General features: G+C 42.6%; 100 protein-coding genes (2 of these 100 only partly in view). 55 read left to right on the top strand and 45 right to left on the bottom strand.

Features of this window, described 5'->3' with window-relative positions:
- The 9 genes from tssH to VPNCDNU1_RS07660 all read left to right on the top strand — a co-directional run.
- Positions 1-1,632 carry the 3' portion of a type VI secretion system ATPase TssH gene (gene tssH, locus VPNCDNU1_RS07700; protein WP_104399830.1) on the top strand. It extends 936 nt beyond the left edge of the window, so only the last 1,632 of its 2,568 coding nucleotides appear in the window; its start codon lies off the left edge, out of view; its stop codon occupies positions 1,630-1,632.
- Between the two features lie 222 nt (positions 1,633-1,854).
- The gene (locus VPNCDNU1_RS07695; RefSeq protein ID WP_101115393.1) at positions 1,855-2,334 is read left to right on the top strand and encodes an Hcp family type VI secretion system effector; all 480 of its coding nucleotides are present in this window, start codon (positions 1,855-1,857) and stop codon (positions 2,332-2,334) included.
- A gap of 56 nt (positions 2,335-2,390) precedes the next feature.
- The gene (gene tssI, locus VPNCDNU1_RS07690) at positions 2,391-4,202 is read left to right on the top strand and encodes a type VI secretion system tip protein TssI/VgrG (RefSeq protein ID WP_104399829.1); all 1,812 of its coding nucleotides are present in this window, start codon (positions 2,391-2,393) and stop codon (positions 4,200-4,202) included.
- A 41-nt stretch (positions 4,203-4,243) separates the two neighbouring features.
- Positions 4,244-5,155 (top strand): hypothetical protein, encoded by a 912-nt coding sequence (locus VPNCDNU1_RS07685; RefSeq protein WP_104399828.1) that lies wholly within the window; start codon positions 4,244-4,246, stop codon positions 5,153-5,155.
- Between the two features lie 14 nt (positions 5,156-5,169).
- On the top strand, positions 5,170-9,624 hold the full coding sequence (locus VPNCDNU1_RS07680; protein ID WP_104399827.1) for an RHS repeat-associated core domain-containing protein: 4,455 nt from the start codon (positions 5,170-5,172) through the stop codon (positions 9,622-9,624).
- Positions 9,625-9,631: 7 nt separating this feature from the next.
- Complete coding sequence (locus tag VPNCDNU1_RS07675) at positions 9,632-10,054, top strand: hypothetical protein (RefSeq protein ID WP_104399826.1); 423 nt, start codon at positions 9,632-9,634, stop codon at positions 10,052-10,054.
- A 755-nt stretch (positions 10,055-10,809) separates the two neighbouring features.
- Complete coding sequence (locus tag VPNCDNU1_RS07670; RefSeq protein ID WP_104399825.1) at positions 10,810-11,073, top strand: hypothetical protein; 264 nt, start codon at positions 10,810-10,812, stop codon at positions 11,071-11,073.
- 261 nt (positions 11,074-11,334) lie between these two features.
- Positions 11,335-11,844 carry a SecY-interacting protein Syd gene (locus VPNCDNU1_RS07665; protein WP_104399824.1) on the top strand — a complete coding sequence of 170 codons (510 nt, stop codon included), beginning with the start codon at positions 11,335-11,337 and terminating at the stop codon, positions 11,842-11,844.
- A gap of 43 nt (positions 11,845-11,887) precedes the next feature.
- On the top strand, positions 11,888-12,304 hold the full coding sequence (locus VPNCDNU1_RS07660; protein ID WP_145959444.1) for a DUF6911 family protein: 417 nt from the start codon (positions 11,888-11,890) through the stop codon (positions 12,302-12,304).
- Between the two features lie 172 nt (positions 12,305-12,476).
- Here VPNCDNU1_RS07660 and VPNCDNU1_RS07655 read toward each other — a convergent pair whose 3' ends face one another.
- Both VPNCDNU1_RS07655 and VPNCDNU1_RS07650 read right to left on the bottom strand, forming a co-directional pair.
- Positions 12,477-13,673, bottom strand: coding sequence for a class I SAM-dependent methyltransferase (locus VPNCDNU1_RS07655; RefSeq protein ID WP_104399822.1), 1,197 nt, complete (start codon positions 13,671-13,673; stop codon positions 12,477-12,479).
- A gap of 210 nt (positions 13,674-13,883) precedes the next feature.
- Entirely contained in the window at positions 13,884-15,287 is a 1,404-nt protein-coding gene (locus tag VPNCDNU1_RS07650; protein ID WP_104399821.1) for a methyl-accepting chemotaxis protein, read from the bottom strand.
- A gap of 86 nt (positions 15,288-15,373) precedes the next feature.
- On the opposite strand from VPNCDNU1_RS07650, the gene yccX reads away from it, so the two are divergent.
- The gene (yccX, locus tag VPNCDNU1_RS07645; RefSeq protein ID WP_104399820.1) at positions 15,374-15,646 is read left to right on the top strand and encodes an acylphosphatase; all 273 of its coding nucleotides are present in this window, start codon (positions 15,374-15,376) and stop codon (positions 15,644-15,646) included.
- A 7-nt stretch (positions 15,647-15,653) separates the two neighbouring features.
- Here yccX and VPNCDNU1_RS07640 read toward each other — a convergent pair whose 3' ends face one another.
- The 6 genes from VPNCDNU1_RS07640 to VPNCDNU1_RS07615 all read right to left on the bottom strand — a co-directional run bounded on the left by VPNCDNU1_RS07640 (position 15,654) and on the right by VPNCDNU1_RS07615 (position 21,205).
- Positions 15,654-15,983 carry a TusE/DsrC/DsvC family sulfur relay protein gene (locus tag VPNCDNU1_RS07640; RefSeq protein ID WP_101113896.1) on the bottom strand — a complete coding sequence of 110 codons (330 nt, stop codon included), beginning with the start codon at positions 15,981-15,983 and terminating at the stop codon, positions 15,654-15,656.
- A gap of 115 nt (positions 15,984-16,098) precedes the next feature.
- The gene (locus VPNCDNU1_RS07635) at positions 16,099-16,761 is read right to left on the bottom strand and encodes a Bax inhibitor-1/YccA family protein (RefSeq protein ID WP_104399819.1); all 663 of its coding nucleotides are present in this window, start codon (positions 16,759-16,761) and stop codon (positions 16,099-16,101) included.
- A 250-nt stretch (positions 16,762-17,011) separates the two neighbouring features.
- Positions 17,012-17,761: an amino acid ABC transporter ATP-binding protein gene (locus VPNCDNU1_RS07630; protein WP_101113894.1), complete on the bottom strand. Its 750-nt coding sequence runs from the start codon at positions 17,759-17,761 to the stop codon at positions 17,012-17,014.
- Positions 17,762-17,783: 22 nt separating this feature from the next.
- Positions 17,784-18,881, bottom strand: a complete 1,098-nt coding sequence (locus VPNCDNU1_RS07625; protein ID WP_101113893.1) for an amino acid ABC transporter permease — start codon at positions 18,879-18,881, stop codon at positions 17,784-17,786.
- Position 18,882: 1 nt separating this feature from the next.
- Entirely contained in the window at positions 18,883-20,085 is a 1,203-nt protein-coding gene (locus VPNCDNU1_RS07620; RefSeq protein ID WP_104399818.1) for an amino acid ABC transporter permease, read from the bottom strand.
- Positions 20,086-20,176: 91 nt separating this feature from the next.
- A complete protein-coding gene (locus VPNCDNU1_RS07615; RefSeq protein WP_101113891.1) occupies positions 20,177-21,205 on the bottom strand; it encodes an amino acid ABC transporter substrate-binding protein in 1,029 nt (342 codons plus the stop codon).
- 446 nt (positions 21,206-21,651) lie between these two features.
- On the opposite strand from VPNCDNU1_RS07615, the gene VPNCDNU1_RS07610 reads away from it, so the two are divergent.
- Complete coding sequence (locus VPNCDNU1_RS07610) at positions 21,652-22,596, top strand: precorrin-2 dehydrogenase/sirohydrochlorin ferrochelatase family protein (RefSeq protein ID WP_104399817.1); 945 nt, start codon at positions 21,652-21,654, stop codon at positions 22,594-22,596.
- 156 nt (positions 22,597-22,752) lie between these two features.
- On the opposite strand, the gene VPNCDNU1_RS07605 is transcribed toward VPNCDNU1_RS07610, so the two are convergent.
- Both VPNCDNU1_RS07605 and VPNCDNU1_RS07600 read right to left on the bottom strand, forming a co-directional pair.
- Positions 22,753-23,235: a YajQ family cyclic di-GMP-binding protein gene (locus VPNCDNU1_RS07605; RefSeq protein ID WP_101113889.1), complete on the bottom strand. Its 483-nt coding sequence runs from the start codon at positions 23,233-23,235 to the stop codon at positions 22,753-22,755.
- 5 nt (positions 23,236-23,240) lie between these two features.
- Positions 23,241-24,302: a 3-deoxy-7-phosphoheptulonate synthase gene (locus VPNCDNU1_RS07600; RefSeq protein WP_104399816.1), complete on the bottom strand. Its 1,062-nt coding sequence runs from the start codon at positions 24,300-24,302 to the stop codon at positions 23,241-23,243.
- A 334-nt stretch (positions 24,303-24,636) separates the two neighbouring features.
- On the opposite strand from VPNCDNU1_RS07600, the gene VPNCDNU1_RS07595 reads away from it, so the two are divergent.
- Positions 24,637-25,113 carry a DUF4442 domain-containing protein gene (locus tag VPNCDNU1_RS07595; RefSeq protein ID WP_104399815.1) on the top strand — a complete coding sequence of 159 codons (477 nt, stop codon included), beginning with the start codon at positions 24,637-24,639 and terminating at the stop codon, positions 25,111-25,113.
- Positions 25,114-25,201: 88 nt separating this feature from the next.
- On the opposite strand, the gene VPNCDNU1_RS07590 is transcribed toward VPNCDNU1_RS07595, so the two are convergent.
- Positions 25,202-26,551: a hypothetical protein gene (locus tag VPNCDNU1_RS07590; RefSeq protein WP_104399814.1), complete on the bottom strand. Its 1,350-nt coding sequence runs from the start codon at positions 26,549-26,551 to the stop codon at positions 25,202-25,204.
- 194 nt (positions 26,552-26,745) lie between these two features.
- On the opposite strand from VPNCDNU1_RS07590, the gene VPNCDNU1_RS07585 reads away from it, so the two are divergent.
- Positions 26,746-27,579 (top strand): CvfB family protein, encoded by an 834-nt coding sequence (locus VPNCDNU1_RS07585; protein WP_104399813.1) that lies wholly within the window; start codon positions 26,746-26,748, stop codon positions 27,577-27,579.
- A 238-nt stretch (positions 27,580-27,817) separates the two neighbouring features.
- Here the strand turns inward: VPNCDNU1_RS07585 and rsmF are convergent, their stop codons facing one another.
- From rsmF to VPNCDNU1_RS07565, 4 genes are all read right to left on the bottom strand, one after another.
- Positions 27,818-29,248: a 16S rRNA (cytosine(1407)-C(5))-methyltransferase RsmF gene (gene rsmF, locus VPNCDNU1_RS07580; protein ID WP_104399812.1), complete on the bottom strand. Its 1,431-nt coding sequence runs from the start codon at positions 29,246-29,248 to the stop codon at positions 27,818-27,820.
- Positions 29,249-29,345: 97 nt separating this feature from the next.
- A complete protein-coding gene (locus tag VPNCDNU1_RS07575) occupies positions 29,346-31,985 on the bottom strand; it encodes a PqiB family protein (RefSeq protein ID WP_104399811.1) in 2,640 nt (879 codons plus the stop codon).
- Positions 31,978-33,219 (bottom strand): paraquat-inducible protein A, encoded by a 1,242-nt coding sequence (locus VPNCDNU1_RS07570; RefSeq protein ID WP_104399810.1) that lies wholly within the window; start codon positions 33,217-33,219, stop codon positions 31,978-31,980. The genes VPNCDNU1_RS07575 and VPNCDNU1_RS07570 overlap by 8 nt, the downstream gene beginning before the upstream one ends.
- 46 nt (positions 33,220-33,265) lie before the next feature.
- On the bottom strand, positions 33,266-35,056 hold the full coding sequence (locus VPNCDNU1_RS07565) for an ABC transporter ATP-binding protein (RefSeq protein WP_104399809.1): 1,791 nt from the start codon (positions 35,054-35,056) through the stop codon (positions 33,266-33,268).
- 74 nt (positions 35,057-35,130) lie between these two features.
- Here VPNCDNU1_RS07565 and VPNCDNU1_RS07560 point away from each other — a divergent pair, with 74 nt between their 5' ends.
- From VPNCDNU1_RS07560 to rmf, 14 genes are all read left to right on the top strand, one after another.
- Entirely contained in the window at positions 35,131-35,604 is a 474-nt protein-coding gene (locus VPNCDNU1_RS07560) for a GAF domain-containing protein (protein WP_104399808.1), read from the top strand.
- 101 nt (positions 35,605-35,705) lie between these two features.
- Positions 35,706-36,335 (top strand): RNA chaperone ProQ, encoded by a 630-nt coding sequence (proQ, locus tag VPNCDNU1_RS07555; protein ID WP_101113879.1) that lies wholly within the window; start codon positions 35,706-35,708, stop codon positions 36,333-36,335.
- 17 nt (positions 36,336-36,352) lie between these two features.
- Complete coding sequence (gene prc / locus VPNCDNU1_RS07550; protein ID WP_104399807.1) at positions 36,353-38,356, top strand: carboxy terminal-processing peptidase; 2,004 nt, start codon at positions 36,353-36,355, stop codon at positions 38,354-38,356.
- A 118-nt stretch (positions 38,357-38,474) separates the two neighbouring features.
- Positions 38,475-39,137 carry a hypothetical protein gene (locus tag VPNCDNU1_RS07545; protein WP_104399865.1) on the top strand — a complete coding sequence of 221 codons (663 nt, stop codon included), beginning with the start codon at positions 38,475-38,477 and terminating at the stop codon, positions 39,135-39,137.
- A 289-nt stretch (positions 39,138-39,426) separates the two neighbouring features.
- Positions 39,427-42,033, top strand: coding sequence for an aminopeptidase N (pepN, locus tag VPNCDNU1_RS07540; RefSeq protein ID WP_104399806.1), 2,607 nt, complete (start codon positions 39,427-39,429; stop codon positions 42,031-42,033).
- Between the two features lie 58 nt (positions 42,034-42,091).
- Positions 42,092-42,310, top strand: coding sequence for a DUF2835 domain-containing protein (locus VPNCDNU1_RS07535; RefSeq protein ID WP_101113876.1), 219 nt, complete (start codon positions 42,092-42,094; stop codon positions 42,308-42,310).
- 198 nt (positions 42,311-42,508) lie between these two features.
- Entirely contained in the window at positions 42,509-47,350 is a 4,842-nt protein-coding gene (locus VPNCDNU1_RS07530) for an NAD-glutamate dehydrogenase (RefSeq protein WP_104399805.1), read from the top strand.
- Positions 47,351-47,395: 45 nt separating this feature from the next.
- A complete protein-coding gene (gene pyrD / locus VPNCDNU1_RS07525; protein WP_104399804.1) occupies positions 47,396-48,406 on the top strand; it encodes a quinone-dependent dihydroorotate dehydrogenase in 1,011 nt (336 codons plus the stop codon).
- Between the two features lie 158 nt (positions 48,407-48,564).
- Positions 48,565-49,107: a cell division protein ZapC gene (locus VPNCDNU1_RS07520; RefSeq protein WP_104399803.1), complete on the top strand. Its 543-nt coding sequence runs from the start codon at positions 48,565-48,567 to the stop codon at positions 49,105-49,107.
- Positions 49,108-49,627: 520 nt separating this feature from the next.
- Positions 49,628-51,760 carry a bifunctional 23S rRNA (guanine(2069)-N(7))-methyltransferase RlmK/23S rRNA (guanine(2445)-N(2))-methyltransferase RlmL gene (gene rlmKL / locus VPNCDNU1_RS07515; RefSeq protein ID WP_104399802.1) on the top strand — a complete coding sequence of 711 codons (2,133 nt, stop codon included), beginning with the start codon at positions 49,628-49,630 and terminating at the stop codon, positions 51,758-51,760.
- Positions 51,761-51,763: 3 nt separating this feature from the next.
- Positions 51,764-52,015 carry a glutaredoxin family protein gene (locus tag VPNCDNU1_RS07510; RefSeq protein ID WP_104399801.1) on the top strand — a complete coding sequence of 84 codons (252 nt, stop codon included), beginning with the start codon at positions 51,764-51,766 and terminating at the stop codon, positions 52,013-52,015.
- A complete protein-coding gene (locus VPNCDNU1_RS07505; protein WP_104399800.1) occupies positions 51,993-53,924 on the top strand; it encodes an ABC transporter ATP-binding protein in 1,932 nt (643 codons plus the stop codon). Before VPNCDNU1_RS07510 ends, VPNCDNU1_RS07505 begins: the two co-directional genes overlap by 23 nt.
- Positions 53,925-53,933: 9 nt before the next feature.
- Entirely contained in the window at positions 53,934-55,757 is a 1,824-nt protein-coding gene (locus VPNCDNU1_RS07500) for a DUF3466 family protein (RefSeq protein ID WP_104399799.1), read from the top strand.
- Positions 55,758-55,921: 164 nt separating this feature from the next.
- The gene (rmf, locus tag VPNCDNU1_RS07495; RefSeq protein ID WP_004409177.1) at positions 55,922-56,095 is read left to right on the top strand and encodes a ribosome modulation factor; all 174 of its coding nucleotides are present in this window, start codon (positions 55,922-55,924) and stop codon (positions 56,093-56,095) included.
- A gap of 142 nt (positions 56,096-56,237) precedes the next feature.
- Here the strand turns inward: rmf and fabA are convergent, their stop codons facing one another.
- Both fabA and VPNCDNU1_RS07485 read right to left on the bottom strand, forming a co-directional pair.
- The gene (gene fabA, locus VPNCDNU1_RS07490; RefSeq protein WP_104399798.1) at positions 56,238-56,756 is read right to left on the bottom strand and encodes a bifunctional 3-hydroxydecanoyl-ACP dehydratase/trans-2-decenoyl-ACP isomerase; all 519 of its coding nucleotides are present in this window, start codon (positions 56,754-56,756) and stop codon (positions 56,238-56,240) included.
- 64 nt (positions 56,757-56,820) lie between these two features.
- The gene (locus VPNCDNU1_RS07485; protein WP_104399797.1) at positions 56,821-58,482 is read right to left on the bottom strand and encodes an AAA family ATPase; all 1,662 of its coding nucleotides are present in this window, start codon (positions 58,480-58,482) and stop codon (positions 56,821-56,823) included.
- Between the two features lie 165 nt (positions 58,483-58,647).
- On the opposite strand from VPNCDNU1_RS07485, the gene matP reads away from it, so the two are divergent.
- The 5 genes from matP (at position 58,648) to VPNCDNU1_RS07460 (ending at position 62,682) form a co-directional block, all read left to right on the top strand.
- The gene (gene matP / locus VPNCDNU1_RS07480) at positions 58,648-59,097 is read left to right on the top strand and encodes a macrodomain Ter protein MatP (protein WP_104399796.1); all 450 of its coding nucleotides are present in this window, start codon (positions 58,648-58,650) and stop codon (positions 59,095-59,097) included.
- A 16-nt stretch (positions 59,098-59,113) separates the two neighbouring features.
- Positions 59,114-59,425, top strand: a complete 312-nt coding sequence (locus tag VPNCDNU1_RS07475; RefSeq protein WP_104399795.1) for a DUF3634 family protein — start codon at positions 59,114-59,116, stop codon at positions 59,423-59,425.
- Positions 59,426-59,601: 176 nt separating this feature from the next.
- Positions 59,602-59,916: a hypothetical protein gene (locus tag VPNCDNU1_RS07470; RefSeq protein WP_104399794.1), complete on the top strand. Its 315-nt coding sequence runs from the start codon at positions 59,602-59,604 to the stop codon at positions 59,914-59,916.
- Positions 59,917-60,400: 484 nt separating this feature from the next.
- Positions 60,401-61,729 (top strand): sphingomyelin phosphodiesterase, encoded by a 1,329-nt coding sequence (locus VPNCDNU1_RS07465; protein ID WP_104399793.1) that lies wholly within the window; start codon positions 60,401-60,403, stop codon positions 61,727-61,729.
- Positions 61,729-62,682, top strand: coding sequence for a hypothetical protein (locus tag VPNCDNU1_RS07460; RefSeq protein ID WP_104399792.1), 954 nt, complete (start codon positions 61,729-61,731; stop codon positions 62,680-62,682). The genes VPNCDNU1_RS07465 and VPNCDNU1_RS07460 overlap by 1 nt, the downstream gene beginning before the upstream one ends.
- Before the next feature lie 73 nt (positions 62,683-62,755).
- On the opposite strand, the gene VPNCDNU1_RS07455 is transcribed toward VPNCDNU1_RS07460, so the two are convergent.
- From VPNCDNU1_RS07455 to VPNCDNU1_RS07420, 8 genes are all read right to left on the bottom strand, one after another.
- The gene (locus VPNCDNU1_RS07455; RefSeq protein WP_104399791.1) at positions 62,756-65,704 is read right to left on the bottom strand and encodes an AMP-binding protein; all 2,949 of its coding nucleotides are present in this window, start codon (positions 65,702-65,704) and stop codon (positions 62,756-62,758) included.
- 253 nt (positions 65,705-65,957) lie between these two features.
- The gene (locus tag VPNCDNU1_RS07450; protein ID WP_104399790.1) at positions 65,958-66,494 is read right to left on the bottom strand and encodes a hypothetical protein; all 537 of its coding nucleotides are present in this window, start codon (positions 66,492-66,494) and stop codon (positions 65,958-65,960) included.
- Between the two features lie 163 nt (positions 66,495-66,657).
- On the bottom strand, positions 66,658-67,200 hold the full coding sequence (locus VPNCDNU1_RS07445) for a DUF2726 domain-containing protein (RefSeq protein ID WP_104399789.1): 543 nt from the start codon (positions 67,198-67,200) through the stop codon (positions 66,658-66,660).
- A 413-nt stretch (positions 67,201-67,613) separates the two neighbouring features.
- Positions 67,614-67,976, bottom strand: coding sequence for a helix-turn-helix domain-containing protein (locus VPNCDNU1_RS07440; protein WP_167404748.1), 363 nt, complete (start codon positions 67,974-67,976; stop codon positions 67,614-67,616).
- Between the two features lie 282 nt (positions 67,977-68,258).
- Positions 68,259-68,894: a GIN domain-containing protein gene (locus tag VPNCDNU1_RS07435; protein WP_104399787.1), complete on the bottom strand. Its 636-nt coding sequence runs from the start codon at positions 68,892-68,894 to the stop codon at positions 68,259-68,261.
- A 73-nt stretch (positions 68,895-68,967) separates the two neighbouring features.
- Positions 68,968-71,034: a PAS domain-containing hybrid sensor histidine kinase/response regulator gene (locus tag VPNCDNU1_RS07430; RefSeq protein ID WP_104399786.1), complete on the bottom strand. Its 2,067-nt coding sequence runs from the start codon at positions 71,032-71,034 to the stop codon at positions 68,968-68,970.
- Positions 71,034-72,233: an FIST signal transduction protein gene (locus tag VPNCDNU1_RS07425; protein ID WP_104399785.1), complete on the bottom strand. Its 1,200-nt coding sequence runs from the start codon at positions 72,231-72,233 to the stop codon at positions 71,034-71,036. Before VPNCDNU1_RS07425 ends, VPNCDNU1_RS07430 begins: the two co-directional genes overlap by 1 nt.
- A 102-nt stretch (positions 72,234-72,335) precedes the next feature.
- The gene (locus tag VPNCDNU1_RS07420; protein ID WP_104399784.1) at positions 72,336-72,695 is read right to left on the bottom strand and encodes a hypothetical protein; all 360 of its coding nucleotides are present in this window, start codon (positions 72,693-72,695) and stop codon (positions 72,336-72,338) included.
- A gap of 260 nt (positions 72,696-72,955) precedes the next feature.
- Here VPNCDNU1_RS07420 and ccoN point away from each other — a divergent pair, with 260 nt between their 5' ends.
- The 11 genes from ccoN (at position 72,956) to ttcA (ending at position 83,038) form a co-directional block, all read left to right on the top strand.
- Positions 72,956-74,383 (top strand): cytochrome-c oxidase, cbb3-type subunit I, encoded by a 1,428-nt coding sequence (ccoN, locus tag VPNCDNU1_RS07415; RefSeq protein WP_167404747.1) that lies wholly within the window; start codon positions 72,956-72,958, stop codon positions 74,381-74,383.
- A gap of 12 nt (positions 74,384-74,395) precedes the next feature.
- The gene (ccoO, locus tag VPNCDNU1_RS07410; protein ID WP_104399783.1) at positions 74,396-75,016 is read left to right on the top strand and encodes a cytochrome-c oxidase, cbb3-type subunit II; all 621 of its coding nucleotides are present in this window, start codon (positions 74,396-74,398) and stop codon (positions 75,014-75,016) included.
- A 9-nt stretch (positions 75,017-75,025) separates the two neighbouring features.
- Entirely contained in the window at positions 75,026-75,202 is a 177-nt protein-coding gene (locus VPNCDNU1_RS07405; protein ID WP_104399782.1) for a cbb3-type cytochrome oxidase subunit 3, read from the top strand.
- Complete coding sequence (gene ccoP / locus VPNCDNU1_RS07400; protein WP_104399781.1) at positions 75,199-76,173, top strand: cytochrome-c oxidase, cbb3-type subunit III; 975 nt, start codon at positions 75,199-75,201, stop codon at positions 76,171-76,173. The genes VPNCDNU1_RS07405 and ccoP overlap by 4 nt, the downstream gene beginning before the upstream one ends.
- Positions 76,174-76,252: 79 nt before the next feature.
- Positions 76,253-76,732 (top strand): FixH family protein, encoded by a 480-nt coding sequence (locus tag VPNCDNU1_RS07395; protein ID WP_104399780.1) that lies wholly within the window; start codon positions 76,253-76,255, stop codon positions 76,730-76,732.
- Between the two features lie 4 nt (positions 76,733-76,736).
- Positions 76,737-79,109 (top strand): heavy metal translocating P-type ATPase, encoded by a 2,373-nt coding sequence (locus tag VPNCDNU1_RS07390; protein ID WP_104399779.1) that lies wholly within the window; start codon positions 76,737-76,739, stop codon positions 79,107-79,109.
- Positions 79,102-79,290 (top strand): cbb3-type cytochrome oxidase assembly protein CcoS, encoded by a 189-nt coding sequence (gene ccoS, locus VPNCDNU1_RS07385; protein WP_104399778.1) that lies wholly within the window; start codon positions 79,102-79,104, stop codon positions 79,288-79,290. Before VPNCDNU1_RS07390 ends, ccoS begins: the two co-directional genes overlap by 8 nt.
- Before the next feature lie 7 nt (positions 79,291-79,297).
- Positions 79,298-79,966 (top strand): sulfite exporter TauE/SafE family protein, encoded by a 669-nt coding sequence (locus tag VPNCDNU1_RS07380; RefSeq protein ID WP_104399777.1) that lies wholly within the window; start codon positions 79,298-79,300, stop codon positions 79,964-79,966.
- 99 nt (positions 79,967-80,065) lie between these two features.
- Positions 80,066-80,812 (top strand): FNR family transcription factor, encoded by a 747-nt coding sequence (locus VPNCDNU1_RS07375; RefSeq protein ID WP_101113907.1) that lies wholly within the window; start codon positions 80,066-80,068, stop codon positions 80,810-80,812.
- Positions 80,813-80,968: 156 nt separating this feature from the next.
- Complete coding sequence (gene uspE, locus VPNCDNU1_RS07370; protein WP_101113846.1) at positions 80,969-81,910, top strand: universal stress protein UspE; 942 nt, start codon at positions 80,969-80,971, stop codon at positions 81,908-81,910.
- Positions 81,911-82,108: 198 nt separating this feature from the next.
- Positions 82,109-83,038, top strand: coding sequence for a tRNA 2-thiocytidine(32) synthetase TtcA (gene ttcA / locus VPNCDNU1_RS07365; RefSeq protein ID WP_104399776.1), 930 nt, complete (start codon positions 82,109-82,111; stop codon positions 83,036-83,038).
- 52 nt (positions 83,039-83,090) lie between these two features.
- Here ttcA and VPNCDNU1_RS07360 read toward each other — a convergent pair whose 3' ends face one another.
- Positions 83,091-84,461 carry an alpha-glucosidase/alpha-galactosidase gene (locus VPNCDNU1_RS07360; protein WP_104399775.1) on the bottom strand — a complete coding sequence of 457 codons (1,371 nt, stop codon included), beginning with the start codon at positions 84,459-84,461 and terminating at the stop codon, positions 83,091-83,093.
- Positions 84,462-84,628: 167 nt separating this feature from the next.
- On the opposite strand from VPNCDNU1_RS07360, the gene VPNCDNU1_RS07355 reads away from it, so the two are divergent.
- Entirely contained in the window at positions 84,629-85,537 is a 909-nt protein-coding gene (locus tag VPNCDNU1_RS07355; protein ID WP_201797115.1) for a helix-turn-helix domain-containing protein, read from the top strand.
- A 27-nt stretch (positions 85,538-85,564) separates the two neighbouring features.
- On the opposite strand, the gene VPNCDNU1_RS07350 is transcribed toward VPNCDNU1_RS07355, so the two are convergent.
- From VPNCDNU1_RS07350 to VPNCDNU1_RS07340, 3 genes are read right to left on the bottom strand one after another with little or no spacing between them, the layout of a single operon-like run.
- Complete coding sequence (locus tag VPNCDNU1_RS07350) at positions 85,565-86,218, bottom strand: DUF2987 domain-containing protein (protein WP_167404749.1); 654 nt, start codon at positions 86,216-86,218, stop codon at positions 85,565-85,567.
- Positions 86,215-87,030 carry a glucosaminidase domain-containing protein gene (locus tag VPNCDNU1_RS07345; RefSeq protein ID WP_104399773.1) on the bottom strand — a complete coding sequence of 272 codons (816 nt, stop codon included), beginning with the start codon at positions 87,028-87,030 and terminating at the stop codon, positions 86,215-86,217. Before VPNCDNU1_RS07345 ends, VPNCDNU1_RS07350 begins: the two co-directional genes overlap by 4 nt.
- A complete protein-coding gene (locus VPNCDNU1_RS07340; protein WP_104399772.1) occupies positions 87,023-87,826 on the bottom strand; it encodes a hypothetical protein in 804 nt (267 codons plus the stop codon). Before VPNCDNU1_RS07340 ends, VPNCDNU1_RS07345 begins: the two co-directional genes overlap by 8 nt.
- A gap of 518 nt (positions 87,827-88,344) precedes the next feature.
- On the opposite strand from VPNCDNU1_RS07340, the gene potA reads away from it, so the two are divergent.
- The 5 genes from potA to VPNCDNU1_RS07315 all read left to right on the top strand — a co-directional run bounded on the left by potA (position 88,345) and on the right by VPNCDNU1_RS07315 (position 93,423).
- Entirely contained in the window at positions 88,345-89,448 is a 1,104-nt protein-coding gene (potA, locus tag VPNCDNU1_RS07335; RefSeq protein ID WP_174715131.1) for a spermidine/putrescine ABC transporter ATP-binding protein PotA, read from the top strand.
- Positions 89,432-90,325, top strand: a complete 894-nt coding sequence (gene potB, locus VPNCDNU1_RS07330; RefSeq protein ID WP_104399770.1) for a spermidine/putrescine ABC transporter permease PotB — start codon at positions 89,432-89,434, stop codon at positions 90,323-90,325. The genes potA and potB overlap by 17 nt, the downstream gene beginning before the upstream one ends.
- Complete coding sequence (potC, locus tag VPNCDNU1_RS07325) at positions 90,325-91,095, top strand: spermidine/putrescine ABC transporter permease PotC (RefSeq protein WP_101113838.1); 771 nt, start codon at positions 90,325-90,327, stop codon at positions 91,093-91,095. Before potB ends, potC begins: the two co-directional genes overlap by 1 nt.
- A 91-nt stretch (positions 91,096-91,186) precedes the next feature.
- Positions 91,187-92,221, top strand: coding sequence for an extracellular solute-binding protein (locus VPNCDNU1_RS07320; RefSeq protein ID WP_104399769.1), 1,035 nt, complete (start codon positions 91,187-91,189; stop codon positions 92,219-92,221).
- A 158-nt stretch (positions 92,222-92,379) separates the two neighbouring features.
- Positions 92,380-93,423 carry an extracellular solute-binding protein gene (locus tag VPNCDNU1_RS07315; protein ID WP_104399768.1) on the top strand — a complete coding sequence of 348 codons (1,044 nt, stop codon included), beginning with the start codon at positions 92,380-92,382 and terminating at the stop codon, positions 93,421-93,423.
- A 108-nt stretch (positions 93,424-93,531) separates the two neighbouring features.
- On the opposite strand, the gene cobB is transcribed toward VPNCDNU1_RS07315, so the two are convergent.
- The 3 genes from cobB to VPNCDNU1_RS07300 all read right to left on the bottom strand — a co-directional run bounded on the left by cobB (position 93,532) and on the right by VPNCDNU1_RS07300 (position 96,356).
- The gene (gene cobB / locus VPNCDNU1_RS07310; protein ID WP_104399767.1) at positions 93,532-94,269 is read right to left on the bottom strand and encodes a Sir2 family NAD+-dependent deacetylase; all 738 of its coding nucleotides are present in this window, start codon (positions 94,267-94,269) and stop codon (positions 93,532-93,534) included.
- A gap of 153 nt (positions 94,270-94,422) precedes the next feature.
- Complete coding sequence (locus tag VPNCDNU1_RS07305; RefSeq protein ID WP_104399766.1) at positions 94,423-95,643, bottom strand: ammonium transporter; 1,221 nt, start codon at positions 95,641-95,643, stop codon at positions 94,423-94,425.
- Positions 95,644-95,939: 296 nt separating this feature from the next.
- Positions 95,940-96,356, bottom strand: coding sequence for a BLUF domain-containing protein (locus tag VPNCDNU1_RS07300; RefSeq protein WP_104399765.1), 417 nt, complete (start codon positions 96,354-96,356; stop codon positions 95,940-95,942).
- 78 nt (positions 96,357-96,434) lie between these two features.
- Here VPNCDNU1_RS07300 and VPNCDNU1_RS07295 point away from each other — a divergent pair, with 78 nt between their 5' ends.
- Together VPNCDNU1_RS07295 and VPNCDNU1_RS07290 are read left to right on the top strand one after the other, a co-directional pair.
- Entirely contained in the window at positions 96,435-98,135 is a 1,701-nt protein-coding gene (locus VPNCDNU1_RS07295; protein WP_104399764.1) for a sensor histidine kinase, read from the top strand.
- Positions 98,136-98,242: 107 nt separating this feature from the next.
- Positions 98,243-99,127, top strand: coding sequence for an IS982 family transposase (locus tag VPNCDNU1_RS07290; protein WP_104399763.1), 885 nt, complete (start codon positions 98,243-98,245; stop codon positions 99,125-99,127).
- 69 nt (positions 99,128-99,196) lie between these two features.
- On the opposite strand, the gene VPNCDNU1_RS07285 is transcribed toward VPNCDNU1_RS07290, so the two are convergent.
- The 9 genes from VPNCDNU1_RS07285 to VPNCDNU1_RS07245 form a co-directional block, all read right to left on the bottom strand.
- A complete protein-coding gene (locus tag VPNCDNU1_RS07285; RefSeq protein WP_104399762.1) occupies positions 99,197-99,844 on the bottom strand; it encodes an RraA family protein in 648 nt (215 codons plus the stop codon).
- Between the two features lie 241 nt (positions 99,845-100,085).
- A complete protein-coding gene (locus VPNCDNU1_RS07280) occupies positions 100,086-101,051 on the bottom strand; it encodes a formate dehydrogenase subunit gamma (protein WP_104399761.1) in 966 nt (321 codons plus the stop codon).
- Between the two features lie 9 nt (positions 101,052-101,060).
- Positions 101,061-101,669, bottom strand: a complete 609-nt coding sequence (gene fdh3B, locus VPNCDNU1_RS07275; RefSeq protein WP_101113830.1) for a formate dehydrogenase FDH3 subunit beta — start codon at positions 101,667-101,669, stop codon at positions 101,061-101,063.
- An 11-nt stretch (positions 101,670-101,680) separates the two neighbouring features.
- A complete protein-coding gene (locus VPNCDNU1_RS07270) occupies positions 101,681-104,536 on the bottom strand; it encodes a formate dehydrogenase subunit alpha (RefSeq protein WP_104399760.1) in 2,856 nt (951 codons plus the stop codon).
- Between the two features lie 11 nt (positions 104,537-104,547).
- On the bottom strand, positions 104,548-104,742 hold the full coding sequence (locus VPNCDNU1_RS07265; RefSeq protein ID WP_104399759.1) for a twin-arginine translocation signal domain-containing protein: 195 nt from the start codon (positions 104,740-104,742) through the stop codon (positions 104,548-104,550).
- Positions 104,743-104,799: 57 nt separating this feature from the next.
- On the bottom strand, positions 104,800-105,432 hold the full coding sequence (locus tag VPNCDNU1_RS07260; RefSeq protein WP_104399758.1) for a TorD/DmsD family molecular chaperone: 633 nt from the start codon (positions 105,430-105,432) through the stop codon (positions 104,800-104,802).
- A 9-nt stretch (positions 105,433-105,441) separates the two neighbouring features.
- Positions 105,442-107,133, bottom strand: a complete 1,692-nt coding sequence (locus VPNCDNU1_RS07255) for a 4Fe-4S dicluster domain-containing protein (protein ID WP_104399863.1) — start codon at positions 107,131-107,133, stop codon at positions 105,442-105,444.
- A gap of 187 nt (positions 107,134-107,320) precedes the next feature.
- Positions 107,321-107,947, bottom strand: a complete 627-nt coding sequence (locus VPNCDNU1_RS07250; protein ID WP_104399757.1) for a DUF3306 domain-containing protein — start codon at positions 107,945-107,947, stop codon at positions 107,321-107,323.
- Positions 107,937-108,368 (bottom strand): DUF3305 domain-containing protein, encoded by a 432-nt coding sequence (locus VPNCDNU1_RS07245; protein ID WP_104399862.1) that lies wholly within the window; start codon positions 108,366-108,368, stop codon positions 107,937-107,939. The genes VPNCDNU1_RS07250 and VPNCDNU1_RS07245 overlap by 11 nt, the downstream gene beginning before the upstream one ends.
- 149 nt (positions 108,369-108,517) lie before the next feature.
- Between VPNCDNU1_RS07245 and VPNCDNU1_RS07240 the strand changes: the two genes are divergently transcribed.
- A complete protein-coding gene (locus VPNCDNU1_RS07240; RefSeq protein WP_174715130.1) occupies positions 108,518-109,345 on the top strand; it encodes a formate dehydrogenase accessory sulfurtransferase FdhD in 828 nt (275 codons plus the stop codon).
- Positions 109,346-109,625: 280 nt separating this feature from the next.
- Positions 109,626-111,533 carry a methyl-accepting chemotaxis protein gene (locus tag VPNCDNU1_RS28795; RefSeq protein ID WP_167404745.1) on the top strand — a complete coding sequence of 636 codons (1,908 nt, stop codon included), beginning with the start codon at positions 109,626-109,628 and terminating at the stop codon, positions 111,531-111,533.
- Positions 111,534-111,756: 223 nt separating this feature from the next.
- On the opposite strand, the gene VPNCDNU1_RS07230 is transcribed toward VPNCDNU1_RS28795, so the two are convergent.
- The 4 genes from VPNCDNU1_RS07230 to VPNCDNU1_RS07215 all read right to left on the bottom strand — a co-directional run bounded on the left by VPNCDNU1_RS07230 (position 111,757) and on the right by VPNCDNU1_RS07215 (position 113,558).
- A complete protein-coding gene (locus VPNCDNU1_RS07230) occupies positions 111,757-112,062 on the bottom strand; it encodes a DUF6506 family protein (RefSeq protein ID WP_104399755.1) in 306 nt (101 codons plus the stop codon).
- A 27-nt stretch (positions 112,063-112,089) separates the two neighbouring features.
- Positions 112,090-112,491: a hypothetical protein gene (locus VPNCDNU1_RS07225; RefSeq protein WP_104399754.1), complete on the bottom strand. Its 402-nt coding sequence runs from the start codon at positions 112,489-112,491 to the stop codon at positions 112,090-112,092.
- 66 nt (positions 112,492-112,557) lie between these two features.
- Complete coding sequence (locus VPNCDNU1_RS07220) at positions 112,558-113,046, bottom strand: GNAT family N-acetyltransferase (protein ID WP_104399753.1); 489 nt, start codon at positions 113,044-113,046, stop codon at positions 112,558-112,560.
- Positions 113,047-113,108: 62 nt separating this feature from the next.
- Positions 113,109-113,558: a GNAT family N-acetyltransferase gene (locus VPNCDNU1_RS07215; protein WP_104399752.1), complete on the bottom strand. Its 450-nt coding sequence runs from the start codon at positions 113,556-113,558 to the stop codon at positions 113,109-113,111.
- A gap of 343 nt (positions 113,559-113,901) precedes the next feature.
- Here VPNCDNU1_RS07215 and VPNCDNU1_RS07205 point away from each other — a divergent pair, with 343 nt between their 5' ends.
- Together VPNCDNU1_RS07205 and VPNCDNU1_RS07200 are read left to right on the top strand one after the other, a co-directional pair.
- Positions 113,902-115,023 carry an NAD(P)/FAD-dependent oxidoreductase gene (locus tag VPNCDNU1_RS07205; RefSeq protein ID WP_237324101.1) on the top strand — a complete coding sequence of 374 codons (1,122 nt, stop codon included), beginning with the start codon at positions 113,902-113,904 and terminating at the stop codon, positions 115,021-115,023.
- Between the two features lie 19 nt (positions 115,024-115,042).
- Positions 115,043-115,343: the start of an arsenic resistance protein gene (locus VPNCDNU1_RS07200; protein ID WP_201797114.1), read on the top strand. Its footprint extends 683 nt past the window's final position; 301 of the gene's 984 nt are visible here — the first part of the coding sequence; it begins with the start codon at positions 115,043-115,045; its stop codon lies beyond the right edge, outside the window.

The following is a 115,343-nucleotide window of genomic DNA, read 5'->3' as shown; positions in this document are numbered from 1 at the left end:
TTGGCTAGAGGAGAATTGAGGACCATTGCCGCGACCACGTGGGCTGAATACAAAAAATATGTTGAGAAAGATGCTGCGTTAACCCGACGATTCCAAGTGGTTCAAGTGGATGAGCCTGCTCCTGAGCTCGCAGTAGAAATGCTACGTGGACTTGTACCTGTGATGGAAGAACACCACGGTGTACATATTACAAATGAAGCCTTAAAAGCGGCGGTTTATCTTTCCAATCGCTATATTAATGGACGCCAGCTGCCGGACAAAGCCGTTTCAGTTCTCGATACGGCGTGTTCAAGAGTAGCACTAAGCCAGTCTGCGACACCGGGACAGCTTGAGTCTCTTGAGAAAACATTAGAGCAAAAAACAGCACAAATCGCCCAACTCGAAAAGGAGCAGGCACTTGGTCATGCTCACTCCGAGGTTTTAGCTACATTAAACGAAGAAAGCGACACGCTAACAGACGAAATCGCAAAACTGAAAACGATTTGGGAAACAGAATCAAACTTGGTAGACGAATCCAAGCAATTGAAGCTCGAAGTGCTTCAAGAGAAAAAAGAAGGTGCACTGGAAAGATTGGTGGAAGTTGAAGCAACGCTCGCAGAAAACAAGATGCCAATGGTCTTTTCACACGTTAATGAAGCACTGGTTTCTGAGATAGTGTCTGACTGGACGGGAATCCCGCTAGGAAAACTTCAAAACGATGAGATCAATAGCCTTTTATCATTAAAAGACAAGTTGTGTGAACGTGTAGTGGGTCAAGATCATGCATTACATACGATGTCGGAAGTCATCAAAACCGCACGTGCCCAACTTAATGAAGAAACTAAACCAAATGGTATATTTTTTCTTACGGGACCAAGTGGCGTAGGTAAAACCGAATCCGCGCTAGCGATTGCTGAACAGGTTTATGGTAGTGAGGAAAATGTCACTGTCATCAACATGTCTGAGTTTAAAGAAGAACACAAAGTCTCATTACTATTGGGGTCACCTCCAGGGTATGTTGGTTATGGTGAAGGTGGCGTGCTCACGGAAGCTGTCAGGAGAAAGCCATATAGCGTTATTCTTTTAGATGAAATGGAAAAAGCTCATCCAGGTGTCCAAGATGTGTTTTATCAAGTCTTCGATAAAGGAACCATCAAAGACGGAGAGGGGCGTGACATTGATTTTAGAAACACCATTATCATCATGACGTCCAATGCTGGTACAGATACAACAATGGAGCTATTTCAGGACCCTGAATTAGCCCCCGACATTGACGGTCTAAAAACGGCACTACGAGACGATTTGTTGGAAAGCTTTAAACCTGCCTTCTTAGGTCGAGTTAATGTGATTCCATACATCCCACTTAACCGAGAAGTACTGCAAGGTATTGCTAGAATTCAATTGAATAAAATTGGAAAGCGGATTTCATCAAACTACAACGCAGAATTTGAGTATTCTGATGAGTTAATTTCCAGCTTAATTGACAACTGTAATGAAGAAGGTAGTGGCGCTAGAGCCATCCAAACCATTATTCAAAATAGCCTATTACCCAAAATATCTGATGAAGTTTTGAACGCAATTTCTAACGATAAAGCTATTAATAAAGTGGTGATATTAGGTGAAGTAAATACTATTTCTATAAATGTCGAATAAGCGAATTATCAATAGCAAATTTAATTGCGGTGCAATTCAAATTAAGTGTTTTTTTATTAATTTAAGCTATTAAATTGATTGAATATAAGTTATAAAAACGCGTATTCAATCAGTCGCAAATGACTAATTTATAATTAACAACCCTACACTGGTTTATTTAGTTTAGGGAAATTACTTGCTCATAAATATGAGTTGAATTTATCAATGCTATAGGAGATTAGCATGCAGGCAAATACATACCTTAAATACGCGGATATTAAAGGTGAAGCTACTGCAGAGCAGTACAAAGATCTGATCACTCTACTTTCTGTTGATTGGAGCGTAGGTCGTGAAATTACTTCTTACACAGGTACTGCTCAAGACCGTGAAGCAAGCTCTACTCGTTTGTATGACTTGACTATCACTAAACTGCAAGACCGCGCTTCTCCAGATCTATTCAAAGAAGCGACAATCGGTAAAGGTAAACCAGCTGTATTCCATATCACTAAGCAAGGTGAAAAAGTGGAAGAAATCATGAAGATCGAACTTACCGATGCAATGATTTCAAACTACGCTGTTTCTATTCAAGATGACCGTCCAGTTGAGACTATCACTATTTCTTACACAGAAATGATGATGACAGTTACTCCAACTGATGACAAGAACAACGTTGTTGCTCCTCTTGTTTACGGTTACAGCGGCGTTAAAGGTCAGCAAATGTAATTCATGTTGCGGGGCAGTTTTGTCCCGCACTTGTTTAACTCAGTAAGAAGTTTGTAATGAAAAAAGCGACACAAAGTAATAATTTCATAAAAATATCCACCGCATTTGGATATGACACAATAATTCTGAATAGCTTTCAATATTATGAAGGTCTTTCAGAACTTTTCTCACTACAAGCTTTAGCCTATTTCAACGGCACTCAAGGTGAACTAAGTCAAATAATTGGTAAGCCAGCTGTCATTCTTATGGATAATTCTATTGCGGTAACAGATACGCCTAGATATTTCCACGGTGTTGTTACAAGTGCTCGTATTTTAGGTAGCCGAGTATCAACAAGCAATGACGGTGAAAATTACAAAGACATAGAGTTGACCATTCAACCTAGATTGGCTCTCTGTTCTTATCGAAAAAACAATCGAATCTTCCAAAATAAAGATATTAAAGAGATTGTGTCTTTATTATTGGGAGAGCATGCTGTTGAGTTTAATTTAAAGCTCAGTAAGTCTTATTCAAAGTACACGTTTAAAGTTCAATATAATGAAACAGATCTCGATTTCATATTAAGACTTCTGGCGGAAGAGGGGATTGGTTTTAGCTTCCTTCATGAGGAATCTGGGCACAAGTTAGAGTTATTTGATGACTTGAGCTTTTACCAACCGAGTGTTGAAGCTGAAGTTATTCATACCACAGGAAGTTCAGAACAAGCTCATATATCTTCTTGGCAAGAAACACAAACTATTACGACTAAAGCAAGTTGTTTATCTGGCTTTGATATGCTCAAACCAAATAGCTTACCAAGCCACAATGTATTAATGAAGCCTGTGTCTTACACTCCACCCATGAGTGAATATTATGAGTACATGGGTGAAGAAGAAACTACTGATAAGTATGCGTTTCGAAATCAACATGTTCTTGAATCTTTACAAAGAGAAAGCCAGGTATTTTCTGGTAACTCAAGTTGCCGCACGTTTACTACAGGGCAAACATTTAAATTTGAAGATCACGAAGACAAAGCCTTTGTTGGCAAAGAGTTTGTTCTTTCTCATGTGTCCATAAACGCTTCTGTTTTTAATCAGACTGGCAGCCATGGCAACTCTGCACAAGGTGTTGAAATCCAATTCTATTGTATGGATGTCAAAAAGCTCTTTAGACCATCCCTTCCTCTTGGAAAGCCGAGAATTCAAGGTATTCAGACTGCGATCGTTACGGGACCTACCGAAGGCGATATTCATGTGGATAAACATGGTCGTATCAAGGTTCAGTTTCATTGGGATCGAGAAGGAAAGCGAGATGCACAAAGCTCTTGTTGGATCCGTGTTGCCCAGCAAAGTGCCGGAAACGGTTGGGGAAGTACATTTATTCCTCGTGTAGGGCAAGAGGTAATCGTTGAATTTATTAACGGAGATCCTGACCAACCTATTGTTATGGGAGCGCTTTATAACGGTGCTAATGCAACCCCATATGCGCTTCCAGATAAAAAAACGCAAAGTGGCATTAAGAGTCGAAGTGTGAAAGGTGGTGCGAGCGATTTCAATGAATTGAGGTTTGATGATAAGCCAGGAAAAGAGTTGGTTTACCTGCATTCACAAAAAGATTTCCAGTCTGTTGTTGAAGATAGTGCCGATATCTTGGTGGAAAAAGACAAAGTTGAAACGGTTAATAATAATGAAGCGCATAATGTAGGGAAAAACCTCAGTATCGATGTAGGAGAGGTATTGTCCCTGAGTGCAGGCAAGAATATTGAGATTAAAGTTGGAGGTGCATCGATAACGATGTCTAGCTCTGGCGAAATTAATATTAAAGGCAATCAAATCGCAATAAATGGCTCGGCTATTGATTTAAAAGCAGGGAAGATCGCTCTCAACTAGTTTAACGAGAGAGTGAGGGCTTCATTTTAATTGGAATACGAATGCCTTTTACGCTTAGACCAGCATCACTAAAAGCTGGTCACCAAAATTTAAACAGTGTTTTGATGAAAACATCGAAGTACGAAATGAATATGGAGAGTTCGCAGCATGTTTCGGGTCCTGCGAACCGAATGATCTTAAGTCAATCAGAAAGTTTAGTTTCTCGGCTTTGCGGTATTGTTAACAGGTGTCGCGCAGACTTGGAGAAGGTATCTGAACCTGCTCCTTGTCTTATTTTTTTGCCAGAAAAACAAACATCAGATGATTTCACTCCTTTGTATCAGGAACTGAAAAAGTACTTTTACCCATTAAGAAGTTCTATGCCTAAGCTGATTTATACGTATGGACGAGCTTCGTTTCTGATGTCATTGGCCAAACTCGATAAGTTGATTCAGCAGTACTCTGATTCAGGGGTTTGGTTATTGGGTATTGATTCGTCTTCGGCGTTTTGTACCCAAGATGAAGTAGCAGAGCCTGAAATCTCGATTAATGACAGTTTTTTCCTCATCAAAGCCGTTAGTTCAAAAGATGGTCTTGTTTTTGAGTGGGGACAAATTGATGCATCGACGTTGGACAAACAATCCGGCGATAGTATTCGTTTTCTCATGAGGGCTGGAGCAAAATCAGCTCGTTCTTCGTTTACAAAGATCTGCCTCCCGTTTGGTGCACCAGAGAGTGTCGTCGAAGAATGGAGTAACGAAATTCATCATATTCATAAATATGTGAACGAACAGAGCGATTATTCTTTCACTGAAACAGAAGTTGGTGATTTAGGGGCTAACAACGGTCTTTGGAAAATTCTCCAGCTAGAGCGTGAGCAAAGAACAAATCCGGTGGATGGCTTTCACTGTTTTCAACTTGACGTGTCTAACAACAAGTTTAGGGCGGCAGCAGCACTTACATGGCGTGTATAAAGAGCTAGCAATTAATGATTAAGGATAACTTCAGTAAATCGATTCGACGCGGATCGGAGCTTTATACCTTTTCCAACTCCAAGCAAGGAAAAGGGAAATTAAAGTCGTTCCAAGACGAGCGTGAAGCGATAAATTTTGCACATTTCTTGTTTGCAAAATCAGATTCACAGTCTTTGGCTTTGCTTAGTCAATTATCTACCTTTAGTGCGACTAATGCTTCAGCATCACTTAAGGTGTTTGAGCGTCAAAATGCCCAAATTCAAGCGCTAGCCAACTCATTGGCTAACGGAAAGCTGTTTTGCTTTGTCGAAGTGTCTACTCCTTCTATTTCTAGCCCAGTGCTTGAAGAAGTAGTATATGAAGAGGCTGAAGAAGAAAAAGCGCCTTCAGATGGAAAATCTGAAGAGGCACAAGAAAATGAAAGTGTTTCGTCCGACAGCGATACACCTGTGAGTGCTAAAGAGCACGAAACGGGCGGTGACCCAGTTTCAATGGTGACAGGTGAAGAGCTCTTATCTCTTGAGGACTTTACAAACCTAGAAGGTTTGAAATGGGTTCGCCATTACCGCTCCTCACTTTGTCAGCAAGACCAGGGAATGGGGCTTGGTTGGAGGCATAGTTATTGTTTTGACTTCTTAGAAATTAAGGATGAAGAAGAGAATGTAGAAAGCTGGCGCTTTGTCGATGATCTTGGCGATACCGTTGAGTTCGTACCTGTGGGCAAAGGGGCTATCAGTTACCAGATAAGAGCGGGTGCTTCTTGCTTACATCATGCGAATGGTTACAGAATTGTCACGCTGTCAGATGGAACGCAATACAAGTTCTTTCTATTGAGTGACGTATGGAAACTGATTCAAATACGGGATATTGCGCTTAAGCAAATAGACCTAAAATATTCTTCTAATGGAAGGCTGATTGAATTGCATTCAAACAGTGTTCTCGCTTTGTATTGTCAATACGATAAAGAAGGGCAGCTTATAGGTCTAAGATGTCCGAATACCGAAGATCTCATTGTAGAATATACTGTCGAAGAAGGGGAACTAACGTCCGCTAGCAATCAGTTTGGGCTAGTTGAAACATATACTTACCGTAATGATGCATTGCTTCTCACAAGAAAGCGCCCAAGTGGGTTCACTCATTACTTTGAATGGCAAGGTGATGGGGAAAATGCCAAGTGCATTCGAAACTACGGGGACAATAATACCTATGACTATCGTTTTTTCTTTGGCGATGGCGAATCCAGTTACACCGATACTTTAGGTAATCGCTGGCTTTTCAATCACGATAATAATGGCAAGTTGTTAAAGAAAACCAGCCCAGAAGGGCGTATTCAAGAATGGCAATATGATGAGTTAGGACGGCTCGCCAAAGAAATCCAACCTGATGGCACCTTCACTGAGCATTTTTACAACAAGTTTGGTCAGCTAGCAGTGAAGCGACGTAGCAGTGGTGCTGTTACCCAGTATCGTTACGATGAATCAGGCAGACCAGAAGCGATAGTTACGCCAGATGGGCAAACAAGTCGTCGCAAGTTCAATAGCCTTGGCCAGCTTGTTTCTAGTGTTAATGAAGTCCAAATTTCCAGCCAATATCACTATGACAAAAAAGGTCGCTTGATAGAGCGAACACAATCGAATGGCAACCGTGAGCGCTGGTGGTGGAACGAACAGAATCAACTTCAGGGCTTACAAACGAACGGCACATTAATTCGATACAGTCACAACCAATCTAATCAAATCAACGGGATGGCATACCCTGACGGGATGTTTGTCACTTTAGAACAGAATGACAAAGGTCAGTTAATTCGTCAACGTACCTTTCACGACTTTGATAAAAGCGTATGTCGTGAACATTCGTATTCTTACGATGATGCAGGACGTATTACATCTATTCAAACGCCAAGTGGTTTAACAGGGTTTGAATGGGGAGAGCTTTCTCAACCAGAAGGGTTAAACCGCAGTGATGGCAGTGGGCTGTACTTTCAATACGATGGAGAGCGCAACCTCAAATCCATTCATCGAAGTGATAACCTAGACTATCGCTTAGAGTTGTCACCGGATGGACTGTTAACTCAAACGCAAGGGTTTGATGGGATAAAGCAACACTACCAGTATGATGTTTCTGGTCGCATCAGTGAGTTACAATCCGGCAATCGAGCTGTAAAAATCACTTACAATGCCCACGGTGATATTGCTTCGCTCAAAGGGAAAACAGGGCATGTTTTCAATGAATGTCATTTTCAGCATAGCCATGGAGGTAAACTTCTTCATGCATCAAATGAATCGACGCGCCTAGCCTTTGAATACAATGAGCGAGGTCTCCCTACCGCTGACTGGCAATCGACTGCCTGTGTTAGGTATCAATACAACGATAAAGGGCTTTGTGAAGCGCTTGAGTTGCCGAGCGGCGAGTTTCTGCACTTTGGCTACGATGAATTTGGTCGCTTAACCACAATTGCCCGCAGCGCTCAAAGCCGAGATAAAGCGTTATCGCCAAACATCGAAATTCAATATGACCAGATGGGGCGGTTGGCTTCTCTCAATTATGGCGATAATCTCAACGAGACCAGAGCGTACGATGGCATCGGGCGGCTGAAATCTCAGGAGTGGGGCACTCGTAGCCGACAATACCGATACGATGTCGCTCATAATCTTGCTAGCTATGTTGACAATGAACTAGGGCATACCCATTTTCATTACGACAAGCTGACTCAACTGACCCGTGTTAAAACACCCGACGATGTCTATAAGTATCGATTCGATAGTTTTGGCAACCCTGTGGGCGATGACATCGTAGTGGAGCAAGACCGCATATTGGAATTCGAAGGTCTGCGTTATCACTACGACGACCAAGGAAATCAAGTAAAAGTCGCAGGTGGCGACCACTTGCAAAGACGTGAGTTTAACGCGCTGAATCAACTAGTGACCGTCAACCACAATGGGAAGCTTGCCCACTACGAATACGATGCGCTAGGTCGCCGAAGCAAAAAGACGACAGAAACGGGTGTCACTCAGTTTATCTGGCAAGGCAGCAAACTGATTGGCGAAGTCACCCAGAGCAGCTACCGTTGGTATCTTTATCAACCCAATAGCCACGCGCCGCTAATGCTGGTGATGGATGGACTATGCTACTTCTACCAAAACGACCACCTAGGCACCCCAATCCGAATGGTCGATTTAAATGGCAAAGTGGTATGGCAAGCCAACTACAATCCACAAGGGCAGGCATCCGTTGAGGTAGAAGAGGTCGCGAACCCAATCCGCTTCCAAGGACAATACTTCGATCAAGAATCTGGGCTGCATTACAACCTAGCTAGATACTACGACCCAGTCACAGGTCGCTTTATCCAACCCGACCCAATCGGATTACTTGGTGGAATTAACCATTACCAATATGCTCCCAACCCAGTGATGTGGATAGATCCATCAGGTTTGTGTTGCGAAGAGCCAGATGCTGCAGTAAAAGCCGGGGAAACGGATGCACAGCCAGAAAAACGAGTCGTGTATGCTATGGGGTCGGGTAACTTTACATCTGCGGCTAAAGTGAATGCACCGACATACCCATTACATCCTCAACCTATAGGTTCTAATGTTGGTGGGAAGTACGTTGAAGGTACTGCAGAATTATTGATATCAGGTGTTTATAACACTGGTGTGGATATAGTTGCTGGTCTAGCAGGTTTAGCGCCATTAGCAATCGGTGATTTAAACACTTCTGTAAACTGGATTGAAGGCATACAAGATACGTTAAGCTACACACCTAAGACTGATGGAGCTCAAATGATAGGTGAACACCTATCAGGTTATGTGCAGGCGTACGAGAGCACGATGGAAAGTGCAGGAGACGCAGTTTTAGACGCAACTGGCTCACCACTTGCAGCAACACTCACGCATAAATCAGTCGAGATTGTCGGGACGTTGGCAGGTGGTCGTACTGTAATGAAGGCTATCAAGAGTAAACCTAATAGTGAGCAAGTTGCTCAAAAATTAGAACAAGAAATCAATATAAAAACTAAGCATGTTGATTTACCAGATGATTTAATAAAGGACTCGCAGGGCATATATGGTTATATGCCTACCGAAAAATCTCAGTTTCATTCCAGCAACTGGTCAGTTGATTGGACAGATGCTAAACAGGTCTCCTCGGCAAGGCAAGTGCGTTTGGAATATCATGTTGGGCTTGATCAGAAGCAAAATTTTGTTCGATCTCTTCGTTCTGATGGAGTAAACGAAGGCGAGATAGCGAGACAACTAGTAGAAATGAGAAACCAAGATAGACTTTCTCATTATAAAACTGAAGAGGCTCTGGAGATGGTGTACGGACGTAATTTGACCAAATATGGTAACAAAACTGGTCCTACGTATGAATCTCAGCTTTCCAAATATGGTAGTCCAACAAAAGTAATTGATGCAGCATTGCGAACTAATGATACGATGGATATATTAACTGGAATTTCAAAAGTTAAGTAGGTGGATTATGATTCTATTAAAGCCGTTTGATGGCGGTAAAAAAGTATTTTTTGATGTAGGGGTTGGTGAAGTAATCCATGGCGTTGATGTGTCAGGGGACGTGAATGGAAACTTTCATTCTACAGGTTGTGATAACGCAGCAATATACCGTCTTAATGATACTCTTGTTTTACAGATCAATGATAAAAGGTGGGATTTTCCTTCTATCGGTATTAGATATTTCCATAAAGTAAAAGATAAAACTACTGTCTTTGAAATTAGCGAAGGTGATGTCTGCACGAAGATAGAATACGATTCATGGTGGTCAGCTATACCCGGATTTGAACCTATTGAACCTGAAATGGATGAAGATGAAGATTTTTACGGTTATTTATTCGCAGTTTGGAAGGATATATCTCTTCAAAAGGTTCTTGTTAACCGTTGGAGATAAGATGGATTTACGTGATTCATTTTAATTGCAGATAAAGCAGCTACTTGTCAATAACCAAGAATAAATAAAAGGGACAGGCAATTTAATAAAGATGACCCAAACAATCGCTAACGATCCACCTTCATATCCATATCTGTTTCAAAATCGGTGATTGATTAGGTAAAATCGAGGCGTTGCGCGCAAATTCGAGCATTTTTCGTACTTTTAAGGCACGCAACGTCATCAAATCGAGCTTTGAACGTGGATGAGTATATAGAAAGGTATTAGAGCATCTTGGTCTGATTACATCAATGAGCGGCAAATGGGCATGTTTAGACAATGTTGTAGTTGAGCGCTTTTTCGGTAGCTTGAAGTGGGTAATTTTGTTGAGATGATTAAGCGTCTTTAAGTTGTGCTATGTAAAGTTAGTTGGCCAGGTAATTCAAAAAGATAACCATAACAACCCACTTTCAAATTTGGTGGTCTATCTAGTGAGATCTTGACGTTTACATGCAAGATCGATCTTTTTGTGTCTTTAAGGCGAGATCCATCACCATAGCGAGCTTTGAGCAAGGTAAAGTGTTTTTATCGATTGTGGTTCGCCGTCAATTTGCTGATGGAACTACATGTTTAATCTCCTGTTTATTGCCAATTACATTCCCCTTTTCATGGAGCTTGCTAAATCAAACCTATCTTTTTGATTAACATTATTATCCGGAGCTCTTTTCGGATTTATTTTTAAGACAAATATAAGGGCTTGGTGAAGTCTAGAACGCATGAATAATTTCAAAGAACCTCTTAAAACAGTGTTAAAGAAATATTGCCACATTGATTGCTATGATCCGGAATTGATTAAAAGAGCTGAAGTCTCAGGGAAAGGTTTTCCTTATGATTTTGAGCTATTCAAGGAGCAGCTAAGAGAGGCTATTGATCAAAATCTGATTAGCCCCTCCGAGTATGAGCAACTTACTGAGGAAGATTTCGATTCCAGAGAAGACCTGAACGAATGGCTAGAAGAGCTATTGGATGATTTGAGTTAGTACAAGCAAAATTTGTTTAGAAAGCATAATATTTTGACTTACCAATTGGATACAATGGCTAGGGAAATAATGACGTGCACTTTTTTGAAGAAAAAACAACTTCATCATTAACCCGTATACTTAAGATCTGATAGGTGTTGGTAAAACCACAATTTATTGTAAAGGTGAATAAAATGAAAATTTTACGAGCCTTCAATAGTTATCATAGGCTTAACTAGCTTTCACAACTTTAGTAAAACAATTTGGCTCAAATAGTGAGTTATGAAAGAAGCTTTATTTGAATATTTTGAATGGTACATGGGCGCTGATTATAGTGAATTGCCAGAGTGCCCACTACTAGATGGTGCAGATGTTAATTTCTTTGAAGGCGAAAGCTCTGATGGATGGTACAAATGGCGACCCAAAGATAAAGTGGAAAAATACGAATTCTCTGAACTTGAGGATACTTATGATTTTACATTACACGAATCGATTAAAATATATTCAAACTCCTACTGGTTCTGCCAATTACTAGTTGATTTCAATGAACATTCATATGAGTTATTCCCAATTGTACCGGGTAATTATAAACCAATGCTGTCTGCTAGGTTTTCTGGATATTTTTCGGCTCATGGAAATGAAACAAGTTTTGTTCCAATTGGTTTCAGTACAAGTAGTTCATACCTCTTAATCGTCGAGAATAAAACAGGGAAACTATATATTGAATCTCTAAATGGCGAGCGAGAGCTGATCTGTAAAAACTTGGAGACGTTTCTAATCGAAGGAGAATAGTCCAGATTCAATGTTAGGAGCGTTCCAAAGATTTGTAGTGAGAATGATGGCCGAATTAGTTTCTTATGTGGACGCAATATCAGTCAGGATGATTGGAGATTCCAAAAAACAGTATTTTGATGCACCTAGTTGGGATGAGGTCTTCACACATCTTAAAAATATAGAAGAGGGAAAAGTTGAGTTTCTTTCTTTAATAGGGCCCGAAAATGAATCTACCCATATGGCTATTTTAGCGAAGCCGGGAAACTACCATGTCGGGATCTTTATCGATGAAGATGAAGAATATATATTTAAAGCCTCCGAAGTAAATGGTTCAAAGGTTGATATAGCTGGTGAGTATTGGCCCGATTTTCAAATTTGTAGGAATTGGAATGATTTAGTTTCCATTACAAAGGTATTTTTTGAAGAAGGTAAACCATCAGGCTTATACGATTGGATATATTACTGTGACGAAGACTAATATTTGAATTAGCACGTTTCTGCATTATCTTTTAACTATAAACTTATAGAGCTAAACAATAGAGTTAGTATCATAAATGCATAAGCCGAGCTTAAACATGTAATGGTCGAGTTACCTGAATAGGTCTAACACTTCATTGGAAATGTTAGACCTAACAAATACACAAAGTCGGTTACAGCACTTTACAAGCGAAGCCCTTTAGATAAAAACCTTCAGGGTAAGCAGTGTCGACAGGGTGATCGGCGGCTTGCTCGAACCGCTCAACAAACTTTACGCTTCGACCTGCGTCCACTGCGGCATCAGCGATGATTTTTTGGAACAAATCACTTTCCATCAAACCGGAACAAGAGTAGGTAAGTAAGGTACCGCCTGGGTTTAGGATTTGCATTGCAAGCATGTTGATGTCTTTATAGCCTCTGCATGCACCATTTAGTTGAGACTTAGATTCTGCAAACTTTGGTGGGTCCATAATGACGACATCAAATTTTGTACCTTGATCACGGTATTCGCGAAGCAGCTTGAATACATCGGCATTAAGGAAGACAGCACGCTTTTTCGATACATCAAAGCCATTGGCTTCTGCATTGAACTTGGCAGTATCTAACGCTGGTTGAGAAACATCAGCATTGATGACTCGCTTAGCGCCGCCTTTTAAGGCGTATAAACCAAATCCGCCCGTATAGGAGAAGCAGTTGAGAACTTCTTTGTCCTTTACGTATTTCATCGCTTGTAAACGACTGTCTCGCTGATCAAGATAAAAACCAGTCTTATGACCATTTACGATATCGACATTGATTTTTACACCATTCTCTTCGATGGTGACGAATTTCGGTGGTAAATCACCGTGCAAAACGCCAACCGTTTCCTCTAACCCTTCTTTCTTTCTTACAGATACATCTGAACGCTCGTAAACATTGTGATTCGGGAAGCAAGCAATAAGCGCGTTAACGATCGTGGCTTTGTTATGTTCCGCTCCAGCGCTTAAAAGCTGACACACGAGAAAGTTATCATACTTGTCTATAGTGATGCCCGGCAGCCCATCTGATTCAGCGGCGATTAAGCGATATCCGGTCAACCCATCTCTCGCAATGATGTCTTCTCTAAGAAGCTGGGCGTCGCGAATGCGTTTCTCAAAAAAAGATTGGTCTATCTTATCGGATTTATCGAAAGACCAAACACGCGCTCTGATTTGCGACTTCGGAGAAAATGCGGCTTTTGCTAGCCATTGACCTGAATGCGCAAATACGTCAACCGTTTCGCCCATTGCGGGCTCACCGGTTACCTTTTCAATGCCTCGTGAAAATATCCAAGGGTGTTTGCGACGAAGTGATTTCTCACGACCTTTAGTCAAATGTATAGCAGGAGTCATATACTAGCCTGATGTTCGAAGTTGGGTAGGGGCGGTATTTTCTGTCAGCATGGGGACAATTGCAAATGGATATCACGATGTTATTTCAGTTAATTGACTTTTTACTTTTCGATAAGGTGAAGGAAATGTGTAATAACGTTTGATGAGCATAAGAATCGGTAGAAAGGGCCACAGTCGCGACCCTTTGTTTGAACTTGATACTAAGAGAGTTTAAGCTTTTAGCCCGGTTAGCAAAGCTTCCATTTGATTGCTCTGATTTTTAAGACTTTCGATGTTGCCGTTAGCGGACTGAATCAAATGATTCACCTCGACAGATTGGCTACGGATGTCTTCAACACTTAATGCTATGTTATCTGCAACCACGCCTTGCTCTTCCGCTGCCGTGGCTATTTGAATACTGCATTCTGAAAGCTGTTCATTTTTAGCAGATAAGTTGCCAATTTCAACGTCTACTTCACTCATGAGACCTTGACCTTGTGAGGCGTTATCGACAGTTATTTCCATTAGCTTAGTGAGTGATGAGCTATTGCTTTGCAGTGATTCAATCATAGATTGGATTTCAATGGTGGCTTGTTGCGCTCGCCCTGCAAGGGTACGAACTTCGTCTGCAACAACGGCAAAACCTCGACCTTGTTCGCCAGCTCGAGCAGCTTCTATCGCTGCGTTGAGTGCCAACAGGTTAGTTTGCTCAGATATAGAGCCAATGGTCGCAACCACTTCATCAATTTGAGCAGCATTCGCATCTAACTCTGCGACAGCTTGGGCTGCAGACTGGATTTCGGTGCTCAAACTGGAAATAGACGTTAATGTATCTGCCACTTTACGTTGCCCGCCTTGGGCCACTGCTTTAGCTTCTTCTGTTTGGCTGCTAGATCCTTGCGCGAGTACCGCGACTTCTCTAATGGTTGTTGCCATTTCTTCAGAAGCGCTGGCAAGAGAGCTTAAATTTGCCTGTTGCTTAGATGAGATATTGTAGCTTGACGTTGATGATTGATTTAACTCGGAGCTGATCTGCTGCATTAATGCGACGGATTCCTGCATGGATAGCACCAGTTTTTGCTCTCGCTCCGACACCTTGTCGATATTTATTGCGATTACACTGAATTCATCTCTAACAGGGAAATAATTTAATCGATTAGTTAAATCTCCGTTGGATAGTGTGGTCAGCGCTTTGTTTGCCGAGAACATTGCTCCACCAATAAAGGTCATAATATAGTAGACGCTTAAGCCAACAAGAATAAGACAAGCCGCAATGGATGAAACTTGAGCAACTGACAATGAGGAAAGCAAGTTAGCTGAAGGTGATGCCGTGAGCGAGTATTGCCCATCTGAAGTCGTGACAGAGTTAATGCCTGATCCGAACTGTATGTTAGGGGACTGGGAAATAAGGGCGTGAATTTCTTTACTTTCTAGCTCAGACTTTTCAATAAGTGTTACGACCGTTCTGAGTTCTTGCGCAATCGTTTGCGTTGTGAGTTCATTGGCAGCGTAGTTTAAGATGGAGGAAATAATGATGATGGCTAGAGTAGGAAGAAGAAATAGAAGGTAAAACTTTTCCTGCAATTTCAGATGGATAAGGTATTTATCAATCCATCTAAATGGTATTTCTTTCATGATTTAAATAGTCCCTATTAACAACAAATAACAGATATTATTGACGGAATACACTATAACATCGAGCAATTTAAAGGAATATACGCATGTCTCAAAAGTCAGTTAAGTTTTGTGTGAAAGGATTAGTTCAAGGTGTGGGATTTCGATATCACACCGCCCACCAAGGGTTAAAGTTAGGTTTGTCAGGCTACGCAAAAAACCTAACTAATGGTGATGTTGAAGTCGTAGCGAGTGGAGAGATGAGTAGAATCAATGAATTAGCGTTGTGGTTAGAAAGTGGTCCTAAAACCTCCAACGTAAAATCAGTAGCAGCCAAAGATATAGACTTTGAGAATCACACGGGATTTGAAATATTGTAAGAAATAATTATAAGCACTTTGCAGGTTTAGGTAGACCCGCAAGCTTTGTCGCCTGCTTGGCTGGACCTTGGCGGAAAAGCTTAAAAAGGTACTTACTATTCCCTTTTTCTGGTCCATGTTCTTTTTCTATCGCTTTTACCAACATACGAACAGCAGGGGACGTATTGAATTCTTCATAGAATTTACGAACGAAACGAATGACTTCCCAGTGAGCTTCTGTTAGCTCAATTCCTTCAGCTTCAGCCAGCATAGGTACTAGATCTTCATCCCAATCTGTGTGATTACATAAATACCCTTGAGCGTCGGTCTCAATTGTTTTGCCTTGGTGTTCAATCATCGTCATCATTCTCTGAAGAAATTACGGTGGCGTAGATTATCTTAGTTAACACAAACTTTAAAGCACAAAAAAACCCGGTAGAAACCGGGTTTTCGATTAGTGCAATATGAAGAACTTAATCGTCGTTCATAATGCCTAGGATACTTAGCAAGCTGATGAAGATATTGTAGATAGACACATACAATGTCACGGTTGCTGAAATGTAGTTTGTCTCACCACCACGAATGATGCCTTGAGTTGTCATTAGTATCGCCATTGTGGAAAAAACAATAAACAAGCTGCTAAGTGCGAGGCTTAAGATTGGCGATTGGAAGAAGAAACTTGCAATCATGCCACCAATAAGGACGACGAATAGTGACAGCATCAAGCCGCCTAGCATCGAAAGGTCGCGTTTAGTTGTCATTGCATAAGCAGATGCACCAATAAAGGCCAACGCTGTACCACCAAGGGCAGTAACGATCGCCTCACCCATGCCTGCACCGATGTAGGCATTTAAGATTGGTCCAAGTGTGTAGCCCATAAAGCCTGTGAATAGGAAAGTAAACACCAAACCCATCGAGTTATTTTTGTTCTTTTCAGTTAAGAACAGAAGACCGTAAAAACCTACTAGGGTAATGATGATTCCTGGATGTGGAAGATTCATTGCCATTGACACGCCAGCAACGCCAGCAGACCAAAGTAGAGTAAGCGAAAGTAGGAAGTAGGTATTTCTCAATACCTTGTTGGTTTGGATCAGACTCTCGGTGTGGCGAGAATTTGATACTATTGGACCGTTCATAATGTTCCTCGTCGTATGACTAGTTATTTATAAGACATTTATGGCGCTTAAAGTTCCAAAAATCAAGGGCTGTAAGCAATCTATGTCTAAAAAATGGTACGAAAAATAAAGAGATATGTATTAAACCGTTTGTAACATATTGTTACTGTGCGGTTAGATACTTAGTATTTCATTGTTTGGAATTCTCTAAAAAGAGAAAGGTGGCAAAGCCACCTTTCAAAATCACATCAGATTTCAAGGCTAATCCAACTCAGTGGTGCAGTATTTGACTCAAGAAATTCTGTGTTCTGTCTGATTGTGGGTTTTCAAAGAAATCGACTGGGTTGTTTTCTTCGATGATTTCACCAGCATCCATAAAGATAACGCGATCAGCAACTTCTTTAGCAAAGCCCATCTCGTGTGTCACACACAGCATAGTCATCCCTTCACCCGCCAGTTCGACCATTACATCTAGTACTTCACGCACCATTTCAGGGTCGAGAGCGGATGTTGGTTCATCAAACAACATAACTTGAGGGCTCATACAAAGTGAGCGGGCTATGGCTACACGTTGCTGCTGACCACCAGAAAGTTGGCCCGGAAACTTATCAGCTTGATCAGGGATCTTAACGCGCTCCAAGTATTTCATTGCGATGGCTTCTGCTTCCTCTTTAGGCATTTTCTTTACCCAGATAGGAGCAAGCGTACAATTTTCCAAAACCGTTAGGTGAGGGAATAGGTTGAAATGCTGGAAGCACATACCAACTTCGCGACGAACCGCTTCGATGTTTTTCAAATCTTCTGTGAGTTCAGTGCCTGAAACAACGATTTGACCTTTTTGGTGCTCTTCTAAACGGTTAATACAACGGATCATCGTTGATTTACCCGAACCTGAAGGGCCACATATGACGATTTTTTCGCCTTTCTTCACGTTCAAATTGATGTTCTTTAGTACGTGAAATTCACCGTACCACTTGTTCATGTCCGTTAACTGGATCATGTAATCTTCTTGTTGCGTCATAATACGTCCTTGAACCTGTTAATTATCGTTTGTGACCGGTATGAAGTTTGTTCTCAAGCCATATCGAATACCTCGACATACCAAAGCAGAACACCCAGAACACTAACGCGACAAATACATAACTTTCAGTTGCAAAGCCCAACCACTCGGGGTCTGTGTTTGCAGCTTGACCAATACCGAGTACGTCAAACATACCAATAATTAGTACCAAACTGGTATCTTTAAATAGCCCTATGAAAGTATTAACAATCGATGGAATCGTAATTTTTAAGGCTTGCGGTAAAATGATTAAGCCCATTTTTTTCCAGTATGACAAGCCTAAAGCGTCTGCTGCTTCATACTGTCCTTTTGGAATAGCTTGTAAACCACCACGAATCACCTCTGCCATGTAAGCCGCACTAAACATGACTACACCGATAAGAGCGCGAAGCAGCTTATCTGTCTCTGAGCCTTCAGAAAGGAACAAAGGCAACATAACCGATGCCATGAACAGGACGGTAATCAATGGCACGCCACGCCAAACTTCGATATAGACAGTACACAGGCTGCGTATGATTGGCATCTCGGAGCGTCGACCCAGCGCGAGCGCAACCCCAATAGGGAGAGAGACAATAATACCGACGAGTGCGATGATTAGAGTTACAAGTAGACCACCCCATTTATGCGTGTCGACAACTTCTAAGCCAAAAACACCACCGTACAAAAGCCCTGCGGCTAAAAATGGGTAAATATTGACGAAGAATAGCCAAATCCACGTTCTTTTCGGTGTGCCTTCATAGGCTAGTAAACCAACAAAAATGGCAAGCGTTGCGAAGAACAGTTGCGGTCGCCATAACTCTTCAGCAGGGTAGAATCCGAACATGAACTGATCCCATCGTACACTGATGAATACCCAGCATGCTCCTTCTCTTGAACAATCTTCTCGTGTTGTACCTACCCAATCTGCAGATAGAAAACCCCAGTCAATAATGTTCCAAGTTGCCATCAATGTAATGTAACCAAGAATCAAAGTAACAACAGAGTTTACAGGACCATTGAATAGATTTTTTCTCATCCAGCCAACAATACCTACAGTATTAGCCGGTGGTGGGAGATCTGGTTGAAATTGATGTTGCGTCATACTATCTCTCCACCAATGCCACTTTGCGATTATAAATGTTCATCAGAGCAGATGTCACCAAACTTAAAGTGAGGTAAACACCCATTGTCATTGCGATAATTTCGATTGCTTGACCCGTTTGGTTCAATGTCGTTCCGGCAAACACAGATACAAGATCTGGATAACCTATTGCCATCGCAAGTGATGAGTTCTTAGTTAAGTTAAGGTATTGGCTAGTGAGTGGTGGGATGATGATTCGCAACGCTTGTGGAATCACAACCAATTTCAATGTCTTCGCACGAGGTAAGCCTAAGGCCATTGCTGCTTCTGTTTGCCCGTGGTTAACGGCATTAATACCAGATCGGACAATCTCTGCAATAAAGGATGCTGTGTAAACACTTAATGCAATCAATAATGCGGCTAACTCAGGAAGAATGGAGATACCTCCACGAAAATTGAATCCCTTAAGCTCAGGATAATTTGTGCTAATAGGCATGCCGGCAAGAAGGTAAGCGATAAATGGCAAACCAACAATCAAGCCAATGCTAATTAGCGCAACAGGTGTTTGCTGGCCAGTAAGTTTTTGTTTGTTGCCTGCCCAAATACTGATCACGACCGAAGCAATGACGGCGGCAATAAGTGCAACAAATATGATTCCACTCCCTTCCTCAAAAACGGGGCTTGGCAAATATAGCCCACGCACGTTAAGGAAAATAGATTCGCCTAAGCTAAGGCTTTGTCTTGGTGAAGGCAAAGCTTGTAACACCGCAAAGTACCAAAAGAAAATTTGCAGGAGTAGGGGAACGTTACGGAAAACTTCAATGTATACAGCCGCCATACGGCTGACTAACCAGTTGCTGGATAGCCTAGCTATACCAACAAAGAACCCAAGAAAAGTTGCTACAATTATCCCCAATACAGAAACCAATGCAGTATTGAGTAGACCGATAACAAAGGTTCTACCATAGGAAAAGGTTTCATCATACTCAATCAGAGTTAGGCCAATCCCAAAGCCTGCTTCTTGAGAAAGAAAGTCAAATCCAGTGGCAATGCCACGAGCGTCAAGATTGCTCAAAGCGTTGTTGACAATGGTGTATAAAAAACTCGCCAATGCTGCAACAGCAATAATCTGAAACACAATTGAACGAAACGTAGGATTATATAGAAGATTTGTGCTCTGTGCCGGTTTACCCGAGCCAGACACTTTTTTATCAGTAGGTTGCATACAGCTATAACCTCAAATCCATGTAGCTAAATCTAGGTAAGCGAAGGGCGGCATACACCGCCCTTTTTATTTGATTATACTAATCAATAGCTTATCGGATTGGTGGCGCGTACATGAAACCGCCAGCATTCCATAGTGCATTCACGCCACGAGAAATTTGTAGCGGAGAACCTGCACCTACAGTTCTTTCAAAGCTTTCACCGTAGTTACCGACTTGTTTGACAACTTGGTAGCCCCAATCGTCAGCCAAACCTAGACCTTTACCTTTAGGACCATCAACGCCAAGAATACGCTTGATGTTCGGATCCTTAGATTTCAGCATTTGGTCTGCATTTTTAGAGGAAATACCGTATTCTTCGGCATTGATCATGGTGTTAAGCGTCCACTTCGCGATGTTAAACCACACATCGTCCCCTTGACGCACTACAGGACCTAGTGGCTCTTTAGAAATGATTTCAGGAAGTACGACTGCAGACGCCGGATCTTTCAAGTTTAGGCGAAGTGCATATAAACCAGATTGGTCTGTAGTCAGTACGTCACAGCGACCTGAATCGAAACCCTTGGATGTTTGAGCTGCTGTATCAAATACAACTGGCTTATAGGACATGCCTTGGTTGCGGAAGTAGTCTGCAAGGTTTAACTCGGTAGTCGTACCTGATTGAACACAAACGGAAGCTCCGTCTAGCTCTTTCGCACTACTTAAACCTAGGTCTTTTTTAACCATGAAACCTTGACCATCGTAGTAGTTTACGCCGACAAAGTTCAGACCAAGTGCAGTATCACGATGCAGAGTCCAAGTTGTGTTACGAGATAGAACGTCGATTTCACCAGATTGAAGTGCGGTGAAACGCTCTTTTGCAGTCAGAGGAACATATTTAACTTTTGATTTATCACCTAAAACAGCAGCGGCAAGTGCTTGACAGTACTCTACGTCAATACCTTCCCATTCACCTTTTGAGTTAGGGTTAGAGAAACCTGGTAGACCAGTACTTACCCCGCACTGAAGGAAGCCTTTCGACTTCACTTTATCCAACGTACCATCTGCTGCAAAAGCAGAAGTTGCCATCATAGCGGTTGAAGCAGCGACTACTGAAGCAAGAATAGTGAGTTTCTTCGCCATTTGAATCCTTCCTGTATCATCCATGCAATACCAATCGAAATTGGTTTACGTTTAGTTGTGTTAGTATTTTGTGCTGTTATGAAAGAAGTACGGCACTCTATTCATACAGCTATTTATAAGCGTAGGAAAGGATCTGGGATTTCTCAAATTGTTAATTTAAAAGAATTTTTGAGTGCAATCACAGAACCGAACGTAATTAGAATGACGAAATGTAATACGAATGTAAATAGTGCAACGGCGCTACAAAATAGTGCTGCAGAGTTTTAAGTTCTGCAAAAGGTCACTATTTAGCCATTGATATTGCTATCAAAATAAATACCAGATGATATGTCTCACAATAGGAGGAAATTTGAATGATGATCTCTGGAGGTTTCTTAACCTGATGTCCCTAGTGCCCCCTTTTTGTTAGTATTACGGAAACAAGATAATTGCAACAAAGGAATAGGATGCGATATTTCCCGTTATTTTTTGACTTAAATCACAAGCCTGTATTGGTAATCGGAGGGGGAGAGGTTGCATCTAGAAAGGTTGACTCGCTGCTTCGGGCAGGAGCCGACGTTACAATTGTTTCCCCTAAAATAGAACCGTTTCTAGGAAAACTGGTAGAAGAAGAAAAATGCCATTGGGTTAAAGCTTTTTATAGCCCAGATATGATGCAGGATTACGTCCAAGTTTGGGCAACAACAGATAACCCCGAGTTGAACCACAAAGTCCATGCTGATGCCAAGAGTAAAGGTATTATGGTTAATGTTGTCGACGACCAACCATATTGTGATTTCATCACGCCTTCAATGATAAACCGTGGTCGTATTCAAATTGCGATTTCGAGCGGCGGCGCATCTCCCGTGTTGGTTCGAAATATTCGAGAAAAGCTTGAATCGATTCTTTCGCAGAATATTGGTCTTCTTGCCGAGTTTGCTTCATCAAAAAGAAACAGCATTAAAGAGATTCTCCCTTCAGTGGATGAAAGAAGAAAGTTTTGGGAAGCGTTCTTTTCTGACCCAAATATCGAATCTGTGCAGGACAGGGCTTATCTTGAAAATCTATATGAAGCGCGTTTGAAAGATACTGACTTTGAAAGTGGTTCACTCACTTGGCTCGAATTTAGCGATGACGTTGAGCTTATGTCAATCAAAGGCTTAAGGTTTATGCAAGAAGCTGAACTCGTGCTTGCCCACAAAGATTGTCCATTTGAATTTATTGATCTTTGCCGAAGAGACGCTGAGAGAGAGAGCTATAAAAGCTATGCAGAGTTGTCGGCAAGATTGTCCGACCCTAAAGTATCTCCTCAGAGAGTTGTTGTATTTTTCCCCAAGGGTGAGCAGCATAATCCAGAGCTTAAATTACTTGCTCAAAACCACCGAATTATTGAAGTTGCAGGTATTAACTAACCTGAACTTGGGACAACAAATTGTCCAATTCGGTAAAAGTGAGTAAATAAGAAAGGCTTCGCAATTGAAGCCTTTTATAATGTGCCTCGTTTAAAGCAATCAAACCCTAGCTAACCTATCGAAATTACGAAATATATCTCAATAGATTTATGAACATTAATCGCGGAAGTTCTCATACTGAAAAGGTTGACCCAATTCAGATTGCTTTAGTAAAGCTATAACAGATTGTAAGTCGTCTCGTTTTTTACCAGTAACGCGTACTTTTTCGCCTTGCACTGCGGCTTGAACTTTGAGCTTGGCATCCTTAATTGTTTTCACAACTTTCTTAGCCATTTCCTTATCAATACCTTGCTTGAACAGTACGACCTGGTTCCAGCTTTTTCCTGAGGCATCAGCTTTTTGGGAGTCCATGGAATTGACATCCACACCACGCTTAGTCAGGTTTCCGCGCAGGATATCCCTCATTTGCTTCAATTGAAACTCGGCTTCAGCATGGAGCTTTACAGTTTCGTCTTTAAATTCAAAGTTGGCTTCAACACCTCGAAAATCGAAGCGAGTTGAAAGCTCGCGATTGGCATTATCGACAGCGTTACGAAGTTCAACTGTGTCGACTTCAGAAATAATGTCAAAAGAAGGCATAAGAATTATCCTTTGTCTGATCGTGTTTTTATGGCTTCAGCCAGCATATCTAACATCTCGACTGTGTGCTCCCAGCTTAAACATGGGTCGGTGATCGACTGACCATAGGTAAGTGAAGTAATGTCGTTCATTGGCTGATTACCTTCAAGAATGAAACTTTCAGCCATAATTCCAGCAACGGAATCAGAACCAGAACGTATTTGCTGACAAATGTCTTCAGCTACCTCCAGCTGTTTGCGATGCTGTTTTTGGCAGTTAGCGTGGCTAAAATCAACAACAAGCTTTTGCGGTAAATCGAAACTGCTAAGTTGCACGCATGCTTCAGCAACGGAATCCGAATCGAAATTCGGTCCTTTGTCTCCACCTCTAAGAATAACGTGCCCGTAAGGGTTACCGGAAGTGCGATAAACCGTCATACGACCATTTTTGTCTGGAGAGTAAAAATAATGAGAAGCTTTGGATGCTCGAATGGCATCAATCGCTATCTTAACGTTACCGTTTGTGCCGTTTTTGAATCCGACAGGACAAGATAGTGCAGAAGCCATTTCGCGGTGAATTTGTGATTCAGTAGTTCGAGCGCCAATTGCGCCCCATGTAATAAGGTCTGCTATGTATTGACCTGTAATCATGTCAAGAAATTCTGTTGCTGTAGCCAAGCCTAGCTTGTTAATGTCTAGCAGCAATTTTCTTGCTTTATTTAAACCCGTTTCTAAAGCATAAGAACCATCAAGGTTGGGATCGGTTATCAAACCTTTCCAACCCACAACCGTACGAGGTTTCTCAAAGTAGGTGCGCATTACAATGAAAAGTTCATCTTTATACTTATCTTGAATGGCGCTTAGGCGTCTCGCGTAATCTAGCGCTGCCTCGGTATCATGAACTGAGCAAGGGCCAACAATTGCCAGTAGCCGGTTATCCTCACCCGCTAAAATGGCTTCAATTTGTCGACGAGACTGTTCGATTCGCTCGGCAACGTCATCCGTGAGAGGGTGAGCTTGAACCAGCTCTGCAGGAGTGGGCATTGGGCCCAGAGGCTGAGTTCTTAATTCGTCTGTCTTTAAGGGCATGTGCACGCCTGTAGTTATACTGCAAAACGGTTAAGATAACGGAAAATACATAGGGAATAAACACGCATTTATTCATATGAACAAAAACTTACCTTTCAATCCTAAATACCTTTGAAAATCGTCCTCAACTGTACATCGTTCTTGACATTGTGTTTGATTATTTTGACGTGATGGTATGGCAAGAGTTGATCTCATAGTAAGCGTAACAGTGTCACGTTTTTAGGTATAAAGCAGTTTTTGCGCGATCGCACTATTAACATTCATTACAACCCATTGACAATTCTCCTATTGTATTTTTAACTGGTCAGACTAGTTTTTTCTACGGGTTTCTCCAATGTTTTCTGCGATACAAAAAGCAAATTTTTACTTGAGCACGTTCGGATTTTTTAAGGTTCCGCTTATTTGGCTATGTAGACCCAAAATTCTTGTATTAAATGAGAAAACCGTTGAAGTTAGAATTCCGCTCAAGAAAAGAACAAAAAATCACCTCAATAGCATGTATTTTGGAGCGTTGGCGATAGGGGCTGACGTTGCTGGTGGATTTATGGCGATGGGTAAAGCACAAGAGCGAGGAGGAAAAGTGTCGCTAGCATTTAAAGGTGTGAAAGGAGAATTTCTGAAGCGACCAGAAGGCGACGTGCATTTCTTATGTCATGACGGAAATTTGATTGATGAAATGTTGGATGAAACTTTTCAAACGGGTAAGCGGGTGAACAAGTCGGTGACGATTACAGCCATTTGCCCAACCTTACATGCTGAGGAGCCAATGGCTGTATTTGAATTGGTACTATCTGTAAAAGCGGTTTGCTAGAGGTGATGCTTAGGGTTAAACATTTGTACCTATTATTACCTGTTCCAATAGGAACTTGCTCTCATGATATAACGTTCTCAGATAACAATTAGAGAGTGATCTGTTCTATATCTACAATTTTTGAACGGTTTAAAACAATTTTCCAGCGATAGTAATTCGACTCGCCATCATGGTTGTTTTCTTGAACGATTAGGTTCAATAAGTGGCGTTTCTCTACGGACTCTTTACTTACTTGACCTTCGTTGAGTTGATAGATCTTACTGGAACCTTTATCCATTAGCCTTGCGATTTGGCTTAAGCTGATGTTTAACGTTTCACGTGTTTGTTCATAACCACTCATAAATAACGTTGTCGTCATTTCTGTTTGGCTTCTGTAATGCAGAACTTTTTCTTCTCGCTGAGCAACGCGACGTTTTCGAATTTTTTGTACTCGATCTGGCAGTTTTGAATAGCTTGTGTAATCCATCCATTCAATTTTGTGACCCACCATTTTGTTGGTGCTAGGGTCATAGTAGCGGCCTCGCCATTTAGGTTTACCTTTGCGTATCCAACGCCAAAGGATATCCCTGAGATCGTCTTTGAAGATTTCCCGTAACGCGTAGATGAACGACATAATGATGATAAATGATGCAGTGATTTCACCTAATTGGTCACGCATCAAAATCGCTATAGTGGTTACAAAAATCATTACAATGCCCGTAGCGATACCTTTTACCGCTCTCATAACATTTTTACCCATCGAGCGGTTTTTCTTTTTAAGTACAATTGGGTATTCAATTAAGCGTCTGAGCAAGCGCATTTTGTTCGACATGCGGGTAATGTCGGTGCGGGCTTTTTTAGAGTTGTATCGGTTGAGCTCTCGGTGCGCGACTTCCTTTTCACACAGCGTGATCAGCCGTTCTTTAATGGCGGCATATTCTTTGCCTCGTGGCATATGGGCAACTAAAGAGAGAAAGTGCTGCTCGGTGTACCACGAAAGGTAGTTGTCGATATTGGCGTAATAACGTTTTTGAGTTTCGTCATAAGGTATAGAACGGCGTAAGCGCTTAAGGATATCGAGAGCAAGGCTAATAACTTCATCCACCTCATCCTCAGTGACACTGTCACGACTCTGATGATTTAATTCGTCAACAGCTTTATCTAGCGCGATAACATATTGGTAGGCATACAAGCTCAAACTGACACGATATTGGTTGTTCGATAGTTGCCCTCGTTTTGCTAATCGGCTGTGGACCAAAGGCAGGTGGGTTTGATCACTGTAATAAGCGCGTTTTTCACTAAGGGCCCCGTAGTAAAAGTCATTTTCTGACACCACATCCGAGCTCAGCCCTAATTCTCCTGGGGCGAAAAGGTACACGTCCAAATCCAACTTTTTAGAAGTGGGCATTACGTGTGTCACTTTAAGAGTTAGCGCATCTTGTTTCTCAACAGTAATCACTAAAAGATCCTTTCATTTTTATTGTTATAGCGTGAAAGCGTTTTCAAAGAGGTTGGTATAAAATATAAAGTCAGATATCAATAAGCAACCCGTGCGGCTTGCATCGTATTGAAAATGAAGAGTGATTTACAACAGCAATCATAGCAGAGTTAACGTATAATCTCTGCCAAATTTAAGATGAGTAACACCCTAACATGATTAAAATTGGTCAAACCAACACATTAGAAGTTGTTCGCAAAGCAGAGTTTGGACTATTTCTTGATGCGTCCGAATACGGAAGCGTACTTTTACCTAACAAGTATGTACCACAGGGTACAGACCTAGGCAGTAAAGTAGATGTCTTTCTGTATTTTGATTCTGATAATCAATTATGTGCGACAACTGAAACACCTATTGCACAAGTTGGTGAGTGGGGGTTGATGAAAATTGAAGGCGTAAACAGTACTGGTGCATTTGCAAGCTGGGGAATTGATAAGAAAGATTTGCTTATTCCTTTTAGTGAGCAACGTGCAAGGTTTCGTGTTGGTCAAGATGTGCTGGTTTTTGTTTATACCGATAAAGCATCGGGTCGTATTGTAGGAACAACCAAGTTTAATAAATGGCTTGATAACACGCCTGCAAATTACACAAAGAATCAGCAAGTTGACCTGATTATTGCTGAACGAAGCGAGTTAGGTTACAAAGCCATCGTTAACGGTGAGCATTGGGGCATGATTTTTAGCTCTGATGTATTTGGTAAGCTGTTTATCGGTAAGCGTTTGAAAGGTTATATCAAATCCGTTCGAGAAGATGGAAAAATCGATTTGTCACTTCAGAAGGTCGGTACGGCCAAGATGGATGATTTGAGTAGTAAGGTCCTTGATGTTTTAGAGAAAAAAGGCGGCTTTTTGCCTCTAAATGACAAGTCTACACCTGAAGCTATTTTTGCCGTTTTCCGTACCAGCAAGGGTACATTTAAGAAAACGATTGGTGGCTTGTATAAATTGGGCAAAATTACGATCGATAAAGAAGGCATTCGACTTAACTAAACCGCTCACGCTTTTAGCGTTTTAGTTAGGGGAATAGTGGGTTATTTGATTGTTAACTTTATGATTTGTTAGACATTAAACTTTTGGGTTAAATTTAGCTTATTAGTTTACTGCCGAAAAAGAGCCCAGAACGATTCCTGTTCTGGGCTAGGGGAATGGCTCTTGTAGAAAGAGCCTGCGCTAATTGCTTTTACTTAATCATAGTACACACAGGCTCAATTACCACCATATATAGTGGTTAGAACAGGTTTACGTCTCTAACTAGTTCTCTTGGAAGACCATTTTTTATTCTATTGCCTACCCATTTCCCAATTCCAATGACATCGTTATCAAGTTTGACGATAACTTCACCTTTACCAGATAAGTTTTCAGGTCTTACGTCTCTCCCCATATACCACTGACGTGCGTCTTCAGTACTTAAAGAAACACTTTGAGTTTCTTCTCCCGTAGAAAGTGCCATAACTGCTTCATGTTGCCAGCGATATCCTTTCTTGTGCGTCTCTGCCAGTTTTACTCCCATTCGACTAAAACGAATTTCACCAATCAAAGACTCTAATGCCGCAGGGAATAGCCACACTTCTTTGTTTCTTACCCAAAGCTGCGTTTGATCTGGTAGTGATATGCCTAAGGTTTCAACTAAGTGTTTCTCGATGTCCTTGGTTACTTTGGTCGAGACTTTTTCGAACGGAAATTTCCCTAAGCGTTTCTTAACTTGAGGTGCTTCCACCGAATGATGCTTACGCAGCCTTGCAACAAAGAAACCTTCGCTATCAAAAATTTGCGGGTAAACATGTAAGAAGCCTTCTTCAGTAATGGCTGCATCTGCATTTTCAAACAAGTGTCCTAATGGTTCGAAATCGACAGCATCACCAAATGTATCTTTAAGGTGATGACAGACTTGTTGGTTTTCTTCCAAGTTAAGGGTACAAGTGGAGTAAACCAGCACACCACCGGGTTTTAATGCATGAAAAGCGCTCTCTATTAGGTCTTTTTGAGTAAGGGCAATATCCAACACTGATTCTTTGCTCCAGTTACTCATTGCGTCTGGATCTTTGCGCACAGCTCCTTCACCAGAGCAAGGTGCATCGAGCAGAATCGCATCAAATTTTTCTGGTAACCATCCACCAAAAACACGGCCGTCAAAATTCGTTAACGCAACATTTCGTACGCCACAACGTTGAATATTGGAATGAAGTACTTTGACTCGACTGGCCGAAAACTCGTTGGCGACAAGCGTGCCTCTGTTTTTAAGTGCGGCTGCGATTTGAGTCGTTTTAGATCCAGGTGCAGAGGCTACATCAAGAACCGTATTCAATTCGTCCACATCATTGTCTGTGAGTAATGCGGTGACTGGCATCATAGAGCTTGCTTCTTGTATGTAAAATAGCCCTGCCATATGCTCCGATGTATTCCCAAGTGGTACTGGGTCGGATTCGTCACGCTCTATCCAAAACCCCGTATCACACCAAGGGATAGGCGTGAGAGTCCATCCTTTAGACTTAGCTCTGCTTAAAAACGCTTCAACAGTAATTTTCAGAGTATTTACACGAATACTTCGACGCAACGGGCGTTTACATGCTGCTATGAATTCATCCATGTCCAAGTGAGAAGGCATAATTTCTTGGATCTGATCGATGAATGCGTCAGGGAGTTTGATATTAGAGTGCAAATTAGTATCTCTGAAGAAAATTTTGTTGCCAATTCTATCGCAAATCAAAAAAAATGCAGCTTAAACTGAAGCTGCATTTTGGAGATTAATAGTATTTCTATTTCGGAATTGGAGTGCGCCATTCTAGCCATTCTGGCTGAGCAATCTCATATAAGAAAAACGCTGATTTTTCCTTTGCTAACCCCTCTAAAGGGCTACTTTCTGGCGTTGCGAAAGCGATGCCGCCTCTAACGATACTGTCTACGGTTCCGGCTTTTATTTTCGCTCCTGTAATCCCGATAGAAACATCCACGCCAGACACATTCCAGAATACGGTGTTTTTTCTCACTAGGTGTTCAAACTGATTGTCTATTTGAATGGTTGTAATGATTCTGTCTGCAAATGCACCCAATGCAACATCAGTTACTCTGCCGACCTCCATATCACGATACAATAGTGGAGTTCCTACTGAAATAGAATTTCTTCGCTCACTTTGTAATTGAAATGCTTTACCTTGCAACTGACTGCTTTGCATGTGTAGTTTAAATGCAAACGCTCTTTTGTTTCCGGATGGCTCTACATCAATGTACTTACTGAGTAATGTTTCGATGTTCTTGACACCTTTCAAACCCAACTCGGGTTGAACCAACCAAAAATGTGTCCCATTCAGAGCGATATCTTTAACATACTCTGGCAAGATTCGAGCTTTAATCTCAACTTTTTCGTTTTTGAAATCCGGCGTAACAAGCGTGACTTCACCGACAGGTACACCTTGGTATTTAAGCTTCATTCCCTTAGCTACGCCATTTGCGCTCGCGCTGGTTAATGTAATTAGGCGTCCAAATTTTCTCGCATCTTCATAGTTACTGTACAACTTCCAATGTTGATTCAGTTTGTTTTCCACTCCAGGTAGCGAATCAAACGCTATGCCTCCCTGAATTAAGGTCTTAACAGGCGCTGCCGTAATATTGATACCACTCAGGTTCGCATTGACCTCAATACCAGAGCGATTCCAAAAAACAGTACTCTTATTCATCAGGTGTCTGTATTGGTTTTCAACCTTTAAGTGAAGCAAAACCCCACCATTTGTGAGCTTGAAATCGGAAACTTTACCAACTTGAAGGTTGCGATAGAGCAGTGGTGCTCCTTTTGAAACGGAAGGCAATGTTTGGCTGAATAGCGTTATGCTCTGAGACCCGCTTTGGTTGAACTCAGCCAGTTGCGCAAGTGATTGGCTCGCAAATAATGTGTATTGTGACCTGGCTTTCTTACTTCCTTGGCTAGTAAAGCTAATCGAGCCCGTTAATAAGCGCTTTGCAGGTGGAACAGAAACACTTAAACCGGAATCGGTTAATTCCGCTTTAGCGCTGCCATCAACGAAGAAACGGTTCCTGCTTTTAATCAGGTGCGCGTATTGACCGTCGATAAGAGCCGTCATCTGAACTTGGTCGTCTAAAAGGCTAATTTTGGTAATACTACCAACTTGAATACCTCGATAGAGTAGGTGAGTACCAAACTCCAACCCAAATGAATCATCTGAAATAAAGGTGATCTCTATAGACCCAGGGCTTTCAAGTGCCAATTCTGACTTTCTTATCGCGACAAATTCACGGGATTTTTCACCACCACCTGGAACCAACGTTAAGAAATTGCCAGTTACAAGATTGCCAATGTTTTCTACGCCAGTGAGTGACACTTCTGCCTCTTCAAGTAAAAAACGTGTTTCAGTTTTTAATGTATCGGCAAAGCTAGGCTGAATCGAGGCGTATGCGATAATTTTGGTGCGATCTAAAGAAAGCTGTACATCGGTAATCTGACCAATTTCAATGCCTCGATACACTATCGGTGCGCCATTGGTACTGACTTTATTGTCGTATGGCAGCTCAATCTGAATAGGAATCCCGCGGCCAGCGGTTTTGAGATCGGGATAGAGTTTGAACTCCGCACCCTCAATCAATGGCTGACCTTCGTCGGGGGAGTCTACTGCTATAGCGCCGCCAAGCATTGCACTTAAGCTTTCCACCTTGACATCAACACCGCCAAATCCAACATTAGCGCCAATTCCACTGACATTCCAAAAACGACTTTCGCTGGTTACTAGGTGAGTGTATTCGTCTTCAATGAAAGCGCGAATACTTACTGAGTTACCATCTTCATCTAACTGATAGCCGTATACTTCCCCAATTGGGATTTTTTTATAGACAATCTGAGAGCCGACGGAAATAGCGCCTAAATCCGATGAGTGCAAAACAATGTTCAATCCTTGATTTGCGAGAAGGTCGGTTGGGCTATTTTCAAGAGCCGTGAAAACTGGTTCGAAATCGTCGTCTTCAATATCACCAGTTCCGGGGTGTATCGCAATATAGTTACCAGAAACAAGAGCATCTAACCCTGAGATACCAGAAAGGCTTGCAGTGGGCTTGATGAGCCAAAATCGAGTTTGTCCGCTTAATAGCTTTGTGGCTTCTGGGTATATATCGGCTTCTACAAAGATGTTGTCTAGTTCCGGAGATAGTTTGATATCACGTACCATACCCACTTCCAAACCTTGATAACGAATGGTTGTTCTACCCGCAATTAAGCCTTGCGCATCAGAAAAGTAAATTTGAATCCTTTGCCCAGCCTCATTAACTGCCTTTACGACAAGCCACCCAGCCAAGCAGATTGTAATAATGGGTAAGAGCCAAAGAGGAGAGATACCGATGTCTCGCTTAACTCTCGGCGAATGGGCATTTTGATTATTGTCTAAATTACTCATTTACAGTCGCTTTCCGTTCAGGGACATCTTCATTGTCCCAAATTAGCCTAGGATCCAAGCTCTCCGTTGCTAGCATCGTGAGTATCACGACAATAGCAAACGCAACGGCTCCGTATCCTGGTGTAAAATCGAGAATTTGGCCTCTATCGACCAAAGTCATCATGATCGAAATAACGAATAAATCCATCATCGACCATTTTCCAATCCACTTGACAGCGAAGTAGATATTCATTCGCTGTCTTTTATGTATTTTTTGTTTGAACTGGATACTCAGAAGTATGTAACTGAGCCCCAGAATTTTAATAGCAGGCACAATAATCGACGCCACAAATATAATGAGTGCGATTCCAGGCATCCCAGTTTTAACTAACGATGCCACACCGGAGAAAATCGTATCTTCCAATCGCTTACCGTTTGTGAGCAGTATGGATATTGGGATCACATTCGCTGGTACAATAGCGATGGAAGCCGCGATCAGATACGCCCACGTTTTTTGAACAGAGAATGGTCGCCTATGGTGTAACGGGTTGTCGCAGCGATCGCAGCGTATTGAATCGGGTTGTGACAAATGGCAGCTGTGGCAATGAATCTCTTTTATAGGGTAGTTGAAGCTTGTTTCAGGTTCCCATGTTTCCCAGTAACGCCTTACGCTAACTCGTGAAATGAGCATGAGTGAAAAAAGCTGGAGGAGAATTAACCCTAATAGCCCCCAACCTACAAAAATGTCTGCGTAGTCCTGTAACTTAAAACAGGATATGCCGATGCTAATCAAGAAAACATCTAGCATCATCCAATGCTTAAGGTGTTGAATGTTCAGCAACGAATACTGTAGTGGTTTTAGCCAACGCTTTTTGAGTGAAAGGTGTGCCACCACCACCGACATACAGACAATAAACGGAGCAATGGATGCGCAGAATAAAACCAGCAACCCTAAGCCAATAAACCCTTCTTGCATTAACGTAAAGGTTCCATCCGTTAATGTGGCTGGAATCATTACTCCGAAGAGACGAATACTGATAAATGGGAAAAAATGCGAAGGGATAAAAAGTAGGAGGCAGGCGACAGCCAGAGCTAAGTCGCCATTGATTGAACGTTCGCCACCCCGATAAAGCTGTGTATTGCAGCGAGGGCAGTGCGCACTTTGACCTTTGGGGATAGCAAGCTTATCAACAGGCAATTCGCAATGTTGACAAAGACGGACTTGGCTCACGTTTTGGCTATGTTCAATCGTCATTCAACCACCAACGAACAGCGTTTTATTGGTTGTGTTTGTGACAATGTCACGCTCCAGTTTGAACACTACCATAAAGTGTTTGATAAAGCCCATCTTGTTGAACCAATTCAACATGTGTCCCCGCTTGTGTGACTTGCCCATCTTCTAAAACATAGATCAGATCGGCTTGTTTTACGGCAGAAAGTCTGTGCGCAACAATTAAGGTTGTTCGACCTGCAAGAAATCGATTCAGCGCTGTATGAAGAGCCGATTCTGTTGCGGTATCGAGTGCCGATGTTGCTTCGTCCAAGATAACAAATTTCGGATCGCTTAGTACCATTCGTGCTATGGCCAAGCGCTGCCTTTGTCCACCAGACAACCGAACACCTTGTCTGCCTATTTGCGTATCTAGCCCCTCGGTAAGCTGCTCGGTAACATCTTGTAGTTGAGCTACTTCGAGCGCTTTCCAAAGCTGGGTATCGCTATATTCTGTGCCTAACGTGAGATTATGCCTTAAGCTGTCATTAAAAAGTATAGGTTGTTGTAATACAACAGCAATATGTTTACGGATTAGCTCGAAGCCAATATCGTCAGTAGTATGCCCATTAAAGGTGATTTGCCCCGATTTTGCCCCATAAACGCCAATGAGAAGTTGTATAAGGGTAGATTTTCCGCCACCACTTGCACCAACAAGCGCCACTTTTTTACCATTAGGGATATGCAATGAAAGGTTATTGAGCACTGTTTTTTCGTCGTTATATGAAAAAGTGACGTTTTGAATGCCAACATCAACGCTTTCATTTAACGCAAACGGATCAACCTTTCCACCTGTTCTTGCTTCTTCTTCCAAGTTAAGCAAAGAGTTAATGCGCTTGAGCGCTGCTTTGGCGCTGTACCAGGAAAATTGGATGCCCAACAATTCTTGTACGGGGGTGAGCATGAACCACAAGTAACCAAATACTGCGAAGATTTGCCCAATGGTGAGATCACTGAATAGTACCATTAGCATTGCAACGGCTCTAAAGAGTTCAAACCCAAGTAGGAAAAGTAAAAAGGAAACACGCCCAGCGGCTTCTGATTGCCATGCGTATTTGTCTGCATCTACTCGGATGTCATTCGCTTGTTCTTTAAGTTGTTTAAGAAACACACTTTCTTTATTCGCTGCTCGTAACTGATAGATGCCATCTAATGTTTCGATAAGTCTGTTTTGGAATTTTTCAAAGGATTGGTTTTCACGCTTCTTTAGGTGTTTAACTTTACTGCCAAGCTTTCTCGAAAAATAAATGACAATTGGATTGACCAATAAAATAAACAACCCTAAACGCCAATCTAGCCAAAGCAATATTCCTGCTGTACCAACAACAGTAAGTAAGCTCACAACGAATTTACTTAGAGTGGAACCAATAAATTGGTCAATCGTCTCTATGTCGGTAATAAGGTGTGCATTGATACCACCACTGCCTCGTGTTTCATACTGAGCAATACTGATCCGACCTAGCTTATCGATCATGATTTCACGCATTTTGCACGTAATGGTTTTAGAAACTAAAGTGAACTGTCGACTCTGAAGGATATTAAGCGCCTGTGACATACAGCGCATGAGAATAATGAGTACAAGCGTTAGCCCAATATAACCAATAGGGGTCTGCCATGCTGAAGGTAAGAGCTGATTCATGGCATCCAGACCACTCGCGGGTTGGTTCATCAGTACTTCGTCAACCATTAGCGGCATAAGCAATGGAATTGGTACACTGATTAAAGTTGCGCCTATCGCGATTAAGTTAGCGACCATTAAGCGCTTTTTGTGTTTTTTTGCTTGTGTTAATAACCACGAACGGCTAATAGTGTGTTCACTCATAACGAATTTTTTACAAATGCCAAGTTTTCTTGTTGATGTGGCATTGTACGTACATCCTTAGGAAAAAGAAGAAAATGATTGAAAAGCAATACCAGACATTAACGAAGCAAGCACAAGCAATCATTGAAGGGGAGCCAGATTTGATTGCTAATTTATCTAACCTAAGTGCGCTTTTGAATATGGAGCTGAATAAGCTGAATTGGGTAGGCTTTTACTTAATGAAAGATAATGAGTTAGTTCTCGGTCCATTTCAAGGTAAGCCTGCTTGTGTAAGGATTCCGGTGGGGCGCGGAGTATGTGGAACAGCAGTAGCAACCGATACAGTTCAACGAATCGAAAACGTACAAGATTTCGAAGGGCATATTGCTTGTGATGCCGAGAGTAACTCAGAAATTGTCATCCCGTTTCGTATAAATGGAGAGATTGCGGGGGTACTCGATATTGATAGCCCTGAAATCGGTCGATTTAACCAAAATGATGAGAATGGTTTGACCTTCCTGATGAAGGAAGTTGAAAAGCTGCTCAATTCCCACGCGAACAACGATTAATTTACAACTTGGTTGTGGTTTTTCCTAAGCATGTCACTATAATAGCGAAAATATTTATATGAACGCTTTGCGGGTAAAGGCCGCAACAACCAGGAATCCTCATGGAAAACACTGAAAAGTTAAAAAACAGCAAAGAAGTCATTGCATATATTGCTGAATGTTTCCCTAAGTGCTTTACTTTAGAAGGTGAAGCTAAGCCATTAAAAATTGGTATCTTTCAAGATTTGGCAGATCGTCTGAGTGATGATCCAAAAGTAAGTAAAACTCAGTTACGTGCTGCATTGAGACAATATACGTCTTCTTGGCGTTACCTACATGGTGCAAAACCTGGCGCAATTCGTGTGGACTTAGATGGTAATGAAGCGGGTGCACTTGAAGAAGAGCACATCGAACATGCCAAAACTGCACTAGCGGAAAGCAAGGCGCGAGTTCAGGCTCGTCGTAAAGAAAAAGCTGAAAAAGCACGTGAAGAAGGTAAAGCAAAAGCTAAGGCGAATAAGCCTCAAGCTCGTAAATCGAAACCTAAAGCACAAAAACCTCAGAACAATAAAGCAGCTGCGCCTACGCGTCCGCTAAATGACGATGATATGATCATTGGCAATGCAGTGAACGTAAATATGGGTAAAGGGAATATGGCTGCTACAATTGTAGAAATTAACAAGGATGATGTGCGGGTGCAGCTTAATAACGGTCTGCAAATGGTCGTAAAAGCGGAGCACTTACGCGCTTAAAGGAGAAACTCCTACGCATGAAATGTCGTTCTAAATTGACTGTGATCGCTGCCAGCTTGTTGCTGGCAGCATCAGCTCAGGCTCTCGAAGCCAAACTTTCCAAAGCCGATTTGCCACTTCTAGCTCCTGAAGTTCAACATACCACAGCGAGCAAACGAGTGACTTCCCGATTAACTCGTTCGCATTATAAGCACTTCAATCTCAATGATGAATTCTCCCAAGCGATGTTTAATCGTTATGTGGAAATGCTGGACTACAACAAGAATATCTTCACCCAGAGTGATATTAATTCGTTTGTTGAATGGTCAGTTCAGCTTGATGATCAGCTGAAGTCTGGCAGCAACAAAATTGCCTTCAAACTCTATAACCTCGCAAATGAAAAACGCTTTGAGCGCTTTTCTTATGCCTTGACCCTGTTAGACGAAGAAATAAAATTCGACGTAGACGAGTCAATGATGGTTGATCGTTCTGATGCCGAATGGCCGAAAAGCCAAAGCGAAGTTAACGAACTATGGCGTAAGCGAGTTAAGTATGATGCTCTAAACTTAAAACTCACTGGCAAAGATTGGCCTGAAATTAAAGAAATGCTTGAAAAGCGTTATAACAACGCAATGAAACGTATTTCTCAGACTAAAAGTGAAGATGTTTTCCAGCTTTACATGAATGCTTTTGCTCGAGAAGTGGATCCTCACACCAGTTATCTTTCCCCGAGAAATGCGGAACAGTTTCAGTCTGAAATGAACTTGTCTCTAGAAGGGATAGGTGCGGTTCTTCAGATGACAGAAGACTATACCGTGATCCGCTCTTTGGTTGCTGGTGGTCCAGCGTCGAATAGTAAGCAATTGTCTGAAGGCGACCGAATTATTGGTGTTGCTCAAGATAAAGATGACATGGTTGATGTGATCGGATGGCGATTAGACGACGTTGTTCAGCTTATCAAGGGTCCTAAGGGTACTAAAGTTAGGTTGCACATTCTTCCTGAAGCGAAAGGCGCAAAAAGTTACGATGTAACAATTGTGCGAGACAAGATTCGCCTAGAAGACCGAGCGGTTAAGTCTGAGATACATGAGAAAGATGGAAAGAAAATTGGTGTACTTGAAGTCCCAAGTTTCTATGTTGGTCTTTCGAAAGATACAGATAAGCTGATCGCTGAATTGAAAGAGAAAGAGGTCGATGGAATTGTTGTCGATCTTCGAAACAACGGTGGCGGTGCTTTAACTGAAGCGACAGCGCTTTCAGGGTTGTTCATTAAGAGCGGTCCAATTGTTCAGGTTCGTGATAGCTATGGTCGAATCGAACAAAATAGCGATACAGGCAACCAGATCAGTTATGAAGGTCCAGTGACTGTTTTAGTGAACCGCTACAGCGCGTCAGCCTCAGAAATTTTTGCCGCAGCACTCCAAGATTATGGTCGTGCAGTTATTTTAGGTGAGAACTCATTTGGTAAGGGTACGGTTCAGCAACACAGAAGTTTGAACCACATATACGATTTGTTCGAAAAAGAGCTTGGATACGTACAATATACGATTCAAAAGTTCTATCGAATCAATGGTGGAAGTACTCAAAATAAAGGCGTAGTTCCGGATATTCCGTTTCCAACTGCAATTGATCCTGAAGAGACAGGTGAGAGCGTTGAAGATAACGCGTTACCTTGGGATCAAATCAAAAAAGCTGAATACAGCGAACTGGATGACCAATCTAAGCTTATTGCAAACTTAACAGCCCTTCACGATAAACGGATCACTAAAGATTTAGAGTTTTCATTTATCATTGAGGATATTGCTGAATATAAAGCAGAGAAAGAAGACAATTCAATTTCTTTGAATGAATCAGTGCGTAATAGCGATCAGGATAAGTCTGAAGACAAGCGATTGAGCCGTATCAATCAACGCCAAAAAGCTCAGGGAGAACCGGCTTTCAAAACTTTGGAAGATGTTCCAAAGGATTATGAAGCACCTGATGCTTATTTAGATGAAGCCATTGCAATAACGGTTGATATAGTAAGTAAATCAACCTCTTAAAATGAAAGCGAGCCGAGTGCTCGCTTTTTTAATGTTAAAAATTAATGTGATATAGATCTAAATTTTTGGGTGTATAGTCAATTCACTTCTAAGCTTAAAGAAAAGTGAGGTGGAAGTGATGAGATTATTACTATTAGTTTTTACCTGTTTTTTGTTTAGTTCGACCCATGCCGAGGTTAAGCAAAAAGCTGAGTTAACGCAATTTAACCACCCGTTCCTTTTAGGGGACTGGTACTTGTTTAATCCGGATCCGGACAGCACATCTGAAGACTTCCTAGCGATAAGGCTCACTTTAGAGTCAGATTACGTATTCACCATCGAAATTCAAAAGAAAGATCATTCCGTGGACTATTGGCAAGGAAGCTATGAAGCTGATGAGTCAACTTTGGTGCTTGGTATGAATACAGAAACGCCTCAGGTTTACCACTATAACAACAACCACAACCAGCTTAATTTGAATGGGGTGATCTTTCAAAAAGCTCTACCCACAGCTTTAGTCGGCAGCTGGACTAGTGAGACACTCGCTGGCGACGACATATTGGCAAGCGACGTTAGCCAGATGGATTTGGTACTTCAAGCCGACTTCGTGTTCTCTTTCCGAGTCGTTTCCGGCAACGGCAATGAAGCGACGCATGAAGGTATCTATATCATAGAAGGGGATCATCTCGTACTCATGTACAGTGATGGAGAGCAAGATTCTCGATACACTTTGATCGATAATCAGCTCACTCTAGATAGCCAAACATCTGATATGTACGCGGTGCTCAACCGTGTGGAGTAATGACTAGATCAAGGACCCCTTTATCTATCAGAACCGGAATAGCATCGTATACTGTTCCGGTCTCATTTTCTGAGACTCATTATTTTTTGTTATACCGTCAATTCACATTGCCGTATGATATTTTTGACGAAGTACAAGCTATTGTTCGCTATAATTTCAGTCAAATAATCTGAAACCTTTCCAAGTTAGCTCATTTCTCATGTTCAGAAGAAAATCTCATTTTCTGCTCGTGATCAATTGGCTATATTAGGTAAACGCAACTGGCAGATATATAAAAGGAAATTTCAATATGGCTCAAAGCCCTCAAGCAAAATATCGCAAAGATTATCAGTCTCCTGACTTTACTATCACTCACGTAGACCTGACTTTCGATTTGCACGACACAGCGAGTGTTATAACGGCTGTATCAACAGTGAAAAAACTAGAAGAGAGTACAAAGCTGTTTCTTGATGGTGATGAGTTAACTTTGCTTGCTTTAAAAGTTGATGGAGAAGATTGGGTTGACTACCAAGAAGTGGAAGGTGGTCTTGAAATTAATGGTCTGACTAAAGATTTTGAGCTGACCATTCAAACAGAAGTTAACCCTTCAACCAACACGGCTTTGGAAGGTCTGTACAAATCGGGAGATGGCTTCTGCACTCAGTGTGAAGCAGAAGGCTTCCGTCGAATTACCTATTACATGGATCGTCCCGATGTGTTGGCCATTTTCACAACGACTGTTATCGCAGAAGAATCTAAGAATACCTTTCTTCTAAGTAACGGTAACCGTGTTGATGAGGGTAAGCTTGAAAACGGTCGACATTGGGCAAAATGGAATGACCCGCACCCGAAACCAGCTTACCTATTTGCCGTTGTTGCAGGTGATTTTGATGTTCTTCGAGATAAATACGTAACGGTTTCAGGTCGTGAAGTCGATCTAGAAATTTATGTCGACAGAGGAAACCTAGACCGCGCGCCGTTCGCAATGACCTCATTGATTAATTCAATGAAATGGGACGAAGAGCGATTTGGACTTGAATACGATCTCGATATTTACATGATCGTTGCTGTTGATTTTTTCAATATGGGCGCGATGGAAAACAAAGGGCTCAACGTATTCAACTCAAAATACGTGCTAGCAAACAATGAAACTGCAACTGATGATGATTACTTAGGTATTGAAGCGGTTATCGGACACGAATACTTCCACAACTGGACGGGTAACCGCGTTACTTGCCGTGATTGGTTCCAACTTAGTTTGAAAGAAGGTCTAACGGTTTTCCGCGATCAAGAATTCTCGTCGGATTTAGGCTCTCGTGCCGTAAATCGAATTAACAACGTTAGAGTTATCCGTGGTCCGCAATTTGCTGAAGACGCGAGCCCAATGTCTCATCCAATTCGTCCGGAAAAAGTGATAGAAATGAATAATTTCTACACGCTAACGGTATACGAAAAGGGGAGTGAAGTTATTCGAATGATGCACACACTCCTTGGTGAAGAAAAATTTCAACAAGGTGTGAAGCTCTATTTTGAACGCCATGATGGTACCGCGGCGACTTGTGAAGACTTTGTGTCTGCAATGGAAGACGCTTCTGGTGTCGATTTGAAACATTTCCGTTTGTGGTACAGCCAGTCTGGTACACCAACGGTTGAAGCAACCACTGAATTTAATCAAGCCGCAAACACATTTTCGCTAACATTGAAGCAGCAAACGCCTGCAACATTGGAGCAATCAGAAAAGCAAGCATTGCACATTCCGTTTGATATTGAGCTGTATGCGCAGGACGGAAGTGTTATTGAGTTACGCTGTAACTCTAAAGAGATCAGCAATGTTCTTGATTTCACTCAAGATGAGCAAACCTTTGTTTTCGAAAATGTAACTGAACGTCCAGTCATTTCAATGCTGCGTGAGTTTTCAGCACCCGTTAAGTTGAACTATGAATATTCAGATGAAGATTTGAAGTTTTTAATGGTTAACGCCAAAAATGATTTTGCGCGATGGGATGCAGGGCAATTGCTTCTTGCCAAGTACATTAAGTTAAACATTACACGTAAACAAAACGGAGAAAGTTTCGAGCTTCCTGAAGATGTGATTGATGCATTCAGAGGAGTGTTGCTTGATGCTAGCTTAGAACCAGCATTTATTGCCGAAGCTTTAAAAGTTCCAGGTGAAGCGGAAATAGCAGGATGGTTTAAGCCAGCAGATGTCGATGCAATTCGTTTTGTTAGAGAGTCGATCCGTAAAGCATTTGCTTTTGGGTTAGTGGATGAATTAAGTGCTACGTTCCACAGTAACAAGCAAGCTGAGTACGTTGTAGAGCACGATGCCATTGGTAAGCGATCTCTAAGGAATGTATGCTTGTCCTACTTGGCATTGACTGACCAAGGCGATGATATTGTAAAAGTTGTGTATCGAGAAGCGAACAACATGACTGACACTATGGCGGCATTAACTGCGGCAAACGCAGCACAATTACCGTGTCGTTCGGAGTTGATGGCAAGCTTCAGCGACAAATGGAGCCATGATGGTTTGGTTATGGATAAGTGGTTTGCGCTTCAAGGCACTAATCCAGCAAACAATGTACTCGATACCATTCGTGAAACGATGTCTCACGCTGCCTTTGATCTTAAGAATCCAAACCGTACTCGTAACTTAATTGGTACTTTCTTTGGTGGAAACCCAGTAAATTTCCACAACAAAGATGGCAGTGGCTATGCATTTGCTGGCGAGATTTTGACCCAAATGAATGAAAGCAACCCGCAAGTTGCCTCGCGACTGATAGATCCTCTTCTTAAATACAGAAATTATGATGAAGAACGCCAGGCGATGATGCGTAAAGAGTTGGAAAAATTGTCCAATCTCGACAATCTGGCCAAAGATCTCTATGAAAAAGTAACAAAAGCGTTAGAATCTTAAATAAGACTGACTAGCGAATGAATATAAGTGGCAGTTTTTACTGCTACTTTTGTTATCCATGAATCAATATTACTTCTCTCTTAATATTACCTATCAAGAATTTCTCAGCCACTACTCAGGAGCGGCAAGCTCCGTAATTGTCTTCACTGACCAAGGTTTAAAAATTCAATTACCTGCATCTCGTTTCAGACCCTTTCTTAGTCAAATTGGTGTAAAAGGGCGCTTTAGGCTAACAACTGACCAGAATAATAAACTTCTAAAGTTGGAAGTTCTGTGAACTTGTGAGTTTTCAGATGTTTAAATAGGTACCTTAATCACAGATTCAAACTTTTTTCATGATCCTACCCGCAATTCATTTAACCTTTTATCAATATTGCTTTTACAATATAGATAGCCTGTTTTTCTAGTCAGGCTAAGGCATTACCAAGTTGCATTAAGCAACACCCTACAAAAATTCTAAGATTGGAGCGTTAATATGGCCGCGCGAGAAAACGTTGTGCCGGTTCTTCTTGAAAAAGTGTACAAACTGATTCAAGACAAACTCGAGCTTGCCCACCAACCTTTAGTAACAAAACTTGCTCAGCACTTGTTTAGCACGATTGGTCAGGAAGACCTAGTACAGAGAAACGAGTCAGATCTCTATGGTGCAGTTGTCAGCTTGTGGCATCACATCAGCGAGAAGCAACCTAAAGAAATTTCGGTAAGAGTATTTAACCCTACGGTAAGCCGACATGGATGGAAGTCTACCCACACGATCGTTGAAATCGTGGTACCTGATAGCCCATTCCTTGTGGACTCGGTAAAAATGGCGCTTGCGCGTCTAGATCTATCTAGCCACTTAATGCTCCATGGTCCTACGCGAATCGCCCGCGACAAAAATAATAAAATCACAGGCGTAAACGAAAAATCTGGCGACGACCTATCGCTTTTCCATATAGAAGTCGACATGCTGGCAGACAAAACCAAAATGTCTGATTTGAAAAGCGAGCTTGTATCGATTTTGACGGATACAGGTCTGGTTGTTTCTGATTGGAAGCCGATGGCAGCCAAGCTAAAACAAGTGATCAAAGAAATTGAAGATCAACGTGTATCTCTTCCTGTTGAAAAAGAGCGTGTTGATGAAACCATTGCGTTTCTCAAGTGGTTAGGTAATCACAACTTCACCTTTATGGGCTACAAAGAATACGACTTAGTTGCTGTTGAAGGGGATCACGAGCTTCGTCCGACAGAAGAAACCGGTTTAGGTATTCTTTCAGTTGGTAGCCGTGTTCGTAGTGTGAAACTTTCTGACCTTGCAGATTCTGCGCGCTTGGAAGCCAAAAAACCTTACTTGTTGATTGTGACCAAAGGCAATACCGCTTCACATATTCACCGCCCGGCTTATACCGACTACATCGGTATTAAGAAAATAGGTAAGAACGGCAAAGTGATTGGTGAACATAGATTCACAGGTCTTTACACTTCAGCCGTGTATAACCAGAGCGTTTCTAGCATTCCGCTGATTCGCGATAAAGCTAACCGAATTCTTGAGTCTAGTGGTTATATGAAAGGGGCGTACTCTTTCAAAGCCCTGCACAATATTTTAGAAAACTTCCCACGTGATGAGTTGCTTCAAGCGACAGAGCAAGAGCTACTTCAAGTTGGTTCTGGTGTTGTTCAAATGCAAGACCGAGACATGCTTCGTTTGTTCATTCGTAAAGACCCGTTTGGTCGTTTCTTCAGTTGCATGGTTTACGTAACCAAAGAGCGTTACAACACCCAGCTGCGTCGTCAAACTCAGCGCATACTCGGAGATTACCTCAATTCCGATCAAGAGGTAGAATTCACAACGTTCTTTTCGGAAAGCCCATTGGCGCGAACTCACTACATTGTCCATGTGAAAAACAACAACATTGATGTCGATGTTAAAGAAATAGAGCAAAACCTTATGGAAGTATCTTCGTCTTGGGATGACCGACTACAAGAAGCGATCATTGCTAACAACGGTGAAAGTACGGGTTTGCCTTTATCAAAAGAATATCTTCGCGCTTTCCCTCGTTCATATAAAGAAGCGATGTTACCAGGTTCTGCGGTTGCCGACATAGAACGATTAGAAGCACTTAAAGATGCTGAAGATCTGGGTATGCTTTTCTATCGCCCTCAAGAAGAGAGCCATGATTCCAAAGCCGTACATTTAAAACTGTACCATCGTGAGCAACCGATTCATCTTTCAGATGTACTCCCTATGTTGGAAAACTTGGGACTGCGTGTTATCGGTGAAGCGCCATACGAAGTTCGAAAATCCAACGGAGTAACGTATTGGATTCTTGATTTCTCAATGTTACTGGGTGCGAGCGTATCGGTTGATTTACGTGAAGCTCGAGATCGTTTCCAACAAGCTTTTGCCGATATTTGGTCGGGTAAGCTAGAGAGTGACGGGTTCAATAGGTTGGTTCTTGGCGCAGGTCTATCGGGGCGTGAAATCACGATACTTCGAAGCTATGCGAGATACATGCGTCAAGTCGGGTTCCCATTCAGTCAAAGTTATATTGAAGAAACGCTGTCGCATCACCCTGATATTGCAAAAGGGCTAGTCGATTTATTTGGTAAACGTTTTGATCCTAAATTTAAAGGTGCCAAAAAGAACCAAACAGAGCTGATCAACAAGATCAATGAGCAACTGGATGAAGTTGAAAGCCTTGATGATGATCGTATCATTCGTCGCTACACGGATATGATTCTTGCTACGCTTCGTACGAACTATTACCAGCTTGCACAAGATGGTCAGCCAAAACCGTGGTTGGCGTTGAAGCTAAAACCCACCGATATTCCGGAAATTCCTCAGCCTGTACCAGCGTTTGAGATTTTCGTTTATGCCCCTGACATTGAGGGTGTCCATTTACGTGGTGGTAAAGTAGCTCGTGGTGGTCTTCGTTGGTCAGACCGACAAGAAGATTTCCGTACAGAAATTTTGGGCTTGGTTAAAGCACAGCAGGTCAAGAACACGGTTATTGTTCCAGTCGGTGCGAAAGGCGGCTTTGTTTGTAAACGTCAACCAAACTTGACCACGCGTGACGAAATCTTTGCGGAAGGTCAGCGTTGTTACAAACAATTCATTCGCGCGTTGCTCGATGTATCCGACAATATTGTAGAAGGCAATGTTTCTCATCCTGAAAACGTAGTACGACATGATGAAGACGATGCGTATTTAGTCGTTGCTGCGGATAAGGGCACAGCTACATTCTCGGATCTTGCAAACTCAGTTGCTGATGAGTACAACTTCTGGCTTGGGGACGCATTCGCTTCTGGTGGTTCTAATGGTTACGACCACAAAGCAATGGGGATTACCGCAAAAGGCGGTTGGGAATCGGTAAAACGTCACTTCCGTGAAATGGGGGTGAACTGTCAAACCACAGACTTTACCTGTATTGCTGTTGGAGATATGGCGGGCGACGTATTTGGTAATGGTATGCTTCTTTCAAAGCATATTCGATTGCAAGCAGCGTTTAACCATTTACACATCTTTATCGATCCAACACCGGATTCGGCTAAGAGCTGGAAAGAGCGCGATCGCTTGTTTAAATTACCACGCTCAAGCTGGGAAGATTATGACAAGAAGCTGATCTCAAAAGGTGGGGGTATTTTCTCCCGTCGTGCTAAGTCTATTGACTTGACGCCAGAGATCCAAAAAATGCTAGGTACTCGAAAAAGTTCAATGGCACCTAATGACTTGATCAAAGCGATCTTGCATATGGAAGTCGACTTGTTCTGGAATGGCGGTATCGGTACTTACGTTAAAGCTTCGACTGAAACACATACTGATGTTGGTGACCGAGCAAATGATGCGTTACGTATCGACGGTAAAGACATGAGAGCCAAAGTTGTAGGTGAAGGCGGTAACTTGGGTATGACCCAGTTGGGTCGTATCGAATACGCTTTGCGTGGCGGCCGAGTGAATACCGATTTTGTTGATAACGTTGGCGGTGTTGATTGTTCAGATAATGAAGTCAACATTAAGATCTTCCTAAACAGCTTAGTCGCTAATGGCGACCTTACTGTTAAACAAAGAAACCTTATCCTAGATAAGATGGAAGACGAAGTCAGCGAAATCGTATTGAAAGATGCTTATTGGCAGTCCGAATCCATTTCAGTAAGTGAACAACAAGGCTCTTCTTTGGTGAAAGAGCAAATCCGCTTTATTCACACGATGGAACGATCGGGGCATTTGGATCGTGCATTAGAATACATTCCTGATGACGAAACATTACTGGAGCGTGAAAAAATGGGGCAGGCATTGACCCGTCCTGAGCTTTCAGTGCTAGTCGCTTACGGTAAAATGGTTCTGAAAGAACAGCTGGTTAGTGATGACATTTCGAATGATGAGTTTCATGCACAACAACTGGTCAACTACTTCCCATCAGAGTTACGCCGTAACTATCTATCACAAATGGATACTCATCCTCTAAGAGCCGAAATTATTGCCACATGCCTTGCAAACCAAATGGTTAACGAGATGGGGTGTAATTTCGTAACTCGTATGCAAGAAGAGACGGGTGCGACTGTTGTTGATATCGCAAATGCTTATTCTGCTGCCCGCGAAATCTTCGAGCTGGGTGGAATTATGAAGCAAGTGAGAAGCTTGGATAATACAGCTACGACGATCGCTCAGTATGATCTTATGTACTCAATTCGTCGTATTTTACGTCGACTTAGCCGCTGGTTGTTGAGAAATCGTTCGAATAAGTCAACAGTAAATGAGCTTGTTGCTCTTTATCACGATGATGTTCAAGCGGTAATGAAAGATCTTGATAACTTATTGGTTAAAGACGAAGTTCAAGAGCATAACGATCTCGCCGATCTGTGGATCGAACAGGGTATCGAGCGTCCGGTTGCAAACTATGTCTCTCGATTGTCGAGCCTGTACTCGGCACTGGATATATCCTCAGTAGCCCGAGATGAAGGCAAATCTGTGAAAGAAGCGGCTAAGATGTACTTCACATTAGGTGATCGCCTGTCTTTGCATTGGTTCCTCAAACAAATCAATAATCAAGCGGTAGAAAACAACTGGCAAGCCCTTGCGAGAGCATCTTTCAGAGAGGATCTTGATTGGCAGCAGAGGCTACTTACCGCACAGGTTCTTCATTGCAACTGCAGTGAAGGGAAGGTGAACGTAAATAAAGCACTGGACGAGTGGATTGAGAATAATGGATCGTCTTTGGTTCGTTGGGAAAACATCCTTAACGAGTTTAAAGTGGGTTCAGTACATGAATTTGCTAAATTTTCGGTCGCTCTGAGAGAATTAACGTTATTAAATTTGAATTGTGCTTCAAATGAGTAAATAATACAGCCCCGTTTAACGGGGCTTTTTTCTTTCGGAGGCACAATGCTTTACCGTCTAGCCAGAACTGGCTTTTTTCAACTCGATGCCGAAAAGGCACACGAGCTCGCAATAGATAACTTCAAACGCTTCAACGGCACTCCTCTTGATCTCTTCTATCGTCAGCAACTTCCTCACCGACCAGTAGAATGCATGGGTCTTACGTTTAAAAATCCAGTTGGCTTAGCGGCTGGCTTGGATAAAAACGGGGAATGTATCGATGCATTTGGTGCAATGGGTTTTGGGTTTGTTGAAGTAGGGACTGTGACACCTAAACCTCAACCGGGTAATGACAAACCTCGCTTGTTCCGTCTGGTTGAAGCCGAGGGCATTATCAACCGTATGGGCTTTAACAATCTTGGTGTGGATCATCTTGTCGAAAACGTAAAAAAATCAACTTATGATGGCGTCCTTGGGATTAACATCGGTAAAAACAAAGACACCCCAATCGAAAAGGGAAGTGAAGACTACCTGATCTGCATGGAAAAAGTGTATCAGTACGCAGGTTATATTGCGGTAAACATTTCTTCTCCAAACACGCCGGGACTTCGCTCACTTCAGTATGGCGAAGCGCTTGATGAATTATTGTCTGACTTGAAAGCCAAACAAGCAGAACTTGAAATCGAACACGGCAAATACGTTCCACTTGCATTGAAAATTGCACCGGACCTCAGTGACGATGAAATCGTTCAAATTTGCGAATCACTCATCAAGAATAAAATTGATGGCGTAATCGCAACTAACACTACGCTAGACCGTTCGATTGTTGAAGGAATGAAAAACGCAAACGAAGCGGGTGGGTTAAGTGGCCGACCAGTACAAGCGAGAAGTACTGAAGTGGTTCGCAAACTTCACGAAGAGCTAGGTGACAAACTGCCTATCATTGGAGTGGGTGGTGTTGATTCATATGTTGCAGCAAAAGAAAAAATGATTGCAGGTGCTAAGTTGGTTCAAGTCTATTCAGGTTTTATCTACAAAGGTCCTGGTTTAGTCAGAGATATTGTGAAAAACCTATAAATTTTCTTCTGAAAATCACATCATATTCACAAAAACAAAAGGGGATTTTTCCCCTTTTTTTTTGTCGATCGCTTTGTAGAATAAATGAGTAAATGGATTTTGGTTCAGTGACTTGAATTCTAAATTACTGATCACTATGAAGATTGAAGAGACGGAACATGTTGAAACCAAGCGACAACTGGAAGTGGTACTTTGATAGAAAAGTAAGCGCCCTAGTATTAGGGCTTGATGACGGCATGGCTTTTAAAGTAGAGATTCCCCAAAAGTTTTTAGTGGACTGTGCATTTAAAGACAGTGAATTTTCTGTTGATGATGCTTCTGTGTTCCAACAATTTAAAGAATCTGTGCAAACTCTTCCTCTTACTGAGCCCAGACAGGCTCAATTGGTTTTGAATTGTGTCGCAACGCATCGCTACCATAAACCTGTGCAACCTAAAAGTTGGTTTTTCAGCTATCAAGGAGAAGGGCATAACCCTTCTCAGGGCGAATTAGTTTATTTAAAAAATGAATTAAATAGCGGTCTGTTTGTTGTTGTAGAAGTCTGTGACAACGCCAGTGTATGTGCTTCAGTAGAATTAGATGGGTTCCAACTTACTGCATCGAAATCTCTCAGTTTTTGTCAGTCTGTCAAAGTTATGCATGATCGCATAGCAAGGGCAGAAGCATTTGACAACTATGCGCCGATAGCTCTGGTAGGCTAGTAAGCGTTTTTACATCCCTAATGAAATCGTTCCTTCGAGCTGTTGGCATTGCCAATGGCTCTTTTTTTGTCTTCAATTCGTGCAATTTCTCTTGTTTCTGCCAGCTTCTAATACACCGAATCCGGTCCTAGCTGATATCAGTTGTGAGAAATTTGAACACCATCAAATAAAAGTTTTCCCAATTTTAGCTTCCGTTTATACCTAAATTCCCGTTTATAAGATGCAAAAATTCCTGTTTTAGCCCCAAATGTACCTAAATTACATCATTAGATACGGTCTGGTATATACCAAAATTGCATCGAATAAGTATGCACTATCATTATTTGTCCTTTAAAAGCGTCAGTTTTACTGTCACTAAGTGCTTACTGACTAAAACAGGAGTAATTTCTTGAAAGGCGCGAGTATATTGTTTGAAAAATGTGCACTTAGATTGCTAAGACTAATTTTTGGAAAGATTGAGTTCGGTTTGTGCTTCTTGCTCAGGTATAATCGAGCTCATTTTTGTTACCAAAAGACCAGTATGAATCAGTATTTAGCCGTCACTTCCAACGGGCTTGAAAACCTACTCGCAGAAGAATTGAAAAATTTGGGGATTGAAGACCCAAAGCCAGTTCAAGCAGGGGTAAAATTTAAGGCGACCAACGCGCAAATCTACAGAGTATGTTTGTGGAGTAGGTTGGCATCACGTTTTGTTCGTATTCTTTCTGAATTCAATTGTCAGGATGATATGGACTTGTACTTGTCGGTTACAGCGATTAACTGGTCATCGCACTTTGATAGCAACAAAACATTTGTGGTGGACTTTAACGGTACAAACCGAGAGATTCGCAACAGCCAATACGGTGCTCTAAAAGTAAAAGATGGCATCGTTGACTCGTTTAACAAAAAGAATCTCCCTAGACCGTCGATCCACAAAGATCATCCAGATCTACGTGTGCATGTCCGTCTATTTAAAGACAACGCCTTGGTCGGCTTTGATATGGTTGGTTCTGGGCTGCATCATCGTGGTTATCGAACTGAGGCAGGCAGAGCGCCACTTCGCGAGACACTTGCTGCGGCCATTATTTCGCGCAGCGGCTGGCAGCAAGGGAACAACTTGTTAGACCCTATGTGTGGCTCCGGTACGTTGTTGATTGAAGCTGCAATGATGGCTGCCAACATGGCTCCTGGTGTTAATCGCAAATATTGGTGTTTTGAATCACTTTCTGATTTCGAGCCTGAGAAATGGGCAGAGATTAAGTCTGAAGCCAATGTACAAGCGCGTAGGGGTGTTAAAAAGGTTGAATCGAAGTTCTTTGGGTTTGATAACGACGCACGCGTTCTAAAGACTGCTCGTGAAAATGCCAAGCGAGCGGGTGTTGAGTCACTGATTCACTTTGCGAAAGAGGATGCCGCGCAAGTTAAACGCCCTAAAGAGTTTGATGGCGGAGTTATTGTATCAAACCCACCTTATGGTGAGCGTTTGGGAACACAGCCAGGTCTCATTGCCTTATACACTGCTTTTGGAGCACAATTAAAAACAGAGTTTGGCGGTTGCCAAGCTTCTATTTTCTCTTCATCTGATGAATTGCTTGCCTGTTTGCGTATGCGTGCCGAGAAACAGTTCAAATTGGCAAATGGTGCGTTACAATGTCACCAAAAAAATTACAGCATCAGCGAAAGAGGCGCTACTTCATCTGAATCCAACCAAGAAACGAAGCAAGAAACCTTGGTTGCCCCTGATTTTGCGAATCGCCTAAAGAAAAACTTAACAAAACTGAGTAAGTGGGCGAGAAAAGAGAAATTAGATTGTTATCGTGTATACGATGCGGACTTACCTGAATACAACGCGGCGATTGATATTTACCAAGACCATATCGTAATTCAAGAATATGCGGCGCCTAAAAATATACCTGAAGAAAAAACCAAACGCAGATTAACCGACATTATCCGAGCGACTATTCAAGTAACGGGTGTAGAAGCAAACAATGTCGTGCTTAAAGTAAGAGAGAAGAAGAAGGGAAGCAGCCAGTATCAAAAACTCAGCCAAAACTCTGAGTTTATGCAGGTAACGGAATACGGTGTGGATCTTTTAGTTAATCTCCACGATTACCTCGACACTGGTTTATTCCTTGATCACAAGTTGACACGTCGTAAGCTTGGTCAACTAGCTGGTGGTAAAGACTTCCTAAATCTGTTTGCTTACACAGGTTCTGCGACGGTACATGCAGCTTGCGGCGGTGCCAAATCTACAACAACTGTAGATATGTCCAAAACTTACCTAGAGTGGGCTCAAGAAAACTTGGCCATCAATGGCATCTCTGGGAGCGAGCATCAGTTTGTCCAAGCCGATTGCCTTCAATGGCTAGAGCAAGCAGATGGTGAATTCGATCTGATTTTTATCGATCCCCCGACGTTTTCAAACTCTAAGCGTATGGAACAGTCTTTCGATATACAACGCGATCACATTCAGTTAATGAAAAACTTAAAAAGGCTGTTACGCGGTAACGGCACAATTGTCTTTTCGAACAATAAACGTCATTTCAAAATGGATTTAGATGCTTTGGCAGAGCTTGGGTTGAAAGCTGAGAACATTTCATCACAAACGTTACCTCAAGATTTCGCGCGTAATAAGCAAATCCACAATTGCTGGATCGTCACTCATCAAGGATAAGGTGTGTTAACACTCTACAGTACTGAAGGATGCCATCTATGTGAGATGGCATATGGCTTATTAGGGCAGGCTGGCGTGATTGATCATGTCAAAGTCGTTGATATTGCTTTTGACGACAACCTATTTCAACGTTACGGGGTCACTATTCCGGTTGTTTCAATAGTAGGTTCAGAGCCTTCAGAACTGGGGTGGCCTTTCGATTTACAAGAATTACAACAATGGTTAGAAGAACATGGCATTAATTACCATTCATAATGGGCAACTTGCGTTTGGCGATCACCCATTACTTGATCACGCAGATTTCGCGCTTCAGGAAAATGAACGCGTTTGTTTAGTCGGGCGCAACGGTGCCGGCAAGTCAACACTTATGAAAGTGTTGGCTAGCGAAATAATCATGGACGACGGCAAGATGCAAGTTACGCAAGACGTTGTTGTTTCGCGTTTAGAGCAAGATCCGCCGCGTAATGAGTCAGGCACCGTTTTTGATTATGTTTCTGAAGGTCTGGCTGGGGCAGGTGAGCAACTTAAGATCTATCAAGATCTGCTCGATCTCGTTGCTGTCGACCCAAGTGAAAAGAATATAAATAAGCTCGCTACGGTACAAGAGCAACTCGAGCATACAGGTGCTTGGCGTTTTGAAGATAGAATTAAGAATGTTTTAGGTGCGCTGAGCCTTGATGGACATACACTACTTTCAGATTTATCTGGTGGCTGGCAAAGAAAAGCCGCGCTAGCTAGAGCGCTTGTGTGTGAGCCTGACGTTTTGTTATTGGATGAGCCGACTAACCACCTAGACGTTACAACTATTGAATGGTTAGAAGGTTTCCTGAAGGATTTTCGTGGCTCTATTATTTTCATCTCACACGACCGTACGTTCATAAAATCCATGGCAACGCGAATTGTGGATTTGGATCGTGGTCAGTTATCCAGTTTCCCAGGTGATTACGAAAATTACTTGGTTGAAAAAGAAGAAATGCTTCGCGTTGAAGAGATGCAAAATGCGGAATTCGATAAAAAGCTTGCTCAGGAAGAAGTTTGGATCCGTCAAGGCATTAAAGCTAGGCGTACTCGTAACGAAGGACGAGTTCGAGCGTTAAAAGCGTTGCGTCAAGAGAGAAGCGACCGCCGTGAAGTGCAGGGCAAAGCGAATATTCAGATTGATGAGGCGTCGCGCTCAGGGAAGATCGTGTTTGAAGCTAAAGGTGTTAACTTTGGCTTCGAAGGAAATACAATCGTTGATGACTTCACCTTTAACATTATGCGTGGTGACCGAATCGCGCTGATTGGTCCAAACGGATGCGGTAAAAGTACCGTGTTAAAGTTGCTTTTAGGAACGCTTGAACCGGATTCTGGCAAACTTCATTGTGGTACCAAGCTCGAAGTGGCGTACTTCGATCAGTATCGTGAGATTCTAGATCCAGAGAAATCCGTTATTGATAACCTTGCAGATGGTAAGCAAGAGGTGATGGTAGGTGGTCGTCAGCGTCACGCGTTAAGCTATCTTCAAGATTTCCTTTTTGCTCCTAAGCGAGCTCGTACTCCTGTTAAAGCGTTATCTGGTGGTGAGAAGAATCGCCTTTTATTGGCGCGTATTTTTCTTCGTCCCAACAATTTATTAGTTCTCGATGAACCAACGAACGATTTGGATATCGAAACTCTGGAACTTTTGGAAGAATTACTTGCCAACTATCAGGGTACTTTGCTGTTAGTTAGCCACGATAGAGAATTTGTTGACAATACCGTTATGACCAGCTGGATTTTTGAAGGTAATGGTCAGATAGAAGAATTTGTTGGCGGCTATCATGACGCTCAGCAACAGAGAGCGCAATCTCGGTCTTTAAGAGCCACTACGAAACCAACGGATGTTGGCGCTCAGCTTAAAGATGAAAAACAGGTTGAGGAAAGTCCCAAAAATTCAGCAGCCCGCGCTAAGCCTAAGAAGTTATCGTATAAGCTACAGCGAGAGCTAGAGACCTTGCCGCAACGCTTAGAGGACTTAGAGCAAACGATTGAAGATTTTCAAGCGCAGGTGAATGATCCGGAATTTTTCTCAAGACCGGTAGATGCTACACAATCTGTATTGGATAAGTTGTCCGCTGCGGAACAGGAATTAGAAATTGCCTTTGAGCGCTGGGAAGAGCTTGAAGCGATGCAACAGGAATAAGAAATAACTATGAGTCGTAATAGAGTATTTAAACTTTCGGCATTAACGTCACTAATCATAGGTGCAACGTCTGCTCATGCAGCGTTATACAATATTGAAGTTGTTAGTAGTTCAGAGAATGAGAACTTTGGTTCCGCTATCAGCGAATCCACAGGTGTGACTAACTGCTTTGCAGAAGCATGTGTGAGCAACAGTAGTAACCCTATTGTTGCCTCTCGTGGGCGTATTGGCGAAGCAGGTCAATGGATCAACGATGAAATGGATTTTCTTTTTGATAACCGCTTCCGCTTTGTTGATCAAACAGGTAATCGAGACGAATATCGTAGATATTGTGATTACAACTTACGCTACAACACTTGTGATGCATGGGCCGACCGATTTTTCTATGGCACGAATGGTTCTGGTGGCGCCCAGCGCGTCTTGAACTCGTTTACGTGGTCTACGCCGTTCTCTGCGGATAACAACAACACGAAAGCATTTTTATCGAGCGGTTCGCTGATTTCTGAAGTATCGGGCAATATTTCGGGTACGAACGAAGTGGTGGTGAACAGCTTTGATGGTGCTACGGCTATTGGTAACTCAAGCAGTGGGTACCTTCATACAGGGTCTAGCAATTACGCTCGTCAGTATAAAAGCCGAGGTTTTTATGGTTCTACTGTACTAGAACCTATCGTGACTTCTCAGCCACTCGATACAATGGGTGTGACTCGCGCGTTTGACTCGTTTGAATATAATGGTAAGACCTACGTAGTAGGTTCGTCTGCGTTCTCAATTTATGGTGATGAATCAGATTGCAAGACTGTGTCTGACCCTCATACGCGATCTCAATGTCAGAATCTTCGTTTCAATAATCAAGCGGTGATGTGGGATGTTACCAATACTGCTTCGGTGAGCGTAACGAAAGTAACAGATACGTCTAGTGGGACTCAGTCAAGTCAAGCCAGTGTTAGAGCTGCCACCCTTAACCCCAATAACTCGAATGAACCCGTGTTAGTCGGTTACTACAACCGCAAAAATTCTTCAGACATGCTTCCTGAAGCTGCGATATTTTTGCCAACATTCGATTCTGGTGAAATTGATGGTTGGACAACGAAAGCAATCAGTGGAACGACATTGAATCCGGATGGATACATCTACCATAGTTCGGTAGCGACAGACATTAACCAAAACATGTTGGTTATAGGCTCCACTAAACGTGGTAACTACGATTACAAGCGCAGCCGTACTGATGTTCCAGTAGAAGAAGGTTCGTTAAATAATCGTTTATGGCTTGCGAATGCTTCTGCTTCTAACCCAACTGCCACTTATTTGACCGGAGGCATCTTCTTTGCGGGCTCTGGTGGTGATATGCGCGCAGTGAACGACTTTAATGAAATTGTTGGTCGTATTGACGCTGAAAACGTTCGTGAAGTGGATGGTAAACTTAGAAGAAAGCGTGCTTTCATTTACCCATACAATGTTGGAAGCATAGCGGGTAACCGCGGCAGCATTTTCCAAAACAAAGCTTGGTGGCTTGATGATCTTACTAACGATGGATCGGTTTCAGGTCATAACAACCAGTTTAGGATCATCGATGCAAATGACATCAACAATGCTGGCATCATTTCTGCTTCTGCAATGATGTGTGCTGGTGGCTATAAAACAACGAGCCACAATGCTTCGTGTAGCGGTACGGAAAAGCTTGTTTCTGTTAAACTTACTCCAGTAAACGGCGCAACAGCATCGAATATTCAGCAACGTTCTGCCGACAAAGATCCTGTAGAACGTAAAGGTGCAGGGCTAGGGATCCTCTTGTTAGGAGTCCTATCACTAATTAGTTTCCGCCGTAAATAGAAATATTGTTAATACTGGGCATGGGTTCACAAAAATGGATCCGTGCCTTTTTTGTGCCTTGAGGATCACGGTCGATTGTACAATTCTTAATAGCGGAGTCATAAAAACTCCACGCAACAGTAATAGTAGTAAGATAACGATTTACATTGTATGAGGACTGTACTATGAAGAGACAGAAGCGTGATCGCCTTGAAAGAGCTCAATCTCAGGGATATAAAGCGGGTCTGAACGGTCGATCTCAGGAGGCTTGCCCCTATCAGCAGATGGACGCGAAATCGTATTGGCTAGGCGGTTGGCGTGATGCCAGAGATGACAAGCAAGCTGGTCTCTATAAATAAATTTATCCACCCATACACATTACTCTTTACAGACCCCACATATTGGGGTCTTTTTAATAGCTTTTAATGCACTATAACTAAATCTTTTGAACAAAAAAATACAGTGGGGTAACCACTGTATTCGTCATTCTAAACTTCGATCTTAGAAAGAAGAAGTGTCTTGGAAAAGACCTACTTTCAAATCTTTCGCTACGTAGATTTCTTTTCCGTCTACTAGAACTCGACCGTCTGCCAAGCCCATTACCAGTCTGCGGTTTACAACACGCTTCATGTCGATTTGGTAAGTTACTTTTTTTGCTGTTGGAAGAATTTGACCTGTGAACTTCACTTCGCCAACCCCAAGAGCGCGACCTTTACCTTCACCGCCAACCCAGCCTAGGTAGAAGCCAACTAGCTGCCACATAGCATCGAGACCAAGACAACCTGGCATAACAGGGTCGCCAGGGAAGTGGCAGTCAAAGAACCAGAGATCCGGAGTAATATCTAGCTCTGCTTCAATACGTCCTTTCCCATACTCGCCTTCGGTTTCAGACATCTTGGTGATGCGATCCATCATTAGCATGTTCGGTGCAGGGAGTTGAGGACCATTAGGACCAAAAAGCTCGCCGCGACTGGAAGCTAGAAGTTCTTCGCGATTATACGATTCACGTTTATTTTGCATTATTTATTACTCCAAAAATACGTAGGGGCATCTTAGTGAACAGGTGTACGCCAAACAAGTCGGATCAGTTATGGTCGAACCACTGTTTTATTCGATCAATCAAACGATTACCTTGCTCTGGCTTATCAAAATTATCTAATCTTTCAATGATCTTCGCCAATATTGTGTTTTCACCATCACCTCTGAATTCCTTACCAGTCAGTAATGGTAGGGCTTGATCAACAGATTCAACGGTCCAAATATGGAATTTCTTCTCTTTAATCGCTTCGACAACCTCGTCTTTTAACACAAGGTGCTTAAGGTTTGTAAGGGGTAATATAACGCCTTGACCGCCACTCAGACCTTGATGAGCACATACGTTAAAGAAGCCCTCAATTTTTTCATTCAACCCGCCTACAGCCTGCACACGACCAAATTGGTCAACCGCACCAGTAACCGCGATTTGCTGATTTATTGGTACCTCTGAAAGAGCACTCAAGAAGGAGCATAATTGCGCTAACGAAGCGCTGTCTCCGTCTGTTTCACAGTAGGATTGCTCAAAAACAATCGATGCTGAATACGGCAACGGTTCTTCTCGATCCAGCACTCTACTTACAAACGCCTGCATAATCATCATACCTTTGGCATGAATGTTACCAGCTAAGTCGGCTTTACGTTCAACATCTGAAATGTCACCGTCGCCAAAATGCATGACACATGAAATACGCGCTGGCTCACCGTAAGATATAGGATGACCTGTAACATCAACAACAGTTAGCCCGTTGACCTGTCCAATTTGCTCGCCTTCGGTTTCAATAACGACCTGACCATCAAGAATGTCTTCAAGTGCGCGTTTCGGCAAATAAGATTCGGAAAAATATCTTGATGCCAAGGCCGCTTTAATATGATCACCTTCAATGATATTGGATCCCGATTCGATAGCAGCTTCGCTAATAAGGCCATTGTGCCAAATTGGACTTAGCGGGAAAAATTGTTGGTCTTCACAGTCGCGTGCACCAGCTCGGAGTAACTCTTGGATACCAGAGGTGCTTAGAGGCGGTAAAGAATAGTAGGACATCAAGTATTTTACGTAGCCCAGGTACTTTTCAACGGACCCGTTATCAATACGGCAATCGGATTCTAATTCTGAAAACATGCAGAAATCGCTCCCCATATCAACGTCCATATAATCCAAGTCGCCCATTTGTGTTCTGTCGCCTAGGACAATGAGTTTGACGTCAACAATTCGATGTGGGGTTTCATTCGATAGTTGCTTGGGAGAAGTAGGAAGTAAACTAAAAGCTTCTCCCAATAGAGCCGATTTCAATTTGAGCCAACTAGACGGGTTAGCTAGAAGAAGATTCGCAGAAACTAACAGGTAGCCACCATTTGCTTGATGTAGTAAACCTTCTCTTAAGCGAGAAATTTCTCCGTTTGAAGACTCAAAAGAACCAAAAATGTCTCGTGGATCAACCGTTTCTGTTTTGACGACTGGCTTGTTATCGAAATCTTCTGACTGCTGCAATTCTTGAAACGAGTGGAGCATTATTTGGCGATAAATCGCGTTGTCTGGGCCATTAACTAGAAGGACGCGAGTTAAGTTGCTAAGTTTATCGAAGCGGGCTAAAGCAGAAGAGAAGCGAGGTTGCATTGTTAAGAAAGAGTGTGAGTCTAATGTCTCGAACTGTTTGAACAGCGATTTGTAATCGTCGTATTGAGGGGTGACTTTCTGCCAAGTTTGCTGCATTTTCTGCTTTTCATAAATTTTAAAAGAGCCAAAGTATATAAAAATTCCCCAGTTCGAGATACAGAAGATTACCAATTCGAATCAATAAAGTGTGATCGCCTGATGATTGTAATTTATAAGGAACTGGGTTACGCTGTAACACTGGTTTAAATTAAGGACAGGTTCATGAAATATCAACAGCTTGATAACCTTGAATGTGGTTGGAAGTGGCAGTATCTCATCAAAAAATGGAAAGATGGTGAAGCGATCACGAAACACCTTGATTCCAGTGAGGCAGATCAAGCCGTTGAGCAGCTAAAACGGATAGAACATGAACCGACATTTGTGCTGGAATGGATCGATAGGCACATGTCTCCTGAGCTTGACAATAAGATGAAGCAGGCAATACGAGCCAAGCGAAAGCGCCATTTTAATGCAGAACAAGTTCATACCAAAAAGAAGTCCATTGATCTGGATTACCGTGTTTGGGAAAAGCTGTCTGGGCGTGCAAATGAATTAGGCTGTACGCTGTCTGATGCGATTGAATATTTGCTCAGTGAAGCTTCTCGTAGTGAGAAAGCAAGCAAAACAGTAAATAGCCTTAAAGAAGACTTAAGTAAACTATTGTCAGATTAAAACCAAGGAGATAAACATGTTGTGGCTTTTATTGGTCGCTGCCATTGCTATATTTTGGTTAATTGGAGTTGATCGCCCGAAGCTCAAAGCTGAGTTTAGAGATGGTGAGTTGGCTACATTTAAAGGGCATTTCCCCGCTGGTTTTAAACACAACTGCCTTGAAATTGGTCACAAGACCCCATTTTCTGGTGTTGTTAAAGTATACTCAACACGTAATGGTGCAAGGCTCACTTTTAGCAAAAGCATACCGAGTAAAGTTCAGCAACGAATCAGAAACGTATTTCCTCATCAGGGCTTTAAAAACGACTCGTCAAAAAAATCTGCGTAAGCTTGGCAAACCTCATCACCCATGAACCAAGTCATTTTGGCTTGGTTCAAAACCTTCACCGCAATTCTGCAACTTCATAAAATACAGTTAGATATAGGCCGTAAAAGCCGTTCTTATTATTAGGTCAATAACGATATTCAGCGTTAATTTCCTTCCGATGTGTAAAGGGGAGAGTTATGAACCTGAGAATATTGTTGCTAATAAGTTGCCTTGTTACACCTGCTTATGCAGATGATTCACAAACCAATAAAGTAGCCGCGAAAATCAAAGCAAAAATAGAAAGGGCAATACGGAAACATAAAAAGCCATTGCAAGGTTATTGCAACTATATGATTGAAATGGAACACAAAGGCAAATACGCCTACATCAAAAGAGTCCGACATGCAGGAGATAAAAAGATTTGCAAAGTTGGGAGCCGTGGCATTAAGAAAGGGATACGTTTTAAATACCGTGTTCCGGAAAAACTGATCAGGATCCACGTTTCAGAGTGATATGTATGTGCCTCTTCCTTCAGTATAAAATCACCAGTCTAATGCACTATAACTAAATGTTGGTGTCTTTATAAATTAACAAATTTCTACTTAACTAACATATGGCTATTCATCGGTGTAGTTTCTATCTAACCATTTCTTTTTCCTACAAATAGCAAAAAGGAGCCTTAAAAAAGGCTCCTTAACCCCAGCGCAGCAAGCAAAGGTGTGAGGTCGAGGTAATGATGCAATCGATTACATTTGTTTGTAAATCATTATTAACCAATCTTAGATATTGATCTCACTAAAATTTATGGGTTTCATCAAGTTACAGCCATGAGATCTTACTGTGATATATATCACTGAAATATATGCATAATAATGCAGGCACTGATAATAGATTATGATTTTCCCCACAAATAAATATATTTGTAATTAATTTATAAAACAAACGTAACGTATTTACTCTAATTTTCATTTTGCTCTCCAAAAACAAGGAAATAAAATGAGAAACACACAGTGGAAACTACTTGGTGCTATAGCGCTTATTTCGACAAGTTCACTCGCGGATACAGATGTTTACCTTACTAACAATTCAGATAAACCTTTAACTATACAAGTTAAGCATACGGGGTCAGACCTTCTGCAACATGGGAGTGAATGGTTTCAACATATTCAAGAGCTTAAACCTTGGGAAACGAAATCAGTAATGAGCTTTAATCGTTGGGAAGGTGTTAAGGCTGGTCATACTTATGAGTTTGAAACCGTTGCTTCGAATCCAAACGGGGAAAGCATTCGCTTACATCAAAAAATGAACGGATATTGGTACAACTCCGCTATGACATATGGCGTTAGTTCATCTGATATTGAGCTTAATTTAAAAGATGATAGGAGAGTGCACCGTTATCAATCTCAAGTTTTTGGTCAGCGAGAGGTAGAACTGGCTTTCAAATCTGACGCAACGAGGCGCTATGATGATCTCTACTACACAATTACGCCAAAAAAACAAAGCGAATCGCTGGATTCAACTCCAACGACGCTGAAAGTGATGACTTATAATGTTTGGGCATTACCTGCGATTGCTTCGCATATTGGTGATCGACTAGACATCATCCCTGAGTATGTGAAAGGTTACGATGTGCTAGCACTTCAGGAAGTCTTTTCAAATGGTAGAAATGGTTTTCTTAGAGCATTAGCGAAAGAGTACCCATACCAGACCAAAATGTTGGATAAAAGTGGCTTTAATATACACGATGGTGGTGTGATTATTGTTAGCCGATACCCGATTGTTAATCAGGCACAATATGTTTTCCCAGATTGCAGTGGCACAGATTGCTTTGCGGATAAAGGCGTGAATTATGCTGAGGTCATAAAAAACGGTCAGGCGTATCATGTCTTTGCGACTCATACGGCGTCATTTGACACGAATACTGCTCGCGAATATCGCCAGAAACAATTCCGACAGATGCGTGAGATGGCGCAGTCTCTGAACATCCCAACGAGTGAAGCTGTGATTTACAGTGGCGACTTTAACGTTAATAAAAGGAAGTTTCCTGGTGATTATCAACAGATGATCGCAAACCTAAATGCAATTGAGCCCACTTATTCGGGTTACACGGAATCGACATTTGATCCGCGCATAAACAATTTTGCAGGCGAGGCACTTTCTGGCGGCGAAAATGTGGAGTACTTAGATTACATCATGGTAAGCGCTGAATATGCCGTGAAAAACCAAAATAGTAATCGTGTTGACGTGCCAAGAAGCACCGATGAGAGATTATGGAAGCATTATAACTTATCCGATCACTTCCCAGTTTCGGCTGTAATCAAGTGATGACAAAGGTCTTGTCCTTTCTTGTGCCCGTTGTACTCGCGGGCGCTACTTACCTTAGCTTGTCTTCCAATACGGCTAACGAGCAAACGGCAGGCATAGCACCGAGCAGCAAGGTTTTATCTAACACTACCGAGCAGCAATCAAAGGCTCAAGAGGTTAGAGATCGAGCCAGAATCGTGGCAGATGACCTGAAAAGCATGCCAGAGACAAAGGAGAATCGTTTCGATGATTTAAAAGGAGCGCTCTTGTATTCAGCACTGGAAAGGTTTTGGGAAAAATGCCGAGCTATTGGGGATTGCACAAGCCAATTGGATAAAGCTTTACTTAATATGGATGAGCGATGGTACCAATTGTTATCCCGTTTTCCTTCTCTCAGTGATGAGTGGAGTCTTCAACAAGCTAATATACCGTTGGAGAATGCTGGAAACTTAAAAGAACGTATACAACTTTTTAAAGAGGTTGCGCATCAAGTATGGGGTGATATGGCGAGTGTCATACTTTCAGAACAATTCACACTGTTGGATTTTCGTTTAGCAAGTGAGGAAATAACACATGTGGAGCCAGAAATGTTCTTTGAGGCTTATCAATCACTCATTTCACAATGGAACACCAGTGTTCAGGGCTTAAACGTATCAACAAATGCAGAACAATATGAATATGGTCTATCGCTGATCCCAAGTCATTATAGCCATGAGAATCAGCGTGATATTAGAAAAATGTTGCGGTTACATCACTTAGAAAGTGAAGATATTCGTGAGTTAGAGGCGCGAGAAAACCAAGTTAACGCGCAGGAAAAAGAAGTCAACGACTATCAGTTGGAACTCCGTAAGTTAAAAAGTCGATTAGCCGACCAACGAACACGAGAGAAATCGCATTTAAATGAACGCGAGTGGGAATCGTATTACCACCAGCAAGTAACCGAATTTAGACAAAAATTTTTCAGTGTTAAATAACCCTATATTCAATTTAAAAAGACGATGCTTGAGCCATCGTCTTTTTTTATTTGTTTTTCTTATCAGGACTTTTTTAGGAAACAGTGATGTGGGGCGCTAAACATCGAATAAGATCTTTCATATCCTGATCTTCTCTGACAATCGAGTAGTGGTCGCCCTTCAGCTGTTGTACTTCCATCTTGTTTAGGTAGGGAACCCAAGTTTGGGGGTTAGGGTACCAGGCCATAGGGTTCTCAATGCTTGGCTGCGCATGTAAGTAAAGAATTTTGCCTTTAATACTTAAAGGAGCTGGCACGTATCCATGGACTGCCTCTTTTGTTGTGTTTTCCATTGCCAATAATCGAGAGAAATAATCGCTGGTTAGAGCAGCAGGAAAAACGCCTTTTGTTTGCCCTTTATTCACGATGTAGTTGAGCCTATCTATTTCGTTACTAAGGTTACGCAGTTTTTGGGCAGGTATATCTAATTTAAAGGCGTATTTGAAGAAAAGGTGCAGTGTTTCGACGGAGTCTTCTTGCTCTGGTTCATACATAACGCCATTGAGCGCATTACGAAGTTGATCTTTTTCGTTGTGAGCGACCTTTCCTTGCTGCAGGGCAAGCTTAAATAAGTGCTCGAATTGCGCTTCTGAGTCTGCGTGCTCTCTTAGTTGCTTTGCAGAAACATCCAAACCGTACATTTGCTTAAAAAAGGTCGCGAGCCCTTGCGCAATATCCGAATTTTCTTGTAAGTGATATCCATTAGGCAGGTCTACAAGTGCAAGCATTGCAACCTTCCTATTGGATTGTTCTATGAGGCGGGCAATTTCTATGGAAATGGGGGCTCCAGCACAATATCCCATAATGAAGACGTCTCCGTGAGGTTGCTGCTTCATAATGAGGTTGGCGTAACGCTGTGCGTATTCGAGTACGGAAAACTGGACGATTTCTTCGCCAGCCTCGGCACCAGGTGCGCGTAACCCATAAACATTCAGAGTATCTGGTAGTAAAGGCATCATTTTTTGATACACCTGAACATGACCATCTCCAGGGTGCACCAAGAACAAATGTTTATTGTGGTCCGACGATTTCATCTCAATCAAAGAATTGATTTCAGAAGGAGGCAGTAAAGTTTCTGATTGAGGGCAGCTTATGGCACTTTCAACGGCTACGGATAGGTTTAAGAGCGTGTCGTTGTGCATTAATGAGTCTGATTTTATTTGGATACCAAACTCTCTATTCACTTCTGACAACATCGACAATAATTGTAGTGATGTCCCGCTTAAATCCGTAAAGCTATGCTCAAGATAAATGGAGTCGCTCATCGAAAGGATATGCTGCCAAATACTAGCGATACCTAATTGAGTCACCGTTTGAGGTAATGTTTGCGGAGCCTGAATGCGTTTAGAATCCTGAGCATTTGATTGGATTGAAACCGTATCTAATTTTCCTCCTACTTTGATTGGGAAACGTTCCAGCCAAGCATAACGTTTTGGAAGCATATAAGAGGGGAGCTGGTTAGTTAAATATCGGCTGATTTCGCAAGCGATGTTGTCGGCATCTTGCGGTGTTTCTGCAGTATGGTACGCCGTTAAAGAAATCGGAGTGCCTTGAGAATTCCTCTCTACATCTATGTATATATCGATGTTGCGAGCTTTAAAGAGAACGACGCATGCTTCTTTTAATTGGTTAGCCACTTCGTCTGTTACAACAAGCTGTCCAGCGAGCTTGATTTGATTATCCTGACGACCCACAAAGATCAGTTCGTTTTCGTTTGAAATTTCGACAATGTCACCCGTTCGGTAAAAGCACTCGATGTTATCGGTGATAGGGTCTGGGATATACAGGTATCGGCTCTGATTGTTTTTCTGATCTTTATAAACGTTTTGAAGGCGGTTACTGACCAGTAGTTCACCTTTTTCGCCCGCTTCACATAATTGCCAGGTATGTGTTAAATCACACTGCCTCATAACACGAACATCAACGCCACGAACGGGCTTGCCTAGTGTTGTAGGCATTATTTCTGTTGATACTCCTGAATCAAATAGCACGGAGCTCATTACCCAAATACCGGCTTCAGATGGACCATATCCATTTACTACACGAGATACGCCAGCCTTTGCAAGCCGGGGAGGGAGGTCATCACTAAAAGCTTCTCCAACCAGCATAACAGTGTTCAAAGGCTCAAAAATGCGTGAAGGATTGCCTTCGTGTGTTTGCAGTAAATGGCTGATATGCGAAGGCGTAATGGTCATGTGTGACACTCGCTGTTCCTCTATGAACTCAACAAACCCTTGATGGCAAAACATCGTTTGTTCGTCTACCAATACTAAGCATGCTCCATTTCCTAAGGAAATCGCCAGCTCGTGTACCACCGCATCAAAATTACGTCGAGCAAGTTGTATTAGACGGCTTTCAGGGCATAGGTGGAGCTCTTCGCTTGCAGAGCGCGTTAGGTTAGAAAGTGGAAGCATTGGCATTGCTATCACTTTTGGCTCACCCGTTGTCCCTGAACTGCAGAATACACAAGCACTGTTACGTGATCCTACTGTCACAATACTTGTTTTAGCGGTATTATCGATTTGGTGTTGATGCACGCTCAGTACCAGCGTTTCAAACTCTTCAATATCATGAGATAGATGAGCATTATCTTCGTCAAGAAGGACGAGATCAGGCGCAATTTTTCTCAAACGTTTGTTATTCACTTCGACACCAAGCTTCGGTTCAACGAAATGAATGGCAGCCCCCAATTTTAGAACCGCCAAAAACGCAGTTGCGACTTCGACATTCACCCGAGAAAAGCACACAGCGACAATTTGACCCGTGTGACCAGCAGGCAATCGACCAAGCGCATCGCGTAAGTAGTTTGCAAGTTGATTAGCTTTACTGTCCAACTCTTGATAACTAAAAGAGTCGCCGGAAGGGTTTAAAATAGCTTGATGGTTTGGAAACTGACGAGTAATCAGTTCGAACTGTTGTAACCATGGCAGAGCCACATGACCACTTTTGGCAGAGAGTTTTTGGTGATGAATTGAAGCATCCATATCTGAATCGGTTCCATTGATAACAGGCGAATAAAAATGCTCCTCAAAGACACCCTTGTGCTTAAATTATTTACTCTTAAGTCAGCAAGGTAAAACAGTCTTAACCCTTATGCATCAAGGGGAGAGGTAGCCAAATAAAAATTGCCCGTAACCTAACAAAACATTGTGAATTGTTTTACCGATTAATATTCTCTTAACCAGAATATAGCACCAATTTTAAACTAATTTGAAACCACCATATAAGTCAATTACATCAATCTCTTATATTTGGTTTAATGGTAATACTATCAATGTTAATTTTATTATTACTTGTAGAAGAATGAGGCACGAAATTGACATAAACATAATTAAGATTCGACTGAAATCCAGTAGACGAAATACGTACATTTTTAATTCTGGAATCAATTTTTGAGACCACTTTTGTATCATTAATATGCAAATCAAAAATGGGGTTGTTTTCGTTTTTCGCAATTCGAATGTCAATGGTATTCATTTTGTCCGGCAAAACGCCCATTACGGTATTAAAATTCCCCGCGGCCTCCCAATAGCTATTGGACTGCATTTCTTCCCAGCTATCTAATGCGGAGATGAAACCAGAATATGAATCGCCACGTTTCGCTTTAATGCGATCAAATTTGTGCTGCTCGACATAATGAACAGTGATGGTCCCGACAGAGTAAATTTTGTCACCACTTCGAATCAAAGAGCCTCCGGAGTGCAGAATTTTTGTGTCCGCAGCTACCCACATTGAAACGAAGCTTGTTATTAATGTTAACGCTATACTTTTCATGCCAATACTCCAAAAAGTTTGATGGTATTATTACAAGCGAAAGGGCTGGGAACAGTTAGATGGTTAAATAGAACAGATAGGGTGTTTAGTGATTAAGGTTAAGCTTAGGTAGCAACCCAACACTCAAAAGTAAGGTCTAGACGGTTTCTAGACCTTTTTTGTTTTATACCGGTAAAGCGCTAGCAGCGACAGGGGGAGTAAAGGGCACATCAAAAAGCTCTGCAATCTCTTGTAGCTTGTAACTTGATTGAACAGGAACCCGTATAAGTTTGATACCAGCACTTTCGCAAGCATGTTCAACCAGTTCGTCACGTTTAATGCGAGACACTTTTTGATGTGAGGCGTCGTCTAGTTCAACTGTAAATAGAATCTCCAGCGTCTTTGGGCAACACAATACGTAGTCGAAATGTTTCGCACTGATCTGGTTAAAAGCAATGCGCCATTCCTTCTTGTTATATAAGCCTTTCTTTGGAGAAATGACATCAGCGATACGAACTTTGCTAAACACACGGTATTTGCTACCAATAGCATTATCAAGTGCATGAAAGAAGGAGAGTTCTGCTTTTGTTGTAAGGTACTTTCTAGGTTGATACTGATACTTATTTGTTGATTTAGAAGCGCCTTTTCGGTTTTTACCAGCGGCGAGCTTAAAAGATAAAACGATAATAAATAAAAAAACCAGAAGAGTTAGTTGGAGTATTGTCATAAACCTAGCCTGAATAGTTGTTTTGACTCACGATTATGAAATGCCTTTATATAGAGAGAAAGAATCATTAATTTGGAATGAGATAAGGTTCAAACGAATTTGAGCTTATTGAGAAGGGTTTTAATAGACAAAATTATCAGAGACCTTACTGATGACCAGTTAGCGCTAAGGGTAACTACTTTTAGCTTAACTTAAGAGTGCAGGGGATATAGGGTATACAACAGAGGGCATCTCATTAACATCTTAATTCTTTTTCATAGATATGATCATGTTCTTATTTAGAATGAGCACGCTTTCAACGTCTGAGTATTCTTGGGACTGAGACCTTCAAACCAATCATGATGTGAACCATCAATTTGGATTAGTTCGCCAAGACAATCCCGGCGCTGACGGGGTTGATAAATTCTAGATTGTCACTGAGTGTGTGGCACCCAAAGACCATCAGCAATCATCCATTGCCTAAGTGTCTCTAAAGATACACACAACTTATGGTTTCCTAATAACTTTTCATGTGCCAAGCTAGGACCAAAGTCGTGGTATAAGCGGCGTATAATGGATAAAGCTCTAACGCGTACGTTTTCATCAATACGGTTTGAAGAAGGTTTGCCACGATTACCGTGTGCTAATGCTGACGGCCCATGTCGCCGATAAGCAGTGATTAAGCGTTGAAGCTGACGATAACTAAGAGAAAGCATGTCGGCTGCATCTTTGCGTCTTAATCGTTTTTCGCTGGCGTCACGGACAATGGCTAAGCGATCTAGTTCGAGTCTGTTCATGGTGATAAACATCCAAATACCTCCAAGCAAACATAGGACAGATTCACTTGGAAATATTAGGACATTATCGCTTTGGGTTTACAGTTTCGGTGCGTATTATGTATATTATGTTAAATGGTGTGTGAGTCTACGTAAGTACTGTGCTTCTTGCTTTGTCCTAGCCCACCAAAACTCGAGCTATTTAACCATAATCCTATTTACCATAAAATAGCTAATAATCATTACTTTAATCAAAGATTAAGGCATGATTATTAGCGTTACGTTAAGTTGGTATTTCGCAACTTAGTTAATTGTCGAAATGGATCCTGTTCCATTAAAAGACACATCTAGTTGCTTTGGTGTGCCTATGTACTCGATGCGCCCTGAACCATTTACTTCAGCACTTAATTCTTCGGATGAGTTAATTTTCACCGACCCTGAACCATTGAGCCATACCTTTCCTTTTTGGGATTCTAAAGTCGACGAATCCACATTAGCTTCACCATCTGCCGTGACATTAAAATATTCAACTTTTCCAGAAATGACGGATTTGGCGGAGCCATAACTTGCAAGGCTGAATTCTTTCGTTACTAACTCACTAATATTTGCTTGCTGGTTTCCGTTTAGGATCACTTTACTGATGGATCCATTGGCTAAGTTAAAGCTATAGCCTTTTCTGATGGAGACATTTCTTTTTGTGTCTATTTCTAAGATACCATCCGAGCATTTGTATTTGAGGTATCCCAGCTCTTTGCTTGTACCCTGGACGCTGCCCGACGGTTGTCCTTGCGCGATCAGTTTAATTTTTGAAGGTGCATTAACAACAAGTTTTGTGTAGTTACAGTTAGGGATTTCAGCACGAACAAGATCTGTATTTGCGAATGCTTGATGGCTACTTGTTAAGGCTAGTGCCATATAACTGATATGTAACGCTTTCATTAGTATCTCCTAAGAGTATTTAGCCTGACAAATACAAGCATATAGTATCTAGAGTTAAATCCACCTAATGACTTTACGAGTACGCTTTTAAAATTTCTTGTATGTCTTTAGCTCGGACGGGTTTTGCGACAAATTTATCCATGCCAGCTTCTAGACATTTGTCTTTGTCTGTCGTCATTGCGTGAGCAGTGAGTGCAATGATTGGCAGTGTTACACCCTTTGCTCGCAATATTTTGGTTGCCGCTAGCCCGTCCATTTCTGGCATGGAGATGTCCATGAATATAACGTCGAGCTTTTCTTGATTCCCTTCAACAAACTCTATGGCTTTTACACCGTTCGGTACGATGTGCACTTTATGCCCTAGGTTCGACAGCATCAATTTAATGACCATTTGGTTTGCTGGACTGTCTTCGGCGATCAACACTTCCAAATTTTTTTGTCGCTTTTCATTATGACTGGCTTTGCTATCAATACTTTCATTGGTTCTTATACTATCGATTGGCAAAGTGACGGTAAATGTACTCCCTTTGTTGGGCGTGCTCGTAACTTTTATATCGCCCCCCAAAAGCAAAGCTAACTGTTTTGAAATGGCTAAGCCCAGCCCTGTGCCACCAAATTTTCGAGTGATGGAACTGTCGGCTTGAACGAATGGTTTGAACAGTTTTTCGATAGTAGTATCGTCCATTCCAATTCCAGTATCAGAGACTTTTATGACCAGCGCTCGACTATCCTTGGTTGTAACTTCTACATTTACTGTGCCAGAATTGGTGAACTTCACGGCATTCCCAACTAAGTTGAACATGATTTGGGATAGCCTGGTTGCGTCCGTATGAATTTCTTCTGGTAAGTCATCACCTAAGATTATTTTTAGTGAGAGAGACTTTTGATTTGCAAGTTCTTGGTAATGTTGAAGATTTACAGTGACAATGTCACGTATTTTAACGTTCTTAGTATCTAAGTCGAAACTCCCCGACTCTATTTTGGATAGATCCAATACGTCACTGATAATGGCAAGTAACAATTCTGCTGATGATTCCATCATCTTTAGCACATCGGTATTGTCTTTATCGGAGCATTTGGCAAGTTGGACATCGATAAGACCTAAAATGGCATTTAGAGGCGTTCTTATTTCATGGCTCATCATCGCCAGAAACTGAGACTTAGCGATGTTCGCTTTTTCGGATTCCATGCGAGCACGTTTTAATTCTAAGTATCGCTGCTTGCTTTGCGATATGTCTTTTATCGTGCCTCGGTAGCCAAAAAATTCGCCTTCAAGATCGAATAAAGGCGCGCCACTTATACTTAGCCAAATCCCTTTTTCAAGGTCGTAGCACCATTCGAGATCTCGAACAGGTGATCGTGTATCCATTGCCGAGATTAAATGATTGAGAGCGGCATTACCTTGAACAAGTTCGTGGATCTTCTTGTTGTGGAAATCTGTTTTGATGGCACTGATCTTTGAGACATAAGTGAGTTGGTAATTGACGTCGGTTTCCCATAAACAATCCCCTACACTGCTAGCAAAATCTCGAAAGCGTTCTCGGTTTTGTTTTAGTTCGCTGGTTCGTGTTGCAACAAGGGTTTGTAGCTTTTCTTTGTAGTCAATGTCTATGACGGCTCGTTCTATTAATGGCAACAAGCGTGTGAGAATCGCTTTGCAATTTATACAAAACTGCCCTTTTTGTTTGCTAATGAACAATATGACCGATTGGCTAGCTTCAGACTCTACGCCTGTGAGCAACACTGATTGAATTTGATCTTTTAGTATCGAATTGAATTGCCCAAATTGCTGGAGTGATTCTGGTTGGTAGACAATGATGCTCTCACCAAAGATAGCGCGGTTAAATTTGTCGTCGTTGGTCCAAATCTTATCTTTAAAAACCTTGTTGGTACTTAACAAGGTTTGGAAGTTGGATTCACCCAAGTTTCTAGAGAGTACGATGGCGTCTTCAAATTTGATGTACTTTCTAAGTACGCTTAACAATCCGTTGAAGATTTGGTGTTTATTGCTTGCACCTGTCATGGATGAGAGTGATGCGAGGATTGCTCTGTTCTCATCAAGCAACTTTTGTTCTTTTTCTTTACTTTTTTGAAGTTCAAAAAGAGCTTCCTGCAGTTGCTCTTTATCAAATGCGTTCATTAGGCTCTCTTGTTCTCATGGAATACAACCGAAGAAATCATTAAATTTCCGTGAGCATTAATGTCGTTTTCGAATCGACCTTGTTCACCATAAGTGAATGGGCATATGAATGGTTGTTTATTTAAAGCTAAGTGTACTTGCTCGCAAACGGTGTCCATTGCGCTTTCTATGTGCAACATAGAACCGGCACAGAATATGTTAATTGCGCCTAGTGGTTCACCCATGTCAATGCATGTGTCGCCAGTAAGTTGGATGACACGCCCGGGTCTGTTTATTAAGCGCTCTTTGGAGCCTGTCATTAAGTGAATACGCTCGCCTTTTGCTATTTCTGTAAACAGTTCGATACCTTCGCCATTGGTGGATCGCTTAACAGGGTGCGAGAGTTTGTAGATAGGTTGGTAGTCAACACTTCCAACAATTCTACCTAATGGGTAGAGGTTTGTTGTGGCAAATAGGCTGGTTTCATCAACAATATGGCTGCCAAGTGTAGAGCACCAACTTTGGTAAACACTCAATGCTGGTTGATTGTCGATTTCAAGGATAGAGCGGTGCTCTATTTTCGTCACCTCGCCGCTGATACCTGTTGTGGAATAACCGGTATGAAACCCAGTCTCACAAGGCGATGAGGGATAAAGGACTGAAATAGATACGCCTTCAATAGAGGTGCCTTGAGACGTGAATATTTGCCAATTACCTTTGAGTTCATTGTCTGCTGCGCTTCCTCCAATTAGGGGAACCAATGTGCCAAACTCTTGATAGATTGCGTCTATAACCGATTCTTCAAAACCTGGTGTAGCGTGAAGGATGATTAAATTAGGCAGTTCACCTACTCTACCGCTGCTTACAATGGCCTTTCTAAGTGCGGCTTGTGTAATACTTACCGCGTTTTCAACGGTAATATCGGCTATAGCCGTACCGTAAGCCGAGATAGAAGCACTGTCTTCAATCAGCATTAGACCGACAACAGGACCTCGATGGAACCCTTCTTCAGTCAGTATCCCTTTACAAGATGTGCAACCTTGAATAGGTGTGTTTGGGAATCGTGCCGATAAGGCGACTCGCAATGTTTCGGCTGAATACTCTTCAGTGAAATAACAAAGCGCCAGAGATGGGGTGAGTTCTGACGGGATTTGTGAGTTCAAATCTTGAATCGCTTCTGATACGTCTTCTTGGTGGGAAAAAGCGGTAATCAACTTCATTTTTTGGAGTATGAAACAAGTGACTAGTTTTAAGTTGTTTTATACATTAATAAATCACTCACCGCATCTATTTATTACTATTTGCTCAATAAAGTGTGCCCCCTATTTTTCTTTGTGAATGACCTTCACATAATCTCCATTCTGTTTATTTGTAATTAAAATGTGATCGTATTTAATGTGTTCGTTAAATAACCAATTTTTTGTATTTATATCCGGATTAATAATAGTGTTATTAATGGAGACGCGAAACTGCTCAGAGTCGCCTACAATATAGTTGTTGTGTTCGGTAAAGTGTATTTCGAACGCCTGATCGTTTAATGAAAAGTGACAGGTCTTAACCATACATTTAACAATGTTACCTTGATCTTGATCAAGTGTACGCCAGGTAAATGCTGCTATTAAAATCAATAACATGACGAAAATTTGAGTGATTCGGGCTGGCGTTAATTTTTGCGCAGGCATTGAAAGTTTCCTCTATGTAACAAACTTCAAATTTTTAACAATTAGTTGAATGACCGGAGTGTAAGTGAGGTTAATTTCCTGTCATTGAATTGTTAGTTCCAGTATAGTGGCACATTGAAAATGCCGCTTTTTATTAAAATCGTTAAAAGGAATTAACAGTATGAAAAAACGACAATTCCTCGACCGATTTGGTGGCATTACGACATATGTCGTGTTGGAAGTAAAAGTGTAGTTAATTAAAAAAATTTGGAAGCATGCAAATGAGCCAAGAAAAGCAGCTAGAACAAAACTACAACTATACAGTCGTGCGTCAGTTTACCTTAGTTACCATACTTTGGGGAATTGTCGGAATGGCTGTTGGTGTTTTGATTGCCGCTCAATTAGTCTGGCCACAGCTAAACTTTGATACGCCGTGGTTGACGTACAGTCGCTTACGTCCCCTGCATACTAATGCGGTTATTTTTGCGTTTGGTACCAGTGCACTGTTTGCAACGTCTTATTACGTTGTGCAGCGTACGTGTCAAACTCGTTTATTTGGTGGTCCTCTTGTCGCCTTCACCTTTTGGGGATGGCAGGCAATTATTTTAGCCGCTGCAATTACCTTACCTTTGGGTTACACCTCTGGTAAAGAATACGCAGAGCTAGAATGGCCTATCGACATCGCAATTGCCCTAGTTTGGGTTGCTTATGCGGTGGTCTTCTTTGGTACGCTTATAAAGCGAAAGACCTCTCACATTTATGTGGCGAACTGGTTCTTCGGTGCCTTTATCATTACCGTTGCAGTTCTTCACATTGTAAATAGTATGGTTATCCCAGTTTCCATGGGTAAATCTTATTCTATATACTCCGGTGCCGTCGATGCCATGGTTCAATGGTGGTACGGTCACAACGCGGTAGGGTTCCTTCTTACTGCTGGCTTCTTGGGAATGATGTATTACTTTGTTCCTAAACAAGCTGAGAGACCAGTTTATTCATACCGTTTATCTATCGTTCACTTCTGGGCGTTAGTTTCCCTCTATATCTGGGCTGGTCCTCACCATTTGCACTACACTGCCCTACCTGACTGGACTCAGTCTTTAGGTATGGTGATGTCTTTGGTTTTGTTTGCTCCGTCATGGGGTGGCATGATCAACGGTATCATGACACTTTCTGGTGCATGGCATAAACTCCGCCATGACCCAATTCTTCGATTCTTGATTGTTTCGTTGTCTTTCTACGGCATGTCAACATTCGAAGGACCTATGATGTCAATCAAAACGGTTAATGCGTTGTCTCACTACACCGATTGGACAATCGGCCACGTACACTCCGGTGCATTAGGTTGGGTTGCAATGGTATCTATCGGTTCTGTTTATCACCTAATCCCTAAACTGTTTGGTCAAGAGCGCATGTACTCTGTTAGCTTGATCAACACGCATTTCTGGTTGGCAACAATTGGTACGGTTCTCTATATCGTAGCTATGTGGATTTCTGGTGTTATGCAAGGTCTGATGTGGCGTGCAGTTAACTCAGACGGTACGTTGACTTACAGTTTCGTTGAATCTGTAGAGCAGTCTTACCCGTTCTACTTTGTTCGTTTCCTTGGTGGTTTCATCTTCTTGGCTGGTATGTTCTTAATGGCATACAACGCTTATAAGACAATCACTGCCCCTAAAGACAGCTTAAAGGCTGTTGCTCAACCGGCATAAGGAGATTGACTAATGAGTTCGAATTCAAATAACCGTCATGAAATTGTAGAGAAGAACGTAGGTCTTCTTGCCATTTTAATCGTATTCGCTATCAGCCTTGGGGCCTTAGTGGAAATCACACCGTTGATTTTCCAAGATCAGACGACTAAGCCAGTTCAAAACTTGCGCCCATACACAGCGCTGGAAATGGAAGGTCGTGATATCTACATCCGCGAAGGCTGTAATGTATGCCATAGCCAGATGATTCGTCCATTCCGTGCAGAAACGGAGCGTTACGGTCACTACTCTGTAGCCGGTGAAAGTGTTTGGGAGCACCCATTCCTTTGGGGTTCAAAACGTACAGGACCAGATTTGGCTCGTGTAGGTGGTCGGTATTCCGATGAGTGGCATCGTGTTCACTTAATTGATCCGCGAGAGCTCGTCCCTGAGTCCAACATGCCTGGCTTCCCTTGGTTGGAAGAAAACGTTTTAGACGGCAAACTGACCCAGAAGAAATTGACCGTTTTCCGCGATCAATTTGGCGTTCCTTACACGGATGATCAGATCGCAAATGCAAAACAAGAAGTAGAAGGTAAAACAGAGATGGATGCCATCATCGCTTACCTTCAATCTCTTGGTCACGCAATGAAGTAAGGGGGATATATGGATATCGGTACTATTCATAGTATATGGACCATAGTGTTGTTCGTTAGCTTTCTTGGCGTCGTCTGGTGGGCTTACGGTAAAAGCCGTAAAGCACGTTTCGACGAAGCCGCTAATTTAGTATTCGCTGACGAGCAAGAGCCCTCTGAAAATAAAGAAGGAGTGACCAAACAATGAGTACTTTTTGGAGTCTCTGGGTAATTATCATTACTGTAGGTACGTTGCTAGGCTGTGCTGCCCTTCTTTACTGGTGTGTTAAAGATAAGATGGGCGTGGAAGAAGGTGTAGACATGGGGCATGAATACGATGGTATTCGTGAGCTGAATAACCCTCTTCCAAAGTGGTGGACATATTTATTTATTAGCACCTTTGTGTTTGCTGCAATTTACTTGGCGTTGTTTCCAGGTTTGGGCAGCTTCAAAGGTTTATTGGGGTGGCAAAGCTCCGATCAAACAGTCACCACTATTCAACAGTCTCGTGAGCGAATTGCAAAAGCGCAAGAAGAAAAGCGCTTGGATCAATATGCAAAAGAACTGGACGATGCAGACGCTTATTTTGGCGAAGCATTCCGTAAGCTTGCTTACAATGAAGCTGGTGAACTCAGTGACATTACTGAAATAGCTAAAAATGAAGAAGCGATTAAAGTTGGTCAGCGTTTGTTTTTGCAAAACTGTTCGCAATGTCATGGTTCTGATGCCCGTGGTTTGAAAGGTTTTCCTAACCTTACGGACAATGCTTGGTTGTATGGTGGTGAGCCTGTTGCCATCGTAAATACAGTTATGAACGGTCGAATTGGTGCTATGCCTGCATGGGGCGAATCTTTTGGCGAGCAAGGTGTACGTGAAGTGGTAACTTATACGTTAAGCCTTTCTGGCCGTAAGGTTAACGCACGTGAAGCTGCAGCGGGTAAAGCTCGCTTTGCTGCATGTGCTGCCTGTCATGGTACAGATGGTAAAGGAAACCCTGCGTTTGGTGCGCCAGACCTAACAGACCAAGTGTGGCTGTTCGGTGAAACGCGTGCCGACATCACAGAGACGGTTATGTACGGTCGTCAAGGTGTGATGCCTGCATGGAAAGACATTCTAGGTGAAGACAAGGTTCAACTTGTTTCTGCTTACGTTTGGAGCTTGAGTAACTCAGGCAAATAGTGCATTTCTATACAGCCCCTACCCAAGGGGCTGTCTTTTCTATAAGTTAAATCTAAATTCCGTTATTGAGAACTTTTCTATGGTACAGCCTTGGTATAAACAATTTTGGCCGTGGTTTCTGATCGCGCTTCCAGCTACCGTCGTTGTGGCAAGCTTTGTCACGCTCGGTATTTTTTCGAAAAACTCTGTTTCACTGGTTGCCGAGGATTACTATAAAAAAGGCAAAGGCATCAATATTGATATCTCAAAGCAGAACGCGGCTCGGGACCTCAGCTTATCGGCTAATGTCTCAACAAGCTCCAACCGCATCGTTATCGATTTTGATAAAGGTGAACTTGAGCACTTCCCAGCTTTAGTGGTGACCTTTTCACACCGAACGCTCGCAGATAGAGACTTTTCTCAAACTTTGTCTGCCAATGGCTTAGGTCAGTATGCAATCAATCTAGAAAGCGAGATTGAAGGTCCTTGGTTTGTTGAAGTAGAACCGCACAATAAAGAGTGGCTAATTCAAGGCAAAGTGACTTTCCCATCACAATCACCGACGCAACTGGGTAACTAAATTAATGACAAAAGAGTGTTATCACTGCGGTGAAGACGTACCAGCCAACACTGATTTTAAAGTCGAAATTTTGGGGCAAGAACGTAATATGTGCTGCCCTGGTTGTGAATCTGTCGCTCAAACCATTGTTGAAAGCGGTCTCGTTTCTTACTACCAATATAGAACAGCACCTGCCGAAAAAGCCGATCTGGTTCCAGAGCAACTAAGAAACCTCATCCACTATGACAACGAAGAAGTTCAATCAGAATTTGTTCGCCAGTCAGAACATCAATCAGAAGTGACCTTGTCACTTGAGGGTGTGTCCTGTGCCGCTTGTGCATGGCTCATTGAAAAGCAGCTAGTTAATCAATCCGGTGTACTCTCTATTCGAGTGAACACCACCACGAACCGTGCCATTTTAGCGTGGGATAAGTCTCAAGCTAAGTTGAGTGATTTATTGGCTACAGTACACCAATTAGGATACAAAGCAGCGCCATTTGAAGCAGACCAACAAGAAGCGTCTTACCACCGCGCGATGAAACAGTATCTTTACCGGCTTGGCATCGCTGGTTTAGCCACCATGCAGGTGATGATGCTGGCCGTTGCACTGTACTTGGAAGTGTTCGGTGATTTAGATGCAGAGTTTAAACAGTACTTCCGTGTTGTGAGCTTGATATTTGCTACTCCCGTTCTGCTTTATTCTGCACTTCCGTTTTACTTAAATGCGTGGCGCAGCTTAAAAGGGCGAACACTGGGTATGGATGTTCCAGTCTCTATCGCCCTTATCTTTGCCTATGTGGCAAGTTTGGTGGCGACGGTGACAGAGCAAGGTGAAGTCTTTTTTGAATCAATCACCATGTTTACCTTTTTCTTGCTGCTCGGGCGTTTTTTGGAAATGCGAGCAAGAAGAAAAGCAGCCGCGGCCAGTGCCAATTTACTGAAACTTATTCCCTCAATGGCAACGAAGTTGGATGGCACCCAAGTTCCAGTTAAAACGTTAACGATCGGCGATCAGGTAAGAGTATTACCCGGAGAGCACGTTCCCGCAGATGGCATTATCTTAAAAGGTCGCGTACATATTGATGAATCCATGTTAACCGGTGAATCCATTCCAGTAGTGAAGAAACAAGGAGACATGGTTTTTGCGGGTACGTTGAACGGTGAAGAGTCGTTTGAACTGGAAGTGAATACCAGTAAAGCAAATTCGATGATCTCCAACATAGTAAGGCTGCAAGATGAAGCTCAAATGTCTAAGCCTAAGATTGCGCAAGTTGCGGATGTTGTGGCCCGATACTTTGTTGCCGTCATTCTGATTGTTGCTGCTTGCACTTGGGCGTATTGGCACCAAACAAAACCAGAGGACGCATTCTGGATTATGCTCGCTGTGCTGGTTGCAACCTGCCCTTGTGCTCTTTCACTTGCCACCCCTACTGCGATCACATGTGCCACCTCTCGTATGGGAAATTTAGGGATTCTTCTTCGCAAGGGGCATGTGTTTGAAACTCTGTGTAAAGTCAATCATTTGGTTGTTGATAAAACAGGTACTCTAACAGAAGGAAATATTCAGATAGATCGCACCGTAGTCATTAGTAACCATTTCTCTGAAAAGGAATGTCTAGCGATTGCGGCTTCACTAGAGAATCATGCAAACCACCCTATTGCTAAGGCATTTAAAGCGTTTGCAGATACGACAATCGAAGTGGATCAAGTCGAAAATAAAATTGGCTTCGGCATTGTTGGTCTATACAAGGGGCAACCTTGCAAAATCGGAAGTGCGAATTTTGTGTTGGGACAAGAAGTAGAGTCGCAACAACCGTGTGTGTATCTCTCTATCGATGAATCTCACGTGGCTACCTTCTACTACCACGACCCTATTCGAGAGCAAAGCCAAGTGCTGATTTCTAAATTAGCAGAGGCGGGAATTAAAACGACCCTGCTTACGGGCGATTCTTTGAATAATGCACAACCTGTTGCCAACGCAATGGGGATTGAATCTGTCGTAGCCAGCGCAAGCCCACAAGAAAAGCTGGAGTTCTTGTCAACACTTAAGGATCATGAAGTTTCTCTAATGATTGGTGATGGTATTAACGACGCACCTACCCTTGCTGGTGCTCACCTTTCAGTAGCAATGGGAGGCGGTGCTGATGTCGCTAAGTCTTCAGCTGATATGGTGTTGTTAGGGGATAAACTTGATAAATTGATTGAAGCACGTTTACTTGCCCTCAAAACACGCAAAATTATTAGGGAAAACCTTGCGTGGTCGCTAGGATATAACTTATTGATATTGCCTTTAGCGGTAGCTGGACTCGTGGCACCTTATATCGCCGTTGTTGGAATGTCTGCCAGTTCAATCATCGTTGTTACCAACTCACTCAGGTTGCTTAAAGAAAATGGCTAGTCTTTATATTCTTATCCCTATCGCAATACTGCTTGTATGTCTGGCTGTTGCGGTTTTCTTATGGGCAGTAAAAAGCGAACAGTTTGAAGATTTAGAGCGTCAAGGGCATAGCATTTTGTTCGATGAAGATGAAATGCATGAGAAAGCTAAACCAAAGCCACGCGACAATGACGCAGGGTAAATCTTAGATGGCAGATTGGTTAGGGGCATTGTTCATAGGGATTCTTGGTGCGGGGCACTGTATGGGAATGTGTGGGGGAATTGCTTCTGCTGTTGCCATAGGAAACCCCAATGCCTCTCGAACATTGCTCATCACGCTATTTTATAACTTCGGGCGCCTCTCATCTTACGCGTTTACTGGAGCGCTTATTGGCGGTGCCATTTCATCTATCGCTCAATTTTCTGACTTCAATCTTGCATTGACCTACTTACGGTTAGTATCCGCTGTGTTCATGATCTTACTCGCTCTGTATATCGCAAAATGGTGGCAAGGCTTATTAGTAATAGAAAAACTGGGTCAGGGTGTTTGGAAATTTGTTTCACCAGTAGGGCAAAAACTCCTGCCGTTACGCTCGCCACTCCATGCACTTCCTTTTGGTTTTTTATGGGGTTGGTTGCCTTGTGGGTTAGTTTACTCGACATTAACTTGGGCAGCGGTTTCCGGTAGTGCTTTAGACGGTGCGATTATTATGTTTGCTTTTGGCTTGGGCACCCTACCAGCCATGCTATTAGTTGGTTTAAGCGCCGTTAAGTTTCAAAAGTGGCAGAGAAACGAAACTTTTCGCCAGTGCGGAGCTTTTCTCTTATTGGCATATGGAAGCTACACCGCGTATGACGCAATCACATTACTTTCATAATCTGTCACATCTCTATGTTTCTATGCCTTTTTTTTCACTACCCTTTAGTATTAGGAAGTGTTAAAATATTGATGTATATCAAAATAGCGTTTGGGTGTTATGATTTCAAATAAGCCAGCAACAAATAGAGTTCAGTCCGGTGGATGTGCGATTCACTGTCAAGATTGTAGTATTAGCCAACTTTGCATTCCTTTCACTCTCAATGAATCCGAGCTTGATCAATTAGATGAAATCATTGAAAGAAAGAAGCCTATTCAGAAAGGTCAGGAGATATTCAAAGCCGGTGATGAACTAAAATCACTTTATGCAATACGCTCCGGAACCATCAAAAGTTACACCATTACAGAACAAGGTGATGAGCAGATCACTGCATTCCATCTTGCCGGTGATTTGGTTGGTTTCGATGCCATTAACGATAATTCCCACCCCAGCTTTGCTCAGGCACTTGAAACATCAATGGTGTGTGAAATTCCATACGAAATATTAGACGATTTATCTGGCAAAATGCCAAAGCTTCGCCAGCAAATCATGCGTTTGATGAGTAATGAAATCAAAGGCGATCAGGAGATGATCCTACTTCTTTCTAAGAAGAATGCTGAAGAAAGGTTAGCCGCGTTTTTATACAACCTCTCTACTCGCTTTTCTCAGCGTGGATTTAGCCCTCGGGAGTTTCGCTTAACGATGACTCGTGGTGATATCGGTAACTACTTGGGCTTAACAGTTGAAACCATTAGCCGTTTGTTAGGTCGCTTCCAAAAAGCCGATATGCTTAGTGTAAAAGGCAAGTATATTACAATTTTAGATCATGATGCGATGCAAGAACTTGCGGGTGTATCAAGCGATTAATCCTATAGTTGGATCATAGTTTCATCTAGGTGGCTCAGTTCTGAGCCACTTCATATTTCTCCCTTATATATTCCAGTTTTCCTAAATTTTTTTGCTCAATTAAGCTACAGTTATCTTAAGATTAGCCTCTAACCTTTTGGTTTCTAAGGAGCTGTTATGAGTATTTACAATAAGATTCTCGTTGTTGCAGATGTCAATAATGACCAGCAACCAGCGCTAGCCAGAGCAATTCAACTGAGCGAAAGCAGTCGCTCGGAAAGCCATATTACGTTCTTCCTTTCTATTTATGATTTCTCTTATGAAATGACGTCGATGCTGTCGATGGACGAGAGAGACGCAATGAGACGCGGCGTTATTCAGCAGCGAGAAGCATGGATGGAAGAAGTTGCCCAACCCTATCTTAATGATTCAGTGAAGTTTGATATTAAAGTGGTTTGGCACAATCGCCCATATGAAGCCATCATAGGTGAAGTGTTTGCTGGAGCACATGAAATAGTAGTGAAAGCAACACGTAAGCATGACGTGCTTGAATCAGTTATTTTCACACCGACAGATTGGCACATTCTGCGTAAGTGCCCTTGCCCTGTCCTTCTTGTGAAAAATCACGACTGGCCAGTGAATGGCAACGTGATGGCTTCAATACATGTTGCTTCAGAAAACCCTACCCACCAAGATTTAAACGATACGATGGTAGAGCAACTGCAAGACATTAGTAGCAGGTTGAACGCCAAATTTGCATTGGTCAATGCCTACCCTGTTACGCCAGCAAATATCACCATAGAGTTACCGGAATTTGACCCCACAACTTATAGCGATGCAGTGCGCGGGCATCATTTGACTGCAATGAAAGCATTACGTCAAAAGCATGGTATCGATGAAAGTGATACACGAGTTGAGCAAGGTTTACCTGAAGAGGTTATCCCCAAAATAGTGGACGAGCTTGATGCAGGTCTTGTCATCTTAGGGACAACGGGAAGAACAGGTTTATCTGCCGTATTTATTGGTAATACAGCTGAACACGTCATCGATAAAATTAACTGCGATGTTCTGGCTTTAAAACCTAATGGCTACATTAGTCCACTAGACCCAAATCAGTGAGTTTACCCAACACCTTAAGGCAGTTTGAGTATAGAAATAGGCAAGCATTGGCTTGCCTATTTTGTTTGTATGAAGATGAACTTGCGAAAGTTGCTTAATAGCCACTGCGAATAGCAGTTAAAATACTGGTATCTATCTTGGATATCCGTATTATACGCACTTCAAATTATTGTCGAGATAACAACAGAAAAACTGGATATGACTGAGCAAAGTAACGAGCGCACAAAAGCTCAACAATACAACTTTAATAAGTTGCAAAAACGCATTCGTCGCAACACCGGAAATGCTATCAGAGACTTCAATATGATTGAAGAAGGTGACCGCATTATGGTGTGTTTGTCAGGTGGTAAAGACAGTTTTACGATGCTCGACATTTTAATGAGTTTGCAAAAAAGCGCACCGGTTAACTTTGAGCTGGTGGCTGTTAACCTCGATCAGAAACAACCGGGTTTCCCCGACCATATTCTGCCGGATTACTTAGAAGGCTTAGGTGTTGAATATAAGATTGTTGAAGAAGACACTTACTCAATCGTTAAAGACAAAGTACCTGAGGGAAAAACTACTTGCTCGCTTTGTTCTCGCCTTCGCCGTGGTATTTTGTATCGCACAGCCAAGGAGCTTGGAGCGACAAAGATAGCTTTAGGTCACCATAGAGACGACATTCTTGAAACCATGTTCTTAAACATGTTCTACGGTGGAAAGATCAAAGGCATGCCGCCTAAACTGGTGTCTGATAATGGTGAACACGTCGTGATTCGTCCGTTGGCGTACTGCCGCGAGAAAGATATTATCAAGTATTCTGAGATGCGTGAATACCCTATTATTCCATGTAATTTGTGCGGTTCTCAGCCAAACCTTCAACGTCAAAACGTTAAACACATGCTGAATACGTGGGATAAGCAATTCCCAGGTCGTATTGAAACCATGTTTACTGCAATGCAGAATGTTGTCCCTAGCCATCTCGCTGATTTCGAACTCTTTGATTTTAAAACAATCAATCGCGATTCAGGCGTGATCAACGGAGGCGATATAGGTTTTGATAAAGAAGACATGCCTGCGGTTCAAAGCTCAGATGAAGATGCGGTCGAGTTCGACCCTAAATTACAGCTAGATGTGACGAATATATAATTTGAAGAACAGTTAAATTACAGGGGCTCGTATAGAGCCCCTTTTTTTGTGCTTACTCTTCTTTTCTTGCCCATTCAGGCAGCCAATCGCTATGGGCGATTCTAAGTTCGTCTACTAATTGCCATATTTGGTCTAGATCCAATTCTGCTGCCGTGTGTGGATCCATCATAGCTGCATGGTAGATATGCTCTGGATTTTCCGTCATCAACGCTTCAACAACAAGTGACTGGACGTTCACACTGCTTTGAATTATTGCATTTAGCTGGGGAGGCAGACTGCCTATTTTTGTCGGCTGAATTCCCATGGCATCGACCAAACAAGGGACTTCGACTGCACAGCCTTGAGGCAGTGAATCAATTAAACCATTGTTGGGCACATTCCCATAGATGACTTCAGGAACATTGGTCCATACTGCGTTGATGATTGCAGAAGCGTATTCGTTACTTTTATCTAGATCGATGGTTTCTTCCGATAACAACTTTTGGGATTGCTCCTGCCATTGCTCTATTTGTTCTACACATCGCTTTGGATATTCATCCAGTGGGATTTGAAATTTATGGATAAGATCATCCCTGCCCGATTTAATAAACCAAGGCGTGTACTCTGCAAAATGCTCAGAACTTTCAGTTACATAATACCCAGTACGCTTAAGCATCTCATATCGAACCAAGTTTTTGCAGCGAGGCATTTCTTGGCTTTCAGGTCTTGGGTAAACACCGGACTCATAGCCTTCAAGTAATTTCGGATATAAGTCAACGTATTCACCATTTTCCAAGCGCTCTTCAAAACTCAAGAAAAACGCGATGTGATTGATACCTGCACAACGGAATCGAATTTTATCAATAGGTATCTGCAGATCAGAAGCTAAACTCTCAGAAGTATGTTGAACTGAATGACAAAGCCCTACTTGTTTGATTTGGGGGAATTTCTCCGCAATCGCCCAAGTATTGATTGCCATTGGGTTTACATATTGAAGAAGTATTGCTTCAGGGCACACTTCAAGCATGTCTTCGCATACCGACCATAGATGCGGAACTGTACGTAAACCACGCATGATGCCACCAATGCCTAATGTATCTGCGATGGTTTGCTCAAGCCCAAACTTCTTGGGAATCTCAAAGTCAGTCACTGTGCAGGGTTCGTAGCCGCCTATTTGAAAAGCAACAATCACAAAATCGGCGTCTTTTAACGCTTCTTTTTGGATAAGATGAGTTGAAATCGTCGCATCACATTTCAAAGTGGAAACCATTTTATCTGCAACGGCTTTTGATTCATCTAGACGACTTTTATCGATATCCATTAATGCTACATGAGCACCTTGTAAGCGTTCACGTTGTAAAATATCACCGACAATGTTTTTCATAAACACCGTAGATCCGGCGCCAATAAAGGCGATTTTTGGGTAATCTTTCACTTTTGTCATCCTTGTCCATATTGGTATACATTGATTATTGGTTATCAAATTCGTAGATACTTCCTAAAATACAAATAAAACTTCCTGAAAGTAACTTTCGTCTTGCTGACAAGATAGATTAATAGCACAGTGCTAGAACGAAGATTATTGATTCCCAGCTTAAGAGGTTTTGTGTGATGAAACAGTCGATCCCTTCTCACGAATATTCCAGTACTTATCGAGTGGAAGATCCTGAGTATCCGAAAGATTGTGGAATAGTAGTTGAAGACATAAAACCTCGTGCATTTGAGGCATCTTATTATCACCACCACGCCTCTATTGAAATGAACTATTTGCACGATGGGTCGATGATCTACTCCTTTTCAGGAAGAGAGGTCAAATTAAAAAGTGGGTGTTTTACTCTGTTTTGGGGAGCAAACCCTCATCGAGTTGTATCCGTTGATGGCGCAACTCGAATAACAAACGTGTACATATCACTGTCGCAATTATTGCAATGGTCATTGCCTCCGGAGTTTATAGACGCGGTGTTAAGCGGTGCTGTGGTGTGTACACAAGAATCCAACCTGCTCGATCATCAGATAGTGGAGCGCTGGGCAGAAGAACAAAATCGAAATGCGAATTGGCGTAGGCTACACGGGCTGGAAGTCGAGTCTCGTTTACTGCGACTTGCTAATGAAGGGTGGAATACGATGTTACATCGTAACAAATCCGACAGTGAAACCATTGTTGGAGGCAAAGCTATTCTTCATTTCGAATCTATGTTGCGCTTTATCAGTGAGCATTTTTCATCACCCATAGGTTTGCAAGACGTCGCACAAGATATTGGGGTGTCTAAGGGTTACGCAATGACTTTGTTTCGCAAACTACTGGGAAAAACCATTAAAGAACACCTTACCGATCTCAGAATGTATCACGCTAAAATGTTGTTAGCGGAATCAGATACAAAAATTGTAGCAATAGCATTAGACAGCGGATTTGGGTCACTTTCCGCGTTTTATGATGCCTTTCAAAAACAGGAAGGAATCTCGCCAGCAGCATTTAGGAAGCAAAGCCTTGTAGGACAAAGATTCCACTCCAACTCGTAAGCTGGAGTGGATCACGGGGTATTAAATCTAGTCTGCTTTAGGAAGGTAAGGTAGGACTCTTGTGGTTTGTGCTGGCAAAGTAAAGCTCTCGCCTTTCTTGAGGTTGTTTAGCGCAAAGTATGCTCTGCCATTAACAATCTCGACCGACTTTCCATTTGGAAGCGTAATTTCACTATTCAGGCTATCGGCAAATTCCAGCGTAACGCCTTCCACATCTGGAGTGAACCAACTCGCAAACATGCCGCCCAAGTCTTCTAGCATCACCTGCATTTGAGGCAGTAGCTTTTCAATATCTTCGTATTTTACTGATCCACTTAGCTGCTCTTTTGCCATGACAACCAAAGAGAAATCACATCTTTTGTCTTTTTCAGTACGCACAAACACCAAAGGGTTCGCCGATTTCAAATTCTGATCAATGGGCACTTTCAGCTCGTAGCCTGAGGTATCAAACTCTTCGTAATGTTCTTCTTTTTCCATCCATGCTTTTTCGAGTAGGCAAAGCTTTTTAGAATCTGCGTCTACAAAGAACAGACCGACTTTTACATCGTCGTGCCCTTCACTCGCGTTGCTCTTCATTTGAGAGTACAACTTCGAATAGGTAAACATGTATTCTTGAGCTTGAAGTGGTAGTGCCAAGCCTAGCGAAACAGCGAAAGCAATTAGAGGGGTAATTTTCATTATTGAATTCCGAACTCAGTCCAATATTTATTGTTGTGGCGGATCATAGCTTGTAATTCATCAACATACGCTTGACCACGCTCAGAATAGTGACTTAATCCTTGTGTCAATGCGAGTGCCGTCTTCTCACTTTGTAGGTCTTGTCCAGATTGTTCAAGTTGTGAACGAATGGTGCGAAGTTCTGCATACGCTCGATTGCGATTTACATTCATAAAATAAGCAGAAACTGAATCTTGTGCTGAGCCAAATTTTGCTACTTCATGGGTAGCACCTTCATTTCTTCTTAGTGGTACAAGACCACAGCCCTTTCTGTAGCACCATTGACCAAAAAAGTTGTTCGCTTTGGTTGCGAAGCGAGACGTTCCCCAAGCGGATTCGTTCGCTGCTTGTGTCAACACGAGGCTAGGAGGAAGAACGTTTACCCGCAACAACATTGTGTTGAGCCAATCTTCGGTAATACCTTCATAAGGTATTGCGTACTGATAGGCTTTCGCTAATTTCTCCGCGCTTTGCAGGTGTTTTTCTGTATTGCGAGAATCACTGCCTTTGGGTTTCATCGAAAGCAAAAACTGGCGTTCTTGTAATACGCGGTGGTTCTCTATCGCAATCGCAGGGTTTAGAAAACCAAAGAATGACGATTTCTTTTCATTCACGTTTGTTATCGAGGCGAAATCAGGCTTCTTACCCACGCTTGGCAAAGGCTTAGAAACCACCTTTTCGGTAGGCTCGGTTTGGGGTTCTTTTTCCAAAAATGGAAACAAAAACGCTGCGGCGAAAAACGCAGCAGCGCCAATTTTTAAAAGGGGTTTAAGCATCAAATGTACCGGAGTTATTCGAACCTTGTTGAGGTTTAGATGGAATGTCTGAAGCAACAATTTTAAGTTGGATGCCGAACATGTTGCGATACAGAATGCCTTTCACATGGAAGAAGAAAGGTACGACAAAAATCAATCCGATTCCGTAAAGCATGGTTGCAATAAAGAACATCAAGCCAACTACTAGGTAAATACCAAAGATTGGGAATATTTTTTTATTTACTGCTCTAAAAGACAACAGCAAAGATTGCATTGGAGGAATACGCTTCTCACAGATAAGCAAAATAGAATGGCTAAATGCTATGGTGAGATAGATTGATAGAAATGGGAGCAGCTGCCCCGCAATTCCTTGCAACAGAATACTGAACGCCGTTGCGAGAATGACAGGGATTGTGTACTGAAGCCCTTTCGCCATATGACGAGACTTCGTGCGTAAACCGGCCGAGTGGCTCATGGCCATCAAACTGATGCCAGCATATAGCGGTGCGCTGATTAACTCGTAGCTGAAATTGGCATAAAAGATTGACTGAAATATTTGTGGGTCAGCCTCTTGTGGGTTTTGTACTAAAGTGAGCAACACGGTCGGGTCGCCAAGTTGCATTTTTAAAGCAACAAAGAATATTACGGCTTGTATCGCAATCAAAGCAACTATCGCGGGGGAAAATGAAAAGAAGTTTTTCATCGTATACTTCCAAGCTTCTTGAATCACTTCGCCTGGTTTAAGTTCGTATTGTCCGGAAAGAGCCTGTTCTATGCTCCCTCCTAAGTTGAAATCTTTTACTATTTCATTATTCATATGTACTTCCGGGTCAAAAGTGTGACCAAATAACGTTCTCAGTATTCATATCGCCCACTCTATGGTGAGCGTTGAAAAATACGGCGATTATACGTGGGAGTTGCTCCGTCTTAAAAGCAAGATTGCAACATCTGTTTAATTTTAGAATCAATTGCCTAATAATTGCACTTTCTTATTCATTCTTTTATTCAGATTCCATCAAATCATGAAAATTCCAGCTATAACCTCTGTGAATCTATGCGCGGCAGCAAGCAATTAGCTAGTCGATCGACCAGCGTTCACGTTTTAGGTAAAGCGTAGATTTTGGCTATGAAACTCCAGTTTTTATGCGTTTGGAAATCTGTGTGAAAAGCGTACAAATCGTTGTGTGAGAAATGGCTAATTTTAATGCCAAAAAAATTTTAGTTTTTTGTAAGAAAATACTTTGAGAACCTCACATAGAGGCATATTATGCGCTCCCTACTCTACCAACGTTCTGGTCGTGCCAGTACTGGCTTTTATTAGGAGAAATACAGACATTGAAAAAGCCAAATCATGTTGTTCAGCTAGCGTCCATTGAAAAAAGCTTCGATGGTAAAAAAATCATTGATGGATTCAACTTAAACGTGAATCACGGTGAATTCCTGACCATTTTAGGTCCCTCTGGCTGTGGTAAAACAACGGTTCTGAGGATGATTGCAGGTTTTGAAACCTGTGACCAAGGAAGTATCCAAATAGATGATGTGGACGTCACGGCAGTCCCTGCCGAGCAGCGGCACGTAAATACGGTTTTTCAAAGTTATGCCCTGTTCCCTCACATGACGGTATTCGACAACGTTGCCTTTGGGTTGCGTATGCAGAAAGTGCCGGCTTCAGATATTGAACCAAGAGTTATCGAAGCATTAAAAATGGTTCGCTTGGATCATATGGCTGCACGCAAACCTCACCAGCTTTCTGGTGGACAGCAACAACGTATCGCGATTGCACGTGCAGTAGTAAACAAGCCGAAAGTGCTGCTACTGGATGAGTCTTTGTCTGCATTGGATTACAAACTGCGTAAGCAAATGCAGGTTGAGTTAAAGCAGCTTCAGCGTCAATTGGGTATTACATTTGTCTTTGTTACTCACGACCAAGAAGAAGCGCTGTCTATGTCTGACCGAATCATCGTGATGAAAGATGGAAAGATTGAACAAGACGGCTCACCACGTGAGATATACGAAGAGCCGAAAAACCTGTTCGTTGCCAAGTTTATAGGCGAGATCAATGTGTTTGATGCAGAAGTCATTGAGCGTATCGATAGCAAACGCATCAAAGCGACAATAGAAGGTGTTGAGTCCATTGTTTACTACGATGAGGCAGTAGCAACAGGCGATAAGCTTCAAGTACTGCTTCGCCCTGAAGACTTAAGACTGGAAGAGATTAAAGAAAATGAAACCAAGGGTATTGTTGGCCATGTGACCGACCGTACCTATAAAGGTATGACATTGGATTCGGTTGTTGAACTGGAATCGGGCATGCGTGTGATGGTAAGCGAATTCTTCAATGAAGATGATCCAGATGTTGATCATTCATTGGGTCAAAAAGTCGCCGTAACTTGGGTTGAAAGCTGGGAAGTGGTACTGGCAGATGAACAAGACGTTTAATTTTCAAAACTCACTGAAATGGCATAGCGCTTTTAATCTACAAAAAATGATCATCGGTCTGATTGTCGGGTGGTTGGTCATTTTTGTGCTGATTCCAAACGTAATGATCATCGGAACCAGCTTTTTAACGCGTGACGAAGCAAACCTTATTGAGATGACATTTACGCTTGATAACTATGCCCGTTTAGCGGACCCACTCTACTTTAAAGTATTGTGGCACTCGTTCTATATGGCGATTGTCGCCACATTACTGTGCTTGGTGATTGGATACCCGTTTGCTTACATCGTGGCAAAAATGCCCGAGAAATGGCGTCCGTTTATGCTGTTTTTGGTGATTGTACCATTCTGGACAAACTCACTGATTCGCACTTACGGTTTGAAAATTGTGTTGGGTACGCAAGGCATCTTAAATAAGAGCTTGTTGGCGTTGGATATTATCGATAAGCCCATTCGGATAATGTACAGCGAGTCAGCCGTGATGATTGGATTAGTGTACATCTTGCTTCCATTTATGATTTTGCCTTTGTATTCAGCCATTGAAAAATTGGACGACACCTACTTGGAAGCGGCAAAAGATCTTGGTGCAAACAAACTACAAACTTTGCTCAAAGTGGTATTGCCACTAACGATGCCGGGCATCATTGGCGGTTGTTTGTTGGTGTTATTACCAGCGCTTGGCATGTTCTACATTTCAGACTTACTGGGAGGCGCAAAAAACTTGCTGATCGGTAATGTCATTAAGAGCCAGGTACTGAATGCTCGTGATTGGCCATTTGGTGCTGCAACCAGCATCGCGCTCACTGTTGCTATGGCGATCATGTTATACGCCTACTATAGGGCTGGGAAATTGTTAAACAAAAAAGTGGAGCTAAGCTAATGGGCAAGTCGATTAAGTTTAGCTTTATGGCGTTAGTGTACGCGTTTTTATACTTGCCAATCATTGTGTTGATCGTCAACTCCTTCAATGCCAGCAAATTTGGCATGAAATGGGGTGGATTCACAACCAAATGGTATGAGGCACTTGTAAACAACGACAGCTTAATGCAAGCAGCGTGGCACTCATTAAACGTTGCCGTATTTTCAGCAACCGCAGCCACTATCATTGGCAGCCTGACGGCTGTTGCCCTTTTTCGTTATCGGTTTAAAGGGAAAGGCATGGTGAATGGCTTGTTGTTCATCGTAATGATGTCGCCAGATATTGTGATGGCCATTTCTTTACTAGCACTGTTTTTGGTTTTGGGCGTGCAATTGGGCTTCTTTACCCTCTTCTTTGCTCATATTACCTTCTGTTTACCATTTGTGGTGGTGACGGTGTATTCACGCCTCAATGGATTCGATGTGAAGATGCTCGAAGCTGCAAAAGATTTGGGAGCAAGTGAATGGGTTATATTGAAGCAGATCATATTGCCCCTAGCCAAACCGGCAGTTGCAGCGGGTTGGTTGCTTAGTTTTACCCTGTCATTGGATGACGTCATCATCAGCTCATTTGTTACTGGACCGACTTATGAAATCCTGCCATTGAAGATTTACTCAATGGTGAAAGTCGGCATTTCGCCAGAGGTGAATGCATTGGCAACTGTGATGTTGGTGGTCTCTCTTGTATTGGTTGTGATTTCACAATTGCTAGCAAGAGAAAAAGTAAAGTAAATGAGTGTGATAACACCAGTTTGTATTTATTCGACAGCGCAGTATAGGACTGCGCTGTTTTCTTATCTCGATTAGTTTGGAGCTAACGTTAATGAAAAAATGGGCTACTTTTTTAGCTGGTAGTGCATGTGCGCTTTCCTTGCTGACTCAGTCAGTACAAGCGAACGAAAATGATGAATTGGTATTCATGAACTGGGGGCCGTACATTTCTAGCGATCTCTTAAAGCAGTTTACCGATGAAACGGGTATCAAGGTGATTTACTCAACGTATGAGTCAAACGAAACTTTGTATGCCAAGCTGAAAACACACAATAAAGGTTATGATTTGGTCGTGCCTTCAACCTACTTCGTTTCTAAGATGCGAGACGAAGGTATGTTGCAAAAAATCGATAAGTCGAAATTGTCTAATTTCACTAAGCTTGATACCAATTATCTAAACAAACCGTACGATCCAAACAACGAATACTCTATTCCTCATGTTGTTGCGATTACGGGCCTAGCCGTGAATACGGATATGTACGATGCAAGCCAGTTCACCAGTTGGGGTGATTTGTGGAACTCAGACCTTGAAGGTCAGTTGATGCTGATGGATGACACTCGTGAAGTGTTCCACATCGCGTTACGAAAATTGGGCTATTCCGGTAACACTACCGATGAAAAACAGATTGATGAAGCGTATGCAGAGCTGCAGAAGCTCATGCCAAATGTGTTGGTGTTTAACTCGGATAACCCAGCTTCCCCTTACCTTTTAGGGGATGTTGGTGTTGGAATGCTTTGGAATGGATCCGCGGCGGCTGCACAAGCAGAAGGATTGCCGTTGGAATTGGTGTTCCCAAAAGAAGGAGGCATTGGTTGGGTGGATAACTTTGCAATCTCTTCAGGGGCAACAAATGTCGATGCTGCGCATAAGATGATCGATTTTCTACTTCGCCCTGAAATCGCAGAGCAAATTTCAAAGAACGCGGGTTACTTAACGGCAGTGAAGGAATCCAACGAGAAGTTTAAAGATGTCTCGCCACTCTTCCCGTCTCAAGAAGACTTGGATCGCGTGGAATGGCAAGCTGCGGTTGGCGACAAGACAGTGAGGTATGAGGAGTACTTTATGAAGCTGAAAGCCGGTCAATAAAATATCGTTTGAATACGATTTGTAAGGGCAATTTCGATTGCCCTTTTTCATTCGTTAAAAACTGGAGTACAATTCTGCCACTTAACTCTGAGAGTGAGATCCAGATCAAATAAGTTGAGCTGGAAATAAACTCTCCCACTAACAGATAAAGGGAAAAAATGAAAAATTGCTCTAGACTGTTTGCTGGTCTTATCAGTGTTGCATCCATCTTTTCTATTAACGCTTTTGCTGCAGATGAAGAACTATACTTCTACAACTGGTCCGAATACATTCCAAGTGAAGTATTAGACGACTTTACCAAAGAAACCGGCATCAAAGTTATCTACTCTACCTACGAGTCTAACGAGAGCATGTACGCTAAGTTAAAAACCCAGGGTGCTGGCTACGACTTGGTTGTGCCTTCAACGTATTTTGTTTCAAAAATGCGTAAAGAGAAAATGCTGCAAAAAATCGATAAACAGAAGCTTTCCCACTTCGCAGACCTCGATACTAACTACCTAGATAAATCTTTTGACCCAAGCAACGACTACTCTATTCCTTATATTTGGGGCGCGACAGGTATCGGCGTCAATTCCGATATGCTAGACAAATCGAGATTCAAAAACTGGGCAGATTTCTGGGACCCGAAATGGGAAGGCCAGTTGATGATGATGGACGACTCCCGTGAAGTGTTCCATATCGCCCTTACCAAATTGGGTTACTCCGCCAACACGACAAACCCAGACGAAATCAAAGCCGCCTATGAAGAACTGAAAAAACTGATGCCAAACGTGTTGGTATTCAATTCAGACTTCCCTGCTAACCCTTATCTAGCAGGTGAAACCTCATTAGGCATGCTTTGGAATGGTTCAGCATACTTAGCACGCCAAGAAGGCGCGACAATTGATATTGTTTGGCCAGAAAAAGGCACCATCTTCTGGATGGACAGCCTATCTATTCCTTCTGGCGCTAAGAACATTGAAGCCGCTCATAAGATGATCGATTTCCTTCTTCGTCCAGAGAATGCTGCGAAAATCGCGGTCGAGATTGGTTACCCTACTCCAGTGAAAACAGCGTATCCATTATTGCCTGAAGAATTTGCAAATGATCCAAGTATTTTCCCACCTCAAGAAGTGATGGAAAAAGGCGAATGGCAAGATGAAGTTGGTGAAGCGAGCACGCTTTACGAAGAGTACTTCCAAAAGCTGAAAGTAAATATGTAGTTACCTGAATTTGGGTTTAAGTAACATCACATAAAAAAGCAAAAGCGGGCATTGTCCCGCTTTTTTAGTTCTCGCTATATGAATAACGATGCCTTAATAAACAAAACCTTAAGCCTGAGCTCTCATTGCATCTGGAGTGCTCAACAGTTCTTCTACCAACTTAGGCACCTCAATGCTCGCTTTTCCGTAGCGCTTTTCTTCGAATTCACTTTCTACCGCACTCGGCTCTAAGTTAATTTCGATAGTATGCGCGCCATGCATTCTCGCATCATGCACAAACCCAGCGGCTGGATAAACCACACCCGAAGTGCCAATAGAAATAAACAAATCGGCCTCTTCTAATGCTGCGTAGATTTCACCCATTCTCAACGGCATTTCACCAAACCAAACAATATGAGGGCGCACTTGTGAAGGCATTTGGCAGCAATGGCAAAGGTCACCCGCCAATATATCGCCTGAGCAGTCTACAACTTGGTTAGACTCGCTGCAGCGTGCTTTAAGCAACTCACCATGCATGTGAATGATATTTTTCGTTCCCCCGCGTTCGTGGAGGTTATCGATGTTTTGGGTAATTACGGTGACTTTTCCATCCAATAATTCTTCAAGCTTTCCTAACGCTTGGTGTGCTGCGTTAGGTGCAATGGACGGATCCTGTAGCTTCCGGCGTCTTTGGTTATAAAAATCCTGTACTAGCTCAGGATCACGTTGAAAGCCTTCTGGTGTAGCGACGTCTTCAATTTTATGGTTTTCCCACAAACCATCTTGCGCTCGAAACGTTTGAATGCCCGACTCAGCGGATATTCCGGCTCCAGTGAGAATAACAATGTTTCTATAGGGGAAGTTCATACGACATGCATCCTTGTATTTATCTGTTGTTAACATTAGCACTAAAGACACAGTAGTAGAAAGGGATTAGCGGTAGACCATAGTCGTAAAAAGAGCGACTCAAGTCGCTCTTCTAAAGATTGATACCGCAGTATCATGAAGTGAATATGGGGTTTAGTCTTCGCTAGTAGAGCTGATCTTATGGATCGCCAGATCTGCACCATTAAATTCGTCTTCCCCAGAAAGCCTGAGCCCAGTAACGAGATTTAGCACGCCATAAACTACAGCGGCACCAGCGACAGCTACTACGATACCAATAACAGTACCCAAAACTTGAACCGTTATACTCACGCCCCCTAGCCCACCTAGCGCGCTTTGACCAAATATACCAGCAGCAATACCACCCCAAGCGCCACAAACACCGTGAAGCGGCCACACACCCAATACATCGTCTATTTTGGTTTTGTTTTGTAAGTACGTGAACAAATAAACAAACACTGCTCCCGCTACGCCGCCAGTAATAAGTGCGCCAATCGGATGCATAAGATCAGAGCCTGCACAAACGGCCACCAGCCCAGCTAAAGGACCATTGTGAATGAAGCCTGGGTCATTTCGGCCCGCAACAAGTGCTGTAAGGATACCACCCGTCATGGCCATTAAAGAGTTCATTGCCACAAGACCGCTGATTCCATTCAGAGTTTGTGCCGACATAACGTTAAACCCAAACCACCCAACACAAAGGATCCACGCGCCTAATGCCAAGAATGGTATGTTTGAAGGTGCGAAGTTCGTGTGTTTTCCAGCGCGTACACGGCCGTTACGCATTCCCAGAAAAATGACGGCAACTAACGCGATCCACCCGCCAACACCATGGACTACAACTGAACCTGCGAAATCGTGGAATGCCGCACCAAATGAGGATTCAAACCAATCTTGTAAGCCGTAATTTCCATTCCAGATGATCCCTTCGAACAATGGGTAAACGAGCCCCACAGTAAAAAAGGTGGCGATAAGAACAGGATAGAAACGCGCACGTTCCGCTATGCCACCGGATACGATAGCTGGAATAGCTGCTGCAAAGGTAAGTAAGAAAAAGAATTTAACCAGCTCGTACCCGTTGCCAGCCGAAAGTGTCTCTGCGTCAGCAAAGAAATTCGCTCCGTAAGCCACCCAATAACCAATAAAGAAATACGCGATAGCAGAAACACCGAAATCTGCGAGAATTTTAACCAATGCATTGACTTGGTTTTTCTTACGTACTGTCCCCACTTCGAGAAAGGCGAAGCCAGCATGCATGAGAAAAACCATGATGGCACCAAGTAGAAGAAACAAGGTATCTGAACTTTGAGTGAGTGTGTGGACGGCTCCCTGCACATCCGCAACTGAGTTACTCATCTTTAATTACTCCTTTTTGTATTTTTTTGCACGCTTCCTGTGCACTTCGCTTTGTTCTTCCCTAAATTTGGGAAACGAACAAGATCTAGCGTCTAAAGACCTAGAGTCAACAGCCCCTAGCTACGCAAAGATCGTTCCAGAGCTAAAAAAGATAGATAAGTTGTCTTTAAGGTGTTGTTACTGATAGAAATATTTCTGTTTAGGGAAGAGTACCCTAGATAGGGTTTAATCAATGAATGCACTATATTGGTGAGTATGCACTCATTTAGATCTGCCAAATTGGTGCAACAAATGCATTACAAGCTGGTTTGACTCTTAGAAAGTTTATAAAGAATCTCAGCGGCTTGCTTGGGTGCCAGCTTATCCGGTTCAAATGAATCTAGATCCAAATCACGTAGCAGGTCTTGGAGAAGTTGGCTCGATCCAGCGTAACCCATTTGCCAATTTTCAAAAGCTGGGCGGTCAATTTGTTGAACCGACATTATTGCTATCCTGTCATGACGTACATCTTGACCAATCTTGATGAATAGTTCACTCACATCTTCATTGTTACCTTCTAGAATCTGCAAGAAAAATTGATTGTCGTAGCAGAGCATTCCACAAATATCTCGTTCGGAATTGTTAAGACGCGCCTTCTCTAAGATCTTTTTTAATTCATCTAAAGACATCTCTTTTGTTGCTTCACTGTAATAAAGGAGCCGAATTGTAGCCATATCACTTTTTCTCCAAAGCGCATTTACGTAATCTCTACTATTCTAAAATATAGTCCAACTCCATGAATTTGGTAATTTATGTCCGTCAAATTATTACTGTCAGATGAGCTCAGGGATTCCCTAGATGATTTAAGTCACGACGAGACTATTCAGCTGGAATATGCCCATCCCAAGCAGGTTATGCGTTCAATTCGCTCATTTGACCCCGATATCATCGTGCTTCATTGTTCAAGTGATACTTTTGATGATATTCCTGAAATAACTCAATACGTTCGGAAAACCTTGAATAAACTCTCCGCTACGCTTTGGGTGGTGTACGATGGTGAAATGCAACACGAGCTTTTTTTGCCAAACATTGATCATTTTTTCAGTTTGACGGAGACACCAGTAAATGTACTAAGAATGCAACTAGATCGTGCCATTCAAAGGCATACTGCAATCAATGTCGACCAATCAAATCTACAGAACCAATTGAATATGTTGCAACGTGTCGGGCGCTCTGACACTAAGCATTCAGATGAGTCATTGTTTGTTGCAGACATGGTAAGTGTTATTGGTCAATTCTGTACGGCAAAAATAGCCTTCCTTTTTGATTCACCGAATGATTCAGTATTTCGGTTAAAACAAGGGAAATTAGCCGAGCTTGATGAATCACTAAAAGTAATGTTGGCAAAAAATATATCAATAGAAAACGTAAAGCAGCGTCCAATCATAAATCTAGAGCCATCCCAAATGATTCAAGATCTTTTCAGTGGTGCCGCACTGCTATTCTTCCCTATTTGCACATACGGTAAATTAAGGTACACCATAGTGTGTATTATCGATAACGAACACCTAGCTCAACTCACCGTCTCTAACCTAAAAATATTGGAAGAAGTTGCACTACAGCTTAATTCTAGCCTAGAAAGGCGTTATGCCATTGCTGACTCTAGCCACAAATATAATGAAGTTCAGCATTCGCTTGACCACATAAAGTCTGAAAACGAAGATCAAATTCAATCAGAAAAAATGCATTCACTCAGTAGTATTGCCGTCGGTTTGTTACACGAAATGAATAACCCAATCAGCTCTACTCTCGGGAATTTTGAACCTCTGAAGCAATATATCGAGTCGATTTTGGCGCTATTGGCACTCCATAAACAGTTGTTCATTGAACCTAACAATGAACAAAAGCATGAGATTGTCGCGACCTTCTATGAGGAAACTGACATTGATGAAGTACTTGATGACATACATGCTGTCATTCAAGACTCAGAAGCAGGTTTATTGCGTGTAAAAGACGTGCTTCTTAGTTTGCGAGTTTTCGCTGATAAAGCGCTGGATGCGAAGCTTACACCGTTTAAGCTTCAGAGCGTTTTTTCTGACAATGATCTCTATTTGAACCCTGAAGGCATCGAGGTGACTAAGCAGATAGATGAATCACTTGTCGTCGTTGGTAATCGCAACATGGTTCGGAAAGTTCTAGAGTTGGTGTTTAGGAATGCCATCGAATCAATCGATAACAAGGGAACCCAAAACAATGCGAAAATTGAGGTAACGACCTCATCCGATGATCAGTTTGTTCGCTTGTCGATAAAAGATAACGGCACGGGTATCGATGAAGAAACCCTGACCAAAGTATTCGACCCTTTCTACACCAACAACGGAAAGAAAAACGCATCAGGGCTGGGATTAACTATCGCGCAATTTGTAATGCAGAAATTACACGGCTCTATACGAATCGAATCGGAACTGAATGAATTCACAAACGTGACACTGAAAATCCCCAAAGTCCAGTGATGTTCAATTATGTTAACTAACCTGAGCTGCGTATAAGAAATGAACTAAATGCCCAAGTCACGATCTGATCGTTTGAAGAGAACTATCAATCGCATAAGGACTTGGGCATGAATAATTTAGACGCTATTTTCATCGATGTCGACGACTTCTGTCAGGCTTTCTTACCTGCGTGGGAAAAGCGTCTCATTGCTTCAGGCACCAAACAGAGGAACAAACCTTCTCGCCTTTCTGTCAGCGAAGTGATGACCCTTGTTATCTCGTTCCATCAATCTGGCTTTCGTGATTTCAAAACCTACTACACCCAATTTGTGTGCCGGTATCTTACCAAAGAGTTCCCCACGCTGGTCAGCTACACCCGTAGGCTCAAACTCATGCAAAGTGTCTTGGTCCCCCTCTGCTCTTACCTGACTCATCGTCAAGCTAAACCAACGGGTATTGCCTTTGTTGATTCAACCAAAATACAGGTTTGTCATAACCTGCGTATCCCCAGACATCAGGTATTTGAAGGGATCGCTAAACGCGGGAAGGGGACGATGGGCTGGTTCTACGGATTTAAACTTCATCTCATTATAAATGACCAAGGCGGTATCATTTCAGTGAAGGTCACGACAGCCAATGTGGATGACAGAAAACCTGTCCCAGCGATGGTCGAGAACCTTTGGGGCAGCCTATACGGAGATAAAGGCTATATCTCTGGTCCGCTAGAGCAAGAGTTAGCGGATAAGGGGGTGACATTGATAACCGATGTGAAAAAGAACATGAAACCCAAGGTGATGAAGCTCTGGGACCGTTTAATGCTCAGGAAACGGTTTATCATCGAAACGGTGTTTGACCAGTTGAAGAATATCTCACAGATAGAACACTCACGGCATCGGAGTTGTATCAGTTTTATGGTGAATTTACTGGCTGGACTCATTGCCTATTCATTCCAACCTAAAAAGCCGAGCATTAAAGTGACTCGGCTTGAGAAAGATGCGCTTATGCAGATCTGAGGTTAACTAAGTTCTTAACTGTGTTTATTGTCTTTTTTGGTTTAGACATATGCGCGTTAGCTATGCACTTTAGGCACCTTTGGCGTTTAGTGACTGCAAAATGGATGTGATTTTTTGCTGGTGTTCGCTCTGCCACTCTTTTAATGTTTGGTTATTTTCATTGCGTACTTTCTCCTTAACCTTGGCTAAGATCGATTGCGAATCTTCAGGTTTGATCACAACAATGCCTTCTTGGTCAGCCACAATAATATCGCCGTTATTTACCGTAATGCCTCCGCAGTTTATTGGAACTCCCATTTCACCCATTTTCTTTTTTTTACCTGGCTTTGGTACATTTCCTCTCGCGTAAACGGGAAATGCCATATCGCGAATCTCACCTACATCTCGTATAACACCATCGATAATAAACCCTGAAATTTCACGCTCAGCTGCTGTAGCGCAAACATTTCCTCCCGCCACAGCAAATCGACTATCACCAGCATTAATAACCAATACAGACTGAGGTGGAGCTTGATAGATGGCGGCGTGGACCATTAAATTATCGCCTGCTTCACATAGAACAGTGAATGCTCTGCCAACCATTCGTGGCATATCAGACCACAAGGGTTTAATACTGAAATCCATAAACGCATCGTCTGAAAGAAAATCTGCATAGCTGCACGTTGAAAATTCGCGAAACTCACTAAGGTCACTGTTTTCATTTATATCATGGCTCATTTAGCTATCACCTCTGTAGTTAAGACTCTCTGAAATATCCTAGTTTCATATACTGCCAGCAATTCGCTTGGGTGTAGATGGGTTTTGAGAAATATACACATGGGCTCTCTCTTTCCATACAAATTCGCTTACAGTAGAAAAATTCGAACAAGTTGAATCAAAAAGAATCGTTTACCCTAAATAAACGAAAACGGTCCTAATATTGGACCGTTTTTTTAAATGAGAACGCGCAAGCTAAATATTAGCTTTCACCTTCTTGCTTCTTCACCTTTTTATACCAGATGTTGTGGTGCTGTTTTGCCCATGTTTCATCTACATAGCCTGTTTTCATGCCTTCTAGTGCGCCTTCTGTCCCGACAGTACCGATGTAAATATGCCCTAATGAAGCGGCTATCAGCCCTAGAGACGATATAGCGTGAAGCACATTAACGATCTGCATGAGTTCGCGAGTTTGGTTGAACATTGGGAAATCCATGATTAACCCTGTTACACAGACGGTCACACCTGCCGTGACGAGCAACCAAAACCATATCTTTTCACCGCCGTTACAAAAATCTGCCTCAGGGTGCTTACCATTAGGTAGAATGCCTCCACCTTGTTTAAACCATTCAAGATCGACTTTGTTGAAGAAGTTGTTTTTCATCCATTTGATGAGCATGCCAACCAAACCAAACACAAATAGTGGCCCTAAATAGTTGTGCGAGATTTTCGCCGCACTAATGATAAATCCCCAAACGCTAGACGATACAACGGGCATCATAATGTACTTTCCATACATCAGCATAAGCCCAGATAACGCCAAAATGAGAAACAATGAAGCGGTATACCAATGGAGCGCACGCTCAAAAGGTGTCCAGCGCAGTACTTTGTTGCCAGTCCGTTCCTTAGACAGTTTGATTTGCCCCGCCCAGAGATAAAATGCCAGCAGTGCACCAAACGCACCTAAGATCATGTAGCCGCCAATGGGGGTTATCCATTTATTTCTGATTTCACGCCACAGTTGCCCAGTTGTGTTTATGAGCATACCGTGCTCCAATCCCTTGGACGTGGTGTACCCTTCTTCGCCATCTTTAACTTGTCGCCAGTAATCGGCACCTGCTAATTGGGCAATTTCTTTTTCCGCGTTGGCGGATTCGTCAGCAAAAATAGGTTTGCTGACGAACGCCAGAAACAGCGCAAAAGTAGCGATCAATATGCGATGTAACATTATGCCTCTCTAACTTTTGGTCGCGTCGAATGCTAAGTCTTCACCATTAGTCCAGCCCGCGCCTCTTCCGCCGCGTTCTACCATTCGCTGACGGAAAATGTCCGAAACGGTATTCGCGTCACCAGCCAACAAGGCTTTCGTCGAGCAAAGCTCTGCACACATTGGTAATTTCCCTTCAGCAACGCGGTTTGCACCGTATTTTGCGCGCTCCTCCGTTGAGCCATTTTCTGTCTCAGGACCGCCAGCACAGAAGGTACATTTGTCCATTTTCCCGCGCTCGCCAAATGCCGACGTGCTAGGGAATTGTGGTGCACCAAACGGGCAGGCAAACAGACAGTAGCCGCAACCAATACAAAGATCTTTATTGTGTAGCACAATGCCATCTTCAGTTTGGCTGAAACAATCTGTAGGGCACACAGCCATACAAGGTGCATCAGTACAGTGCATGCACGCGACAGAAATGGAGTTTTCACCGGATTGCCCATCGTTCAATGTGACAACACGGCGGCGTTGAATGCCCCATTCAAGGGCATCATCGTTTTCATTTTTGCAGGCGGTGACACAACCATTACATTCAATACAACGCTTGGTGTCACATAGGAATTTCATCTTAGCCATTTTATGACTCCTTACGCTTTACTGATGTTGCAGAGAGTCACTTTACTCTCCTGCATTTGAGTAACGGGATCATAACCGTAGGTGGTGGCGGTATTCGCTGCTTCACCAATTACATATGGATCCGTGCCTTCAGGGTACTTATCACGTAAGTCTTTACCCTGGAACTTGCCACCAAAGTGGAAAGGAACAAACGCCATACCCGGCTTCACTCTGCGCGTCACCATGGCTTTCACGTGGATTCTTCCTTTCTCGGCACCTTCTACCCAGACCATATCGCCGTCTCTGAACCCTAAGTCGTTCGCGTCTTTCGGATTCACCTCAACAAACATTTCTTGTTGAAGTTCAGCTAGCCAAGGGTTTGAACGTGTTTCCTCGCCCCCTCCTTCGTATTCAACCAAACGCCCAGACGTAAGGATGATTGGGTACTCAGCGGATTTATCTTGGTCCTGAATGGATTTGTACATCGTCGGCAAGCGATAGATGGATTCTTTGTCGTCCCACGTTGGGTAGTCGGCAACCAAATCACGGCGTGGCGTGTAAAGGGGTTCTCTGTGCAGTGGCACTCTATCAGGGAAAGTCCAAACGACGGCGCGTGCCTTCGCGTTACCAAAAGGAATACACCCATGGCTTATGGCGACTCTTTGAATGCCACCAGAAAGATCGGTTTTCCAGTTTTTTCCTTCCGCTGCGGCTTTCTCCGCTTCGGTAAGATCATTCCACCAGCCTAGAGATTTCAGTAGCTTGTCACTAAATTCTGGGAAACCATCTTCCAGTTCACAACCTTTCGAGTAGCTGTCTTCCGCGAGCAGGTTTTTGCCCTCAAATTCCACTCCAAATCGAGCACGGAAATTACCGCCACCTTCAGCCACGGGTTTGGATGTGTTGTAAAGAATGTGAGTTCCAGGGTGTTTCATTTCTGGTGTACCCCAACAAGGCCAAGGCAGCCCGTAGGTTTCACCATGAGCGGGACCTCCTTCTGCTTCTAGCGATGTTTTATGGAAGGTGTGCCAGTTTTTCTGGTGATCTTTCAAACGCTCTGGACTTTGCCCTGTATAGCCTATCGTCCACATACCGCGGTTGATCTCGCGGGTAATGTCTTCCACCAAAGGTTCGTTCTTATTCACTTTGATGTTTTTGAACAGCTGATCAGAAAAGCCCAACTTTTTAGAGAGCAGATACATGATTTCGTGATCGGGTTTCGATTCAAACAAAGGCTCGACCACTTTGTCTCGCCATTGCAAGGATCGGTTAGACGCGGTCACGCTGCCATAGGTTTCGAATTGTGTGGTGGCAGGCAACAAGTAGATACCGTCTTTACGATCATTCATTACAGCAGCAACGGTTGGGTATGGATCGACAATCACCATCATGTCCAACTGTTCCATCGCTTTCTTCATTTCAACACCACGAGTTTGGGAGTTTACGGCGTGTCCCCAATAGAACATGGCGCGAATGTTGTCTTTCTGTTCGATAGCGTCTTTGTTTTCTAACACGCCATCAATCCAACGAGAAACAGGGATACCCATGTTGTTCATTGGCTTTTTGCCGCGGTATTCGTCTTGGTCGAAGCGTTTTTGTACCCACTCGTAATCCACATCCCATACTTTTGACCAATGCTTCCAAGCGCCGTTAGACAGCCCGTAGTAACCGGGTAGAGTATGAGAAAGCACGCCCAAGTCTGTCGCGCCTTGTACGTTATCGTGACCGCGGAATATATTCGCTCCGCCGCCACTCTTACCTATGTTGCCCAGCGCCAATTCAAGCACGCAGTAAGCACGAGTGTTGTTATTACCTGTGGTGTGCTGAGTTCCACCCATACACCATACAACGCATCCGGGTCTATTCTCTGAAAGGAGCTTGGCTGTTTTGTAGACTTCTTTTTCACTTACGCCAGCAACACGCTCTACTTCTTCTGGTGTCCAGCGAGCGACTTCTTTCTTGATTTCGTCCATGCCGAAAACACGCTGGCGAATGAACTCTTTGTCTTCCCAGTTGTTTTTGAATACATGCCATAAAATGCCCCAAATGAACGCAACATCGGAGCCGGGACGCAGGGATACATAATGATCGGATTTAGCCGCGGTGCGCGTACGGCGAGGATCCGCTACCACGATCTTGCAGTTGTTCTTTTCTTTTGCGATGAGAATATGCTGCATCGCAACGGGATGCGCTTCCGCTGGGTTAGAGCCAATAAACAACATGGACTTGCAGTTATGCATGTCGTTAAAGGAGTTGGTCATCGCACCGTAACCCCAAGTGTTCGCTACACCAGCTACCGTGGTGGAGTGACAAATACGCGCTTGGTGATCGACGTTATTGGTTCCCCACAAAGAGGCCATTTTACGGAACATGTAAGCTTGTTCGTTACTGTGTTTGGCACTGCCTAGGAAGTAAACAGAATCAGGACCTGACTCCTTGCGAATTTCGAGCGTTTTGTTGCCGATTTCTTCGATGGCATCTTCCCAGCTCATTTGTTTCCATTTGCCGCCTTCCAACTTCATTGGGTATTTTAGGCGTCTTTCCCCATGCCCGTGTTCACGCAGAGCAGCCCCTTTAGCGCAGTGCCCACCCGCATTAAATGGGTGGTCGAACGCAGGCTCTTGCCCTGTCCACACGCCATTTTGCACTTCGGCGTATATACCGCAGCCTACAGAACAGTGTGAACAGATGGTGCGCTTAATTTCGGTGGGTACCGTAGAGGCGACGCTTTTTGCGTTTGCCTTGCGCATCATCCCCGGTGCAAACATAGAAGCGCCGACGGCGGCTCCCCCTGCTGCCAGTGTTGAATTCTTCATAAAAGAACGACGGCTCAATCCGATTTGGCTTTCTTCCTTGTTAACGCTATCGGAACGCTTGGTAAGTTTCATTCCATTGCTCCTTATAGGGTGTCGTAGTAATCACGGATATGTTGAGTTTCTTTATATCCAGTGGTTGTCTCTTCCACCTCTGGCTTAGCTTCGGTTGCTGAAGCGGCCGTAGATGTCCCTGCGGCAAGCGTGCCGGCTACTGCTGCCGTGCTTAATCCCTTAAGCAGATCTCGGCGGCGTGTATCGATGGCTTGTTTATCTTTCATAGGGTGCTCCATGATTCAGTGCCCATTGAGTGGATGCTCTGCATCTCTAGTTATCATCTAGGCTTCTCGGACAGGTACTCGCGCAAAGCGAACCTGCTCGATAAGCAAGAATTGGTGTAATACGGTTGCCATAGCGGCGTAAAAACGGGCACTTTCTGCTTCCCGAATTTGCCTAGCTAATGATTCAAACCAAGGTTGAATATGGCGGTTAAAAAATGCGTTTTGCTCCGTCTCAGAGTCCAGTAAAGACATGACTTCGCACAGTGCAGCAAAATGGTCTTCCGGTTCTTTCGTCTCGTCGTTTCGAGTAAACCCCATTCGCATGAGATCTTGCCGAATCGCTGCAAGTGGTTTTTCCATTAAAGAACCGGTTAAGTGCCACGACGCAAAAGGCATCACTTCACCTCGCCCGATTCCAATAAACAGATCTTGGTATTCCTGTTGAATATCTTCGTGGGTATACAAACCAGCCGTGTTTCTTAAGTTGTTCCATGCTGTCGCCATTTGGCTATCAGCATGCTCGCTGACTTCGAGCTCTTTTATCCAATTCAGAACATCTTGGCTGGGTGCGGCACGAAATACGGTTGCAAGCAACGCATAGATATCAGAACGTATTGAGGTTTGAGAATGCGCTGATTCTTGTGGATGGACTGATGTTTGTGATTGGACGGATGGTTGAGTGTCGTTCATTCGCTTCCCTTACACATTGAGCTGCTTTTCTGGCTGGTCAGCCAAGCTATTAAACATATCGACGACACGGCAGTCCTCGCACATTGCAATCCTGTTGATGGCTACTTCGTCAGAGAAATGAGAGTGACCGCGTAACTTGTTCTGAAGCATGTCGATCATAGACTGAGGTGCAAATGGTTTACCGCATCGTAAACATTCCGCCGCTTTTTCTTGATGAATAACTTGAACCTGTTTGCGCTGCGCTGCGTCCCAGTTAAACCTTGGTGTCAGTGTTAACGCGCTTTCTGGGCAAGCTTTTTCACACATGCCGCATTGAATGCAATCTTGTTCTACAAAGTTAAGTTGTGGTGAAACACCGTCATTATGAAGCGCTCCTGTTGGACACACCGCAACGCAGCCCATACATAAAGTGCAATCTTTACCGACACAACTTACATTGCCAAAAGGCGCACTGGTCGGAATGTTGGTAATGGTTTGAACAGGAATGTGGTTAGCCGCTAGTGAATCGAGTGCTAAGTAAAGGCGCTCTCTTTTCGAACCGTTTAATACACCAACTGGTGTACTTAAAAGAGAAGGCATTTGATGAGAATCTCGCAAAACGGGCTCACCGCCTTTCAGCTCTTCTAAATATAAAATTCGAATACGAGAAGGATCTAAGTTCATTTGGCTAAGCAGTGTTTGGGCGGTATCTACTTCTTGCCCTAACACTCTTAGAATGGTCGGAGGCATTTTTTTACTGGCAGCAAACATCACCTGACATGCGCCATTGACTAATGCTGCGAACCACGTATCCATTCCTACTGAAGGCAGTTCCTCTAGTTCAACGGGTATAACGTTTTCTGGTAGTGAATCTAACGCCATCGCGTTGTAACTTTCGTGTCGACTGTTACAAAACAAAATGATGGGGTTCTCCCCACCTGCCTCTTTATAATTGGCTAGCAGCTTTTCAACGAACGATTGGGTTTGAACAGGTTCGGGAATGGCGTAGTGGATCGCTTCCGTTGGACAGGCTGTTGCACAAGTTCCAACGCCTTGGCATAGGTAAGGGTTTATCTGAATCTTATGCCCAATTTGGTCATTGCCATCGCTCGTAAGTGCACCTGCTGGGCAGGCGTCTACACAGCGGTCACACCCTTTAATACCGCGCGAGCTGTGGGCGCATTTGTCGGTATCTAAACGGAAATACTTAGGCTTATCAAACGTGCCCATAAGATCCGGTATGGATTCTAAAGCTTCAGGTAATGTTGGGTATCCACGTCCACATGGGAAATAACCGGGTACAGGCACTTCTTCACTCATAATCCCGTTAAGGGTCATATCCAGCACAATATCGAAGCAGTCGTGCCCAATAGCTGCGGTAGCTAAATTCACACTGCTTCCATCGTGGTTCACCGTAACCTTAAAGGCACCGAGAAAGCCGTGAACATGGGGTTGTTGGCCAAAATATAGGCGAGATGGATTGATCAGTTGGCTTCTATCTGCATCTTGTTCAGTACACAGCAGGGTAAGAGATGAAAGTGAATCGAGCTGTGCCTCTATCTCGGAAAGGATTGAAAATGGACCAATCACGAGTGTGTGCCCCCCACTGTGGTAGCTGACCGTTGGGGGAATTAGGTTGGTCAGCTCCACAGTGTTGGTTAACGCGGTTGCTCTAGCTCGTCCATTCACGCTAGAAGCATTTTGAAGTTTTTGTTTTAACATTGCTTTTGGTTCCATGTGTGAGCGTGTATTCCGCTCATTTAAGAACCAGTAAAGCAATTAGCGATCCAACCGCTATCTATTGACCGAATGGTGAATTTGAAGTTTGCATTTTGTGCGCGCGGTTAGGTGGTTGTGACAATTTGTCGCAGGTTGTTTTATAAGCAAGGCGTCAAAATGTACCTACTTTCTATGTGGTATATTTTGTCTCGCTCATTCCTGAATTAGGTTTGTTTTCTTCAGATTGAGGCTCATCTTGTTCTATTTTTGGTTCACTTAATTTTGTTTTTGGCTCTTCTGATTGTGGCGATAGCTCTTCGGAGTTTGCGTCTTCATTTTCCTTTAACACTTTGTCTTGCATGGCTATTGCTTGATTTTTCTCTTCTTCATTCGTTTCATCGAGCTTTTCTTTCACCCAACCTCTTAGCTTTTCAGCGGCTTCTTGGGTGAGGTTGCCTACTTTCGAATAGTCGTGGTCGTAGTCATTCAGCGCATCGACCTCACTGAATTCGCCGCTTAGGAAAAGCTTTCTCAGTGCGGCTTTCTTAACAGCGGTTTCTGCCCCTTTACTCAATAGCGTTGCTACAGATGGCTCACCTGATGGATCGTCATCTTCTAACAATGATTCTTTAGAGGTTTTACTTTCGTCAACATCCGTATCTTCAATAAGATTGGCATCGGCGATGTCGACTGCGTTAACGTCTGCGACAAGCACCTCACTACCAGAAGTATTATGTTCTTGGTTTATGACCGACGCTTGCTCTTCGTCATCTTGTAATTTGCGCTGAGACCAACGCTTTAAAAAATCACTTGCCACTGGCTCTGCCCGCCCCTTTACGTTTTTTACGTTTCTGTTCTAAAAGTTCACCATGTCGCCCTATGAATGCTTCCATCCACGCTTGAATCGGCAACGGCATTTCGATGGAAAGCACTAAATAATCGCCATCAAGATAACTGGCAGCGACTGATTGAGAAGCAGTCAGCTTCACAGGTTCTAAAGTGTCTAGGTTTTCTAAAGCGAGGAATAGCTTCGGTTGAACCGAGCTTAGATTAAAGCGATAGTCCGTTCGCTCATCTTTATACAGCTCCAATGCCAAAGTTAGCGGGCTTGGTTTGGTTGGCTTTAGGTTCACACCTTTCCATTCCCATTGTTGGGTTACCCAGCGCCCTTCCCCGACGTTATGGCTTTCGAGTTGGCATTCAATTGTCCAAAGGTTTTCATTCTTTTCCAATGACATTTCAATTCTCATCTTATACTCAGACTTTGATACTCATAGCAATCGAAGCAATTCTTAAGCCAACGCTATGTGCGAACATTAGGGCAAAACAAAATGGCAGGGTTATTGCTGTAATCATTTAAGAAAGAATATTTTGCTAAGGAATCTCTGTGTCTTACCAACCAAAAATAATAAAAAGCGGAAACACTCCATCTCCAACTCAAGAAGTTGAGGTGTTTGATGAGTATGGCGAGCGCATGGTTAAAGAAATCGCATGTGAACGCCCTATTACTGTGATGCTGAATTGGAAGGAAATCGTAACCTTGATGACGTTAGGCTCGCGCCCTGAAGCTTTGGTTTTGGGTTACTTAAAAAACCAAAGTTTTATTGAAGATCCTTCGGCCATTGAGTCTGTCATTATTGATTGGGAAACTGGCACGGCAGCCGTGATCACCAAAGAAAATACCGATCACTTAGAAAAAGCGCTAAAGAAGAAAACAGTCACGTCGGGATGTGGCCAGGGCACCATGTACGGCAATGTAATGAAAAAGCTAGAAAACTACCAAGTTCCGAACGTAGTGACCAAACAGTCTGATATTTATGCCTCGTTAGAAGCACTAACCCATCACAATGACACGTATAAAAAAGCAGGCGGTGTTCATGGTTGCGCAGTGTGCCGACGAGAAGACATTCTCTCTTTTGTTGAAGATGTCGGGCGTCATAATGCTGTGGATACCTTAGCTGGGGAAATGTGGCTAAATCAGGAGTCGGGAGAAGACAAAATCTTCTATACAACCGGTCGACTGACATCAGAGATGGTCATTAAAGTGGCTCAAATGGGGATTCCTGTTTTGCTATCACGCTCTGGAGTCACTCAAATGGGGCTAGATTTAGCCAGAAAATTTGGGATTACGACTATTGCACGAGCAAAAGGATTGCGTTTTCAGGTGTTTACTGGGGCAGAAAAAATGGAGTTTGATGTAAAAGGAAATCAATAAACCCCTACTAGGAAATAAACTTTCTTCCTATTTAAGAAGGTGCTAATAAGCACCTTCTTGCATTCTATAAATATCATGCTATCTGTTAATAGTACTGCCTGTCATAAAAAATAAATATAACTGTAACATTTGAGATCGGTTGATCTTAGCCGGCAGTCGCTTATTTGATTTAACGAATCATGCCGTATCGTTTTATTTAACGTCAGTCCAACCAATGAAAGCGAATTTGCCTGTGCGAGTGCATACGGTAAATGACATCTTTTGGGTCAAGGAGCTAGGTATGCCATTGAAAACAAAAAGCGCAAGTGCACTTTCGCAATTTAAGATTAAAACAAAGCTTCTGGCGGTCACTGTATCGCTATTGGTTTGTATTGTTGCCTATGCGGCTTATGAAAGCAGCGTCAGCCAAGAGCTAGAAAACCTTCAGTTTGCAGCAGAGCAAAATGCACAAAGTGAAACAGAGCTTCTCTTACTTCGACGACATGAAAAAGACTTCTTGGCTCGTAAAGATCCGAAATACATTAAAAAATTTGAATCCAGCTACACTTCACTTCTTTCTAGAGTGAGTAACTTGGATAGCCAGCTGGCACAATACGCGAGCCAAAGTAATACCGATTTCGACCATATTGAACGTACTTTGGAGCAGTACCTAAACCAGTTCAATCGACTGGCTACGCAGATGTCTTATATTGGGCTAGATGAAACCTCTGGATTGCTTGGGGATCTCAATGCTAAAGAAGTAAAGCTCAATAACCTACTAATATCAGCGGATCGCCCTAGCCTCTCCAATGATTTCTTACGCTTGGTAGACAGCCAAAATCGATTTTTCTTAACGCAACGTCACGAACAATTCCAACAGGTTCAGAAGCATTGGCAAACGTTCCACAGCAAAATTCAAGCTCAGCCATTATCAACAGCAATGGTCGATGCACTCAGCTTGGCATCAAACGGTTATCGAGAAGCATTTGGTGAACTTTATGAAGCCTGTAAAGCTTTGGGGTTGGATCACAATAGCGGTATGCGTGGTGAGCTGCGAAAGAATGTGCACGGAACGGAAGACAGCTTGAATAAAATGCAAGTACAGATAGGCGCGCTGGTCAATCAGTTACGTGGTGAAGCCAAAGTCAAACTTCGCAGTTTCGGTATTGGCATTGGGCTGTTTATTTCGTCTTTGCTTATCTTGTTAAGTTTCCAGATATCCAATCGCCTTATTAACGTAAGAAATATGATGCGCAATATCGCGGAAGGTGAAGGCGATTTAACCGTGCGCATGAATGATGACGGGAAAGATGAACTTGCTCAGCTTAGTCAGTCGTTTGATAAATTTGTTGGCAAGCTTCAAGACAGTATCCTCGAAATGGCTGCAGTGACGGTACAACTTGCTCACGCTGCCGAATCTTCTCAGGTTGCTGCCAATACGAGTTTGGATAACGCAGAGCAGCAGCAGTTAGAATCCTCTTCTATCGCCACCGCTGTTAACCAGATGCTGATGACCACGAATGAGATTGCATCGAACATTGAAAATGCAGCGAGCACTGCCCACAAAGTGAAGATGGATGCAGAAGAAAGTATGCGTCTTAGCCACATTGCAGGCGACAGCATTCAAGGGCTCACCGACAATATTACCAACTCACAAAATTTGGTACTGCAGCTGGAACAACAAAGCACCGAGATTCAATCCGTTGTCTCTGTGATCAGCGAAATTACCGAGCAAACGAATCTGCTCGCGTTAAATGCTGCGATTGAAGCAGCCCGTGCCGGTGAGAATGGACGAGGTTTTGCTGTTGTCGCCGATGAAGTAAGGCAACTTGCAAAACGAACCACAGATTCCACAAAAGTCATCGAAGAGACCATCAGTGGCTTATCAATTGGCGTAAAAAACACCGTAAACCTAATGCAAGAAAGTTTGTCGCAAGCAGGAAACACGAATCAGCAAACCATCAATGCTGTTAAAGCTATTCAGCGAATTGTCGAGGAAGTCAGCGCCATTTTTGATATGAACTCACAAATTGCAACGGCATCGGAAGAACAAGCCATGGTTTCGGCAGATATAGATAGAAACATCACTCACATAGCCGATTTGGCTAACAATACTAAGCAAGCTGTGAATGTGTCAGTCCAAAACAGTGGAGAGGTAAGTCAAGCCGCAGGGCGATTAGAAATGATCGTTGGGCAGTTTAGATATTAGGTCGTATTTTTTAGCGTTCGGGGAGAGATTCTCTCGGCGGAAATTTGTTTGTCGGTTTCCTTGTACAACCAAGGAAACCCATTTTATAGCAGATCTAAAGCCCCCGTTTGAAGCCATCTTCTTCTTGTTGAAAGCCTAGTTTTTTGAACAGAGCAATAGAGCCATGGTTACCATCATCAATGCCCGCCACAACGGTTTTAAATGGAATTCATGCTTCTCTTTACTAATTTGAAGTGGGAATAAGGCGAGCTAACTTCTGCTGTTCTTTACTATTAAATGTGACATAACCAATGGGAACTTGAGTGTCTAATTGCGCGATAACAAACTCAGCACTTTCCTGACCAAATCCCCCACACAACTCTATAACTTGAATACCTTGGTTTATCATTGTTTCAGCGGCGAGAATAGCTTCTTCGTCGCTACTCACACAAACGACTTGTGTGGAAAAGCCTTCGGTATCGAGCCTTGCGCTATCTTTCGTATGGCGGTAGTTGTTTGCTTTAACGATAAATCCGTATTTTTCCAACATAGCGCTCTCCTATTTTCTTACTCTAAGTTAAGATTTTCTCAGTGTTAGAGTACGTTGATACCAGCATTTTTTAGGGTAATTGACAGTCAGTTCGAAATATTCAGAATGATTAAAAGTCAATTGGTAAAGGTCAGACCCCAATTGAGTCACGGAACTCAACACATAACTGTTGTAATAAGGCGTGATACTACATTTGCCAACTAAATCAAACGATTTGCTGATAACAACAACCTCGCAACCCTCTTCAAACACACAGTCCCAGCTAAGAAGAAGCAGAAAATAGCCGTCACATTCATACTGCTCTTCAATAACATAGCCAGGAACGTTAAAGTCCAGTGGTCTACCACTGTAGAAAAGGCATGATTCTAGCGGTCTAGTTTCATAATTTCCTTTGTGAGGCTGGATGGTGAACTGGTCAATATTTTCCATATTTAAGAGGGTACATAAAGGTGGTTATCCAAACAAATTTAGCATCAACATAAGCTTAAACGCTGATCAGATGATTAAGCGCATTTTTGAACTTTGCTCTGTTTTTCCTGAAGGGAGAGTGACTTCATTCGCTTGACCTGAATATTCAAACCCAAAGGCTTGGTAAAGTTTTTGGGCAGGCAGATTCGAGCTGTACACCTCAAGATTCAATTCTTTGTACCCAAATCGCTTACTGTCTAATATTACTGCATCAAGTAACTTTCGACCAATGCCAAGACGCCTAAAATCGGCGTGTACTTGCGCACCCAAAAAACCGACATCATCCGAGTCCATCCCGCACATCGTCCCTGGGAAAACCTCAATACTTCCAACAATCTTTCCATCTATTTCAGCAACAAATTGGGGGATCTTTTTCTCTTCAATTTTATTTAATACAAACGAGATCTTTTCTTTTGGAGGCGGTGGGCTTCTAAGATAAATACCCTCATCAAAGACACCTTGCCACAAAGCAAAAAAACCTTCTAAATCGGTTGAACGAATTCTTCTAACTTCCATGTTTCCTCAATGTTTTTTGGGTAAATCTAGATACTAAAATGGGTGGGATAATGTTGTCGGTTTTACTCAAGATTCAAATACAGCCTCAACATATCTTTATGCTGTATGCCATTTTCAAATATCGGGTCTGTATAGTTAAGCAGGAAATGATCTTTAGCAACAGAATCGACTCTGAAGCCCATTCGTTGATAATAAGATAGTTGGTATCCAAATGTACCCGTACCAAGTTCTACTTTTTTGACATTTTTAAAACGTAATTCAGCCAACGTGTAGCGCATAAGCTCTGAACCGATACCCCGCCCTTGATAGTTAGGTGTAATGGAGATGTTGTAGATTTCCGCAACATCGCGGCTTTTCAACTTCACCACACAAGCGCCTATTATTTCGCTATTTTCTACAGCAGCGAAACACCAAGATCCTTCCAAGTACGACGAAATGCTCTTCTCAGAAGGGTCTGCTTCTAGTAATAGACGAAGGGGAACTTCATTACTTTTAATTTCCGTAAAATCCAATTAGCACTCCTAGCAAAGTTGAGCATCAGCCTTTATGCCATAGGTGTCATTTTATTTCGATTCATAACGCCCAATTTAAGACGTATACCTCGTTTATCAGTACCGTCCACAATTGCTTTAGAAATTCGTACTTTGCAAATTCCTTCGCACTAAGATCCAACCGTTCTACTACCTGAATTCAGTTTAGGCAGTCAAGCTGCCCATACCAATCAATAGGTTACCTCCCACTTTCAACCTCATAATCAGAAGATAAATTTCATTTTCACAAATGATAATTACTCTCATCTTTATTAGTTTATAATATGTTATAACATCACATATATTCAAAGGATGAGATTGTAATTTGAAAAAGATAAATGTGGTCATCATTGGAGCAGGTCCTGCAGGTTTAGGCTGTGCTGCTCTGCTTAAACAAATGGAGATCAAAAACGAAGACATGTTGGTCATTGATGCTAATACCATTGGTAGTAGCTTTGAAGCATGGCCAAAGGAAATGCGAATGATCACCCCGTCATTTCCCAGTAACGGCTATCACCAGACCGACCTGAACGCGATCACGCCGGATACTTCCCCTGCATTCAGTTTAAACAAAGAACATCCAAGTGGTGCAGATTATGCTCAATACTTGCGTAGCGTGGCGAAGCATTACGACTTACCGGTGAATGAAAATACTAAGGTTGTTGAAGTAACTCCTCATAGCGAAGACCGCTATTTGGTAAAAACGGAATCGGGTGAACCTATCCTATGCCAGTACTTAATATGGGCAGGTGGAGAGTATGCCACTCCTCGGTTGAATGCCTTTGAAGGCAGTGAACTTTGTTTGCATAACAGCCAGATCGATTCCTGGGGTGATTGCAAAGAAGAACATTACGCCGTAATTGGCACATATGAAAGTGGTGTAGATGCTGCATTTAATCTGGCAATCAAGGGAAAGCGCGTCACCTTGATTGATTCGGGTAGCGAACAAGAAGATACCTACGACCCAAGTAGAGTGTTGAGTCCATATACAGCCGAGCGTTTATCGTCTTTGGCAAACATGGATTTAGTCGAACTTGAGCAGGGATTTAAAGTATTGGAAGTTCGAGCTTCAGAAGATCAGTATGAACTGATATCAACCACAGGTGACACACTTATAAGTAAGGGAAAACCCATCAACTGCACGGGTTTCGATACCCACCTCGGTCCGGTAACTGATCTCTTTGACATGGCAGAAGACGGATTTCCTATCGTCAATAAATTTGATGAATCCACCCTTCATCGCAACTTATTTTTGTCTGGTCCCAAACTGGTTCACGGAAACAATTTGCTTTGCTTCATATACAAATTCCGCGGTCGATTCGCAACACCATGCAGCATTATTGGTGCTGAGCTTGGGTTGGACACGTCTGTCTTAAATCACTACGAGCAGGCAGGAATGTTATTGGATGACTTTACGTGTTGTGAAACTCAGCAGTGTTTCTGTTGATTAATAGTGTGAGGATTTTATGTTTAAGAAGCACGTTACTAAAACGATCAGCTTATTCACCCATTCAACAAGCCTTTTAATATTGGCTATTGTAGTGGGTTCGATAATTGGTCTTACCTCCCCTAGCCTTGGCAGTTCTGCAGGCAACTATATCGACCCAACTATTATGGCATTAGTGGTTCTGTTGTTGTTTGAAGTACCGCTGAAGGGTGTTTTTAAAGGCGGAACCAATGTTCGTTTTATTGGATTAGCTTGGGTAATGAACTTTATCATCATACCTGTAGTTGGATTCGGTATTGCGTCGGTTTTCTTGTCTGGTG

Origin of the sequence: Vibrio penaeicida, from assembly GCF_002933855.1 — a bacterium.
GTDB lineage: Bacteria > Pseudomonadota > Gammaproteobacteria > Enterobacterales > Vibrionaceae > Vibrio > Vibrio penaeicida_A.
Note: the sequence above shows the minus strand (reverse complement) of the source record. Positions and strands in the feature narration are given on the sequence as shown.

What these genes read in the sequence shown, in the direction of transcription:
- ccoP (WP_104399781.1), top strand. Translation starts at nt 75,199, where the DNA reads ATGAGTACTTTTTGGAGTCTCTGGGTAATTATCATTACTGTAGGTACG.
- fdh3B (WP_101113830.1), bottom strand. Translation starts at nt 101,669, where the DNA reads ATGGCTAAGATGAAATTCCTATGTGACACCAAGCGTTGTATTGAATGT.
- VPNCDNU1_RS07565 (WP_104399809.1), bottom strand. Translation starts at nt 35,056, where the DNA reads ATGAGTGAACACACTATTAGCCGTTCGTGGTTATTAACACAAGCAAAA.
- pyrD (WP_104399804.1), top strand. Translation starts at nt 47,396, where the DNA reads ATGCTTTACCGTCTAGCCAGAACTGGCTTTTTTCAACTCGATGCCGAA.
- matP (WP_104399796.1), top strand. Translation starts at nt 58,648, where the DNA reads ATGAAATATCAACAGCTTGATAACCTTGAATGTGGTTGGAAGTGGCAG.
- VPNCDNU1_RS07405 (WP_104399782.1), top strand. Translation starts at nt 75,026, where the DNA reads ATGGATATCGGTACTATTCATAGTATATGGACCATAGTGTTGTTCGTT.
- VPNCDNU1_RS07345 (WP_104399773.1), bottom strand. Translation starts at nt 87,030, where the DNA reads ATGCTTAAACCCCTTTTAAAAATTGGCGCTGCTGCGTTTTTCGCCGCA.
- VPNCDNU1_RS07320 (WP_104399769.1), top strand. Translation starts at nt 91,187, where the DNA reads ATGAAAAAATGGGCTACTTTTTTAGCTGGTAGTGCATGTGCGCTTTCC.
- VPNCDNU1_RS07435 (WP_104399787.1), bottom strand. Translation starts at nt 68,894, where the DNA reads ATGAAAGCGTTACATATCAGTTATATGGCACTAGCCTTAACAAGTAGC.
- VPNCDNU1_RS07685 (WP_104399828.1), top strand. Translation starts at nt 4,244, where the DNA reads ATGCCTTTTACGCTTAGACCAGCATCACTAAAAGCTGGTCACCAAAAT.
- VPNCDNU1_RS07305 (WP_104399766.1), bottom strand. Translation starts at nt 95,643, where the DNA reads ATGAGTAACTCAGTTGCGGATGTGCAGGGAGCCGTCCACACACTCACT.
- ccoS (WP_104399778.1), top strand. Translation starts at nt 79,102, where the DNA reads ATGGCTAGTCTTTATATTCTTATCCCTATCGCAATACTGCTTGTATGT.
- VPNCDNU1_RS07535 (WP_101113876.1), top strand. Translation starts at nt 42,092, where the DNA reads ATGAATCAATATTACTTCTCTCTTAATATTACCTATCAAGAATTTCTC.
- yccX (WP_104399820.1), top strand. Translation starts at nt 15,374, where the DNA reads ATGTCTCAAAAGTCAGTTAAGTTTTGTGTGAAAGGATTAGTTCAAGGT.
- VPNCDNU1_RS07455 (WP_104399791.1), bottom strand. Translation starts at nt 65,704, where the DNA reads ATGGATGCTTCAATTCATCACCAAAAACTCTCTGCCAAAAGTGGTCAT.
- VPNCDNU1_RS07545 (WP_104399865.1), top strand. Translation starts at nt 38,475, where the DNA reads ATGAGATTATTACTATTAGTTTTTACCTGTTTTTTGTTTAGTTCGACC.
- VPNCDNU1_RS07340 (WP_104399772.1), bottom strand. Translation starts at nt 87,826, where the DNA reads ATGAATAATGAAATAGTAAAAGATTTCAACTTAGGAGGGAGCATAGAA.
- cobB (WP_104399767.1), bottom strand. Translation starts at nt 94,269, where the DNA reads ATGAACTTCCCCTATAGAAACATTGTTATTCTCACTGGAGCCGGAATA.
- VPNCDNU1_RS07585 (WP_104399813.1), top strand. Translation starts at nt 26,746, where the DNA reads ATGATTAAAATTGGTCAAACCAACACATTAGAAGTTGTTCGCAAAGCA.
- VPNCDNU1_RS07635 (WP_104399819.1), bottom strand. Translation starts at nt 16,761, where the DNA reads ATGAACGGTCCAATAGTATCAAATTCTCGCCACACCGAGAGTCTGATC.
- uspE (WP_101113846.1), top strand. Translation starts at nt 80,969, where the DNA reads ATGAGTATTTACAATAAGATTCTCGTTGTTGCAGATGTCAATAATGAC.
- VPNCDNU1_RS07420 (WP_104399784.1), bottom strand. Translation starts at nt 72,695, where the DNA reads ATGCCTGCGCAAAAATTAACGCCAGCCCGAATCACTCAAATTTTCGTC.
- VPNCDNU1_RS07600 (WP_104399816.1), bottom strand. Translation starts at nt 24,302, where the DNA reads ATGCCCTTAAAGACAGACGAATTAAGAACTCAGCCTCTGGGCCCAATG.
- VPNCDNU1_RS07260 (WP_104399758.1), bottom strand. Translation starts at nt 105,432, where the DNA reads ATGAACGACACTCAACCATCCGTCCAATCACAAACATCAGTCCATCCA.
- VPNCDNU1_RS07650 (WP_104399821.1), bottom strand. Translation starts at nt 15,287, where the DNA reads ATGAAAGAAATACCATTTAGATGGATTGATAAATACCTTATCCATCTG.
- VPNCDNU1_RS07640 (WP_101113896.1), bottom strand. Translation starts at nt 15,983, where the DNA reads ATGATTGAACACCAAGGCAAAACAATTGAGACCGACGCTCAAGGGTAT.
- VPNCDNU1_RS07575 (WP_104399811.1), bottom strand. Translation starts at nt 31,985, where the DNA reads ATGAGTAATTTAGACAATAATCAAAATGCCCATTCGCCGAGAGTTAAG.
- VPNCDNU1_RS07445 (WP_104399789.1), bottom strand. Translation starts at nt 67,200, where the DNA reads ATGACAATACTCCAACTAACTCTTCTGGTTTTTTTATTTATTATCGTT.
- VPNCDNU1_RS07395 (WP_104399780.1), top strand. Translation starts at nt 76,253, where the DNA reads ATGGTACAGCCTTGGTATAAACAATTTTGGCCGTGGTTTCTGATCGCG.
- VPNCDNU1_RS07280 (WP_104399761.1), bottom strand. Translation starts at nt 101,051, where the DNA reads ATGTTACATCGCATATTGATCGCTACTTTTGCGCTGTTTCTGGCGTTC.
- pepN (WP_104399806.1), top strand. Translation starts at nt 39,427, where the DNA reads ATGGCTCAAAGCCCTCAAGCAAAATATCGCAAAGATTATCAGTCTCCT.
- VPNCDNU1_RS07485 (WP_104399797.1), bottom strand. Translation starts at nt 58,482, where the DNA reads ATGCAGCAAACTTGGCAGAAAGTCACCCCTCAATACGACGATTACAAA.
- VPNCDNU1_RS07605 (WP_101113889.1), bottom strand. Translation starts at nt 23,235, where the DNA reads ATGCCTTCTTTTGACATTATTTCTGAAGTCGACACAGTTGAACTTCGT.
- potC (WP_101113838.1), top strand. Translation starts at nt 90,325, where the DNA reads ATGGGCAAGTCGATTAAGTTTAGCTTTATGGCGTTAGTGTACGCGTTT.
- VPNCDNU1_RS07285 (WP_104399762.1), bottom strand. Translation starts at nt 99,844, where the DNA reads ATGAGCCATGATATAAATGAAAACAGTGACCTTAGTGAGTTTCGCGAA.
- VPNCDNU1_RS07380 (WP_104399777.1), top strand. Translation starts at nt 79,298, where the DNA reads ATGGCAGATTGGTTAGGGGCATTGTTCATAGGGATTCTTGGTGCGGGG.
- VPNCDNU1_RS07315 (WP_104399768.1), top strand. Translation starts at nt 92,380, where the DNA reads ATGAAAAATTGCTCTAGACTGTTTGCTGGTCTTATCAGTGTTGCATCC.
- VPNCDNU1_RS07290 (WP_104399763.1), top strand. Translation starts at nt 98,243, where the DNA reads ATGAATAATTTAGACGCTATTTTCATCGATGTCGACGACTTCTGTCAG.
- VPNCDNU1_RS07610 (WP_104399817.1), top strand. Translation starts at nt 21,652, where the DNA reads ATGCGATATTTCCCGTTATTTTTTGACTTAAATCACAAGCCTGTATTG.
- VPNCDNU1_RS07295 (WP_104399764.1), top strand. Translation starts at nt 96,435, where the DNA reads ATGTCCGTCAAATTATTACTGTCAGATGAGCTCAGGGATTCCCTAGAT.
- VPNCDNU1_RS07625 (WP_101113893.1), bottom strand. Translation starts at nt 18,881, where the DNA reads ATGACGCAACATCAATTTCAACCAGATCTCCCACCACCGGCTAATACT.
- VPNCDNU1_RS07255 (WP_104399863.1), bottom strand. Translation starts at nt 107,133, where the DNA reads ATGTTAAAACAAAAACTTCAAAATGCTTCTAGCGTGAATGGACGAGCT.
- VPNCDNU1_RS07270 (WP_104399760.1), bottom strand. Translation starts at nt 104,536, where the DNA reads ATGAAACTTACCAAGCGTTCCGATAGCGTTAACAAGGAAGAAAGCCAA.
- VPNCDNU1_RS07505 (WP_104399800.1), top strand. Translation starts at nt 51,993, where the DNA reads ATGGCATTAATTACCATTCATAATGGGCAACTTGCGTTTGGCGATCAC.
- ccoO (WP_104399783.1), top strand. Translation starts at nt 74,396, where the DNA reads ATGAGTTCGAATTCAAATAACCGTCATGAAATTGTAGAGAAGAACGTA.
- VPNCDNU1_RS07500 (WP_104399799.1), top strand. Translation starts at nt 53,934, where the DNA reads ATGAGTCGTAATAGAGTATTTAAACTTTCGGCATTAACGTCACTAATC.
- VPNCDNU1_RS07390 (WP_104399779.1), top strand. Translation starts at nt 76,737, where the DNA reads ATGACAAAAGAGTGTTATCACTGCGGTGAAGACGTACCAGCCAACACT.
- VPNCDNU1_RS07440 (WP_167404748.1), bottom strand. Translation starts at nt 67,976, where the DNA reads ATGAACAGACTCGAACTAGATCGCTTAGCCATTGTCCGTGACGCCAGC.
- VPNCDNU1_RS07695 (WP_101115393.1), top strand. Translation starts at nt 1,855, where the DNA reads ATGCAGGCAAATACATACCTTAAATACGCGGATATTAAAGGTGAAGCT.
- VPNCDNU1_RS07375 (WP_101113907.1), top strand. Translation starts at nt 80,066, where the DNA reads ATGATTTCAAATAAGCCAGCAACAAATAGAGTTCAGTCCGGTGGATGT.
- VPNCDNU1_RS07300 (WP_104399765.1), bottom strand. Translation starts at nt 96,356, where the DNA reads ATGGCTACAATTCGGCTCCTTTATTACAGTGAAGCAACAAAAGAGATG.
- VPNCDNU1_RS07520 (WP_104399803.1), top strand. Translation starts at nt 48,565, where the DNA reads ATGTTGAAACCAAGCGACAACTGGAAGTGGTACTTTGATAGAAAAGTA.
- potB (WP_104399770.1), top strand. Translation starts at nt 89,432, where the DNA reads ATGAACAAGACGTTTAATTTTCAAAACTCACTGAAATGGCATAGCGCT.
- VPNCDNU1_RS07615 (WP_101113891.1), bottom strand. Translation starts at nt 21,205, where the DNA reads ATGGCGAAGAAACTCACTATTCTTGCTTCAGTAGTCGCTGCTTCAACC.
- rmf (WP_004409177.1), top strand. Translation starts at nt 55,922, where the DNA reads ATGAAGAGACAGAAGCGTGATCGCCTTGAAAGAGCTCAATCTCAGGGA.
- prc (WP_104399807.1), top strand. Translation starts at nt 36,353, where the DNA reads ATGAAATGTCGTTCTAAATTGACTGTGATCGCTGCCAGCTTGTTGCTG.
- proQ (WP_101113879.1), top strand. Translation starts at nt 35,706, where the DNA reads ATGGAAAACACTGAAAAGTTAAAAAACAGCAAAGAAGTCATTGCATAT.
- ccoN (WP_167404747.1), top strand. Translation starts at nt 72,956, where the DNA reads ATGAGCCAAGAAAAGCAGCTAGAACAAAACTACAACTATACAGTCGTG.
- VPNCDNU1_RS07230 (WP_104399755.1), bottom strand. Translation starts at nt 112,062, where the DNA reads ATGTTGGAAAAATACGGATTTATCGTTAAAGCAAACAACTACCGCCAT.
- VPNCDNU1_RS07460 (WP_104399792.1), top strand. Translation starts at nt 61,729, where the DNA reads ATGACAAAGGTCTTGTCCTTTCTTGTGCCCGTTGTACTCGCGGGCGCT.
- VPNCDNU1_RS07660 (WP_145959444.1), top strand. Translation starts at nt 11,888, where the DNA reads ATGATGGCCGAATTAGTTTCTTATGTGGACGCAATATCAGTCAGGATG.
- VPNCDNU1_RS07475 (WP_104399795.1), top strand. Translation starts at nt 59,114, where the DNA reads ATGTTGTGGCTTTTATTGGTCGCTGCCATTGCTATATTTTGGTTAATT.
- ttcA (WP_104399776.1), top strand. Translation starts at nt 82,109, where the DNA reads ATGACTGAGCAAAGTAACGAGCGCACAAAAGCTCAACAATACAACTTT.
- rlmKL (WP_104399802.1), top strand. Translation starts at nt 49,628, where the DNA reads ATGAATCAGTATTTAGCCGTCACTTCCAACGGGCTTGAAAACCTACTC.
- tssI (WP_104399829.1), top strand. Translation starts at nt 2,391, where the DNA reads ATGAAAAAAGCGACACAAAGTAATAATTTCATAAAAATATCCACCGCA.
- VPNCDNU1_RS07465 (WP_104399793.1), top strand. Translation starts at nt 60,401, where the DNA reads ATGAGAAACACACAGTGGAAACTACTTGGTGCTATAGCGCTTATTTCG.
- VPNCDNU1_RS07630 (WP_101113894.1), bottom strand. Translation starts at nt 17,761, where the DNA reads ATGACGCAACAAGAAGATTACATGATCCAGTTAACGGACATGAACAAG.
- VPNCDNU1_RS07560 (WP_104399808.1), top strand. Translation starts at nt 35,131, where the DNA reads ATGATTGAAAAGCAATACCAGACATTAACGAAGCAAGCACAAGCAATC.
- VPNCDNU1_RS07355 (WP_201797115.1), top strand. Translation starts at nt 84,629, where the DNA reads ATGAAACAGTCGATCCCTTCTCACGAATATTCCAGTACTTATCGAGTG.
- VPNCDNU1_RS07665 (WP_104399824.1), top strand. Translation starts at nt 11,335, where the DNA reads ATGAAAGAAGCTTTATTTGAATATTTTGAATGGTACATGGGCGCTGAT.
- VPNCDNU1_RS07680 (WP_104399827.1), top strand. Translation starts at nt 5,170, where the DNA reads ATGATTAAGGATAACTTCAGTAAATCGATTCGACGCGGATCGGAGCTT.
- VPNCDNU1_RS07670 (WP_104399825.1), top strand. Translation starts at nt 10,810, where the DNA reads ATGAATAATTTCAAAGAACCTCTTAAAACAGTGTTAAAGAAATATTGC.
- VPNCDNU1_RS07225 (WP_104399754.1), bottom strand. Translation starts at nt 112,491, where the DNA reads ATGGAAAATATTGACCAGTTCACCATCCAGCCTCACAAAGGAAATTAT.
- VPNCDNU1_RS07265 (WP_104399759.1), bottom strand. Translation starts at nt 104,742, where the DNA reads ATGAAAGATAAACAAGCCATCGATACACGCCGCCGAGATCTGCTTAAG.
- VPNCDNU1_RS07430 (WP_104399786.1), bottom strand. Translation starts at nt 71,034, where the DNA reads ATGAACGCATTTGATAAAGAGCAACTGCAGGAAGCTCTTTTTGAACTT.
- VPNCDNU1_RS07675 (WP_104399826.1), top strand. Translation starts at nt 9,632, where the DNA reads ATGATTCTATTAAAGCCGTTTGATGGCGGTAAAAAAGTATTTTTTGAT.
- VPNCDNU1_RS07220 (WP_104399753.1), bottom strand. Translation starts at nt 113,046, where the DNA reads ATGGAAGTTAGAAGAATTCGTTCAACCGATTTAGAAGGTTTTTTTGCT.
- VPNCDNU1_RS28795 (WP_167404745.1), top strand. Translation starts at nt 109,626, where the DNA reads ATGCCATTGAAAACAAAAAGCGCAAGTGCACTTTCGCAATTTAAGATT.
- VPNCDNU1_RS07470 (WP_104399794.1), top strand. Translation starts at nt 59,602, where the DNA reads ATGAACCTGAGAATATTGTTGCTAATAAGTTGCCTTGTTACACCTGCT.
- VPNCDNU1_RS07570 (WP_104399810.1), bottom strand. Translation starts at nt 33,219, where the DNA reads ATGACGATTGAACATAGCCAAAACGTGAGCCAAGTCCGTCTTTGTCAA.
- VPNCDNU1_RS07595 (WP_104399815.1), top strand. Translation starts at nt 24,637, where the DNA reads ATGTTTTCTGCGATACAAAAAGCAAATTTTTACTTGAGCACGTTCGGA.
- VPNCDNU1_RS07655 (WP_104399822.1), bottom strand. Translation starts at nt 13,673, where the DNA reads ATGACTCCTGCTATACATTTGACTAAAGGTCGTGAGAAATCACTTCGT.
- fabA (WP_104399798.1), bottom strand. Translation starts at nt 56,756, where the DNA reads ATGCAAAATAAACGTGAATCGTATAATCGCGAAGAACTTCTAGCTTCC.
- VPNCDNU1_RS07360 (WP_104399775.1), bottom strand. Translation starts at nt 84,461, where the DNA reads ATGACAAAAGTGAAAGATTACCCAAAAATCGCCTTTATTGGCGCCGGA.
- VPNCDNU1_RS07245 (WP_104399862.1), bottom strand. Translation starts at nt 108,368, where the DNA reads ATGTCATTGGAAAAGAATGAAAACCTTTGGACAATTGAATGCCAACTC.
- VPNCDNU1_RS07530 (WP_104399805.1), top strand. Translation starts at nt 42,509, where the DNA reads ATGGCCGCGCGAGAAAACGTTGTGCCGGTTCTTCTTGAAAAAGTGTAC.
- VPNCDNU1_RS07450 (WP_104399790.1), bottom strand. Translation starts at nt 66,494, where the DNA reads ATGAAAAGTATAGCGTTAACATTAATAACAAGCTTCGTTTCAATGTGG.
- VPNCDNU1_RS07620 (WP_104399818.1), bottom strand. Translation starts at nt 20,085, where the DNA reads ATGCAACCTACTGATAAAAAAGTGTCTGGCTCGGGTAAACCGGCACAG.
- VPNCDNU1_RS07425 (WP_104399785.1), bottom strand. Translation starts at nt 72,233, where the DNA reads ATGAAGTTGATTACCGCTTTTTCCCACCAAGAAGACGTATCAGAAGCG.